This window comes from Archangium sp. Cb G35 (assembly GCF_001896145.1).
GTDB classification, from domain to species: domain Bacteria; phylum Myxococcota; class Myxococcia; order Myxococcales; family Myxococcaceae; genus Archangium; species Archangium violaceum.
In genome coordinates, this window is sequence record NZ_MPOI01000004.1 from 576,716 (window position 1) to 692,058 (window position 115,343).

The 115,343-nt window shown below is 68.2% G+C and carries 61 protein-coding genes and 1 tRNA gene (1 of these 62 cut by a window edge); 30 read left to right on the plus strand and 32 right to left on the minus strand.

All coding sequences use genetic code 11. The annotated features are described in order from the left end of the window. Positions 1 to 246: 246 nt before the first annotated feature. From BO221_RS53745 to BO221_RS15820, 4 genes are all read right to left on the minus strand, one after another. Positions 247 to 4,332, minus strand: coding sequence for a hypothetical protein (locus BO221_RS53745; protein WP_143195472.1), 4,086 nt, complete (start codon positions 4,330 to 4,332; stop codon positions 247 to 249). A gap of 87 nt (positions 4,333 to 4,419) precedes the next feature. Then, the gene (locus BO221_RS15810; protein ID WP_073561267.1) at positions 4,420 to 4,941 is read right to left on the minus strand and encodes a gamma-glutamylcyclotransferase; all 522 of its coding nucleotides are present in this window, start codon (positions 4,939 to 4,941) and stop codon (positions 4,420 to 4,422) included. A 28-nt stretch (positions 4,942 to 4,969) separates the two neighbouring features. Next, on the minus strand, positions 4,970 to 5,548 hold the full coding sequence (locus BO221_RS15815) for a GbsR/MarR family transcriptional regulator (protein ID WP_043410265.1): 579 nt from the start codon (positions 5,546 to 5,548) through the stop codon (positions 4,970 to 4,972). Next, positions 5,545 to 6,546 (minus strand): polyprenyl synthetase family protein, encoded by a 1,002-nt coding sequence (locus BO221_RS15820; protein WP_073561388.1) that lies wholly within the window; start codon positions 6,544 to 6,546, stop codon positions 5,545 to 5,547. Before BO221_RS15820 ends, BO221_RS15815 begins: the two co-directional genes overlap by 4 nt. A gap of 185 nt (positions 6,547 to 6,731) precedes the next feature. On the opposite strand from BO221_RS15820, the gene BO221_RS15825 reads away from it, so the two are divergent. Continuing rightward, complete coding sequence (locus tag BO221_RS15825; RefSeq protein WP_073561268.1) at positions 6,732 to 8,264, plus strand: MFS transporter; 1,533 nt, start codon at positions 6,732 to 6,734, stop codon at positions 8,262 to 8,264. Between the two features lie 52 nt (positions 8,265 to 8,316). Here the strand turns inward: BO221_RS15825 and BO221_RS15830 are convergent, their stop codons facing one another. Continuing rightward, a complete protein-coding gene (locus tag BO221_RS15830) occupies positions 8,317 to 8,841 on the minus strand; it encodes a phage tail protein (protein ID WP_073561269.1) in 525 nt (174 codons plus the stop codon). Positions 8,842 to 9,247: 406 nt separating this feature from the next. On the opposite strand from BO221_RS15830, the gene BO221_RS15835 reads away from it, so the two are divergent. Next, positions 9,248 to 11,020 (plus strand): hypothetical protein, encoded by a 1,773-nt coding sequence (locus BO221_RS15835; protein ID WP_083681066.1) that lies wholly within the window; start codon positions 9,248 to 9,250, stop codon positions 11,018 to 11,020. A 26-nt stretch (positions 11,021 to 11,046) separates the two neighbouring features. Here BO221_RS15835 and BO221_RS56175 read toward each other — a convergent pair whose 3' ends face one another. Continuing rightward, on the minus strand, positions 11,047 to 11,550 hold the full coding sequence (locus tag BO221_RS56175) for a GNAT family N-acetyltransferase (protein ID WP_233166027.1): 504 nt from the start codon (positions 11,548 to 11,550) through the stop codon (positions 11,047 to 11,049). A gap of 68 nt (positions 11,551 to 11,618) precedes the next feature. On the opposite strand from BO221_RS56175, the gene BO221_RS56180 reads away from it, so the two are divergent. Both BO221_RS56180 and rnk read left to right on the plus strand, forming a co-directional pair. Continuing rightward, positions 11,619 to 11,789: a hypothetical protein gene (locus tag BO221_RS56180; protein ID WP_233166029.1), complete on the plus strand. Its 171-nt coding sequence runs from the start codon at positions 11,619 to 11,621 to the stop codon at positions 11,787 to 11,789. 149 nt (positions 11,790 to 11,938) lie between these two features. Then, complete coding sequence (gene rnk, locus BO221_RS15845) at positions 11,939 to 12,358, plus strand: nucleoside diphosphate kinase regulator (RefSeq protein ID WP_073561270.1); 420 nt, start codon at positions 11,939 to 11,941, stop codon at positions 12,356 to 12,358. On the opposite strand, the gene BO221_RS15850 is transcribed toward rnk, so the two are convergent. Further along, complete coding sequence (locus BO221_RS15850) at positions 12,355 to 12,945, minus strand: hypothetical protein (RefSeq protein ID WP_073561271.1); 591 nt, start codon at positions 12,943 to 12,945, stop codon at positions 12,355 to 12,357. The genes rnk and BO221_RS15850 overlap by 4 nt on opposite strands. A gap of 107 nt (positions 12,946 to 13,052) precedes the next feature. On the opposite strand from BO221_RS15850, the gene BO221_RS15855 reads away from it, so the two are divergent. Continuing rightward, positions 13,053 to 14,342, plus strand: a complete 1,290-nt coding sequence (locus tag BO221_RS15855; RefSeq protein WP_073561272.1) for a hypothetical protein — start codon at positions 13,053 to 13,055, stop codon at positions 14,340 to 14,342. A gap of 64 nt (positions 14,343 to 14,406) precedes the next feature. Here the strand turns inward: BO221_RS15855 and BO221_RS56185 are convergent, their stop codons facing one another. The 3 genes from BO221_RS56185 to BO221_RS15870 form a co-directional block, all read right to left on the minus strand. After that, entirely contained in the window at positions 14,407 to 16,137 is a 1,731-nt protein-coding gene (locus BO221_RS56185; RefSeq protein ID WP_073561273.1) for a type IV pilus twitching motility protein PilT, read from the minus strand. A gap of 15 nt (positions 16,138 to 16,152) precedes the next feature. After that, on the minus strand, positions 16,153 to 16,632 hold the full coding sequence (locus BO221_RS15865; RefSeq protein ID WP_073561274.1) for a hypothetical protein: 480 nt from the start codon (positions 16,630 to 16,632) through the stop codon (positions 16,153 to 16,155). Between the two features lie 234 nt (positions 16,633 to 16,866). After that, positions 16,867 to 18,900, minus strand: coding sequence for a PAS domain-containing protein (locus tag BO221_RS15870; protein ID WP_073561275.1), 2,034 nt, complete (start codon positions 18,898 to 18,900; stop codon positions 16,867 to 16,869). Between the two features lie 84 nt (positions 18,901 to 18,984). Here BO221_RS15870 and BO221_RS15875 point away from each other — a divergent pair, with 84 nt between their 5' ends. Then, a complete protein-coding gene (locus BO221_RS15875; protein ID WP_073561276.1) occupies positions 18,985 to 20,601 on the plus strand; it encodes a hypothetical protein in 1,617 nt (538 codons plus the stop codon). A 68-nt stretch (positions 20,602 to 20,669) separates the two neighbouring features. Then, positions 20,670 to 23,351, plus strand: coding sequence for a valine--tRNA ligase (gene valS / locus BO221_RS15880; RefSeq protein ID WP_073561391.1), 2,682 nt, complete (start codon positions 20,670 to 20,672; stop codon positions 23,349 to 23,351). 95 nt (positions 23,352 to 23,446) lie between these two features. On the opposite strand, the gene BO221_RS15885 is transcribed toward valS, so the two are convergent. Continuing rightward, the gene (locus BO221_RS15885) at positions 23,447 to 26,269 is read right to left on the minus strand and encodes a TonB-dependent receptor (RefSeq protein WP_158079852.1); all 2,823 of its coding nucleotides are present in this window, start codon (positions 26,267 to 26,269) and stop codon (positions 23,447 to 23,449) included. 164 nt (positions 26,270 to 26,433) lie between these two features. Here BO221_RS15885 and BO221_RS15895 point away from each other — a divergent pair, with 164 nt between their 5' ends. The 3 genes from BO221_RS15895 to BO221_RS15905 are packed head-to-tail and all read left to right on the plus strand — an operon-like array spanning position 26,434 to position 28,636. Then, on the plus strand, positions 26,434 to 26,976 hold the full coding sequence (locus tag BO221_RS15895; protein ID WP_073561279.1) for a 2'-5' RNA ligase family protein: 543 nt from the start codon (positions 26,434 to 26,436) through the stop codon (positions 26,974 to 26,976). A gap of 59 nt (positions 26,977 to 27,035) precedes the next feature. After that, a complete protein-coding gene (locus BO221_RS15900; RefSeq protein ID WP_073561280.1) occupies positions 27,036 to 27,926 on the plus strand; it encodes a hypothetical protein in 891 nt (296 codons plus the stop codon). Then, positions 27,923 to 28,636, plus strand: coding sequence for a hypothetical protein (locus BO221_RS15905; protein ID WP_073561281.1), 714 nt, complete (start codon positions 27,923 to 27,925; stop codon positions 28,634 to 28,636). Before BO221_RS15900 ends, BO221_RS15905 begins: the two co-directional genes overlap by 4 nt. Before the next feature lie 24 nt (positions 28,637 to 28,660). On the opposite strand, the gene BO221_RS15910 is transcribed toward BO221_RS15905, so the two are convergent. From BO221_RS15910 to BO221_RS15925, 4 genes are read right to left on the minus strand one after another with little or no spacing between them, the layout of a single operon-like run. Next, positions 28,661 to 29,449, minus strand: a complete 789-nt coding sequence (locus BO221_RS15910) for an ABC transporter permease (protein WP_073561282.1) — start codon at positions 29,447 to 29,449, stop codon at positions 28,661 to 28,663. Between the two features lie 4 nt (positions 29,450 to 29,453). Continuing rightward, complete coding sequence (locus BO221_RS15915) at positions 29,454 to 30,224, minus strand: ABC transporter permease (protein WP_073561283.1); 771 nt, start codon at positions 30,222 to 30,224, stop codon at positions 29,454 to 29,456. Then, a complete protein-coding gene (locus tag BO221_RS15920; RefSeq protein WP_073561284.1) occupies positions 30,221 to 30,952 on the minus strand; it encodes an ABC transporter ATP-binding protein in 732 nt (243 codons plus the stop codon). Before BO221_RS15920 ends, BO221_RS15915 begins: the two co-directional genes overlap by 4 nt. Before the next feature lie 4 nt (positions 30,953 to 30,956). Continuing rightward, complete coding sequence (locus tag BO221_RS15925; protein WP_073561285.1) at positions 30,957 to 31,610, minus strand: TetR/AcrR family transcriptional regulator; 654 nt, start codon at positions 31,608 to 31,610, stop codon at positions 30,957 to 30,959. A 157-nt stretch (positions 31,611 to 31,767) separates the two neighbouring features. On the opposite strand from BO221_RS15925, the gene BO221_RS15930 reads away from it, so the two are divergent. Next, positions 31,768 to 32,589: an alpha/beta fold hydrolase gene (locus BO221_RS15930; protein WP_073561286.1), complete on the plus strand. Its 822-nt coding sequence runs from the start codon at positions 31,768 to 31,770 to the stop codon at positions 32,587 to 32,589. Between the two features lie 184 nt (positions 32,590 to 32,773). Here the strand turns inward: BO221_RS15930 and BO221_RS15935 are convergent, their stop codons facing one another. The 4 genes from BO221_RS15935 to BO221_RS15950 are packed head-to-tail and all read right to left on the minus strand — an operon-like array spanning position 32,774 to position 36,606. After that, on the minus strand, positions 32,774 to 33,289 hold the full coding sequence (locus tag BO221_RS15935) for a GNAT family N-acetyltransferase (protein ID WP_073561392.1): 516 nt from the start codon (positions 33,287 to 33,289) through the stop codon (positions 32,774 to 32,776). 55 nt (positions 33,290 to 33,344) lie between these two features. Further along, positions 33,345 to 33,899, minus strand: a complete 555-nt coding sequence (locus BO221_RS15940; protein WP_073561287.1) for a hypothetical protein — start codon at positions 33,897 to 33,899, stop codon at positions 33,345 to 33,347. A 14-nt stretch (positions 33,900 to 33,913) separates the two neighbouring features. Further along, positions 33,914 to 35,026 (minus strand): hypothetical protein, encoded by a 1,113-nt coding sequence (locus BO221_RS15945; RefSeq protein WP_073561288.1) that lies wholly within the window; start codon positions 35,024 to 35,026, stop codon positions 33,914 to 33,916. Between the two features lie 23 nt (positions 35,027 to 35,049). Continuing rightward, positions 35,050 to 36,606, minus strand: a complete 1,557-nt coding sequence (locus tag BO221_RS15950; RefSeq protein ID WP_073561289.1) for a hypothetical protein — start codon at positions 36,604 to 36,606, stop codon at positions 35,050 to 35,052. A gap of 213 nt (positions 36,607 to 36,819) precedes the next feature. Here BO221_RS15950 and BO221_RS15955 point away from each other — a divergent pair, with 213 nt between their 5' ends. From BO221_RS15955 to BO221_RS15970, 4 genes are all read left to right on the plus strand, one after another. Next, positions 36,820 to 37,638, plus strand: coding sequence for an ABC transporter ATP-binding protein (locus BO221_RS15955; protein ID WP_198956125.1), 819 nt, complete (start codon positions 36,820 to 36,822; stop codon positions 37,636 to 37,638). Further along, positions 37,635 to 38,411 (plus strand): ABC transporter permease, encoded by a 777-nt coding sequence (locus BO221_RS15960; protein ID WP_073561290.1) that lies wholly within the window; start codon positions 37,635 to 37,637, stop codon positions 38,409 to 38,411. The genes BO221_RS15955 and BO221_RS15960 overlap by 4 nt, the downstream gene beginning before the upstream one ends. 43 nt (positions 38,412 to 38,454) lie before the next feature. Next, positions 38,455 to 39,492: an ABC transporter substrate-binding protein gene (locus BO221_RS15965; RefSeq protein ID WP_073561291.1), complete on the plus strand. Its 1,038-nt coding sequence runs from the start codon at positions 38,455 to 38,457 to the stop codon at positions 39,490 to 39,492. 402 nt (positions 39,493 to 39,894) lie between these two features. Next, complete coding sequence (locus tag BO221_RS15970; protein WP_073561292.1) at positions 39,895 to 41,154, plus strand: sugar MFS transporter; 1,260 nt, start codon at positions 39,895 to 39,897, stop codon at positions 41,152 to 41,154. A 36-nt stretch (positions 41,155 to 41,190) separates the two neighbouring features. On the opposite strand, the gene tesB is transcribed toward BO221_RS15970, so the two are convergent. Next, on the minus strand, positions 41,191 to 42,060 hold the full coding sequence (gene tesB / locus BO221_RS15975; RefSeq protein ID WP_073561293.1) for an acyl-CoA thioesterase II: 870 nt from the start codon (positions 42,058 to 42,060) through the stop codon (positions 41,191 to 41,193). Positions 42,061 to 42,385: 325 nt separating this feature from the next. Here tesB and BO221_RS15980 point away from each other — a divergent pair, with 325 nt between their 5' ends. Further along, a complete protein-coding gene (locus tag BO221_RS15980; protein WP_073561294.1) occupies positions 42,386 to 42,946 on the plus strand; it encodes a hypothetical protein in 561 nt (186 codons plus the stop codon). Between the two features lie 60 nt (positions 42,947 to 43,006). Here BO221_RS15980 and BO221_RS15985 read toward each other — a convergent pair whose 3' ends face one another. From BO221_RS15985 to BO221_RS16005, 5 genes are all read right to left on the minus strand, one after another. Further along, entirely contained in the window at positions 43,007 to 43,615 is a 609-nt protein-coding gene (locus BO221_RS15985) for a protease (protein WP_073561295.1), read from the minus strand. A 97-nt stretch (positions 43,616 to 43,712) separates the two neighbouring features. Then, positions 43,713 to 44,804, minus strand: a complete 1,092-nt coding sequence (locus BO221_RS15990; RefSeq protein ID WP_073561296.1) for a M35 family metallo-endopeptidase — start codon at positions 44,802 to 44,804, stop codon at positions 43,713 to 43,715. 184 nt (positions 44,805 to 44,988) lie between these two features. Beyond that, positions 44,989 to 45,594, minus strand: coding sequence for a class I SAM-dependent methyltransferase (locus BO221_RS15995; protein ID WP_158079853.1), 606 nt, complete (start codon positions 45,592 to 45,594; stop codon positions 44,989 to 44,991). Between the two features lie 32 nt (positions 45,595 to 45,626). Beyond that, entirely contained in the window at positions 45,627 to 46,007 is a 381-nt protein-coding gene (locus BO221_RS16000) for a hypothetical protein (RefSeq protein WP_143195475.1), read from the minus strand. Between the two features lie 54 nt (positions 46,008 to 46,061). Beyond that, positions 46,062 to 47,549: a methyl-accepting chemotaxis protein gene (locus BO221_RS16005; RefSeq protein WP_073561298.1), complete on the minus strand. Its 1,488-nt coding sequence runs from the start codon at positions 47,547 to 47,549 to the stop codon at positions 46,062 to 46,064. A gap of 322 nt (positions 47,550 to 47,871) precedes the next feature. On the opposite strand from BO221_RS16005, the gene BO221_RS16010 reads away from it, so the two are divergent. The 7 genes from BO221_RS16010 to BO221_RS16040 all read left to right on the plus strand — a co-directional run bounded on the left by BO221_RS16010 (position 47,872) and on the right by BO221_RS16040 (position 56,246). Further along, positions 47,872 to 48,768 carry a GNAT family N-acetyltransferase gene (locus BO221_RS16010; RefSeq protein ID WP_073561299.1) on the plus strand — a complete coding sequence of 299 codons (897 nt, stop codon included), beginning with the start codon at positions 47,872 to 47,874 and terminating at the stop codon, positions 48,766 to 48,768. A 24-nt stretch (positions 48,769 to 48,792) separates the two neighbouring features. After that, positions 48,793 to 49,599, plus strand: a complete 807-nt coding sequence (locus tag BO221_RS16015) for a DNA alkylation repair protein (RefSeq protein ID WP_073561300.1) — start codon at positions 48,793 to 48,795, stop codon at positions 49,597 to 49,599. A gap of 619 nt (positions 49,600 to 50,218) precedes the next feature. Continuing rightward, positions 50,219 to 50,539, plus strand: coding sequence for a hypothetical protein (locus BO221_RS16020; protein ID WP_073561301.1), 321 nt, complete (start codon positions 50,219 to 50,221; stop codon positions 50,537 to 50,539). Between the two features lie 363 nt (positions 50,540 to 50,902). After that, entirely contained in the window at positions 50,903 to 54,676 is a 3,774-nt protein-coding gene (locus tag BO221_RS16025) for an SIR2 family protein (protein ID WP_083681069.1), read from the plus strand. A 6-nt stretch (positions 54,677 to 54,682) separates the two neighbouring features. Beyond that, positions 54,683 to 54,904 carry a hypothetical protein gene (locus BO221_RS16030; protein ID WP_073561303.1) on the plus strand — a complete coding sequence of 74 codons (222 nt, stop codon included), beginning with the start codon at positions 54,683 to 54,685 and terminating at the stop codon, positions 54,902 to 54,904. Between the two features lie 184 nt (positions 54,905 to 55,088). After that, the gene (locus BO221_RS16035) at positions 55,089 to 55,532 is read left to right on the plus strand and encodes a RidA family protein (protein WP_073561304.1); all 444 of its coding nucleotides are present in this window, start codon (positions 55,089 to 55,091) and stop codon (positions 55,530 to 55,532) included. A gap of 225 nt (positions 55,533 to 55,757) precedes the next feature. Further along, positions 55,758 to 56,246 carry an ester cyclase gene (locus tag BO221_RS16040; RefSeq protein ID WP_073561305.1) on the plus strand — a complete coding sequence of 163 codons (489 nt, stop codon included), beginning with the start codon at positions 55,758 to 55,760 and terminating at the stop codon, positions 56,244 to 56,246. Between the two features lie 7 nt (positions 56,247 to 56,253). Here BO221_RS16040 and BO221_RS53750 read toward each other — a convergent pair whose 3' ends face one another. After that, the gene (locus BO221_RS53750; RefSeq protein WP_143195476.1) at positions 56,254 to 56,634 is read right to left on the minus strand and encodes a hypothetical protein; all 381 of its coding nucleotides are present in this window, start codon (positions 56,632 to 56,634) and stop codon (positions 56,254 to 56,256) included. Between the two features lie 467 nt (positions 56,635 to 57,101). Beyond that, complete coding sequence (locus tag BO221_RS16050) at positions 57,102 to 57,494, minus strand: helix-turn-helix domain-containing protein (RefSeq protein ID WP_073561307.1); 393 nt, start codon at positions 57,492 to 57,494, stop codon at positions 57,102 to 57,104. A gap of 137 nt (positions 57,495 to 57,631) precedes the next feature. Here BO221_RS16050 and BO221_RS16055 point away from each other — a divergent pair, with 137 nt between their 5' ends. Continuing rightward, positions 57,632 to 58,411 carry an SDR family oxidoreductase gene (locus BO221_RS16055; RefSeq protein ID WP_073561308.1) on the plus strand — a complete coding sequence of 260 codons (780 nt, stop codon included), beginning with the start codon at positions 57,632 to 57,634 and terminating at the stop codon, positions 58,409 to 58,411. A 136-nt stretch (positions 58,412 to 58,547) separates the two neighbouring features. On the opposite strand, the gene BO221_RS16065 is transcribed toward BO221_RS16055, so the two are convergent. Next, positions 58,548 to 58,991, minus strand: a complete 444-nt coding sequence (locus tag BO221_RS16065) for a MarR family transcriptional regulator (protein ID WP_233166030.1) — start codon at positions 58,989 to 58,991, stop codon at positions 58,548 to 58,550. A gap of 309 nt (positions 58,992 to 59,300) precedes the next feature. Here BO221_RS16065 and BO221_RS16070 point away from each other — a divergent pair, with 309 nt between their 5' ends. The 6 genes from BO221_RS16070 to BO221_RS16095 all read left to right on the plus strand — a co-directional run bounded on the left by BO221_RS16070 (position 59,301) and on the right by BO221_RS16095 (position 67,004). Beyond that, a complete protein-coding gene (locus tag BO221_RS16070) occupies positions 59,301 to 59,777 on the plus strand; it encodes an ester cyclase (RefSeq protein WP_073561309.1) in 477 nt (158 codons plus the stop codon). Positions 59,778 to 60,013: 236 nt separating this feature from the next. Further along, entirely contained in the window at positions 60,014 to 62,284 is a 2,271-nt protein-coding gene (locus BO221_RS16075) for a biotin carboxylase N-terminal domain-containing protein (RefSeq protein WP_083681070.1), read from the plus strand. Positions 62,285 to 62,305: 21 nt separating this feature from the next. Further along, positions 62,306 to 63,052 (plus strand): hypothetical protein, encoded by a 747-nt coding sequence (locus BO221_RS16080; RefSeq protein ID WP_073561310.1) that lies wholly within the window; start codon positions 62,306 to 62,308, stop codon positions 63,050 to 63,052. A 174-nt stretch (positions 63,053 to 63,226) separates the two neighbouring features. Beyond that, entirely contained in the window at positions 63,227 to 64,858 is a 1,632-nt protein-coding gene (locus BO221_RS16085) for an LVIVD repeat-containing protein (RefSeq protein ID WP_073561311.1), read from the plus strand. 126 nt (positions 64,859 to 64,984) lie between these two features. Continuing rightward, complete coding sequence (locus BO221_RS16090; RefSeq protein WP_073561312.1) at positions 64,985 to 66,262, plus strand: hypothetical protein; 1,278 nt, start codon at positions 64,985 to 64,987, stop codon at positions 66,260 to 66,262. 79 nt (positions 66,263 to 66,341) lie between these two features. Continuing rightward, positions 66,342 to 67,004, plus strand: a complete 663-nt coding sequence (locus tag BO221_RS16095) for a glutathione S-transferase family protein (RefSeq protein ID WP_073561313.1) — start codon at positions 66,342 to 66,344, stop codon at positions 67,002 to 67,004. Between the two features lie 53 nt (positions 67,005 to 67,057). Here BO221_RS16095 and BO221_RS16100 read toward each other — a convergent pair. The 4 genes from BO221_RS16100 to BO221_RS16115 form a co-directional block, all read right to left on the minus strand. Then, positions 67,058 to 67,134: transfer RNA gene (locus BO221_RS16100), tRNA-Asp, on the minus strand. 77 nt (positions 67,135 to 67,211) lie between these two features. Continuing rightward, positions 67,212 to 99,782, minus strand: a complete 32,571-nt coding sequence (locus tag BO221_RS16105) for a non-ribosomal peptide synthetase (protein ID WP_083681071.1) — start codon at positions 99,780 to 99,782, stop codon at positions 67,212 to 67,214. Between the two features lie 4 nt (positions 99,783 to 99,786). Further along, entirely contained in the window at positions 99,787 to 113,100 is a 13,314-nt protein-coding gene (locus BO221_RS16110) for a hybrid non-ribosomal peptide synthetase/type I polyketide synthase (protein WP_083681072.1), read from the minus strand. After that, positions 113,024 to 115,343: the 3' end of a non-ribosomal peptide synthetase gene (locus BO221_RS16115; protein WP_083681073.1), read on the minus strand. The gene runs 14,852 nt beyond the window's last position; the window shows 2,320 of its 17,172 coding nt (coding positions 14,853–17,172); its start codon lies beyond the right edge, outside the window; the stop codon is at positions 113,024 to 113,026. The genes BO221_RS16110 and BO221_RS16115 overlap by 77 nt, the downstream gene beginning before the upstream one ends.

Here is a 115,343-nt window from a genome sequence, read left to right on the forward strand (position 1 = left end):
GAAAAATCCCTCAACGCTCTCTACAACCAAGCGGTGGTGACCTCTGCGCCACAGATGGCACCGCTTGCCCCCACATGAACTCATCCAAAAAGTGCGAAACTCGAACTCAGTGCACTGCGGAGAGAATCTCCCAGACTGGGAATCGTCATGCACCGCCTCGTCCCCACCAATGACACGCGGCAGACGCCCAATGCCGCCACCCAACGATAGCCGGATCATTCATCAGGTACTCCGCCCAAGTGTTCTTCAAGCACTTGCAGCAACTTTCTGGAGTTTTTGGATCAATTCAACAGGGACACCGAGTCGCACGGCAGGAATTGCAGCCAAGATTACCTTTGCTGCGGTTGACCATCCGACAGCGGACAAATTGCATGCCGCACGGATGCTTTCTACATGCAAGCGAGGATCGCGCAGGAGAAAGGGTGCATTCGCAAGTCGCAGCCAGTCATTACGAATGACCCGATCGAAGCTAATTGCGACTGATTTTTGAAGTATCGGACTAGCAATAGCTGCATCGAATACACGTAAGTGCGCATAAAGCGCCTCTTCAGGCCCGATACCTCCTATCCCTAGAAGCAATACGCCCGCCATTGTCCTTCGCACGACCGGCAAACCTGCATCTTGAAGAACCAACACAAGTTCGCGCTCTCCTAAATGTCCAACGGATATTAGCTCCTCAACGGCGGAACGAACTGACTCCCCTAGACTCGAAATCTTCTGCCGCCAAGCATCAAAGAACTGAATGATGGCCTGACCCGATGCTCGAGCATTGATAATTGCCCCCATTAATGCAGGCACAACAAGCTGCACCGTAACATCCGGACCAATCTCCACGGCACTGCCTGCACAATCAGGCTCATATACTGGTCGATGCCGACGGGCACCCACGAACTCAGCATCGCGAGCCAGCGCTACAGCATAGTCGAACACGTCCTCGATTAACCCAGCAGCAATAATGGCCTGCAGGCACTCCAACCGCACTTCAAACCTCATATGTGCATATGGAGCATCCAGCACCTTCCTTGACGCACGCTCCTTGAGCCCCACACTGCCAATCGAACTGGCAACACGAAAAATCATCCACCACTGTGCCGCAACGGGAGTAACAGGGATACGTGCAATATCCTTATGAGGCTCAAACTGACTACACATTCCAGGCGAAGGCTCCCCAGAAGAGACATTCCCACTGAGATAAAGAAGCACTTGGCCAACAAACTTATGGAGAGCGTACTCTTTGAAGCTCTCCGGAGTGTTAGGAAGCACCTCCAATTGCTCTACGACAGCACTCAGAACATCCAGCGCGCGCATGCGCTGACCAGCACGCCATAACATATAGGCGCAATCAGCCCTCAAACCCAGTGTAAGTACATTCTTCTTAAATCGTTCAGACCGATGTGCGGCTTGCCCGAACAACTCTCCGGCTTCATTCCACAACCCTAAGCAACCAGCAGCAATGGCTGCGCTACGGGCAGAAAAAACTGGCTGCACATCATAGAACTCATCAACAACCCACGCAGGAATGACATTTCGCCATATTTCAAGCGCACGGGAATAATCTCCCCGGTTGAAGGCAATTATCGCCAATTGATCATTCAAACCAAAGGACGAACCAGCCTCTTCCACGACATCAGCGACGACCTTTTCCGCTTCAGACCTTAGACCCAGCCTCTCATCGAGAATAACTGAAAGTGAGCGAGCAACTGCCTGCATCCATGGCCTGCACTCCCACCGCCTCCCAGCAACCAACGCTTCGCGCAAAATTTGAACAGATGCTTCATGGCCAGCAGCATCCTCTTGCGAAAGCCCTAGCCAAGCCTTGCTAAACAGAAGGCGAGTGTCCCCATCGTCACTACGGAAAGTGGCGAGAAACATGTTGCGCTCCTCGTCACCAAGGGCGTCGATTGCCCGCACAAGCGCCCGTATTTCTTCAGGCCCGCGAACCCTCTGAGCGAGCACAGAGGAGAACCAATCTAAAACCGTCGCCTTCTCCCGCCCGAAAACTCGCATGGGCAGGCCCATCCCAATTCCCAAGCTAGGTTCCTGCCTATTTACCCACTCAATCAAACGAGAAAACTCAATCGCCTTATCAACATACTCTCCAACAGGAACCACAATCTCGACCCTCATCAAGACTGTGGATGCGTAGAGAACCCACGACATTATCTCCGCCATACCTTCTGGCTTGGCAGAAAACTCCCTATCCACAATATGCTTTAGCGACTGAAGCTGCTTGGGCCGCGCAATAGCTGCGATTTCCCATTGAAGCAGACGGAAACTCCGACGAGCGCTCAAGGCCGTGAACGGCAACTCATCATCAATTTTGCTACTAATGGCCAGCACCCAATCACAATCATTCGCAATGGCGCGCTTAACATCTCGAGGCGCAGTCGAAAAGACATAAAACAGGGATACAGCCAGCTTTTCGGCTCGACCAATGATTGCATGAAAGACCGCAGACGAGAATTCTGCGACACTGATGGACTTTTCAGCGATAAGCGTAGCTGCAATCTGTCGATGAAGGCGGCGCATCTCCTCTTGCGACAACACTTGCTGACCCGCTTTGGATACCAATGGAGAGACGCGCAGATACCCCTCCGCCGGCTGCTCAAGCCAAGGACCAACCAACTCGTTCAACACTTCACCGGAGCGTGGCACAACCGGGTCAATTTCTGCGATGCGCAGGGCAACTGAGCGCCGAAAGGCTCCGATCGTCAAACTGAGCCGATAAAGGAGATCACGAGCTGGCTCGTTGAGAACCGAGCGAATGAGCTGGAGAGCCTCTGCGCGAGAATCCTCCACAACCTTGGGATGCTCGATAACATCCTGTAGTGCTGGCTCAGGAAATCCAGCCGATTTCAGTGCCGTCACATGCACAGCCACAAGCTGTGGATGTCCCGATGTCTGCATCCACACAATCCTAGAAAGCGCCTTTGCTCGCCGAGCGTTATTACACCCAAGCGACTCCATCAACACTTGGATTTCATGCTCATCAAACGGTGGGATATGCAACGCAGCTTCGGGCGAAAGACCAATAACGGAGGCAAGCCTCGGCACAATAGGTCGATACGAGATGATGACTAGAGTTCCACGTCTATCACGCACCAACTTAGCAAGGCGCCCCAATTCGCCCTCAATCAACCTTGGGTCGGTCTGGCAATTAAAATCGTCCAACACGACACAAGGCGCATGCTCACACTCCAAAGATGCTACTCGCATCTCATGAAGTAACGACGGCAGATATCTCCCACCTCGTTCACGCAAATCAGGTTCACGCAAATCAGCCCAGAGCAGAGGAGTGCACCCATCAACGACTTGGCGCACCAGCGTAGTTTTTCCCATGCCGGTGCCACCATCAACGTGCACAATGCCGAACTTCCTCAAAGTAGCACGAACTGACTCTATTAATTTCTCCCGCAGCAGCAAATCGCCAGGCAGTATTGGTGGAGCGAAGCGAGATTCATTTGAGGAAAGTGACGGGAATTCCTCTGCACCAGTCTTACTAAAATAGTGCCCCACAAATTGCTGCAATGCCATCGCAGACCGCGGGACCACGACATACGCGAATCTGCTTATCTGCTCAAACAACTCTCGCTGACTCAGCGAACGACGTGCCCCGTCGATGGCCACGGCTTCAACAATCTGATAGAGTTCGCTTGCTATCTTTGGCACTTCTTGTGATGGAATTCCATGAGGCCCAGTCAATGACATCAATAGACGCAGGACTCTGTCACGCACCTCACCAAGACTTGGCTCATTAGCAAGCCATTCAATAGGCAAAATCAGGTTGCCGTGAATTCTTTCCGTGGTTGCAGTACGAAGGAAAGCGGCCAAAGGCGCACGAATACTCTGTTTGGCTAGAAGAAATTTGCGTAGCCGCTCTATGGTAGGCGCTGCATCGCGGGCTGGCACACTTCGGCAAGACTGCCAGAGCTCGATGCCCTTCTCGCCATTGAAACCATCCTGCTCGACACCTATAGCCGCAGTGGTGACATATTGATAACGTATGTCAATGCGGCGCCTAGCATTTCGCTCTCTCAGGTCCCAGTAGTTGTTGATCGCCGAAAGAGCATTCTCACTACTTAGGGTCAAAGCTCCTGATGCCCTGTTGTCCTTGATTTGGACAGCCGTCGCCTCATCGTGTCCGACGACATCTAAATCTTCTGCGCCCTCAACGAACAGGGCCTCGTCGGGGCCAAGCTCACTCCATGCCTCGACCGTTCGCCAAAACTGATAGATGAAGCCCCGTTCGGCAGCACTGGCCCGCCGCCGGGGATCACCAACCAGGGCCTCCACCTCGTTCTGACCATTAGAAGCGGACATGTCGGCGCTCACGACAAATCGACCGTGCTTCTTCCACAAAGAGGCTGAGTTCAAGGGTGAACCAACGCCCCCCTTGTTCCAAAGAAAAGCGAGCCTCCCCTACTCCCCGCGGCGCAGGCGCTCGATGTATCCGGCGGGCAATCCGGCGCTCTCCGCGCCGCGCACCAGTGCGTCGATGAACCGCTGGCTGATGGGGCCCTCGGTGGACGCCCGGCGCGGCGACGTCACGAACGCCGTCGCCTGCAGCTCCTGCCCCTCCACCCGGACGCGCACGAGCCTCTCCACGCTCATGCTCGTCACCGCGCCCTCCTTGTGCTGGATGATCGGCCAGTCCTTCCCGCCAATCTCGAACAGCCTCCCGTACACGCTCTTCCCCGGCGCGTCCGTCAGCCCCGCCACCCTCCCTCCCCACCACCTCGAGGGAAAGTCGTACACCAGGTCCACGTCCAGCGCCTCGGCCAGCTTGCCCTCGGGCAGCTCGAAGAACTCGTAGCTGTGCTGCGCCCTCCACTCCTCGAAGGCCGCCCGGTCCAGGATGGTCGAATAGGCGAAGTACAGCTTCATGGCCGCCGTATCCGCCTGGCTCCGCGCCTTCATCACCTGATCGTAATGCGAGTCCATCCGTGCCTCCCTCGGCTCCCCGGCCGCCTCACTGCCTCGGCGAGTCCTCGCGCAACGCGCCGAGGATGCCGCCCACGTCCAGCCGGGCCGTCTTGATGAACAGCCGTAGCGCGCGCTCCACGTGCTCGGCAAGCGTGGCCATCTTCTCCAGCCTCGCCAGGTGTTCACGGGGAACGTTCCCCGTCTCCACCGCCAGCCGGTGCGCCTCGGCCAGGTCCGCGCGGATGCGCTCGATGAACCCCGCCTCCCGCTCTTCAATCACGTGCGACACCATGCGGATGAGGTCCGTCTCCGCCGCATAGCGCCAGGCGCTGTCCTGCGGCGAGCGCACGCGGCGGATCACGCCCCAGCGCTCCAGGTCCCTCAACAGCATGGACACGCCGCCCTTGGACAGCTCCAGCTCACGCTCGAGCTCCCCGGCGGTGAGGGGCTCACCGCGCAGGTACAGCAGGGCCCAGACGCGGCCCTGGTTGCGCTTGAAGCCCCAGAACTCGATGACGTTGCCCACCGCGTCGATGGCGATGGCTTCCCAGGGAGCGAGATGACCGTTGCTGGAGCCCTCCCCCCGGGCCGCTTCGAGACCACTCGTCCACAGGTAGCCTTTCATGCGGCGCGGCTCTCCTGCGCCTGGGCGGCGATGCCCACCGACAGCTTGCGCGCCCAGTCCACCAGCTCGGCGCCCGTGCCCTGCTGCGCGTACGGCCCCAGCGCGTCCACGGCCGCCTCCAGCTCCTTGTTCATCCGCTCCATGGCCAGCTCGACGACGCCGGTGGCCTCGATGGCGTCGCCGATGGCGCGGGTGCGCTCGGGGTTGACGGTGGTGAAGGCCCACGCGTCCTTGAGCTTGTTCTTCAGCGTCCCGTCGCGCGCCACCGCCAGGAGGATGGGCAGCGAGGGCGTCCCCGAGAGCACGTCCGCGTAGCGCGGCTTGCCCGGATCCGTGCCGAGCACGTCGCGGATGTCATCGGCGATCTGGAAGGCCACGCCGAAGCGGCGGCCGAAGAGATCGAAGCGCTTGGCGGCCTCGGGCTGGTTGCCGAGCGTGGCGGCGGCGCTGCCGCACCAGCCGAAGAGCGAGCCCGTCTTGCCCTCGGCGATGAAGCGCAGGCGCTCCAGGGGCAGCTCCAGGTTGCCGCGGGCCTCCACCTCGGTGATGGCGGCGCGCGACATCTCCACCACCACGGAGAGGGCCGTCTGGGTGAGGCGCGCGTCCAGGTGGGACAGGCGGTGCAGCGCGGTGGAGAGGATGAGGTCTCCACTCATGACGGCGACGATGTTGCCCCAGCGGGCGTTCACCGTGGGCCGGGCGCGGCGGTACATGCCGGCGTCCACCACGTCGTCGTGCAGGAGGCTGGAGGAGTGGATCATCTCCGCGGCCACGGCCACGTCCACCAGCATCTCGGGGGCCACGTTCACCGCGCCGCCGAACAGGCGCACCAGCATGGGGCGGGCGCGCTTGCCGCCGGTGCCGATGCACAGGTGGCGCGCGGCCTCCATGAGCGTGTCGCCCTTCACGCCCGGGCCCGCATCCCCGTCCTCCAGCATGGTGCCCAGCCGCTGCTCCACGCTCCCCAGAAAGTCCGCCAGCTCACGCGCGAGTTCCATGTACCCCTCTTCTCCCTCTGCGCCGTTCATATAGTTCAAGACCTCGTGAACTGCACCTGTTTGCTGCGGAAACGAGCAGGCACCGGGCCAGGAAGGGGGGCGAGCGGGCGCCAGGGGTCGGTTTGAGTGGGTGCGGTGCGTCATGAGAGACCAGGACGTTCCCCTCCGCCGCCTCAAGGGTCCGCGTGTCTCTCGCCGTCCTGCGCCGTCACGTCCTCCGCAGCTTCGCTGCCCTGGCCACCGCCGTCCCCCTCTTCCGGCCCGGAAACTCACTGCCGGGCTCCGCCGCCCCGTTGGTGGGGGCGCCGACGGTAGGCACGACTCCCACATCCACTCCGGGCACCGAGGCGAGGAGCGCCCTGCGCGGCTCCCTGAAGGTCTCGGTGGCCGAGGGGATCGTCGCGGAGGTGTTCACCGCCTGCGCGGGAGCCACGGTGCTCACCGCGTGGGCGCTGGCGCTGAAGCTGGGGCCCTTGCTGGTGGGGGTGATGACGGCGCTGCCCTTCTTCGCCCAGTTCGTGCAGTTCCCGGCGGCGTGGCTGACGTCCACCTTCGGGCACCGGAAGGTGGCGCTGACGGCGGTGTGCCTGTCGCGCCAGGTGATGCTGCCGTTGTGCGTGCTGCCGTGGCTGCCGCTGGAGCTGGAGGGACAACAGCGGTTGCTGGTGGGGGTGGCGGCGGTGTCGGCGGTGCTGGGCGTCATTGGGAACAACGCCTGGGTGGCGTGGATGGGCGAGCTGGTACCCGAATCCATCCGGGGGCGCTTCTTCGGCCGGCGCACGGCGCTGTGCACGCTGGGGAGCACGCTGACGTCACTGGTGGCGGGCGTGTTGATGGACAGACTGCGCCCGCCCGAGGGCGTGGGCCTGGGCCTGCCGCTGCTGGCGGCGCTGGCGTGCGTGGCGGGCGTGGTGACGACGGTGCTGATGGCGCGCCAGCATGATCCGGCGCCCCACAAGGAGAAGGCGAAGCTGGACTTCGGCGTGGCGCTGCTGCCGCTGCGGGACGAGCGGGCGCGCCGGGTGCTGGTGTACCAGGTGGCATGGAACGCGGCGGTGGGGATCTCCGCGCCCTTCTTCTCGTTCCACATGCTGAAGAACCTGAAGATGAGCTTCCTGACGATGGCGCTGTACCTGGCGGCGGTGGCCGGGATGCGCATGCTGGCCGCGCCGTTGTGGGGCAGGCTCATCGACAGGCTGGGGGCGCAACCGGTGCTGCTGGCGTGCTCGCTGGGGATTGGCGTCATCCCGGCCATCTGGCTGTTCCCGACGGCCACGTTCCTCTGGCCGCTGCTGGCGGACGTGGTGCTGGCGGGGGTGCTCTGGGGAGGCCATGGCCTGGCGATCTTCGCGCTGCCGTTGTCGGTGGCGCCGCGCCGGGGCCGGCCCTTCTACCTGGCGGCGTTCTCCACGGCGGGAGGCCTGGCCTACGCGGCGGCCTCGGCGCTGGGCGGGGGCCTGGCGAGCCTGCTGCCCACCGAGTTCACCCTCGGGGGCCACCTCTGGGTGAACCTGCACGTGCTCTTCTTGCTGTCCTCGGTGGCGCGGCTGGCCGCGGCCTTCCTGGCCATGCGCATCATCGAGCCGGACGCGAAGCCGGTGGGCTCGCTGGGAGCGCTGTTGTCGCTGGTGGGCTCGCGGCTCCAGGCCCGCGCGGCGCGGGTGCCCACTGCCGCCCCGGTGCTCACCGAGCCCCAGTCCGCCAACGCGAAGTCTTGAGCGCACGGAACGGACCCGGGGCCTTCCGAGGACCCCGGGCGCCCGGGCCGCGTCAGTTGCGCGAGGGGAAGATGCCCTCGAGCGCGATGATGAAGTTCAGGCAGAGGAAGGGCGACATGTTGTTGTGGGGCTGGCTGCCGCCCGCGACGCCGATGGCCGCCGGGTTCATCGTCGTGTTGATGGTGGTGTTGTACGTGGTCGGCGTCGTGCCCGGAGGATAGGCCGACAGCACGGAGCCTTCGGGCGACTCGTTGTTGCCCTCATTCAGGTTGGCATTGAGCGAGTGGGTGTGCGCCGGCATCTGATTGGCGATCAGGGTGACGGTCTCCGAACCACCCTGCTCCCCCAGGGTGCGCGGCGACAGACCCGGTCCCTGGCCCGGCTGCATGGGGTAGCGGCCGCGCAGGTCCGGCAGCGCGAAGGTCGTCTGTCCGTTGCCACCGTAGGTGGTGCCCAGAATGGCGAAGAGGGCCTGGTTCTGCGCGATGGACAGGATCTGGCCCTGACAGAACTGCCAGCCCCGAGGAGGGAAGTTGCCAGCGAACATCCGGATCTCCCCGATAAACGGCTCCGACATGTGTGCTCCCTGTTGAGTGCTGAGTGTTGAACCGGAAACAAACCATGTCCCGGGACGAAGGACCAGGACTCGCTGTCAACCCCTGACGAAACGCGTTGTGAAGCCAGTCACACCCTCCTGCCACGGACTGACACATACTGCGCATCTGCAACTGCAACTGGTTCTCGAAAGGACCGTGCCGATGACGATGCCGACCCTCCTGCGACTCCAACTGGGACCCTCCGGGTTCCGAGTCATGTCCCTCTGTGCCGCACTGGCCCTCTCGGCCTGCACGGCCGAAGGCCCCCCGGGACCGCAGGGTGAGGCAGGACCTCAAGGGCCTCAAGGACCGGCGGGACAACCCGGAGCGGCGGGCGCGGGCACGCTGCTGCGGACCACGCTCGAGCCAGAGGGTGCCAACTGCGCGATGGCGGGCTCGAAGCTCGAGGTCGGTCAGGATGCCAACGGGAACGGCACCCTGGACGACGCGGAGGTGGACGCCGCCCAGACGCGCTACGTGTGCAACGGAGCCCGGGGTGAGCCCGGCCCCGCGGGTGGACCCATGGGCCCCGCGGGTCCGGAAGGAAAGCGCGCGCTGGTGAAGACGTCGGCCGAGGCGGCCGGAGCCAACTGCGCCACCGGCGGCCTCAAGCTCGAGGCCGGCGTGGATGCCGACAGCAACGGCACGCTGGACGCGGCCGAGGTGGACTGGGCCTTGACCCGCTACGTGTGCAACGGCGCCCAGGGTATCCAAGGCGTCCCGGGCGCCAAGGGTGACCCCGGAACCAAGGGCGACAAGGGTGACAAGGGCGATACCGGCGCCACGGGTGCGGCGGGAGCCCGGGCCCTGGTGAAGACGTCGGCCGAGGCGGTCGGGGCCAACTGCGCCACCGGCGGCGTCAAGCTCGAGGCCGGCGTGGACACCAATGGCAACGGCACGCTGGACACGGCCGAGGTGGACGCCGCCCTCACCCGCTACGTGTGTACTGGCGCCCAGGGTCCCCAGGGCATCCCGGGGAACAAGGGTGACACGGGCGCCACGGGCGCGGCGGGAGCCCGGGCCCTGGTGAAGACGTCGGCCGAGGCGGCTGGGGCCAACTGCGCCACCGGCGGCGTCAAGCTCGAGGCCGGTGTGGACGCCAATGGCAACAGCACGCTGGACACGGCCGAGGTGGACGCCGCCCTCACCCGCTACGTGTGCAATGGCCCCAAGGGCGACACGGGTACCGCGGGTGGCGCGGGCCCCCAGGGTCCGTCCGGCGCGGTGGGACTCTACGGGGATGGCTCGGCGGGCGTCCTCAACCTCCTCAACGGACAGACGCTGGATCTCACCACGGCGGCCGATCTGGCGCGCCTGCCAGCGGGCCTCAACACCCAGTTCAGCACCATCACCATCTCGGGAGAGCTGACCGTGCCCAGCGGCACCCTGCTGCGCGCCTCGGGGGACATCACCGTGAATGGCACCGGTAAGATCGTGGTGAAGCCGGGTGTGGAAGACACCGGAAATGGCGAGGCCCCGCAGGGCGTCGCACGGACCCCGGCCTCCACCTACAGTGGTGGACAGGCGATCACCGGGCTCCAAGCCGCCCAGGTGCTGCGCCCGCAGGTCGCGGGAGGAGGAGCCGGCGCCCGTATCTACGCGGGTGATGGCGCCAACGGCGGCGCGGGCGGTGGCTCGCTGATCATCGCATCCGGAGGCAGCGTGCGCATCATCACGGGGGCGAGCATCACCGCGAACGGCCAGAATGGCACCAATCCCATGACGGCGGGCGCCTCGATTCTCGGCACGGGCGGAGGCGCGGGGGGTGTCGTCGTCGTCGCGGCCAAGGGGGCCATCACCCTGGCGGGAACGATCCAGGCCAACGGAGGCAACGGGGCGGATGGATTCAATGGCAATGGCGGCACGGGCGAGGGAGGCGGTGGCGGTGGCGGTGGCGGCATCATCCACCTGCTCTCCTCCTCGGCGGCCACCACCACGGGCAGCACCGTGGTGAACGGTGGAACCGCTGGAGACAACGCCGCACCCACCACGGGCACGTCGGTCACCACGGCGGGTGGCGGCGGCGCGTGCGGCGGCAATGGTGGTAACGGAGGAGGATTCATCCCCGGCACCGCCACCATCGTCAGTGCCACCGCTGGACAGGCCGGCCAGGTGCTCAAGACGGTGGCGCCCGCGCCGGAGAATCTGCTGCTGCGGTAGGTGATGGGAGGGGCCCCGCCCGGTGCTCAAGCGGCGCCGGGCGCGGGCCACCGCAGCTCACAATACGGCTCCGCTGGATCCACCTCCACGCCACTCACGGGCATGAATCCCAGCCGGGTGTAGAGCCGCAGGGCCGGGTTGTTCCGCATGACATGGAGCCTCAAGGGCTTGCCGGCCGCCGCGGCCTCCTCCTGGAGCGTGCGCAGCACCGAGGTGCCCAGGCCCGAGCCCCGGTACGCGGGAAGCAGCGTCACATCCACCAGACGCAGCTCGTGCTCGCCGCGAACCACCCACAGACGGCCCACGGGCCGGCCCTCGTGCTCGAGGATGCAGTGGCCCTCGAAGGAGTAGCGCGCCTCGTAACCGCGCTTCTGCGCCAGCCACTGCATGCGCAGGAAGGGCTCTTGCTGCGCCGCGCTCCAGCCCCAGGCCGCCAGTTCCTCCGCACGGGTGCTCGCATAGAGTTCGAAGAGGAAGGCGTCGTCACTCTCGGCGGCTGGACGGTGGCTCAGGCGGGCAGGCTGGTTCACGATGACCTCGAGGCGTGGGCACCGGAGACCTGGCTTGCCCGGGGACAGCGGGCAGTTATACTCGCCCGATGTCCGCGCACGAGACCGTGCGCATTCCCGTGGTGACCGAGCCCATGATGTCCCCCTGCCCAGCTGCGATGAAGTCCGGTACGCGCTGGGCCGTGGTGCGTCGGGTGCTGCTCGCCCACGGCCGGGCCACCGCCTGGCTCCAGTCCCGCGCCGCTCGCCCCCAGTTCTGAGTCCGGGCGCGCGGCGTCCCGGTTCCCGCTGAAGACGGCCCAGGCACGCTCCGGCGTCGCCGCCATCTCGTCCTCTCGCGCGAGCCGACCTGACTTCTCTCGACACAACCCCGGCCGCAACACGGCCACTGCCCCATGAGGAACACGGAATGACCCAGCAAGAGCGACGCATCATCGTCACGGAGACCGACCTGGAGCGCCTCCAGCGCGTCATCGAGCAATACAGCGGCGGGCGTAACGCCGCACTGGCCGAGATGTTGGATCTGGAGCTGGGCCGGGCCGAGGTGATGAGCTCCCAGAAGGTCCCTCCGGACGTGGTGACGATGAACAGCACCGTCGTCTTCGAGGACGAGGAGACGAGCGCACGCCGGGAGGTGACGCTCTGCTACCCGTGGGATGCACGCGGCGACGAAGGCCGCGTCTCCGTGCTCGCGCCTGTCGGGAGCGCCCTCATCGGGCTGTCCGTGGGCCAGTCCATCGATTGGCCCATGCCAGGCGGACGAACCCGGAAGATCCGCATCGTCGCCGTGCCGTACCAGCCGGAGGCGGCGGGGCATTTCCACCTCTAACGCAGACCGTCGCGAATCAGCTCCCGGACCGTGGTTTCCGAGCGATCCGGGAGTGCGTGGCGATACGCCCGCACGGCCTCCCAGAGCTCCGGTGCGGGCCCCGAGCGCGCGATCGCCTGGCGCTCGGCCTCGTCCGGGACGCCCTCGATCGCGCGCTCCACCGTCCACAGGGACGATTCCAGGGCCATCAGGATCGCACGCCCGGAGGCCACGGCCTGCTCGCGCTCGGCACCGCCGCCCATGGCTTCGTCATCATAGAACTCCGCGTTGCCCATCAGGTCGCGAAGGGCCGCGGTACACGACACGAGCCCGGCGTCTCCAGGCGGCGCTCCCCGCTCCAGCCACGCGCGCAGGGCCACCAGGGCCTCTTCCGGCAGGGCCGACGAGGCGAAGTGACGTTGCCAGCCCTCGTCCCTGGGAGCGCCCCGGCGCCACCGGTCCACACAGGCCTCGGCGACGGCGAGCGCGGCACGGACGAGGACGGGCTTCCCCCACCGAGCCAACCCCCAGATCCAATCCTGGAGCGGCCGGACCCCAGGCGCCTCATCGAGATACGTCCGAAGCCCGTCGCGCTCACCAGTGGCCATGGAGAAACCCTAACCGAAACACCGGGAAGCGCCTGAAGCCACTATAACAATCACGCAAACTCATGTAAGTCCCGCCTTCTCTTACTTCCCAGAAGGAGGCAGGCGACATGGGTTTCAACAAGACGAGGAGACTCCTCATCGCGACGTGGCTGACCGGGGCCGGGCTCGCGGGGTGCGGTCCCGCCCTGGAGTCGGAGCCGGCGGAAGAGACCACGGGCATCGGGCAGCAGGCCCTCACGGAGGGAGCGCCGCTGACGGCCCATGACGCGAGCTGCCTCAAGCTGCAGGATCAGAACACGTGGAGCACCTACGCCTCGTACATGACGGGCGTGGGCCCCGCGCTGGGGCTGCCGGCCGTCCTGGGAGATCTGAACCGCGCGGGCCCGGTGCTCACCTCCACCAACCGCCCGGCGGCCGTGGGCTACAAGGGCGGCTTCCGCTGGAACGACGGCGACATGTCCACCACGGACTGGGTGCCGCAGGGACTGACGGCGGGCGTGTCCGGCAGCACCAACGTGGCCATCGTCGCCTGGCACTACACGCTCACCGGCCCGGACAAGGGCGTGCGCATCTCCGTGGCGGACATCTCGGACATGTCCCTGAGCGCGGTGAACTACCGGCACCTCCTGCTGGTGCGGCCCACCAGCGCCGGCAACTTCACCACCATCCCCGAGCACGGTGGCGGCCTGGCCTGGTACGGCAACTACCTCTACATGGCGGACACCGCGGACGGCGTGCGCGTGTTCGACCTCACGCAGATCCGCCAGGTGAGCACCAGCACCACGTGCGAGACGGCGATCGGCAAGGTGGGCACCGAGTGGTGCGCCTACGGCTACAAGTACGTGCTGCCGCAGGTGAGCGCGTACGTGGTGCCCTCGACCATCGCCAGCCCCTGCCGCCCCAAGTTCTCCTTCCTGGGCAAGGACACGCGCGGCGCCACGGACGTGCTGCTCTCGGGCGAGTACTGCAACAACACCGGCACGGGGTGCCCCTATGACGGCTCCACCCCGGGGCTCGGCGGGCGGCTCTACCGCTGGCCGGTGGACTCCACCACGTACCGCCTCAAGACGGTCAGCGGCCTGGTGGCCCCCGAGCGCGCCTGGATCATGAACGAGCCCAACGTGCAGGGCGTGGCCCCCATCATGACCACCACGGCGGCCACGTCGTACTGGCTGAGCTCGACGCGCTACAGCGGCGCCCTCTTCAAGGTGTCCACGGGGGCCTCGCGCACGGCGTACCTGTCCGGCAGCGGCCAGTGGGCGCGGATGCCCGAGGGCATGCACGCCACGGGCAGCGGCACCAACCTGTGGACGGTCACCGAGGGCTACAACGGCAGCACCAGCCCGGCCAGCGGCGGCCGCGTGGTCTTCTTCGCGGACCAGGCCTCACTGGACTGAGGTTGGACACGGACAGCCGTGACCCTGGACAGCTCCCGGGTCACGGCATGTCCTCTTCCCTGGCTCAGGAGGTGGGCAGATCGATCTTGAAGCCCGAGCGCTCCAGCATCTGCTTGAACTCGGCCTTGGCGATGGCCTTGATGTAGGCGTCGTTGGGCTCGCAGAGCTTCTTCTTCACCAGATCCAGCAGGGCATCGTTGAGCGTCTGCATGCCGATGCCGCGCGAGGTCTGCATGATGGAGGGAATCTGGAACGTCTTGCCCTCGCGGATGAGGTTGGCCACGGAGCTGGTGCACAGGAGCACTTCCTGCGCGGGCACGCGGCCTCCGCCGATCTTCTTCACCAGCATCTGCGAGATGACGCCCTTGAGGGACTCGGAGAGCATCATGCGGATCTGCTCCTGCCGGTCCGCGGGGAACTGGTCGATGATGCGGTCCACCGTCGAGGGCGCCGTGTTGGTGTGCAGCGTTCCGAACACGAGGTGGCCCGTTTCGGCCGTTTCGATGGCGATGGCGATCGTCTCGAGGTCTCGCATTTCGCCGACGAGCACGATGTCCGGGTCTTCACGGAGGGCGGCGCGCAGGGCGTTCTTGAAGCCGTGCGTGTGGACGTGCACCTCGCGCTGGTTGACCAGGCACTTCTTGTTCGGGTGCACGAACTCGATCGGGTCCTCGATCGTGATGATGTGGTCCTCGCGATTGCGATTGATGTAGTCGATCATCGCGGCGAGGGTGGTGGACTTACCGGAGCCCGTGGGACCGGTGACGAGCACCAGACCCTTGCTGAGGTAGCACAGGTCGAGGATGTGCTTGGAGAGCCCCATGTCCTCGGCGGACATGATCTTCGTGGGGATCTGCCGCATCACCGAGCCGATGCCCTTGCGATCCTCGAAGACGTTGACGCGGAAGCGGGCGCGCTCGGTCTCGTGGGCGAAGTCCGTGTCGCGCGTCTCCTCCCACTGCTTCTTGTTCTTCTCCGGAGCAATGGTCCAGAGCATCGCCTTGAGGCGATCGTTCGTGAGGGGCCGGTAGTCTTCCTGCGCCACCATGTCGCCGTCGATGCGCAGCATGGGCACCACCTGGCTGGACAGGTGGAGGTCCGAGGCCTTCTTGTCGAGCATGCGATCCAACAGCGCGCGCAGGGCCTGCGCGGCATCCGAGTCCGGCCCGTCGTTGACGGGAATGACCTGGATGGAGGACTTCACCTCGGCGGCGGGAGCAGGCGCGGGCGCCGGCGTGGGGGCCTTGGCGGCGGCCGGAGCGGCGGTGGGAACGGCGCGGGGCCCGGCGGCCGGAGCGGTAGGCGCACGCGCGGTGGCGCCGGGGCCGGCGGTGAAGGCGCCGCCGGCACCGCGAGCGGCCAGATCCATCATGTCCGCCGGGGAAGCCAGCTCCAGCTTGTCATCCTCGGAGGCGGGCGGCAGATCCAGGCCGGCCTGCGCCGCCGGAGTCGGGGCCGGGAGCGGCACCGCGACGACGTTCGCGGCCGGCGCCGCCTTCTGGGGCACCAGCGCCACCTTCAGGTGGCCGGCGACGTTCTGCACCTTGACCTGCACCGCGCCCGAGGGAGCGGCATAGGAGAAGGTGGAGACCCCCTCGGTGGGAAAGCTGCCCCGCATGTCCGCGGGGAGGATCTCCGAGAGCGCACCGATGATCTGCTGCGAGTTGAGACCCGCCTTGACCATGGGGACGTTGCCCGCGGCGGTCCGCAAATTGATGCCGCTGCCGGTCTCCAACATGATGGCGACACCGGCTTCCTTGTAGAGCTTCTCGATGAAGGCGTCGAACCGAGCCATGGCTTTTCAGGCTTCTCAGCGGCGAAGGGTTTCCACGTAGGCGACGTGGCGCTTGTTGACCAGGGCGACGCGCTCCCCCTCCAACACGGGGAAGAACGCGGGCGCGCTGTTGTTGAGGTAGTCGGTGAGGCGGGAGTGGGCCTCGGGCAGCACGTAGGTGATGAGCCCGCGCAGCTTCTGGCCGTCCATCATCGTCACCTCCACCTCGTGCTCGGTGGGGATGGTGAACTGATCGACGACGTTGGGCTCGAGCTCGGCGGCCACGCGCGCCAGGGCGAGGTTCTCGCAGTGCACGAACGTCATGGCGTCCGTGTCCGCGTCCACCGCGGGGATGAACAGCGAGCCGCTGTTGTTGAGCAGGTCCGACAGGCGCTCACCACCGGTGTGCCCAGGAGCGGCTTCGGCGAGGAACACGGCCACGTTGCGCGAGGCACCACCCGGCAGGACGAACTGGGCCGCTACGCGTCGCTTGGGTACGGAGAGGGATTCCAGCATAGGGGGGCAGTATCAGTCAGTCAGCGGTGCGTTGTTTAGCACACTCGACGATTCTCCCAGGAATCCGGACCGGGGGTGAAGGCCGTTTCTACAGCCTTCTACAGGCGTGCAGCCACCAGGAGGGCAGCCGAGCGGATGGGCTCCTCCCCGCTCAACGCCTCTTCTCCTGGGCCTGGCCTGGGCCTGGAGGAACCAGGAGCGGCTGGGCGAGCTCCGCGATGCGCGAGGACGTGTTCATGTCGAGGGTCCCGAGACGGGGAGTTCGACGACGAAGCTCGCACCTTCGCCGAGGGCGCTGCGCACCCGGATCGTTCCGCCATGCGCCTCGACGATGTGCTTGGAGATGTGGAGGCCCAGCCCGAGACCGCTGATCTGGCTCGCATCGACGAGCCGCTCGAACCGCTCGAAGATGCGGTGCTGATCCTCCGGTGCGATGCCCGGCCCGCGATCCTCGACCTCGAGAATGGCGGAGGTACCAACCTCCCGTGTGGCCACCTTCAACGCGGCGCCCGGCGCGTATTTGAGGGCGTTGGTGAGCAGATTGGCCAGCACCTGCTCGAGCCGATCCCGGTCCCACCTGCCCACGAGGCCCGGCGTGAGGTGCATCTCGAGCGCGTGGCCGGCCTCGTTGAATTGCGGCCCGAAGCGATCGACCACCTCGCGCGCGAGCACGCTGAGCTCCACCCGCTCGAACTGCATGTTCAACCGGCCGGTGGCGATGCGCGAGATGTCGAGCATGTCCTCGACGAGCCGGCTGAGCCTGCCGATGGAGCGCTCGGTCTGATCGACCAGCCGGGTGACACGCTCGGGGAGGAAGGCGGAGGGATCGTTGCTGGCGATCCGCTTGCGCATGTACTGCGTCTGCATCTTCATCGAGGTGATGGGCGTGCGCAGCTCGTGCGAAGCAATCGACAGGAAGGTGTCCCGCGAGGTGATGGCCTCCTGCGCGCGCTGGAACAGCCGGGCGTTGTCCATCGCCACGGCGGCCTGGGCCGCGAGCCCCGCCACGAGCCGCTCCTCTCGCTCGGTGAAGACGCCCGGCACGGGGTGTCCGAAGAACAACCCACCCAGCACCTCGCCCGAGCGGGACTTCACGGGAACCGCGAGGTAGCTGCGCACGGGCAGATGGCCGGGGGGCATCCCATTGTAGGGAGCGCTGTGTCCGTAACGTGGATCCTGGGTGATGTCGTCGCTGCGGATGATTCCCTCGCCCTTGAACGTGGGCTCGAAGACCCGGGTCGCGCGAGGCATGGGGAAATTGTCGAAGGCCTTCCGTGGGACACCCGAGAGCGTGTACAGCATGTACGCCTGCCCCTGCTCGTTGAGCACGTTGTAGAAGAACGCGCCGAATGAAGCCTTGGACAGCCGCGTCGCGGCGTCGGTCACGCCTTGAACCAGCCTCTCGAGCTGGAGCTCGGCGGCCAATGACTGGCCCGTCGTGTTGATGAGCTCCAGGGTCCGGAGCGACTCGTCCTTCTCGATCAGCGTCCGCCGGAGTGACTCCTCGAGCTGCCTCTGGGCCGTGATGTCGCGGGTGATGCCGTCGAACCGCCGTGGACGGCCGTGGGCGTCGTAGAAGACGCGGCCGGTCGCGTGAAGCCACCGCACCTGGGCCCGTTCACCCTCACCGATCACCACCCGGAAGTCGAGACTGTACGGAACCCGATCCTCGATCGCGCTCCGGACCGCCTCGTTCGCCCGCGGCAGATCATCCGGGTGAATCGCACGGAACAGCATCTCCGCCGTTACCGGGCCTTCAGCGGGGAGGCCGTACAGCTGTCTGTAGATGGCATTGCACGTCACGGCCGTCAGCGGAAGGTCGCAAAACCAGACCCCGAGACCAGCCACCTCGACGACGAGCTCGAAGCGCTCATTCTGGGTCTTGCGCTCGTGAATGTCGGTGGCGCTGCCCAGCCATCGGGCCGAGCCGGCCGGAGTCTTCACCGGCACGCACCGGACGTGGTGCCAGCGATAGGCACCGTCCGCGCGGCGCAGCCGGAACTCGCGCTCGAGCGGCGTCCCGGTGGCACTGGCTTCTTCCCAGGCCACCGTCGCGGCGGTCACGTCATCCGGGTGCAGCACGGCCATCCACGCGGCGGCGCCTGGCAGGCGCGTGGCAAGGCCCGTGAAGGCGTGCCATGCGGGGTTGAAGTCACTCGCCTCCGCACCTCCCGTGGACGTCCACACGATGTGAGGCATCGCCGCCGCGAACGTGTGAAAGAGCAACTCGTCGTGAGGTCCCTCGGTCGTCGGGAGGCTTCCAGGCATCAGAGGCCGATGCCACCCGACCCCGGGCCATCCGTCAATCAAGTAGAGTGCCAGACGAGCCCCAACTTGTACGGAGTCCCACGGATGAATCTCAGTGACATGGCCGTGGCCTGGGTGACCTCGCTCCTGAAGATGGAGCGCGGGCGATGGCCGGAGATCCTCACGCGGCTCGAGACGATGCTGGGGGAGTCCTGGTCCTTGCGCCGCCTCGCACGGCCCAACACCTACTCCCTCGGCGCCCGCCCTCGGGATGGCCGTGAGCTGCCCCTGGCCGATTGGCTCGAGGAGCTCGGCAAGGCGGGCCCCCTGGAGGCACGCGCGCTGGACCTGGGCAGCCTGTCCATGGAAGGGCTCCCGGCGCACATGGCCGCCGCGTTCGCCAACACGCAGGGGCTCGCCCTGGAGCTCCGCACGCGCGGCGGCGCCTCGGTCTTCGTGCTCGAGACCGTCTTCAGCCGCCAGAGCCTCATCACACCCGCACAGCTCGTGGAGATCGCCCTCCTCCAGCCGCACTCGGAGCGCGTCCTCGAGGCCTGGGCACGGGTCATCACCGAGTCCAACGAGCTCAATGGCCGGCCCGCCGTCGAGGCCTCCCAGGTGGTGCGCTACCTGAGTTCCCGCGAGGGGGCGCAGGTGCTCGATTTCCTGGGCGGAGACCTGATGAGCGCGCTGCAATCCACCGTCCGCCGCGAGAGCGCGGTGGAGAACATCCCCGAAGCGTACCGCTCGTTCTTCCACACGTCGGATCCCGACGATTTCGATCGCCAGATGCTCGGCCCGGACCGGCAGCACGAGTTCGTCCCCTCGGAAGAGCGGCTGTACCTGGAGAGGGGGGCGACGGCCCAGGACTTCGTGGCGCTGGTGGAGGCCCAGCCCTTCGCGCGGGAAATCTGGGAGCGGATCGCCCGGAACCTCAACCAGTTCCTGGCGGAGGGCGAGGAGCCCTACACGGCGGAGTCCATCGCCGCGAAGCTCCGGAACGAGGGCCCGGAGGCCCACCTGGGGCTGCCCATGGGCAACCTGACGCAGGAGTGGCAGGGGTGCTGCCGGGCACATGGCGCCGACCCCATCATCCCCGAGGCGCTGCGCGGGTGTGTCCGCCGCAGCGGGCCCACGCCGGAGGAGCGGGAGAAGGACAAGGGACTCCTCCTGGAGCGGGAGAAACTGCGCCTGGCGCCCAACACCGAGGGCTATCAGGTGTACCTGTTCCAGGAGCTCGGGGAGTTGCCCCCTCGGCTCGGCTCCCCTGCCCGGCCCGCCGCGGAGCTCCGGCAGGAGTTCCTCGCGGCCCTGCGAGAGGCGGAGACATTCGCCGAGCAGCAGGGCTCTCCCTTCTTCGAGGCCTTCAAGCTGGCGCGCTTCGTCCTCGAGAGCGGCCAGGTGCGGCTCACGGGGGAGCTCACCCCGGAGCGGGTGGACGCCCTCGTGGCGGTGCTGAAGGCGGCGGGGTTCAGCGAGCGCGCTCGCGACGTCTTCGGACGCAAGATCAACGCCGTCTCGGATTTCGAGCCCTTCCAGCCCTCGGAGGAGAAGCTCCGGGGAGTCCTGGCCTGCTCGGTGGCGGATGTCTTCGGAGGCATGGGCTCGTGGAACGATGAGAACTTCGAGACAGAGGAGGTCCATGCGCGCTACGAGCAGGTCTCCGCGCGCCTCTTCAGCGCCCTGCGCGCGTTCACGTTGACCACCCTCAACGCGAAGTGAGCCCCCAGGGGGAGCGGACCTGGAGATCTCAGTAGCAGCGGACACGCCTCCTTGGCATGTTCGCGGCCATGAAGACGGTCCGCTCCATCAACCCCGAGCTCCTCCCCAAGCACTTCGAAGCCGAGAGCATCGAGAAGAAACTCGATGCCCGGTGGGAGTCGGAGGGCACCTATCGTTTCGATCCCTCGCGCACCCGCGAGGAGACGTTCGTCGTGGACACCCCGCCGCCCACGGTGTCCGGCTCGCTGCACGTGGGCCACATCTTCAGCTACACGCACACGGACGTCATCGCCCGGCAGCAGCGGATGCTCGGCAAGAACATCTTCTACCCCATGGGCTGGGACGACAACGGCCTGCCCACCGAGCGCCGGGTGCAGAACTACTTCAACGTCCGCGCCGACGTCCGCACCCCGCACGAGTCCGGCCTCCGTCTGGAGCCGGCCACCGCCGAGTCCTCCAAGCAGCCGCCGCGCACCGTCTCGCGCCCCAACTTCATCGAGCTGTGCCACCAGGTGACCCAGCAGGACGAGCAGGTCTTCAAGGGTCTGTTCCGGCGCATCGGCCTGTCGGTGGACTGGGCCGAGGAGTACGCCACCATCGACGACGACAGCCGCAAGCTGGCGCAGCTGTCCTTCCTGGACCTGTACGAGAAGGGCCACGCCTACTCGGTGAAGGCCCCCACCATGTGGGACGTGGACTTCCAGACGGCCGTGGCCCAGGCCGAGGTGGAGGACCGGCCCCAGGCGGGCGCGTTCCATGACATCGAGTTCGGCGTGGAGGGCTCGGATGCGCGCTTCACCATCGCCACCACGCGCCCGGAGCTGTTGGCCGCCTGCGTGGGCGTCACCGCGCACCCCGACGACGAGCGCTACAAGGGCCTGTTCGGCAAGCGCGCCATCACCCCGCTCTTCCGCGTCCCGGTGCCCATCTTCCCCAGCGAGCTGGCGGACCCCACCAAGGGCACCGGCATCCTCATGGTGTGCACCTTCGGTGACGCCACGGACGTGCTCTGGTGGCGCCAGCAGAAGCTGCCCCTGCGGCAGATCATCGGCCGCAACGGGCGCCTGATGGCCGTCACCTTCGGGGAGCCGGGCTGGGAGAGCCTGGATGCCCCGGCCGCGCAGGGCTTCTACGCGGGCCTGCTGGGCAAGTCGGTGAAGCAGGCGCGCACCGCCATGGTGGAGCTGCTGCGGCGCGAGGACGGCGCGGCGAAGCCCGGCATGGGCGTCCCGCTCCAGGGCGAGCCCAAGCCCATCCAGCGCGAGGTGAAGTTCTTCGAGAAGGGAGACCAGCCGCTCGAGTTCATCTCCACGCGCCAGTGGTTCGTCCGCCTCATGGACAAGAAGGAGCAGTTGCTGCGCTTCGGCGATCGGGTGAAGTGGCACCCCGAGCACATGGGCTCGCGCTACCGCAACTGGACGGAGAACCTCCAGCTCGACTGGTGCATCAGCCGCCAGCGCTACTTCGGCGTGCAGTTCCCCGTGTGGTACCCGCTGGACGCGGACGGCAATCCCATCCACGACAAGCCCATCGTCGCCACGAGTGAGCAGCTCCCGGTGGATCCCACGGTGGACGTGCCTCAGGGCTACGACGCCTCGCAGCGCGACCAGCCCAACGGCTTCACCGCCGAGTCGGACGTGTTCGACACCTGGTTCACCAGCTCGCTGACGCCGCAGATCGCCTCGGGCTGGGAGCTGGATCCGGAGCGCCACCGCAAGCTGTTCCCCGCGGACATCCGCCCGCAGAGCCACGAGATCATCCGGACGTGGGCCTTCTACACCATCGCCAAGGCGATGCTTCACGAGAACACCATCCCCTGGAAGCACGTGCTCATCTCCGGGTGGATCCTCGATCCCGACCGCAAGAAGATGTCCAAGAGCAAGGGCAACGTCATCACGCCCATGCACCTGCTGGAGAACTACGGCGCGGACGCGGTGCGCTACTGGTCGGCCTCGGCGCGGCTGGGCACGGACACGGCCTTCGACGAGAAGGTGTTCAAGGTCGGCAAGCGGCTGGTGACGAAGCTCTTCAACGCCGGCAAGTACGTGCTGAGCCAGACGGCGCAGGAGCACCCCATCACCCACGAGCTGGATCGGGCCTTCGTGGCGAAGCTCGCGAGCGTGGTGGAGACCGCGACGGCGTCCTACCAGGAGTTCGAGTTCGCCCCGGCGCTGGCCAACACGGAGAGCTTCTTCTGGGCGAGCTTCACGGACACGTACCTGGAGCTGGTGAAGGCGCGTGCGCGCGGAGAGTCCTCGGGTGGCGAGGAGGCACGCGGCTCGGCGGTGGCGGCGCTGCGGCTGGGGCTCAACGTGCTGCTGCGGCTGTTCGCCCCCGTGCTGCCCTACATCACCGAGGAGGTGTGGAGCTGGGCCTTCGCCGAGGAGACGGGCCGCAAGAGCATCCACCGCGCCCGCTGGCCCGACGCGCGAACCTTCGCGGGCATCGAGAAGCCAGCCAACCCGGCCTCCTTCGCGATCGCCGAGGCCGCGCAGCAGGCCATCAACAAGCGCAAGAGCGAGTCCGGCGCGGGCGTGGGCCGGGGCGTCACCCGCATGAAGCTCGCGGGGAACGCGGCCACCCTCGCCGGCTTCGGGCCGGTGCGCGAGGACGTGCTGTCCGCCACCCGTAGCCAGGGCGTGGAGCTGGTGGAGAAGGCGGACCTCGCCGACGGCACGTTCGAGATCCTCGACTTCGAGCTGGCCCCGGCCGCCGAGAAGGAGAAGGCCCCGGAGCCCTCCGAGGGCTGAGCGGAAGCCCCGGGCCGAGGCCCCGGCATGAAACGAGCCCGGCGATCCTCATGGGGCCGCCGGGCTCGTCGTTCATCGGGTGCTGCTCACCGCGGCTACAGGCGCGCGGTCAGCGACAGCATGAGGCGCCGCGGGAGGATCGGCCGGGCCAGGAAGATGTCCGGCACGGCGCCGAGCGACTCGTCCACGCGCGGGTTGCCCTCGGTGAGGCCGGTGCTGTTGAGCGCGTTGAAGAGCTGCAGGTCCAGGGTGAAGTTCTCGTACGTGTAACCCACGCGGGCGTTGAACTGGCCGAAGCCGGGCAGGTCCACCGTGTTGGCGTTGTTCGAGAACCGGTGGCCCACGTAGTTCCAGTTGATGCCGAGGCTGACGTCTCCGTACATGAAGGTGCCCGTCACATCGCCAATCACCTGGGGGATGCGGCGGATGCGGTTGCCGGTGAAGTCCTCCGCGCCCTCGTTGAACTCCGTGTAGCGCGGATCCTGCAGCGTCAGCATGGCCTGCCCACGGAACCACTTGACCGGCTGCACCGCGCCCTCCAGCTCCAGGCCGAAAGTCTGCGCCTTGCCCGCGTACACGGTGACGAAGCTCGTGTCTCCCGTGTCCGGATCCACCCGGGCGTCCTGGCTGGGGAAGTTCTCGATCTGCATCCAGTAGGCCACGGCCGCCAGGGCGTACCAGCTTCCACCCAGCTTGATGCCCGCCTCGTTCTGCCACAGCAACTCCGGCGTCTGAGGGAACGCCGGGTCGGACGGATCCGTGGCGGTCAGATACTGGTCGAGCAGCGGCATCTTGTAGCCGCGGCTGCTGCGGGCGTAGACCGAGGCCTGCTCGGACAGGGCGTAGTTCACGCCGCCCGAGAGCGCCCAGTCGGTGAGCGACGTGGTCACCTGCTGGAACTTGCCCGTGCCGAACAGCGCGTTGTCATCCGCGTTGGTGGTGGGATCTCCCAGGTCGAACGAGGCCGTCCGCTCCACGTTCTGCTGGAACGAGTTGCGCTCGACACGGCCGGCCAGGTCGATGCGGAACTTCTCGCCGATCTTGACCTCATCACCGAGGAAGGCCGCCGCGATGGTCGCATTGCCCGTGCCGTTGGTGTAGCTGCTCAGGTAGCGGCGGAAGCCATTCTGGGTGACGTTGCGCACCACGGAGCCACCCGGCGCATCGAGCACCTGGAGATCCAGGAAGTTCGGGCGGCTGCGCACGTTGGTGACGATGTCGTTGAACTGCCAGCGGTTGTCCGCCGTGTAGTAGCCGAGGTAGAGGCCACCGGAGAGCGTGTGCTCGGTGGGACCCAGCGAGCCGTACTTGATGAACCGGAGCTGGTTGGACACGTTGGTCATGGGCTTGTTGATCAGCCACTGGCCACCCAGGTTCACGAGCCCATTGGGCGTGGAACACGCGCCGGTGCCGAACTCCGGAGCACCGGGCAGGTTGGAGCAGGTGATCCGATAGGGCGTGCCCGCGCCGACGACCGACTCGGCCCAGGCATTCGCGTCACGCAGCTCGAACGGCAGCATCGCGTTCCAGCTGTGATCCATCATCATCGCCCGGAGGTTGTCCTGCACCTCGAGCCGCAGCCCGGGGAAGTACAGGCGAAGCTCGGCCATGGCGGAGCCGCCAATCTGCTGCTGGCCGTTGTCCAGCGGGAGGTTGAGCAGACCCGCACCGCGAGGCAGCGGCACCTGGGCATTCACGCCCTCGGGCGAGGTGAGCGTGCCATCTGTCGGGAAACCCTCCACGAAGTCATAGCCCGTCAACCGGTTGCTCGAGTCGAACCGGCCCCGGAAGGGCAGCGGGAGGTAGAAGGTGTTCCGGTCGTTGAGGTACTTGAACGTCACGCGCGCATGCCCGTCCACCTTGTCCGTGTGGAAGGTGCGCATCAGGCTGCCCTTGAACTGGCCACCAGTGGACGCGGGGAAGCCCGGGTACCGCACGCCATTGTCGAAGCGGTAGAAGCCGCCGACGGAGAAGCGCCAGTCGTCCCCGATGGGGCCGTTGAGGTTGGCATCGAGGCGGTACAGCCCCGCCGTGGCGGTGGAAGCCCGGACCGTGCCGGCCAGCTTGTCGCCACCCGTCTTGTTGATGAAGTTGACGACGCCGCCGGGCGCGTTGCTTCCGTAGAGGGCCGAGGTACCGCCGCGCACCGCCTCCATGCGCTCGATGTTCTCGTCCACGCGCAGGAAGATGTCGTTGTTGACGAAGAAGAGCTCCGTGGAGTCGAAGACGGGCATGCCGTCCTCCATCAGCGCCACGTAGCGGTAGGAGCCATCCGCCGGGAGACCGCGGACGAACAGGTTGCCGCCGACCTCACCACCCGAGCTCTCCACGTAGAAGCCGGGGACGATGCGCATCAGGTCCGCGGTGTTGCGCGGCGCGCGGGCCTTGATCTCCTCCTCGTTGAGGGTCGAGATGGCCGTGCTGGAGCGGATCTTCCGGTCCGGCGTCTGCGCCGTCACGACGATCTCCTCCACCGCCAGGAGATCCAGCTCGAGCGCGAAGTCGGCCTGGAGCGGCGCATCCGCGGCCACCGTCAACTTGCGGGTCTGGCTCATGAAGCCCTCGCCCCGCACCTCCAGGGTGCGCTCACCCGGAGCCACGCCCGTGAGGGTGTAGTTGCCCTGCACGTCGGTCTGGACACTCTGCTTCGTGCCCCGCACCGAGACGACGACCCCCCACAGCGGATCTCCATAGGCCGCGGTGACCTTGCCCTGCACCGTCCCGCCCTGCGCTGCGGGCGCTGGCGCTGGCGCTGGCGCTGGCGCCGGTGGCGGTGCTGGAGCGGGCGCCGGCGCGGGCGCTGGTACCGGCGCGCCCTGCTCCTGCGCCCATGCCGCCTGCCCGGAGACCAACGTGAGAGCGATTGTCGTGCACAGGACATTCGCTCGCTGCTTCACCGTCACTTGCTTGCTCCGCACGACTGGGGGAACGCTTTCGAAGCGGCTCGACTTCATCAATGCATTGCCTCCTGGACAGAGGAGCGGGCATCCCCCCACAGCCGCACTCCCGGGTGTCTGACCAAACTAGCAGACGTCATGCGGCTTTCTGTGAGTCTTCAACATCTGGAACACTGCGTCATGCCATGACGAATCCAGCGTGGACCCACCGGACGGCAGTTGTCTTCATTCCTCCCGCCGGGGTCTGGCCGCCCATCCAGGCGATCCGCCACGAGCATGACCGGCAGATCCAGCGCTGGATGCCCCATGTCACCCTGCTCTACCCGTTCGCACCACGCGACGAAGTGCCCGCGCTCCTGCCTTCACTCGAGGCCGCCTGCGCCGCGCTGAGTCCCTTCGAGGCGGTCCTCGCCTCGTTCCAGGTCTTCCAGCACCGCGCGGACCGGAGCACGCTCTGGCTCGCGCCGGAGCCCCGCGAGGCCTTCGTCCGGCTCCAGGCCGTGCTCCAGGCCGCTGCTCCCGCGTATGCCCATACCTCGCGCTTCCCGAGTGGATTCACTCCGCACCTGAGCGTGGGCCAGTCGGGGAGCGCCACACAGGTCCAGGCGCTCCTGGAGCGGCTGGGCGAGACCTGGACGCCCCTCGTCTTCCAGGTCACCGGGGTGAGCATCATCGCGCGCGAGGGGAATCGTCCCTTCGAAGTCATACGGACACTGCCGCTCGGGTGACACCGCGACAACTCGCCACAGGGGGGTGGCGAGCCCCGGCCGCTAGAGTGCAACGCGTCATGTGGAAGTCATGCCTCGCCGCCCCCCTGCTCATGGCCACCCTGCTCGTTCCCCTGGAGGGACGGGCCTGCGCCACCTGCGCCTGTGGAGATCCAACCCTCACCTCCATGGGCACCGAGCAGCCCTTCGCCGGGCGCCTGCGGCTCGCCAACCAGGTGCGCGCCTGGAGCCTGACGACCGGCCAGGACGCCGTGGACGCCGCCACCCTGCGCGAGCTGCGCATGGACCTGTCTGTGGCCTATGCCCCCCTGCCCTGGCTCTTTCTGTCCGCCACCCTGCCCCTGCAGACGCGCTCGTTGCAGCAGATCAGCCTCTCGCGCGAGACGGCGTGGGGACCCGGGGACATGGAGGTCGGTGCCAAGGTCTTCATCTTCCGGGATCGCGAGTTCTCGGCGAACCATCTCATCGGCGTGCTCGCCGGGGCCCGGCTGCCCACCTCGCCCACGGTGAACGACGCGGACGGACGCCCGCTGTCGCTCGATGCGCAGCTCGGCACCGCGTCCCTGGATCCGCTCCTGGGGCTCTCCTATTCGACCTTCCGCGGTGACTGGTCCTTCCTCGCCAGCGCCACGGGCTACCTCCCCACGCGCGGGCGCGAGGGCTTCCGTGCCGGAGCCTCCCTGCGCACCACGCTGGCCGCGCAGCTCCAGCCGAGCCCGCGCTGGGCCGTGCGCCTCGCCGTGGACAGCCGCCTCGAGGGCCCCAGCGATCTGCGCGGCGTCGCCGATCCGGTGGGCAGCGGGTTGCTCGCCTTCGTGTCCCCGGACGTGCTCTTCAGCCCCGTCACCGACGTGATCGTGGAGCTCGGGGTGCGCGTGCCCGTCCTCAACCTCCTGGACAACGTCCGCCAGAGCCCCATCCTCCAGGCCTCCATCGTCTACGATCTATGAAGTCCCGCACCGCCTCCCTCTTCCTGTTGGCCCTCTGCGCTTGTGGCGCTCGCGAGGAGGGCGTCCGCCTCCATCTCGGGCTCGACTTCCGTCCCTCCACCCAGACGCTGGTGGAAGGCACCGCGCGCCAGTTCACCAACGACCGGGGTGACCGCATCACCCTGAATCGGGCCCACGTCACCCTGGGCAGCGTGGAGATCTTCCCCTGCCAGACGAGCAGCGCGTGGCGGTGGTTGCGCGCCCTCTCCCCCATCGGCACGGCCGAGGCGCACGAGGCCAACACGCCCCGGCGGCTGGGCATCCCCCACGTGAACGGCCTGGAGCTTCCTGACGGCGAGCTGAAGGCGCTGGGGACGTTGGAACCGCCGCCTGGAAGCTATTGCCGGGCCCGCCTCGTCTTCGCGCCGGCGGACGCGGACGCCGAGGGGCTGACGCCGGAGGTGGACATGGAGGGAAGGACCCTGCTGCTGGAGGGCCGGATCCTCCCCGCCAGCGGTGGGCCCGAGCAGTCCTTCCGCCTGGAGTCGGCCAGCCTCACCAACGCCGAGGTCTGGCTGGACGGGCTCTCGCTCACCCCGGACGTGCTGGAGGCGAGCCGAACCCTCCACCTGACGTATGACCGGTGGCTGGACGGCGTGGACCCCACGTCGCCCGGAGCCGCCGAGCAGGTGCTGCGCAACGTGGCCCACTCCGCCACGATCGGTCCCTGACGGACAGGACCCGGGGAAGCGGGCTCAGCGCAATTCCGCGTGCTCGAACACGCGGGTGCCGAGCACGAGTGCGCCCCAGGAGCCCACGCAGGCCACGGCCAGCGCGATGGCCGCGAGGAAAGGCACCGAGGCGTCGAACCACAGGAGGTTCGGCCCCAGGACGAGCAGGTCGCGCAGCCGCTCACGCCCCTCGTACATATCGGGGCGGTAGAGCAGCACCACGGTGGGAATCATCGGCAGCATCCAGAGCAGGAACGCGACGAGCAGTCCCTGGAACGCATCGCGCACCAGGAGCAGCGGGCCGACGAGCACACAGAGCAGCAGCACGGCCAGGGCCGTGAAGATGAGCCCGGAGCCGATCGCCCCCGCCACGCTCACGGTGGACCCCTCTCCCATGAAGGGCCGCACGGCGAGCCCCGTGAGCAGGGACATCACGATGCCCACCACCGACGAGGCGAGCAGTACGGGGCCCACGCGGGCCATCAGGAAGGCCCGGCGCGAGATGGGTTTGCAGAGCAGCATCTCCAGGGAGCGGTTCTCCCGGGGCTCGACGAGGGCGCGCATCAACCCGGCGACCCCGCCGAAGAAGGGCAGCATGTAGATGCCGGTGTAGACGTTCACCAGGATCACGGCATCGAGCCCCCGGATCAGGAACGAACGCTCCATGAAGGAATTGACCGCGGCGGGAAGGCGCGGAATGAGCTCGGCCGTGAAGAAGACCACGACAATGCCCACGAGCAGGGACACGAGCGGCACACCGCCGAGGGAATGACGGGCCTCGAGGAGCCGGTAGCGGCGAAGAGGAGCCTGCATGGCGTCACACCTCCAGGTGGCGCGCCCGCAGGGCGCCGAGAGCGAGCACGGCCACGTTCATGCCCAGCAGGGCGGCGATGGGTCCCACCATGTGGGCGGGGCTCGGATCATCCAGGTGGCCGAGCATGGAGATGCCCTGGGTGATGGGGTTGAAGGCGGAGAGGCCACTCCAGGCGGGGTTGTAGAAGCCGATGAAGGCCAGGCCCACGAGCAGGCTGAGCACCAGCAGGCTCACGAGCGCCGCCAGCGCCCGCTTCTGGATGAGCACGGCCATGAGCGCGCTGAAGCAGACGCAGAAGAACGCGGCGAACAGGTGCACCGTCATCGAGGCGAAGAAGATCCCCGGGCGGAATCCCGGGATGGTCCGGGAGACGAGGAGCGCGGTGACCAGGTGCGCGCCGAGGTAGAGCACCCCCATGACGGCACAGGCCGACAGCGTGCGCGCCAGGAAGTAGGCGGAGGGCGACATGGGCTTGGACAGCAACACCGCGAGTTGTCCCGTCTCCTTTTCGCGGATGAGCAGGCTGCCCGCGAGCACCACCCCGAGCACCATGACGCTCTTGTTCATCGCCAGGTCCGTCCAGATGAACAGGAAGAGGATGGAGGGGTCCGAGGTGGAGAACCACCCCTTCAGGGCCGAGAGCACGTGCTCGGGCGGCTTCGCGGCGATCACCGGCATGGCGAGCGCCGCGTAGGCCAGCATGCCCGCGGCCAGCCACGTCTTGCGCTCGCCGAAGGTGGCCCGCATGTCGAGCCAGAGAAAGCGCGCCTTCATGCGGCCCTCCGCGCGAGTGACAGGTAGAGCTCGTCCATGTTCGCCGAGCGGTGCTCGCTCTTGAGCCCTTCGATGGGGCCGAAGGCGACGAGCCTGCCCTGGTGCAGCGCCGCGACGCGCCGGCAGAGCGTTTCGATGTCCGACAGGATGTGGCTGGAGAAGAGCACGGTGACGCCGCGCTCGGAGGACAGGCGGCGCAGGTGCTCGAGCAGCTCGTGACGGCCGAGAGGATCCAATCCGGAGGTGGGCTCGTCCAGCAGCAGGATGCGGGGCTCGTTGATGAGGGCCTGGGCGAGCCCCACCTTCTGCGTCATGCCGGTGGAGAAGCCGCCGAGCTTCCGGTCCGCCGCGGCCTCGATACCGAAGAGCTGGAGCAGCGATTGGATGCGTGACTCGGCCACGCCGGTGTCGAGGTCGAACATGGCGGCGACGTAGTGGAGGAACTGGCGCGCCGTCATGTGGGCCGGGAGCGCGTAGCTGGCGGGGAGGAAGCCACACTGGCGGCGCACCTCGAGGCTCTCGCGCACCACGTCGTGGCCGAGCACCCGGGCGCTGCCCGACGTGGGACGCGTCAGCCCGAGCAGCATCCGGAGGGTGGTCGTCTTCCCCGCGCCGTTGTGCCCCATGAAGCCGAAGATCTCCCCGGGCTCCACGTGGAAGCTCACACCATCCACTGCCCGGACGGGGCCGTAGACGCGGGTGAGTCGATCGATCTCGATGGCATGCATGGCATTACCTCGTGGAGCCGCGCCCCGGACGCTTGCCCGGGGATGGCGGAGTGGGCGCGGGCGCGGACAGCCCCGCGATGAAGATGTCGATGACGGCGTCGAGCAGGCGCTCGCGGGAGATGCGGTCTCCCGTGGTGACGAGCCCGGTGTGGTAGTGCAGGAAGCGCATCAGTCCGAGGACGAAGGGCACCGCGTCGATGTCCAGATCGGCGCGGAGCTCGCCCCGCTCGATGCCCTCGCGCACCCAGCCGCGAATCATCTCCAGCTGGGCATCCGCCTTGCGCGGGTTGTCTCCGGACTCGGCCAGGGAGCGGAGCACCGCCACCTCGGGATCCTCGCGGAGGAGCCGCTCGAACAAGGCGTCACGCGAGAGCTCCCGGTAGGCGAAGCGCAGCGTGGCCCGCAGGCGCTCGCGAGGCGACTCCAGCCCCATCACCTCCGCGGCGTACCGGCGCCCGATCTCCTCGAACAGGGTGCCGATGACCGCGTGGAGCAGGACCTCCTTGCTCTCGAACTCCAGGTAGACGGCGCCCTTGGCGATCCCCGCCTCGCGGGCGATGTCCTCGATGCGGGTCCGGCGGAACCCGAAACGCTCGAAGTGGCCCTTGGCCACCTGGAGGATGCGCTGGCGCCGGAGCTCGACGGATGTCGCTGCCATATGGACATCATGACCAGATTCGGATTTCTGGTCAAACGGTCACGGTGGGAGTGTCCGATCCCCATCTGGGGAGGGACGAGTCCCTCTTGGGAGGGAGGCAAGGGAGGGTGCGCCGTCGCTATACGTCGCCAACCTCTGGAACCAAGGGAGCCCACACATGGCGATGTTCACGACGAAGGATGGCACGCAGATCTATTACAAGGACTGGGGTTCGGGTCAGCCGGTGGTGTTCAGCCATGGCTGGCCGCTCACCGCGGACGCGTGGGAGGACCAGATGGTGTTCCTCGCCTCCAACGGCTTCCGGACCATCGCCCATGACCGGCGCGGGCATGGCCGCTCCAGCCAGCCCTGGAATGGCAATGAGATGAACACCTACGCCGATGATCTCGCCGAGCTGTTGGAGAAGCTGGACATCAAGAAGGCCATCCTCGTCGGCCACTCGACGGGCGGCGGCGAGGTGGCGCGCTACATCGGCCGGCACGGCACGAGCCGCGTCGCCAAGGCGGTGCTGGTGGGCGCGGTGCCGCCCATCATGCTCAAGACCGCCGCCAACCCCGGTGGACTGCCGATCTCCGCGTTCGACGACATCCGCAAGGGGGTTGCCGCGGACCGCTCGCAGTTCTTCAAGGATCTGACCACGCCCTTCTTCGGTGCGAACCGCCCGGGCTCGAAGGTCTCGCAGGGCATGCGCGACAGCTTCTGGATGCAGGGAATGATGGGCGGCCTCAAGCCCGAGCTCGACTGCATCAAGGCCTTCTCCGAGACCGACTTCACCGAGGATCTCAAGAAGTTCGACGTGCCGACGCTGATCATCCACGGCGATGACGATCAGATCGTGCCGATCGACGCCTCGGCCCGCCGTTCGGCCCAGCTCGTCAAGGGCGCGACGCTGAAGATCTATCCCGGTGGCGATCATGGCCTCGCCGCCACCCACAAGGATCAGCTCAACGCGGACCTGCTGGCGTTCGCCCGGGGCTGACCCGGCCAAGAGGCGCTAATCCCGTTACATTCCCTCTCCCCTCGGGAGAGGGTCGGGGTGAGGGTATCTGTCCCTGTTCTCCAACCCATGAACCCCAATGTGGACAGGGGTTCAACCCGGGATGCGTGGCACCCTCACCCCGTCCCTCTCCCGGAGGGCGAGGGGAAATGGCCGCGAAGGGGAATTAGAGGGAGCGAGCCAGCACGAGATCGCGTTGGGCATCGCCGCCGATGACGAACGTCGTCTCGCCCACCTCGGAGAAGCCCCAGCGCGCGTAGAAGTCCCGGGCGCGGAAGTTCCGCTCCCAGACCCCCAGCCAGATCACGTCATGGCCCCGCGCCCGGGCCTCTTCCAGACAGCGCTCCATGAGCGCCGCACCCACTCCGGTGCCATGGAAAGGCTTGTCCACGTACAGCCGCTCGATGCGCAGCGGCCGGCGCCCCGGCACACCCGGCTCGGGAGGCATGTCATGGAGCAGCGCGAAGCCCGCGGGAACACCGGCGCTCTCCGCCAGCAGGAAGGAGCGCCGGGGATCCCGCAGCTCCTGCTCCTGGAGGGCGAGTGAATAATGCGAGGCCAGGTGGGCCGCCAGATCCTCGGGCCGGTTGTCGGCGGCGAAGGCGTCCCGGAACGTGCGAGCGCCCAGCTCGGCGAGCAGGGCGGCATCGGCGGGCGTGGCGAACCGGATGGTGAGGCTCATGGGCGCGGCGACCATACCGCCGCGCCCAGAGTTCCGCCCAGCCCCCGGAGCGCGCCTACTTCGTCTCGGGCGCGGGGCGCGGCCGGGCGTCACCGGCCGGCGGTGGCGGCACGGCGGGCGACTCCGGAGCGGGCTTCACCGCGAAGGGGCTCTGGGGCCGATCCTTCGCATACGGGTCGGCCCGGGAGATGAGCCGGGTGGCGGACGCCTCCACCCACGCGGAGAGCCCCCCTGTCTCCACCACCGAGGCACTCCGGCCGATGACCTTCCGTGACTCGAGCGCGATGAGGCGCAGATCCACGGCGAGCCGTCCGGTGGACACCGGGCGCAGGCTCAGGAGCAGCAGGCGCGTGGCACCCGAGAGCCCGGGAGCCGCCAGGAGACAGCGCGGATCATCCTGACACCCCTCGCCCCGGGACTTGAGGTAGCCGCCCAGGTCCACATAGGGGGCCTCGAGACGGGAGCCAAGCGTCCGCCCCGCCTCGAGGGCGGCCTTCTCCAGGCCGGAGTCCGCGATGGACACCACCATCAGGGACGAGACCGGAGCGGACGAAGCCGGTGGAGCCGGGTCCGCCGACAGCAGGAGCAACGTGAGCGCGGTGAGCATCATGGGCGCACCCTCCCCTACCAGCCGTAGCTCGCGGCGAATCCCAGCGTCGGCCCGCCACCCCGCGAGGCACGGGCCTGATAACCGGCCTCGGCGCCGAGCGAGAATGCGTCGGAGAACTTGTAGTCCACGCGGTAGAGCAGCCGCACGCCGGTGGGACCCGAGGGAACGTTCGTCACCTGCACGGCGGCGCTCATGGGGAAACGATACACCGTGTCCCAGGCGAGCCGGATCGTCGCGGCGCCGCCAAGGCCTCCAGTGTACTCACCCTCGATCTCCGCGCGAGCCCCATTGGGCCGGCCGATGCGCACCTTGCCACCGATGCCCGCCGAGAAGCCGGTCGCGTTGCCACCGAGCGTCAGGCGCACACCGAGGCCGAAGAACGGGCTGAAGCCCACGTCCACCTCGGAGAAGCCATAGTCGAGGCCCGGACGCAGCCCCGGCAGGCTCTCCCCCTCCGGGGCGATCAGGCCGAAGGGCGGCGTATTCGCGCGCAGGTGGCCCACGCCGATGCGGATGGAGTCGATGCTCATGCCGCCCACCTGGGTGAACAGGCGGTAGAGGTAGTCCGCCTCCAGCCGGTAGTAGCGGTCCGCGTAGCGCGTGCCGTTGAGCGTCTGGGAGCCGTAGTCCACGTACTCGGCGAAGGCGCTCACGCGCGAGCGGCGCTGGCCGTACGCCTCGAGCAATGCCTCACGCTCCAGCGTGTACTGGGGCACCTCGATGAGCACCGGGTACGGAGTGTCGGCGCTGGCGAAGCGCACGTTCTCCACCCCATCGGTGTCCCGGGCGGTGACGTAGTACTCCACGGGCACGCGCTGCTCGGGGGACAGGGCGATGACGGCCGCGTAGGTGCCATCGGCGCTGAGCTCGAAGGCCGTCTCGCGGAAGGCCGGCTCGCCCACGGTGCGGTGGTGGGCGACGAGCGCTCCCAGGCGCCAGGCCGGAGCCACCTCGGCGCGGAGCACGAGGTTGTTGCCGGCCAGGACCTGGGCGGCCGGGACGTGCCGTACCTCGAGGGGCTCGGCGGGTGCGGCCGGAGCGGCGCTGGCCGGAGCGGCGTTGGCCGGCGGCGTCTGGGGAGGAGCGAGCAACAACAGGAGGCAGGTAACGGTGGAAAGGGTCATCATCGGAGGTGTTCTCCCGGAGTCCGCTACCAGTGGAAGGTGGTCCCCAGCCCGAAGCCGAGGCCGGAGTGGTTGATGTCACGCAGCTGGTAGCTCACGCGGCCGGCGACATCGAGCCAGGGGGTGATGGAGCGGCCCACCGTGTAGATGAGGCGCACGCCCAGGTCCTCACCGATGGGCTCGTTGGTGACGACGACCTCGGCGCTCATGGGCCAGTTCTTCACGGCGTCCCACGACAGCGCGAGGCTGCCGCGCTGGCCGATGTCCGCGATGCTGGCGCCACGGATCAACAGGGAGGTGCCCGTCTCGCTGCCAATGCGCAGGCCGAGATCGAAACCGCCCTTGAGCCCGTCCGAGGTGACACCCGCGGTGCCCTTCAGCAGCAGCGCGAGGGACGGGTGCAGGCGCAGCTCCAGCTCACTGAAGCCGTAGGTGTAGCCCACCTCCTGGCCGGGGACGGTCGGGTCATCGAGCTGATCGCGCGGCGTGCCGATGCCCCGGTAGTTGCCGAAGCCCACGCGCACCGCGTGCACCGTCGTGTAGACGCGGTAGAGGAAGTCCGCCTCGAAGAGATTGTAGACGTCGTTGCCCTTGAAGCGGTTGAAGTCGACGTACTCGTCGCTGACGCGCACGCGGCTGCGGTTGCGGTACTCGATGCGCTCGTCCCGGGGCGGCCGGCTGATGGTGATGTGCTGGGGCCGGGAGGGGCGGCCCGCCGCGGCGAGCGTGGCGCCCGCGGGCTCCACCGCCTCGACGTAGTACTCGATACCCGGCTCCACCACCGCCTCCTTGGGCAGTGTGGCGCGGAAGTGGCCATGGGGCTCGGCGCGCATGTGCACGGTGCGGTAGGTGGGCGAGCCGCGCTCACGCCAGTGCACCATCACCGCGCGCGGCGTGGCACCCGCCAGGCTGGAGAGGGACACGGTGATGAGCTCGTCGGTGAGCGCGCTGGTGGGGGCACTCACCTTGAGGACGGGCGCCACCGGCGAGGCGGGCACCTTCGTCGTCGAGGAGGCCATGGGCGCCTCGCGCAGCAGGGAGATCTCCGTGCGGATGGGGCCGGCCAGGTCCGACTGGGGCCAGTTGGCGAGGAAGCCCTCCCACACCTTCGCGCGCTCGGCGGGCGGGAGCTTCAAGGCGGTGTTCCACGCGGTGCGCAACGCGGTACGCTCGGCGTCGGACGGGCCGGCGGAGGCGAGCGCGGAAGGCTGCGCCGGAGTGGCCGCACCCGGCGAGGAGGGCCGCTCACGCGGGGCCTGGGGATTCACCTGCTCCACCTCGTCACCCACCTCCATGCGGGCCAGGAGCTCGTCCGGGGCGGAGATGCGCGAGAGCGTCTCGCCGGCCTCCAGCACGGTGACCTCGCCGAGCAGGAACCGGTCGCGCAGCACCTTGCCCGTGGCCGGGTGGCGCGCCTCGATGACGCGGTAGACGCGCAGCCGTTCACCAGGCTGCGCCGTATCCGCGCGCCCGAGATCGACGAAGGCATCCGCGCCCTCGATGCGCAGCACGTACGCCGCGCGTGGGGCCGCGAGGGCGGGAGCGGACAACAACAGCAACAGGAGGAGCGGGAGCTTCATCATCACCTCTCGGAGGCCCCGCGAGGCGAGGCCGGATGCCCCAGGCGAGGGGCGTGCGTGGCTCTGCGGGCTTCGTGCCAACTCGTGAACAAGAGGATTCCCCTTCGGACGACGGCGCCGGGAACCCGGAGCCGGTGCGAAGGCTTCGCGGCCGATGTGCAGGGCGATTCACATCTGTGCAGGAGCGCACGGGGCGGCTAGAACCCGGTTCGCCCCATGGCTTCCTCCCCTCCCGTCTCCGCCTCTCCATCCACGCTCGACCCTGGCAGGGGGGGCGTCCGCGTGCAGGTCTCCGGCATCCGGCGCACCTTCTCCGGGGGGGTCTCCGTACTCGACGGGCTGGACCTGGACGTCGCCGCGGGCTCCTTCGTGGCCCTGGTGGGCCCTTCCGGCTGCGGCAAGTCCACCCTGCTGCGCCTGGTGGCCGGGCTGGACCGGCCCGACGCCGGCACCCTCACCTTCTCCCCTCCCCTGGATCACATTCCGGGAGCGCGCACCCCCATCGCCTTCGTCTTCCAGGACGCGCACCTGCTGCCCTGGCGCTCGGTGCTCGACAACGTGGCCCTGCCCCTGGAGCTGGCCGGGGTGCCGGCCCCGGAGCGCCATGCCTCGGCCCACGCGCTGTTGAAGGAAGTGGGGCTCGGCGACGCCACCTCGCGCTACCCGGCCCAGCTCTCCGGCGGCATGCGCATGCGCGTCTCCCTGGCCCGGGCGCTCGTCACCCGTCCCCGGCTGCTGCTGCTGGACGAGCCCTTCGCCGCCCTCGACGAGCTCACCCGCAACCGGCTGGATGATCAGCTCCTCGCGCTGTGGAAGGAGCTGGGAATGACCGTCCTCTTCGTCACCCACTCGCTGTCCGAGGCCGCCTACCTGGCCGAGCGCGTCGTGGTGCTGTCACGCAGACCCGCGCGGGTGATGCTGGATCAGCGGCTCGCCCTCCCTCCGGAGCGCCTCCCCGCCCTGCGCGCCGATCCCGGCTTCGCCCGGGAGATGGGCCGGCTCCTCCAGGCGCTGGAGCAAGGAGAAGCCGCATGAAGGCCCTGCGCGACGCCCTGGCTCCGCTGGCCGCGCTCGTCATCCTCCTGGCCCTCTGGGAGACCGTGGCGCGCGTCTTCTCCGTGAGCCCCATCGTGCTGCCACCCCCATCCGCCATCGGCCTCGAGGCGAGCCGCTCCGCGGGCTCGTTGCTGAGCGGGGCGCTGTCCACCGGCCGCTCGGCGCTGGTGGGTTTCGGACTGAGTGCCGGGGTGGGTGTGCTGGCCGCCATCCTCCTGTCCTCGTCGCGGGTGCTGGAGCGGGCGCTCTACCCCTACGCCCTCTTCCTGCAGATGGTGCCCATCATCGCCATCGCCCCGGTGCTGGTAGTGTGGTTCGGCCATGGCGCACGCGCGGTGGCCGTCTCCTCCTTCATCGTCTCCGTCTTCCCCGTCATCGCCAACACGCACACCGGGATGCGCTCGGTGGACCCGGCCCTGAGAGACATGTTCCGCCTCTACGGCGCGCGCCGGGTGGCCACGCTGTGGAAGCTGGAGCTGCCCGCCTCGCTGCCCCACCTGTTCACCGGCCTGCGCGTGGCCTCGGGCCTGTCCGTCGTCGGCGCCATCGTGGGCGAGTGGGTCGCCGGCGTCGTCGAGGGCGACTCCGGGCTGGGCATCCTCGTGCTGGCGGCCAACCGGCAGGGAAACACGGCCCTGGTCTTCGCCGCCGTCCTGGCGGCCTCGGCGTTGGGACTGCTGCTGTTCGGCGCGGTGAGCCTCACCGGCGAGCGCATGCTGCGGCGCTGGCACCCATCCGCCTCGGGCTCGTGAGGGCCCCCATCCCCTTCTGCTGCTTCTTCCGGAGGAAACCGAAATGAGAGGACGTCTCGTCGGATTGCTGGGAAGTCTGGTGCTGCTCGTGGTGGCGGGAGCGTGCTCGCGCTCGAAGGAAGGCGCGCAGCAGGCGGGAGGCTCGGACGCGGGCGGCGCGCAGGCCGCGGCCCAGATTGCCCGGGTGAAGCTGGCGCTCAACTGGGTGCCCGAGCCCGAGTTCGGTGGCTTCTACGCCGCGAGGGATCAAGGCGCGTTCAAGCGGCAAGGGTTGGAGGTGGACATCCTCAGCGGCGGGGCCGGCGTGCCCGTGCTGCAGATGGTGGCCACAGGTCAGGTGGAGTTCGGCATCCTGGGCGCGGACGAGCTGCTCACCGCCCGGGCGCGCGGCGTGGATCTGATTCCGCTGTTCGCCGTGTACCAGACGTCGCCGCAGGCCATCATGGTGCACGCCTCCCGCGGGGCGAAGAACATCCAGGACGTGCTCGCCTCGGGCACCATCGCCCTGGAGCCCGGCCTGCCGTATGCCGCGTACCTGAAGAAGAAGTACGGCTTCGACAAGGTGAAGGTGGTGCCCTACGACGGCGGCGTGGCGCAGTTCGTGACGAACAAGGACTTCGCGCAGCAGTGCTTCATCACCTCGGAGCCCATCGCGGCGCGCAGGCAGGGCGCGGATCCAGTGGTGTTCCTGGTGGCCGATGAAGGTTTCAATCCCTTTGCGGCCGTGGTCGTCACCCGCCGGGAGCTGTGGAAGACGCAGCCGGAGCGCGTGAAGGGCTTCGTGGCGGCGGTGCGCGAGGGCTGGCGCGCCTACCTGGACAATCCGGCGCCGGCCAACGCGGTGATGGCGAAGCTGAACACCACCCTGGACGCGGAGACGTTCGCGGCGGCGGCGCAGGCGCAGAAGCCCCTCATCGAGACCGAGGAGACGCGCACCCGGGGCCTGGGATCGATGAGCCGCGAGCGCTGGGAGACGCTGGGACGGCAGCTCGTGGAACTGGGCCTCATCGAGAAGGCGCCGGCCGTGGACGAGTTCCTCCTGCCCGAGTTCACCCAGGCCCCCGGCAAGACTTCTCCGTGAGCCATTGGCGGACTCCAATCACAAACACAAAATCACAGACACGCCAATCATAAACACAAACAAACTCAACAAAGACAGCCAATACAAAGACAATCAACAAATCACAAGCAAATGCAAAAATCAAACCAATCAATAAATAACAAACAAAAAACGCCAGCCACGTAGCCGATTGATATCAATCACAGACACATTAGCCGTCAGGAATTAATGTATTTCTATTCGCCGAGCGGAGGCCTACATGCATGGAAATGTAGGCATGATGGATCAGCAAAAAGACATCCGTGTCGCGAAATGTAGGCACGATATCCGTCCCCTGGCACAACTGGGGGCGGGAAACATGCCGAAATGTAGGCATGACATGATCCACATCGGATATCCGCGAATAGCGCGCGGGGCACGCCCATGAGCCATCCGCCCGAGCCCTCATCCACCCTGGCAGCGCCCCGCCCGGGGCTCCTGGCCCTGTCGTACCTGGCCTTCGTCAGCCTGGGACTGCCGGACGCGGTGATCGGCGTCGCCTGGCCGTCCATCCGCGAGACCTTCTCACTGCCGCAAGCGGCGCTCGGCGCCGCGCTCGCCATGGCGGCCTCGGCGTACTTCACGTCGGGCCTGTTCGCGGGGCGGCTCATGCGCACCGCTGGAATCGGCACCGTCCTGGCCGTCAGCACCGCGCTCGCCGCCACCGGTGTCACTGGCTACGGGGCCGCCCCCGCATTCGCCCTCTTCATCGCCGCGGCCAGCTTCGTCGGGCTCGGCTCGGGCGCGATCGACACCGCGCTCAATACGTACGCCGCCCACCACTTCGGAGCGCGCCACATGAGCTGGCTGCACGCCGCCTACAGCGTCGGGGCCGCGCTCGGTCCGGTGCTCATGACGGCGCTCCTCACGCACGGCGCGGGGTGGCGGGCCGGTTATGCCGTCATCGGCGGAGCGCTCGCACTGCTCGCGGTGGCCTTCACCGGGATGCGCCGGCAATGGGACGCCAGGCCGGGCTCGAGCCCTCCCACGGCCGAGGCCCCGGCCCCCGTGGACGCCACCTCCCCCACGGTCACCGCGAGGGCCACGCTGCGCCGTCCCCGCGTCTGGCTGCAGATCGCCATCTTCTTCCTCTACTCCGGCGTCGAGGTCACCGCGGGACAGTGGAGCTACACCGTCCTCACCGAGGCGCGCGGGCTCGGCACCGCGGTGGCTGGAACGTGGGTCAGCTTGTATTGGGCGGGCCTGCTGGCCGGGCGCATCGTGCTCGGCTTCGTCGTCGAGCGGGTGGGCCCCGTCCGGCTCCTGCGGCTCGGCACCGCGGGGACCGTCGTGGGCGCGCTCCTCCTCGCCCTCCCGGCGGTCCCGGCCGTCCTGGGGCTGGCGTTGCTCGGCTTCTCCCTGGCGCCCATCTTCCCGGCCCTCATGTCCGAGACGCCCCGGCGCGTGGGCGCGGATGCCGCCGCGCACGCCGTCGGCTTCCAGGTGAGCGCGGCGACGATGGGCGTCGCGGTCGTCCCGAGCGCCGCCGGCCTCATCGGTGAGCGGCTCGGGCTCGCGGCCATCACCCCGTTGATCCTCGGCGTCGCGGTACTGCTGGCCGGGGTCCACGAGGTGCTCGTCGCACTGGCCGACCGCCCCACCCCTCCCGGGTCCGGCAGCCGCCAGACCGCCCCCCGAGGCTGAGCGCCGGGCGGCGGTTCCATCACCCCGAGCCGCCGCTCAGCGCTTGTCCTGGCGGATGCGGACGAGACCTTCCTGGGCCACGGAGGCCACCAGCCGGCCCTCGCGGGTGAAGATGTGCCCGCGCGCCAGGCCACGCGAATTGCCCGTCCACGGGCTGTCCATGGCGTACAGCAGCCAGTCGTTCACGCGCAGGTTCCCGTGGAACCACAGGGCGTGATCCAGGCTCGCCATCTGCATGTTGCGCTGCATGAAGCTGGTGCCGTGCGGCTGCAGCACGGTGGTGATGAGGTTGAAGTCCGAGGCGTAGGCGAGCACGTACTTGTGCACCTGCGGATCCTCTGGCAGCTCGCCGTCCGCGCGGAACCACACGTACTTCACCGGCTCGCTCACCTTCGGCTCGAACGGATCGAAGAGCGTCACCGGACGGATCTCGATCGGCTTCTCGCACAGGAACTTCTCCCGGACACGCTCGGGAATGAGGTGGGCCCGGCGGCGCAGCAGCTCGATGTCCGAGGCCAGCCCCTCCGGTCCGGGCACCTCGGGCATCTTCACCTGGTGCTCGTAGCCGGGCTCGTCCCCCTGGAAGGAGGCCATCATGGTGAAGATGGACTCGCCCTTCTGGATGGCCACCACGCGGCGGGTGGTGAAGCTGCCGCCGTCGCGGACGCGATCCACCGTGTACACCACGGGCAGGCTGGCGTCCCCGGGGCGCAGGAAGTAGCCGTGCATCGAGTGCACATGGCGCTCGGGCATCACCGTCTGGCTGGCCGCCGACAACGCCTGGCCGATCACCTGCCCGCCGAAGAGCTGCCGGTAGCCCAGATCCTGGCTCACCCCCCGGAACAGGTTCTCCTCGATGGGCTCCAGCTTGAGCAGCGCCAACAGTTCATCCAGAACGCGACTCATCCCTTCTCCTTCTTCTCCACATGGCCCCGGGGCATTCGGCGTCCGGGCTGGTACGGCTCCGTACCATGGAGGAAACGGCGGGGCTTCGCCAGTGAGAGAAGCATGGAACCGCCCAGGGCACCGCGCGCGAGGCCCTCGGGAGGGGGCCCGGTTCCCGGCTGGACAGGCGGCCAGGAGCCCCGGGAGGGCCGGGTCAGGCAGAAGCGGAAGGGGGCCGATGTTGGGCGAGGACCGTCAGGGTGGGCCCGTACACTGTCGTCCATGCGCCCCGGCGGCGAGGGACGGTGAGCGGCCCGTCCCCATACCCCGGAGGAGACCCTTGCCCATGCGAATCCTGGTGGTCATCGCCTGCTTGATGGGGCTGTTCAGCGCCCTTCCCGCCCACGCCTCGGGACTCGAGGACGTGTTCGGCCGGGAAGTGCCGCTCGGACAGGGGCGGCCGGCGGTGGTGCTGTACGCCAACCGGGACACGCGGGACGTGCTGCGCGAGCACGCCCTGCGCTTCGCGTATGACCTGCGCCGCCAGCACCCCATCGTGGTGGTGCGAGTGGACCTGCGAGGCATCCCCGGCTTCTTCAAGGGCGCCGCGAGCCGGGAGATCCGCAAGATCCACAACGACTCGCTCACCAAGGTCCGCGAGCTGTTCCTCTCGCAGGGCCAGCAGCCGCCCGCGGACCTGGAGCAGTCGCTCTACATGGTGGCCGACACCACCGGGGCGCCGCACAGCGCGCTGGGGCTGGAGAAGGGCTTCCGCCAGGCGCTCGTCCAAGCGCTGGGGCCCTGGGGGCGGGAGCTCGCGCGGGGGCCGTTCCCCGAGTCCGCCGGGGCCATCAGCCGGGCGCTCTCCGCGCCCTCCCAGTCGCTCGTCAGCGCCATCTCCCGGTAGCACCCTCGCGGCACGGCTCGCGCGAGGGTGTTTCCAGGAGCACTGCTCGAAGCGCGCGGCTCAGGGCGCGGAGATCGTCGTCTCCACCGTGGGGCAGGACACCGGGCGGGACTGGAGCTGCTCCAGCGAACGCGGCACCTCCGCCTGCTTCTCCACGACGTCCATCAGCTCGCCGTTGAACGCGATGCGGTAACGCCCCGGCTGCTTCATCTCGTAGGCCTGCGAGAGATCGACCTGGGCGTCCACGGACGCGCCGGGCGCGAGCGTCACGTAGGCGTCCGCCGACGGATTGCCCCGCTTCACCATGCGCCCCAGGTAGTTCACCTCGGTGCCGTCGCGGGTCACCTCGAAGTCCTTGCCCATCAGGCCCTCGAGCGGCGTGCGCCACTTGAGCACGTGCAGCGGTTGCGCCGTGCGGTTGGTGAGCTGGAAGCGCAGCGGCACCGGCTCACCCGCGCGCACGCTGGCGGGCACGCTCACCACACAGTCCAGGGCCGCCGCCATCGCCGGATTCTCCTTCTGCGGCTCGGGAGCCGCCTGCGGAGCCGGGGCCGGTTGCTCCGGCGCGGGGGCCGGCTTCGGATCCACGTTCTCCTTGCGCGGCGCACACGCGCCCGCACTCAATGCCAGACAGCACAGCGCGACCCAACGGCCATATCCACGAGTCATGGGACGGATGCTCTCCTCCGGAAAAAAGAAAAACGGGAGCGTCGCCGCTCCCGTCTCTCTCGCTACCACACTTCGCGACTACACCCTGGGCTGATGACTACGGCAGCGAGGGGGTGTTCTCGGCGAAGTACTCGTGGTTGTCCGCGTTGTCCAGGGCGCGGGTGGCGCTGGAGGCCGCCAGACTCTTGGCGGCGCTCTGCCCGTAGGCGTGGTCATCCGTGGCGGCCACCACGTTGAAGTGGCTCATCTCGTGGACCAGCGTGCCGGCCTTGGAGTCCGTGCCCGTGGTGGGGGCGCTCCAGAAGGCGTTGCACACGTAGATCTTGTACGGCGAGGCCGGGTACACGTAGGCGTAGTAGCTGTCGTTGCAGCTGCAGTCCACCACGATGGCGGCGTTGGCCAGCGCGTTCTTGATGTTGGTGAAGTGGGTGCGCGCCGTGCCCACGTTGGTGCTCGAGTAAGCGCCGAACCAGGTGGTGTAGCGCGTGGTGCCCGAGGAGATGCCGTTGAGGTAGGTGGACGCGTTGTTCGCGTACGTGCGGGCGGAGGACAGCGCCGAGGAGATCGACGACTGCTCGGTGCTGGTGCAGGCGCCGGAGTACGACAGGCCCTGGGCGGAGACCGTGCCCTGCGCCTCGAGCTCGGGCTGGCCACGGCCCTCGATCCACAGGTTCACCAGGTTGGAGTCGAGCTGCGCCGCCTTGGTGATCACCGCGTGGTGCTGATCCAGCGAGGGCGCCGCGTACTGGACGGTGTAGGCGCCGGACTCGGACAGATCATACATGCCGGACACGGGGGCCAGGCCCGAGATGCTCTCGCCGGGGGCCAGGGTGACGTAGTCCTGGGCGGTGGGGGCCGCGCGCTTGATGTGCGGACCGATGTACTCCACGGGCTCGCCATTGCGCGTCACCTCGAACAGACCCTCCTTCAGGCGGCCGTCCGGGATGTAGAACTTGAGCAGCTGCACGGGGTGGGACGAGACGTTGGTGAGCGCGACCCGCACCGACACGTCCTCACGGGCGCTCAGCGTGGCCTTGCTCACGGACAGGCTCACCGCCACCTCGCCGGTGGCCTGCGCCGCCTGCTCCGAGGCCGTCTCGAGCTCCTCCGGCGCACCGCACGCGCCCAGCATGGACACTCCGACGATTCCCCCCACCAGCCACTTGAAACCGCGAACGCTCTTGCTCACGCAGTGACTCCTTTGACTGTCAGAATTGTCTGTCAGAACCGATAGCTCATGGCTAACCCGGTTAACGAGTTCTTATAACAGAATCAGGAATGTCGTCTATGTGAGACTATTCTCCGAAATATTTATTCACATGGATTCATTGCCATGCCAATGAATTGCTTTGCATATCAATAGTTGAGGCGCCTCAGGGCCGGGCGACCACGGCGAGAAGGATGTCGCGGGCCCGTCCGAGCACGGAGTCGACGTGCAGCCCCGCCTCGCGCACGAGCGCCAGCGTGTCCCGGTCCGGGTTGCACCCCACCGCCTTGCGCGTGTGGGGAGCCATGGATCGGGCGAGCCATGCCAGGGGCCGGTCCCGCGGGAGCACGTGCTCCAACAACAGCACCGCGCCACCGGGACGGCACACCCGGCGCATCTCACGCAACGCGGCGAGCGGCTCCGTGAAGGTGCAGACCGCGAACGTGGACGTCACCGTGTCGAAGCTCGCATCGGCGAAGGGCAGCGCCGTGACATCGCCTTCCCTGGCCTCGAATGGACGGCGCATCGCCTGGGCACGGCGCGAGGCCTCGTCGAGCATCGCGCGCGAGAAGTCCAGGCCCGTCACCCGGCACGCCTCGGGGTAGAAGGGGAGGTTCTTCCCCGTGCCAACGGCCACCTCGAGCACCTCTCCCCGGGCCTTCGCGAGCAGCTCACGCCGCCACCGGTTCAGGAAGAGACGGTCCGGCAACGAGGTCCACACATCGTATTTCTGGCCGAGATCGTCGTAGATCTCTCGAACATCCTGACTCACCGGGATCACCTCCACGGCGCAGTCTTCCACGCTTACTGCTCCACTTCCACGGGAGGCGGGGTGCCGAGCCGGCAATGGATGTTGTCGGGACAGCGGCCCTCGGAGCGGGGAATACAGGTGCCGCAGCAGTTCATCTCATCCGGCGCGCAGGGCGGGGAGCACGGGCCACAATCCACCGAGCCTCCACATCCATCGGAGATGACCCCGCACCGGGCGCGGGCCTTCAGACAGGTGAGGGGCACACAGCGGGGGCCGGCGTCCACCGGGTCCAGGCCCGCGTCCACCGTGCCCGCCCCCGCGTTCACGGGAGAGGGAGGCGGATCGGAGCGGGCCGACACACAGGAGAGAGCCAGGAAGCACGGCACCAACAACCACAGCAGCCGGGAGCGCCCGGCGGGTCGCGACGCGATCATGACGGGGGAGGTGAACACAAGCCCTCCCCCGTGGGTACGGGATTCGTCCCGGACTCAGGAGGCCGCGGCCGCGGCCGCGGCGCTCGCGTCGAGGATGGCGCTGAGCTGCTTGGACAGCTGGGAGAGCTGGTTGGCCGTCTGAAGCGTCTGCGCGGAGGTGGACTCGGCCTGACGCGCCGTCTGCGCCACCTCGAGGATGGCGGTGTTCACCTGCTCCACCGCCGTCGTCTGCTGCTGGGTGCTCAGCTCGATCTCCCGCGCCACGTCCAGGTTGGCGCGCACCAGCTCCGCGATGCGGCGGAAGTTGCCGGCCACCTCGCCGAACTGCTTCGCGCTGCTCTGCACCGCCTTGGAGCCATCCTCGGTGGCCATGATGGTGGTGTTGGAGGCGGCGCGGATCTCATCGATGAGCACGCGGATGTCCTTGGTGGCCCCACCCACGCGATCCGCCAGCTTGCGGATTTCATCGGCCACCACGGCGAACCGCTTGCCGTGCTCACCCGCCCCGGCGCTCTCGATGGTGGCGTTGATGGCGAGGATGTTCGTCTGCTCGGCCAGCTCGTTGATGATGTCCAGGATGCCGCCGATCTCCTGCGAGCGCTTGCCGAGCTCCAGCATGTGATTGACGATGGAGTCCACCTGGCGGCTCACCACGTCGATGGCCTCCTGGGCGCGCAGCACCGTGTCGTTGCCGGTGCGGGCGGCGCCGGCCGTGTCATCCGCCACGCGGGCCACCTGCTGGGCGCTGCCGGCGATCTGCCTCGAGGTGGACAGCAGCTCCTTGACGGTGGTGGAGATCTCCGTGGTGGCCGAGGCCTGCTCGCGCGCACCGCTGACCTGCTGCGAGGCCGCCGAGTGGAGATCGGCCGAGGACCCCTGCACCTGCGTGATGGCGGTGGACAGCCGGCGCTCCAGGCTCCTGCCGATGACCGCGGCGATCCCCATGCAGATGACCAGGAGCCCGATGCCGTCGATCCAATAGAACTTGTCGAGGCCCACCAGCTCCTCGATCTGCTTCGCATCCCGCGCCGCGAGCAGCTGCTCCTCGTGCTGGCGCAGATCCGAGAAGGCCGTGCGGAGGTTGCCCATCAGCCGCGCGCTCTCGCCGGCGTTGAGGCGGGCCAGGGCGACGTCGAGCCCCTGGGCGCGGCGCACCTCGATGTTGCCACGCACGCTGCTCAGCTTCTGATCGAGGGCGGACGTGAACGACTCCAGGAGCCGCAACCGCTCGGCGTCGCCGGCCACCAGCTGGAGCAGCCGCTCGAGCTCCTTGCTCAAGCTGCCCTGGGCCTGACGGTAGGCGTCGAGGGCGGCCTCGTTACCCGAGAGGATGTAGTCGCGGTGGCCCGCGTCCGCGTCCTTGGCGAGGGAGAAGACGCGCTCGATGTGGGCGAGCGACTCGTAGCTCTGCAGCACGAGCGCATTGGCGTCCATCACCGTCTGGTTGCCCTTGCGCGTCAGGACGATGAAGCTCCCAATCATCGCCGACATCAGGAGCAAACCCGCGAGGAACTGCCTCCCCACTGTCCATCTCGAAAACATCGTCTCGTCTCCTCGGCCGGGGAAGCGGAGGCCCCCACGGCAACGCGCCCCGAGTCTATGCCAATCGCGGGATTTCGGCGCGCCGGTTGGGAAAAAGAGAAGGACGGGGCCCGAGCCCGTGGACCAGGGGGTGTCCCCTACCCGCCGCGGCCCCCCTTTCGAGGAATCGCGAGTGAATCCGGGCACTTCGAGGGCAAGGGGGGGACCCTCCGGCCGCTTCCCGGCTCGGAGGCTGGTGAGCGCTCGGAGCGTGTCGATCTCTTCCACGCAGTGTCTCTCACGCGCGCCCGGACAGGTATCCTCCAGGTGAGTGAGGCCCGCCATGTCCCCCCTGCCCGAGAAGTTCACGCTGCGCCCGGTCTCACCGGAGCAAGTGACGACGGTGCTCGCGCCCTTTCTCGCACGGCTCAACCGCGAGCCCGAGCGGCACATCGGCTACTGCGACGACACGCCGGAGATGATGGTGGACACGCTGGGGCGGATGAGCCCGGTGCCGGTGGACACGTTCCGGCTGGCGTTCGAGGGCGAGCGGCTGGTGGGGGCGCTCGGCTTCGACACGGACGCGCGGCTCGGCAGGGCATGGCTATTCGGACCCCAGGTGGAGCACGAGGCATGGCACGCCGTGGCGGATGCGCTCTTCACGGCGGTGTGCCCGCTGCTCCCCGAGCACGTGCGGGAGCTGGAGCTGTACTACGACGTTCGCAACACACGCTGTCACGAGGCGGCGGTGCGCTGGGGCTTCACCTCGGCGGGGGATTCCTATGTCCTCCGTTTCGAGCGGGACGGCATGACGGGGGTGCCGCATGAGACGGCGGAGTCACTCACGCCGGCCCACCACGACGCGCTGAAGGTGCTCCATCATGAGCTGTGGCCCGTCTCCTGGCTGACGGGAGAGCAGTTGCTGGAGAAGCAGGACGAGAACCATCGGCTGCTGGTGCTCACGGAAGGGCCAGAGCTGCTCGGGTACGTCTTCGCGAAGGTGCAGCCGGAGTTTGGCGAGGGCTTCATCGAGCACGTCGCTGTAGCGGAGCGGGCGCGCGGCCGGGGCCTGGGGAGGAAACTGGTGGCGGCGGCGCTGCGGTGGATGTTCTCCTGGGACGAGGTGAAGGTGACGCACCTCGTCGCCCGAGCGGAGAATGAACCCGCGGTGCGGCTGTACCGTGGGCTCGGGTATCAGGTGCTCCACCCCATGCGCGCCGCCCGCCGTCCGATCGGGTAAGAAACCGCACTTGAGGAGGCTCGGATGCCGAAAACGATGACGCTGTCCCAGGTAATGAAGCAGCTCGAGGATCAGGGCGACGAAAAGGTGCGCCAGCGCTACGTGCGCGATGGCGCGGGCGACAACGTTTTCGGCGTGCTGCTCGGCAAGATCCGCGGCCTCGCGGAGTCGCTCGGGACGAACCACAGGCTCGGCCTGGAGCTGTGGGCGACGGAAAACCACGAGGCGCGCATCCTGGCGTGCATGCTGCTCGATCCCGCGGCGCTCACCGAGAAGGAGGCGCGCGCGCTCCTCGAGCCGCTCTCGAACCCGACCCTGGTCGACGAGCTCGTCGGACGCGTGCTCGTGCATGCGCCCATCGCCGAGGCGCTGCAGGTGCGATGGATGGACGGCAGCAAGGAGCTTCCCCGCCGCGCCGGGTGGAAGCTCCTCGCCGGACGCATCGCGCGTGGGCTCGCGAAGGACCTCGACGTCCGCGCGACGCTCGCGCGCATCGAGCGTGAGTTGCCGCCCGCCCCGTACCGGGTGAAGGAGGGCATCAACTTCTGTCTCGTCTGGATCGGTCTCCACCTGCCCGCCTACACCGCGGAGGCCATCGCGATCGGCGAGCGCCTCGGCCGGTGGGACCCGCGACCGATCCCGAAGGGCTGCACGTCGAGCTACGCGCCAGAGTGGATAGCGGCGTCGCTCGCGCTGCGTCGAGGCGAGAAGACCGAGGCACGAAAGGCGATGGAGGCGGGCGCGAAGCCGAAGACCGCGAAGCCGAAGGCCACTCCGGTCAGGAAGAAGAGCGCCGGGAAGAAGCCAGCTGCCTCGAAGCGGGCGCGCTGACATCGTGCGCCAGATTCCAGGCCCTTCTATTGGCGAGGAGTACGGGACTTGAACCCGTGGACGAGGGGTGCCCCCAACCCGCGATGGCACACACACCCTTCGAGGAATCGCGAGTGAATCCGGGCACTTCGAGTCCACGGGAGAATCCCCCGCAGTCCCACCTGTCCCTCCGAGTCCCCTCCAATGCTGGAGACATTTTGGAGACAGAACCAGGGGCGCACGGTGCTCCAGGGAGGCTCGTGGGAACACAACGGCAACGTGTGCCCTTGCCTGTAACGCGAAGCGGGCGCAGGTGGCCTCACCCTCGAGGTGGTGAAACGCTCGGACAAGGACAGGAGCTTCGTTCTCCAAGCCAGGCGCTGGATTGTTGAGCGCACCTCCAGTTGGCTCAACCAGGGCAGCAGTGTGCCCAAGCCCATTGCACCGGCGCGGCGCACGCCCTTGCTCGCTCCGGCAGCGGCCCTCCTCGACCCCTTTGCACCAGCCCGCGCCCTCAACTAGGCCCCCATTTCGCCTTTGCTCAAGATTCAGCCCTTATTTTTGTTCGGCGCTCTTAAGCCGGTCTATGGCAGGATTACTGCCGCAGTCCTGGGTTTGACTCCTGAAAAGGTGCCACCTCATGAAGACGCCTTTGTTCTCGACCTTTGTTGCCCTGCTCTCCCTCGTGCCGCACGTTTCCTACGCCGAGCAGTCCTCCGAGAACGACGCCAAGACCGGTGACACGGTGATCGTCCTGGACGCCCACTCGGTGAGGAGACTCACCACCCAGGCCCATTCGCGCGCCCAGAAACCAGGCGCATGTGACGACCTAAAGCGGCCCTTGGTCAAGCCTGGCTACTCCTGCACCTGCGCCAATGGCGACATCGCGAGCTGCGGCAACACGGTCAAAAGCTGCCTCACCGAGAGCCTGTGGACCGCCTGCGATCGCGCCGCGGATTGATTCTGCTGTAGCCGTGCTTCCCTCCTCCCCTCGCGGCGCGGTCTGACGCGCACGCGGGGGGAGTTCAGTGAGCCGGTCCAAGAAAGACGTGGGCATGGCTAGGAACAAGGGTCTGGCGTCCATGATGTAAGCTGAGTGGGGAGTGCGACCCTGGAGCACCTGGGCGCTTACCGCGCCCTCCTCCCTGATGCGGCGCAAACTCTGTTCAGATAGCGGCTTGCGACTCAACACCCCGCCCCTCGACCTGGCCCCCATACGAAGCGAGGGAGAGTACCTTGGAAGCTCCCGTTCCGGCGGCGCCCACCAGTATGATGCCTTGGCTGGATTTGCCAGCTAGGGCTGCGTTCTTCCCGAGGCACTCGTATGTCCTCCGATTTTCCCCATGCAATGCATGTCGAACTCATCCGGCGTGCGCTGTGGAGACCCCGAAGCCGTGCGGTCATCATGGTCGGCGCTGGCTTCAGCCGCAATGCGGACGCCATCAGCAGCACTGCCCCGCCCTTTCCCCTGTGGGGGCATTTCACGGAGCGCCTTCGGAAGGACCTCTATGGTGATCCGAAAGCGGAGGGCACTCCAGATGTGTTGCGGCTAGCGGAGGAGTACGAGCTGGCGGCCGGACGTACCGCGCTCGACGACCTCTTGCTTGAGCTGATTCCGGATGCTCAGTACCAGCCTGGCCCCCTTCATGACCTACTCTTAAGCCTTCCCTGGGCCGACATCTTCACCACGAACTACGACACGCTTCTGGAGCGCGCCCGGCTCAAGGTTCACGAGTTCAAATACGACCTCGTTCAAACCCCCTCCGACATTGCCCGGGCCGAGCGGCCGCGGATCATCAAACTCCATGGCAGCTTCCCGTCCCACCGGCCGTTCATCTTCACGGCGGAGGACTACCGCACCTACCCGACGCGCTTCGCGCCCTTCGTCAACATGGTGCAGCAGGCCATCATGGAGAACGTCTTCTGTATGATTGGCTTCTCCGGGAACGATCCCAACTTCTTGCAATGGACGGGATGGGTTCGAGACCACCTCGGCACGTCCGCGCCCAAGATCTACCTGTGCGATGTCCTCGACCTGACCCCGGCCAAGGAGCGATTGTACCAGAGCTTGAGAGTGATTCCAGTCGACCTGGGCCCGCTGGTCCCCGCGACAAGGTGGACCACCTCCATGCGCTACCGCAAGGCTCTGGAATGGCTCCTGCTCAGCCTGTGGAATGGAAGACCGCTGGACATGAGCAAGTGGCCGACACCGCCAAAGCCCGTGGCTTCCTCCTACCGGGAATACGCAGAGCCTCCGGCCCTGCTCAAGCCGCCCGAGATGCCTCGCCTTGTGCCGCCCCCCAGTCCACCACCCCTTGGCCACAAGCTCACTCAGGATGCCCTCCGGCAACTGGTCGAGAGCTGGCGCAGCGAACGCCTCGCCTATCCGGGCTGGATCGTCACGCCAGAATTCAATCGCCAGAAGCTGTACAGCGAGACTGACGAATGGCTCGATCAGCAGCTCTCCATTACACTGGGGGAATTGCCACTCACCGAGCAGGCGGAGACGCTCTACGAGTTCCTCTGGAGGGTTCGCCGCGCCCTCGTCCCGCTGACACCCTGGCTTGCGAAGGACTTAAGCCGGCTGCTGGAGCGGCTGAACCCAAAGCCCGAGCTCATCGACCTGCAGGGCGTGGCCAGCAAACCGGAGACGCCGCAGGGCGGCAATGCCGACAAGCTGACCGAGATTTGGGTTGAGTTCGCGTTCGCGCTTCTCAACGACGCTTGGCAGGACCAGATTGAGGATCAGTATGCGCTATGGCTGAAGCGACTCGAGCAGGTGGTGAAGCTCCACCCCCTCTGGCTAGCACGCTGGTACTACGCACAGTGTTGGCACCATCTCCTGCGGCTCGATGAGAAGTCGGTGCGCGCAGTGCTCAAGAGGTGGCCAGAGAACTGGGGGCTGCCCTTCTGGGAGGCCAAGCGAGCCTCAGTCCTCGCGGAGTTGGGCGATGCCGAAGCTGCGCTCCGCCATGCGGATACCGCGCTGGAGCGCGTCAGACAGGGTATGAGCAGCGCCTCCGCCGATCTCGTGATCCGCTCCGAAGAGGGATGGCTCATCGAGCTGGTCCGCATGATTGAGCTGGCGAAGAAATGGCCAAGCATGGACCACCATGAGGACCCCCAGGCACGGTTTCGGCATCGGCCTTCGTCACAATGCGACCCCCGTGAGGACCTCCGGCTTCGTGAAAGAGCCCTCCAACAGGCACCAGCGAAAGCCAGGGAGTCCAAAACCTACGACTTCGATCCAGGCTCGGAATCGACTACTTATCATTTCTCGGCGGGCGATAGCATGGACGAATGGATCCTCGTCCAGTCGCTCCATGATGGCGCTTGTCCGGTTCGCTGTGGTTACGTCGTGTTTGCGGCGCCCAAGAGTATGGCAGAAGCAATCCGTCGCCTTTGGCAACACCGGCCTCGTCTCGCCCTCGCCCTCGCCCTCCGTGCCAGATCATTGGATGAATTGAAGAAGCTACTCGGGCGTGTGGACGTGTCCACGATGGACCCTGCAACTGCCCGTTCAATTTATGAATGGCTCTCAAGAGCATTCCTCGATGCCATGGAGACCCACTCTCCGGTCTTGGTAAACGACGGTGACGTCGAAGGGCTTCGCTGGCAGTTGCTGAACGGCTGCCCGCTCATCCTATCCAGGCTGACCCTCCACCTCACCCCAGAACAGCTGGCGCAGACGTTCAACATCGCAATGAAAATGTACCGGTACGAACCATTCCAGCACCATCCTTCGAACCAGGAGCTGGTTGGGCAGATGTTCAAACGCGTGTTGTTCGCGGCCTCCATTGACCAAGTCTACGCGTGGCTTCCGAGGCTGCTGGGACTACCGCTCAAGGCAGAGCTGTTCTCAGGTAAGTCTGAGCCCTCCCGATGGACAGAACCGCTCGGCTCCATCCCCTGGCAGGCGGATTGGCGCCGCCCAACCGAGAGCGAGCGAGCATCCTGGGCCGAGCCGGTCCAGCGCTTGATCCGCATCCTGCAAGAGGGAACTCCAGAACTCAGGGCGGACGCATCCGTCCGAGTGGCAATTCTCTCTCAAATGGGAGGGATCGCCGACGAGCATAGAAGAAGTTTCGTAGACGCGCTCTGGAGTCAGAACGATGGCAATGGGCTCCCATCTCATGTCGGTTTCATTCCGTCATTTCTTGTCGCGCTCCAAGATGAGCGCTCGCCGGGGGAAAACCGGACGGCGGTGACTCGATACCTGCTAACGCTGGAGCCTACCAATATCACGGATTACCTCAATGAGTTTGCCAATGGCATGGTGTATCCGTGGCACACCGACGAGGAGCGTAGGACCCGGATTGAATGGAGCCCCAGCGAGGCCGAGACGCTGCTCCGCAAGGTCTTGGACTGGTGGGCCAGAAAGCCTCCGAACTTCACCAGGAGAATCGTCCCGAGGCTCACCCGGCACCTCTGCATCGTGATCATCCCCCATCTGGGTGAACGTGCCGAAGCCCATAAAGAGTCAGTATTCAAGCTTGTCAGTGACATTGAGGGTCTGGGTGACTCCACGATTCTGGCTCAGCCAGCCCTGATGATTCTCGACCCAAGCCGAGACGCGAACACTGCGCGACTCATTCAGCGCGCCATTCATGGCGCACGGAAGTCTGTTGTCAAACACGGGCTCGTGGCGCTCATCGACTGGTTCGGGCTGGCTCGGACCCGGGGCGTCCCCCCTCCCCCTCTCTACCTCCTGGATGAATGGGTGGAGGGCTTCGTGGCTCGTCGCCAGCCGGGCCTGCTGGATGCTCTCCTCCTCCTCGTTCTTTTCGTGCGGCGGTTCGGTGACCAGCTTCAGGAACACCACCTCCAGAAACTCCACGAAGGCCTTGAGTTCCTCCTGCGCGAGACCCATCCGACCGGAGCGGGCGGCACAGACGATGAGCTTCCGCTCATCGCCGAAGAGCGAATCGCCCTGCGTGAGCATGCCTCACATCTCGCGGCCCGGCTCGCGGCCGAGCACCAGCGCAGGGGCAGTGGCATTCCCCCAGTCCTTGATGAGTGGCGCAAGGTGGGCTCCACGGATCCCCTTCCCGAAGTCCGGCAGGCGTGGGCTCCCACCTCGGAGCCGAAACTGGAGTGAGAAGCCATGCCGGAGTTCCCTCAAGCGGGGACGGAGGCGAGCCCACAGATCCCGAAGGGCTGCACGTCGAGCTACGCGCCAGAGTGGATAGCGGCGTCGCTCGCGCTGCGTCGAGGCGAGAAGACCGAGGCACGAAAGGCGATGGAGGCGGGCGCGAAGGCGAAGGCCGCTCCGGTCAGGAAGAAGAGCGCCGGGAAGAAGCCAGCTGCCTCGAAGCGGGCGCGCTGACATCGTGCGCCAGATTCCAGGCCCTTCTATTGGCGAGGAGTACGGGACTTGAACCCGTGGACGAGGGGTGCCCCAAACCCGCGTCTGGGCACTTCGAGTCCACGGAGTGCGAGGTCCCTCGGATGGGGGATGCCGCCGGCGGTGGGGCCGTCCAGAATCCGGCTTCCACTCAGAGGGCGACATCATGAGCAGCTCGAATCGAAAGACCGTCAGCTTCGGGGTTCCTTGGGAAAAGGCGTATGGCTACGTGCAGGCCGTACGCGTGAACAACACCATCTACGTCTCCGGCCAGCTTTCGCACACCCCGCAGGGCGAGCTCGTCGCTCCGGCAGCGCTGGGCGCGAACGGTAAGCCCGCGGACTTCTCGACCATGGAAGCGCAGATGAAGCGCACCTACGAGAATGCCGAGGTGCTGCTGGCCGAACTGGGCGCGACCATGGCGGACGTGGTGGAAGAAACGCTGTTCGTGCTCGACATTCCGTCTGCCTTCGCAGCCAGTTCGAAGGTGCGGCCGCTGGTCTACAAGCAAGCGGTGCCGCAGGTTGCCAGCAATCTGATCGGCGTGGCTGCCTTGGCCTTCCCCGAGCAGCTGATCGAGATTGCATTCAGGGCGGAAGTCCAGGGCTGAGCCCGGCCGCGCGCTCGCATCGGCGAGCCGTTGCCGGCTACGCCGAAGCGCCCAGCGACGCCTGTGCCAGTCAGCACGGCGCGAGCGCGGCACCCAGGTGTGAGGGTCTTCACTCGCCTGGAGCGAGTTGGATCACAGTGCGGTCCGGGCACTCGTGGCACAACACTGACCATGCAGGGCGATGAGCCCTGGCTTGTCAATCAGTGACACCACGAGGAGGGGAACATGGACGCTACGACCGCTCGTCAGTTCTACCAGGATTACGTGGACACCATCTACCACGAGAGGAAGGTCGAGGAGCTCGGGCGCTTCTTCGCCGAGTCCCTCGTGCCGCACCCGGCCCTCCCCGCCGGGCTCGAGCCCGGTCTGAAGGGGATGAAGGTCGTCGCCGCGTCCTGGATGCAGGCCTTCACGTCGATGCGCTTCACCGTCGACAGCTTCGTCTTCCAGAACGACATCATCGCGCCGCGCCTCACCATCAGCGCCGTGCACTCCGGGGACTTCATGGGCCTCCGGGCCTCCGGGCAGCGGGTCAACTTCATCGCCCATCCCCACTACCGGCTCGAGCACCACAAGATCGCCGAGTTCTGGGATCTGCCCGACGTCATGACGCTGCTGCAGCAGATCGGCGTGATGCCCGCGCCTTCGCAGTCCCCCAACAACCGTCTGGAGACCGTCGCGGACAGGTGCGAGCCTTCGCTCCGCGCGGCGTAGCTCGAGCTCATGGGGCCGCCGCCGGGCGGCGGCCTCGTGAACGGCGGCCTGAGCAGGTCTCCACCGTCGCCGGACCGTAGATGGCGATCACGTGCGGAATGGCCGCGAGGTCGCCAAGCCGCGTGGGGTCGATGGTCCCTTCCCCGGTGTAACCTGCTACAGCCGGGTTGGGGTAAAGACTTGAGAAGCGCACTCCGACCGCGGCCAGGTCGGATACACTCTCAGTGAAACCAACGCGGATATAGAAGCGCTCTGGAATACAATCACTTTCTATGAGTGCCTCCGCACCCAGCTCCTGCGCCTGAATCCGTCTTGCTCTATCGGTAACCAGCCAGTACATCCTGAGTGCGGCATGTTGGCGGAACTTGCTGAGGACCTCTCTATTCATTCTAGGCCCCATCCGTTTCGCAGCCGCAGCAAGCTGCTCCGGTGATTGACAATCGGTCCTTCTGGGCACCTCCGGTCTGGAGGGAGCACCATGGCGGCACGCCACCAACAAACATACAAATGCAATCAGCACCCGCGCGTTCATGTCTTATTGCCTTGGAAGATATCGCGCTTCAGCATCAATGCTCCACCAGAGAGCAAGACTCGCGCACAGCCATGAATTAGTGGATTCCGCATCACGCCCCTCCCCTCCTCCAGGCCCGGACCCCCCGGCGCGCTCCCATTCGCAGGCCCGCGATGATCAACCCGGTCCCCAGGAGGATCACCGTGAAACCCGGCAGCCGCTCCAGGCCGCTGAGGTAACCCAGGAGGCAGGACACGCCGACCACCCCCAAGCCCACGGCCGCCATCACCCCGCCGACACCAGGCTCCACAGGACCGAGCGCAGGGTGCCTCCAGACAAGTGTGTCATGAGGTCTCGCGCCCTGTGCCACGGTCCCGTGCACGGCTGGCGGGCTCCGTGAACTCGAACTCGTCACGGCGCTCCGCCCATTCGAGGATCGCATCGAGCACCGGGCAGAGCGCCTGCCCCCAGTCGGTCAGCCGGTAGTCGACCCTCGGTGGTACCTCCTGATGATCGGTACGCTTCACGATGCCATCCTCTTCGAGCCGGCGAAGTTGCTGCGTGAGCATCTTCTGCGTGATGCCGGGAATCAGTCGCTGGAGTTCTGAGAAGCGCCGCACCTGGCCGCCGAAGAGGTGAAACAGAATCAGGAGCTTCCAACGTCCTTCCAGCAGCTTGAACGCGGCCTCCACATCGATGGCGGCGGTGACGGGGGTGTATTGCTTTCGATCGGGCATGGGGCAGTTACTTTTTTGTGCGTACTTGATGTCTGGTAACCGCATCGACATTGTCAGTTCCGCGCGGGACCACGCAAGGAGCGCCGCATGAGCTGCGAGCAGGCAGGCAATCAGATGACTTCCCGGGGAGAGCGAAAATGAGCACCACACGTGAGTTGGAGGGGCGCCGCGCCCTCGTCACCGGCGGCACCAAGGGCGTGGGCAAGGCGGTGGTCTCCCTCCTTCTGGAAGCAGGCGCGCGTGTCCTGACCACGGCGCGCGCTCGCCCCGAGCACCACGGGCGAGAGGAATTCGTCGAGGCCGACATCACGACGGCCGAGGGGTGCAATACCCTCGTGGAGGCGGTGCGCACACGGCTCGGTGGCATCGACCTCATCGTTCATGTCGTGGGAGGGTCGTCCGCGCAGGCAGGTGGCTTCGCCGCACTCGATGATGAGGAGTGGGCCCGGGAGCTGAACCTGAACCTGTTTCCGGCGGTGCGCATCGATCGCGCGCTGTTGCCCTCGATGATCGCGCAACGCTCGGGGGTGATCGTGCACGTCACGTCCATCCAGAGCCGGCTCCCCCTGCCAGAGGCGACGATGGCCTATGCCGCCGCCAAGGCCGCGCTGTCCAATTACAGCAAGGCGTTGTCGAAGGAAGTCAGCCCGAAGGGCGTGCGAGTCGTCCGCGTGTCGCCGGGGTGGATCGAGACCGAGGCCGCCACCGCCCTGGTCGAGCGGGTCTCCAGCGAGGCGGGCACGGACCTGGACGGTGGCCGGAAGCTCATCATGGAATCGCTGGGGGGCATCCCGCTCGGCCGGCCGTGCTCGCCACGAGAAGTCGCGGAGCTGATTGGCTTCCTCGTGTCACCCCGGGCCAGCGCGATCACCGGAACCGAGTACGTCATCGACGGAGGAACGATACCCGTGGTGTGAGGGGGGCTTCCCGCGGAGCCGCTCAACCCTGGAGGCAGGGCGGTTCAGGCGGACGGCGCGCGCCCCACGTGGGAGTAGTCCGGCAGGGTGATGCCCTTGTCGGAGGTGGAGACCAGACGGCCCAACAGCCGGCTGATCACGGGCCGGGTGGCGACGCGCAGCAGCGCATGCTCGATGGCGATGCCCGCCCGGGTCTTCGGGTTGGCGAGCCGCGGGATGCCTCCGCGAAGGCGCGTTGCACGGAGGCCGCGGCCGGCACGACGAGCACCCTGCGCCGGTCGGCGTCATGACGCTCCCGGGAGACATGTCCCGCCCGCTCCAGCCGATCGACGATCTGGGTGCTCGCGGCGGTGGTTACCCCGAGGCGCGTGGCCAGGACGCCGGGCGTCAGCGGCCCATGGGTCATCAGCTGCTCCATCGCCGCCAGGTCCGTGGCGTTCACCTCCAGGAGTTCGCCGAGCTTCCTCTCGATCTGCCGCGTGAGAATGGAGATCTCCTGCAGCCGCTGGCCGATCGGGTCCTCCGCGACGCGCGCGGCACTGCCCGACAGCCCTCCCCGGGATGAGCCCTCTCTCGTCATGGTGGACCACCGCGGCTCGCTTGCCAGCCAGTCGCTAAATGGATTGATGATCAAGTTCGTGAATGATGTGCGGGGAGGCGGACGCGCAAGGGGCTCCCTGCGCCCGCGTGCGACATACGTGCAACACGGATGGAGGAAGCTGCCAACCACCCGTAAGCACGGCTCGAGCGCGGCACTCCGATGTGAGGGTCCTCACTCGCTTGGAGCGAGTTGGATCACAGTGCGGTCCGGCTATTGGTGGCACAACACTGACCATGCAGGGCGATGAGCCCTGGCTTGTCAGACCAGTGACACCACGAGGAGGGGGACATGGACGCTACGACCGCTCGTCAGTTCTACCAGGATTACGTGGACACCATCTACCACGAGAGGAAGGTCGAGGAGCTCGGGCGCTTCTTCGCCGAGTCCCTCGTGCCGCACCCGGCCCTCCCCGCCGGGCTCGAGCCCGGTCTGAAGGGGATGAAGGTCGTCGTCGCCTCCTGGATGCAGGCCTTCACGTCGATTCGCTTCACCATCGACAGCTTCGTCTTCCAGAACGACATCATCGCGCCGCGCCTCACCATCAGTGCCGTGCACTCCGGAGACTTCATGGGCATCCAAGCCTCCGGGCAGAGGGTCAACCTCATCGTCCATCCCCACTACCGGATCGAGAACCACAAGATCGCCGAGTTCTGGGATCTGCCCGACATGCTGACGCTGCTGCAACAGATCGGCCCTTCGCGGTCCCACAACAACAGTCTGGAGACCGTAGCGGACAGGTGGGAGCCTTCGCTCCGCGCGGCGTAGCTCGAGCTCATGGGGCCGCCGCCAGGCGGCGGCCTCGTGAACGGCGGCCTGAGATGCCGCGGTGCGGTGGGGTTCTGCGCAGTGCGTCGCGCACCCGGAGAGTGCGTAGCATCCTGCGCGGTGCTCCGTGCGTGCTGTACCTGCGACTGCATTGACAACATGCGCACAGGTAGGCGCGAAATGCGCCCCTCGCGCGAGACACGAGAGCTGTCCGCGGCTTCAGGACCTTGAACACCATGACGACCCCTTCCCCCATCGCCCACGCTCCGAACGCGGAGTTCCTTCCGCAGGCCGAGGCCGCCAATGGCGCCACGCACTCCGCTGTCCCCACCGGACGCGTGTCGAAGCACCCGCTGGAGCTCGTCTATCCCGGCAGTGGCCACGTCAGCGCCAAGCAGGCCTTCCTCGTGTGGCTGGCGTACCCCGGGGCCCGGCTAACGGACCTGGGGACGGTGGTCCAGGGCGAGCGCGGCCAGCGGCTGCTGGCCCTGCGCTACATCATCGCCAATGGGGCCATCTGGCAGACCCGCTTCGTGTGGAAGCCGGCGCTCCAGGCCCTCTCGGGCGGGGAGACGGCCGCCGCCGCCGCCGTGGAGGCCCTGCTCGCGGACATCGCCCGGCTGAAGGCCGAGCTGTCGGTGGACCCGAGGGCGCACCACGCGTGGGCCCGCGGCTTCGTGTCTCCCGAGGCCGGGCGGCGCCTGGGCGAGTACCTGGCGGAGGCGGAGACGCTGCGCTTCCTGGTGCTGATGCACGTGGACGAGGAGCTGCGGAAGCACCTCTTCGGGCTGGTGCGCGCGCGGGCGGAGGAGCTGCTGAACACCGCGCCCGCGGCCCTGGATCTGCTCTATCTGGCCACCACGGACCTGTACGCCTTCCCCGCGACCACCGTGAGCGCCGGGGCGCTGAAGTACATCATCGTCGTGGACAAGGGGGAGATGGGGGTCCGGGCGGTCCGCGAGTGCATCGCGCTCGGGATGACGCCCGTGGTCTGCCACAGCCTGCAGGACGATGCGGACGCGCTGCAGGTCCGGCTCGCACGCGCGCACGGTGGCTTCACCGTGGGCCTGCAGGGGACGTTCCGCGAGACGTACGCCAACTACGTCCAGATTACGGACAAGGTCACCTGCGCCTTCCAGGAGCGCTTCGGGAAGACCTGGGAGCGGGAGCTGGCCCGGGCCGCCGTCTACCCGGGCTACGGGCCGCTCGCCGAGAACGCCTCCGCCATCCGCCACTTCCGCCAGAACGGCCTCATCTTCATCGGCCCCATGCAGGACGTGGTGGAGCGCGCGGGTGACAAGCGGACCTTCCGCTCCATGGTGCAGCAGCTCGACCCCCGCGCGGTGACGCCGGGCATCACCCTGGAGGCGAGCGACGCGAAGGTCATCCACGAGCGCATCGAGGAGGCGTTCCGCAACGGCGTCTTCAGCTTCCCGGGCCGGCTCAAGGCCGCCAACGGCGGCGGTGGCCGCGGCCAGGCCGTCTGCCAGAGCATCGAGGCCCTGCCTGCGGCCATCACCAAGGTGCTGGGGGAAATCCAGGCGAACGGCTGGGATGCGGGCGTGATGTTCGAACAGAACATCCCGGAGACCATCCACCTGGAAGTGCAGGTGCTCCGGGACCGCTACGGGAACACCCGCCACTTCGGGATGCGGGACTGCAGCGAGCAGCGGGCGAGCCAGAAGATTCAGGAGGAGGCCCCTCCGGCCCTGCTGCGGGCCTCGCCGGAGTTGCAGGAGCGTGTGCAGCAGCTCGCGGTGCGCTTCGCGGACGAGGTGGGCTACGTGGGCGCCGGCACCATCGAGCTCATGTACAAGGCGGGGCGGTACTACTTCCTGGAGATGAACACGCGCATCCAGGTGGAGCACCCCGTCACCGAGGAGGTGCACGCCATCCGCCGCGGCGAGGAGCTCGAGCCGCTCAACCTGGTGCAGTGGCAGATGCGGATTGCCAACGGCGAGCCCATCGACTTCGAGCAGGGCCAGCTCGTGTGCACCCACGTGGGGCGCGAGTTCCGCATCAACGCCGAGAGCTGGATGCCGAACCTGAAGGACAGCCGCGACGGTGGGGTGGGCCTGTTCGTCCCCAACGCGGGCAAGTTCGACCGCATCGAGATTCCCGCCACGGACGTCATCCTCGCGAAGCTGAAGGAGGCGGGGACGACGGGGATCCAGGACCTGAAGATCCGGTTCGACTGTGGCTTCGAGCCCGGGGACACCCTGGTCAACAAGGACCCGACGTTCGGCAAGCTCATCATCTCGGTGGCCGCGGAGGAGAACGCCTACGAGCTGCTCCGCCTGGTCTGCATCGAGGTCCTCGCGCAGATGCGCATCGAGGGCCGGCAGGTGCGCCCGGACGGCGTCGCGCTGGAGGGCAAGCCCTTCCTGACCAACATCGGGGACCACGTGCGCATCCTCGAGATGCCGCTCATGAAGCAGCACATGCACGGCACCGCCCCCGAGCGCCACGTCAACTGGGTGGTGGCGGCACTTCGCGCGGCCAGATAGTCCGGCTAGAAGCTTCCCACCATGCCAATACAGCTCGAACGGCTGAATCGCCTGACGTTGCTCCTTCTCCTGCTGTCCCCAGTGGTATTCGCGAGTGGGCCCGAGCTCCGCCTGGAGGCTGACACCCGCCTGGGGAAGCTGCGGATCAAGGACCTGGCTCTAGACGAAGAAGAAGGCCTTGGAGGGGTCCGGGTGGTTCTCTTGAATGGAGAGGAGATCCATCGGAGAGAGTATACGCATCTCGAAATCATCAAGGTCCTTCCTGTGAAGGATGACGAAGTCGTGCTGCTCAGTGAAAATCCCGGTGGCTCTGGCACCAACGACTCGCATTTCTTCATACAGCTGCGCAAGGGGGCTGCTCCCGTTGTATCCAAGACCTTCGACTCTCAGAAAGGCGAGGTCTCGACGAAGCAGAATGGGGACTCGATTGAGGTCGACCTTGGCTATCACGAGGGCAAGCGCCAGATCCTTGTCTATCAGAACGGGAAGCAGACCATCCGCGAGCTCACCCTAAAGGGGAAGCAGGCCGCGGATGAAGACGACTGCAAGCGTTTGTATGAAAACGTTTATGAGGCGTTCGTTCGGGAGGGTCATTGCGACTCCGCGCCCGAAGACGTCCGCGGCATGTCCACGGTGCGCGTCTATAATGAGTTGAGGCATGACCCCCGTCTGGATCTGAAGTCCTTGAACGGCCTCGCCCGGCGGTCTTGTGAAGAAGGCAAGGCAATGAAGTACCCGGAATTCAGAAAGAAGATCTGTGGCGGCTGATGGGCCGTCATCGGCGGGGGGATGGGTGGGCGCCTCCCGGTGAACCCAGAGTGAAGGCTTCCCGTCTGGCTTCACACTCCCAGGAAAAGGGCTGCCGGAGGGAGCCTCGATTTTGCGCGGGGACTGGCGCGGCAACAGGATGCACTCCCTCTCCACGCAAGGGAGCGTCCCACCATGAAACGCAACTGCCTCGCTCGAGCCGCCCTGCTCGGCTGCCTCCTCCTGCTCACCGGATGCCCGAACCCGGGCAACACGGGTTCCCCCGATGCCTCCACTCCAGACGCCTCCACGGAAACCGACGCCTCCACCCCGGATGCCTCCACCGGCTACGAGTGGGACGGCGGCTACGTCCCGCTCGAGGAGGTAGGCAACTGGCCGGGCCCCGAGCCGGAGCAGTACGCGTCCTGCCGCTTCGGCCCCAGCGACGCGGTCGGCTGTGGATTCAACATCTTCGACCTCTCGGCGTGCGACCAGGACAGCCTCGATAACGCGGGCACCGGAGGCACGTACATGCTGAGCGCCCGCATGGAGGACAACACGGGCGGCTTCCTCCTCAATTACGTCGATGTCCTCACGCTCAGCGAAGACGGGGGCACCGCGTACCTGAACGGCCTCGCCGCCACCGAGTCCCGGCAGGGCAACGCCCGGCTGTTCTCCACGACCTCCAAGACACGGGATGGCGGCACGAGCCACTACGCGGTCGTCACCTGCGCGGCGCCCCAGGCGCCCGAGTTCACCGGCTGCTTCGCCTACTGCATGAATGACAGTTTCGACTACGGTGGAACCTTCAAGTCCGAGCACGTGAAGTGGCGCGCCGGTGAGTCCGAAGCCTCGGGCCTGGAGCTCGTCTCGGAGAACCCCGTGGACCTCGGCCAGCCGTCGGACGTCTACGTGACGCGGGGCCACGCCTACGTGGTGTCGAGCAACCGGAGGACGAAGACGGGAGGCCTCACCGTCTTCGACGTGAGCGACAAGACCGCGCCCGTGAAGGTGAAGACGGTGGAGATGCCGAGCGACACCAACTGGAACGGCGTGTGGGCCAAGGACAACGCGCTCTACGTCACGAGCACCGTCAAGGGCGTGCTCGTCTTCGACATCAGCGACCCGGCCAATCCCCTGCTCGTGAAGTCCGTTCCCAGCAGAACCACCCAACTCAACAACCACACGCTCTTCGTGGATGGCAACCGTCTCTACGCCACGCTGAACACGACCGTGAGCATCTTCGACATCACCTCGCCCCTCGAGCCGATCGAGCTCAACCGCTATGCGGGCTACAACACCGTCGCGCACGACATCCTCGCCGTGGGCGACAGGCTCTACGTCAACCACGGGGGGGCCGGCTACGTCGTCGTCGACGTGAGCGACACGAACAACCTCCGCACGCTCGGCCGGTACAGACACTACGACATCTTCAGCCACGCGAACGCCGTGGGCACCTTCGCCGGCCGCACCATCGCCTTCATGGGCGGCGAGGGCCCCGGCGAGCACCTGCGCGTGCTCGACGTCACCGACCCCGCGAACATCGTCAAGATTGGCGAGTTCAAGCTCCGCCAGAACATCTCCATCCACAACATGCTGCTGGTGGGCAAGAAGCTCTACCTCACCTGGTACCAGGAGGGCGTGCGCGTGCTGGACGTCTCCAACCCCACGCAGCCCACCCAGGTGGCGTACTTCAACACCTGGCGTGAGAGTGACCCGCACGAGGCGGACCACCTCGATGGCGCCATCGGCATCCGGATTCCGGGCGATGGCTACATCTACGTGGTGGACACCATTCGCGGGCTGCTCATCCTGCGCGAGAAGTGAGTGGGCAGAAGCACCGCCGCCGCGAGGCCCGGGCGGCGGTGCTTCCCTCCTTCGGCGTGCCCGCTGGGAACCCGTATTGACGTCGGGTGTCCACAGGTGACAGGAGCGGAGAAGGAGGAGGTTCACATGATGCGTGGGATGCGGTGGCTGCTCGTGGTGGGAGCGCTGTGCGGGTGCGGGACGAAGGCCCAGGTAACCCTGCCGGAGACCCCCCTCGTCGACAGCGGGGACGGTGGAGACAGCGGGGACGGTGGAGACAGCGGGGACGGTGGAGACAGCGGGGACGGTGGAGACAGCGGGGACGGTGGAGACAGCGGGGAGCTCGACTGCGAGGGCATCCGCGCGATGCGGGCCCTGTTCGAGGCGCAGCGGTCCTTCCTCCAGGAGAGGGATCGCTATTCACAGGACCTGGCGGAGGTGGGCTTCTCGCCCGCCGCGTGCGCGGATGGCTCGCGTGCGCCGGTGCCCGGACCCGGCCAGGTGGCGGGCTGCCAGTTCGCCTATCAAGTGACGTCCGTGACGAGTCTGCCGGCGTCCTTCACCGCCATCGCCCAGGGCGCCGCGGGCACTCCGGCCGCGGACATGACGCTGCAGATCGGCTCGACCACGAACCATGACATCTTCTTCTGGCTGGAGCACTCCGGGGTGCGCCGCTACGTCGACTGGAACGAGTGCCGGCCCACCGGGTCCTTCTCCGCTCAGGAGTTCGAAGCCGTCGAGAACATGGGCCACGCCTTCTGGACGATGCAGGCATCCTACGCCGAGAGGGACCAGTATCCGACCACCCTCCTGCAGGCGGGTTTCGTGCCCATGGGCTGTACGGATGGCTCGAGTGCGCCCCTGCCTGGACCCGACTGGGTGGCGGGCTGTCACTTCGCCTACCGGGTGTCGTCGGTGACGGGTTCGCCGGCTCCCTCCTTCACGGTCACCGCGCAAGGGGCCGCGGGCACTCCGGTAGCGGACGTCACGCTGCAGATCGGCTCGCCCTCGTGGCAGACCATCGTCTTCTGGATCGAGCGCTCCGGGGTGCGCCGCTACATCGCCTGGGAAGAGCGGGAGCCCACCCGGTCCGTGTGCGACGTCCAGGAGGAGGAGGGCCTCATCCACCTCCAGGCCCTCTACACGGCGGAGCGGACCATCTTCCAGGAGAGGGATCGGTACTCGAGCAACCTCGCGGAGCTGGGCTTCCTGCCCCTGAGTTGCACGGATGGCACGCGCCCCACGGGTCCGGACAGCTCCTGGCTCGGTGGGTGCCGCTTCATCTACCACGCAGAGGTGACGAGCCCCTCCACCTTCATCGCCACCGCGCGCGCCGTGTCCGGGCCCATCGCGGGCACCACGTTCCAGATCGACGAGACCGGCACCCGCACCTACTCGCCCGTCCGCTCCGCCGCGTGCCCGTGAGGCGCTGTCCCTCCTGAGGGAAGGCGCACCCCTTCCGAACTCCTCGACAGCGGGCAGGCACGGCATCGACACTGCTGGAATGCTCACGCTCTACGGCTTCGGCCGCGTCAACTCGAAGGTAGTGGGTCTCACGCGCGATTTGCGCGTCCTGTGGGCGCTCGAGGAGTTGGGCGTGCCCTACCGGGTGCACGGCCTGGATCATCCCGCGGGGGAAACCACGAGCGAGGAGTACCGGCGGCTGAACCCCTTCTGTCAGGTGCCGGTGCTCGAGGACGACGGCTTCGTGCTTACCGAGACGGGCGCGATCCTGCTGTACCTGGCGGAGAAGACGGGCAGCTTGATGCCCGCGGATCTCCAGGGCCGCGCCCAGGTGACGCGCTGGTGCTTCGCCGCGCTCAACACCCTGGAGCCCCCGCTGTTCCAGATCGTGATGATCGATCTGCTCGGCGCCGCCGATCCCACCGGCGCGCAGCGGCGTCCCGAGCTGGTGCAGTGGGCCGGGCGTGCGCTGACATCGCTCGAGGACTGGCTTCGGGAGCGTCCGTATGTCACCGGCGAGGCGTTTACCGTGGCGGACATCCTGATGACCACGGTGCTGCGCGAGGTGCGCAACGCGGGCGTGCTCGACAGCTTCCCCCGGGTCTCCGCCTATCGCGAGCGCTGTGAGGCACGGCCCGCCTGGCGGCGGACGCTGGAGGCCTACGAGCAGCGCCTCGGGGCCCCGGCAGGCAGCGCGCGCTAGGTAGGTGAGAAAAGGCGAAGGGCCCGGAACCTTACGATTCCGGGCCCTTCTATTGGCGAGGAGTACGGGACTTGAACCCGTGGCCTCCGGCGTGACAGGCCGGCGTTCTAACCAACTGAACTAACTCCCCATGAGACGGCTCGGTGCGGGTCGCGCCCCGAGCGGCGTCGCTGTGTGGAGGCGTTATTAACTGATCGGAACTCCGTGTCAAGACTCAGGTTTTCCGGACCGGGCCGCCAGGAGCATGCCCAGCCGCTCGGCGAGCGTCTGGACCGCCGGCGCCTGGAGGATGGAGTGGTGATCGCCCTGGACCTGGTGCTCCTCCACCCCCCCGGCCACCCAGCGGCCCCAGCCTCCCGAGCTCCCCGCCGACACGGGCACGGCCGTCCCGCTCGCCCGGAAGAGCGTGAGCCGGCCGCCGTAGGGCCCCGGCACGTACCGCGCCAGGGCACGCAGGTTGCTCTCGAAGACGCGGTACAGGAGACGGAGTTCCTCGAACCCCACGCCCTGCTTCAGGACCCCCGCTTCGCGGCCCAGGTCGAGCAGCCGGCGCAGCAACACCTCCTCGGGCTCCGGGAGTGAGTCCTCCAGGTGCAGCACTGGAACGGGCAGGCCGAGGAGCCGGGCCGTGAACTCCACGAACCGGGAGGCGATCCACGCGGCACCAGCCCCCTCGGGCAGGCGCTGCTCGAAGGCGTAGGCGTCGACGAGCACGAGCTGCTCCACACGCTCGCCCTGTTGCTCGAGCTGCCGCGCCATCTCGAAGGCCACCACCCCACCCAGGGACCAGCCACCCAACCGGTACGGACCCGTGGGTTGGACGGTGCGGAGGGCCTCCACGTAGCAGGCCGCCATGGACTCGACCGTCTGGAGCGGCACGCACTCCCCTTCGAGCCCCGGGGACTGCAACGCGTAGAACGGAACCTCCGTGCCGAGCCGCCGCGCCAGCTCCAGGTAGGGCAGGACCGTGCCGCTCACGGGGTGGACGCAGAAGAAGGGACGGCCCGAGCCCCCCGTCGACAAAGGCACCAGCGGAGACACGCGCCCCGGCGCCTGGCGCAGCCGCACCGCCAGCTCCTCGAGGGTGGCCGCCTGGAACAGCGCCGCCACAGGCAGGCTCCGGCCCAGACGCTCGCGGATCGTCGACATGAGCCGCATGCCCAGCAGGGAGTGACCTCCCAACTCGAAGAAGTTGCTCCCGGGCCCCACCGGCTGGACACCCAGCAGCTCCTCCCAGATGCGGACGAGCTGGAGCTCCCACGCGTCCCGAGGCGCCACGACGGAGGACTCCAGCGAGAGCCCCTCGGGAGCCGGGAGCGCCTTCCGGTCCACCTTGCCGTTGGGCGTCAGCGGCAGGGCCTCCAGTACCACGATGGCCGTGGGCACCATGTACTCGGGCAACCTCTCCCTCGCGTACTGCCGCAACACCGCCGCCTCGAGCGCTCTTCCTTCCGGCACCACGTACGCCACCAGCCTCTTGCCCTCGCCTCCGTCCTCCCTCACCACCACCACCGCCTCGCGCACGCCCTCCTGCTGCCGCAGCACCGCTTCCACTTCGCCCAGCTCGATGCGGAAGCCCCTCACCTTCACCTGGTGGTCGATTCTCCCCAGGTACTCCAGCTCCCCTCCCGCCAGCCACCTCACCCGGTCTCCTGTCCGGTACAGCCTTTCTCCTCCGCCAAACGGGCTCGGTACGAAGCGCTCAGCCGTCAGCTCCGGCCTGCCGAAGTAGCCCCGTGCCTGGCCTTCTCCTCCCAGGTACAGCTCTCCCGCCACGCCCACCGGCACCGGCTCCATCTCCACGTCCAACACGTATGCCCGTTTCCCCGTCAGGGGCCGACCAATCGTCGGCTCTCGCTGCGTATCGCCGGGCACTCGCGTGTACGTCGAGTACGTCGTGTCCTCCGTCGGGCCGTACAAGTTGAGCACCCGCTCCACCCCGGGCAGCGCCTCGTGTATCGCCCTCACCAGTGCCCCTGTCAGCGGCTCTCCCGCAAGGTTCACCGTCTTCACTCCCTCCGGCACTCCCCGGCTTCGCACCAACTCCGCCATCGCCGACGGTACCGTGTTCACCACCCTCACCCTCCCCGCTCCCTCCAGCTCCGGTAGTGCCAGCGCCTTCTCCGCCACCACCACCACTCCGCCCCTCGTCAGCGGCGCGAACAGCTCGAATACCGACAGGTCGAAGTTCAGCGACGTCGCCGCCAGCACACCCTCCAACTCCTCTCCACTGAATTCCCCCGCCGCCCACCTCACGAACGCCACCGCGTTGCGGTGCTCCAGCGCCACTCCCTTCGGCCTCCCCGTCGAGCCCGACGTGTACAGGACGTACGCCACGTTCCCCGGCTCCGCGCTCCTGCCCGGGTTGTCCGTCCTCTCTCCAGCCAGCTCCTCGCTCTCCAGCTCCACCCGCTGCGCTCCCACCTCCGGCAGCTTCTCCAGCAAGTGCGACTGGCCTACCACCACCCTCGGCCTGGCCTCCTCCAACATGAAGCCCAGCCTCTGACTCGGGTAGTTCGGGTCCAACGGCACGTACGCCCCTCCCGCCTTGAGCACCCCCAGCACCCCCACCACCATCTCCTCCGTGCGCTCCACGCACAGCCCCACCCTCTCCTCAGGGCCCACCCCCAGCTTCTTCAGCCGGTGCGCCAGCTTGTTGGCCCTCTGGTTGAGCTCTCCGTACTTCAGCTCCTTTCGCCCGCTCACCACCGCCACCGCTTCCGGCGTCCTCTCCACCTGCTTCTCGAACAGCTCGTGCAGGCACTCGTCCTCGGGGCCCGTCCTTCCGGTGGTGTTCCATTCCTCCACCACCTGCCGCCTCTCCTCCTCCCCCATCAGCGGCAGCTCCTTCAGCCTCTTCTCCGGCGCACGCACGGCGGCCTCCAGCAGCACCCTCAGGTGCCCCAGCATCCGCTCCACCGTCTCCGCCTCGTACAGGTCGCTGTTGAACTCCATCCCTCCCGCCAGCCCCTGCTCCGTCTCCACCATCGCCAACGTCAGATCGAACTTCGACGTCTTCCCCTCCGCCTCCACCGCCTCCAGCGTCAGTCCCTCCAGCTCAACACCCTTCACCGGAGTGTTCTGCAGCGTGAACATCACCTGGAACAGCGGGCCGCGGCTCAGGTCTCGCTCGGGCTTGAGCTCCTCCACCAGCTTCTCGAAGGGCACTTCCTGGTGCGCATACGCCCCCAGCGTCACCTCCCTCACCTGTCCCAGCAGTTCTCGGAACGTGGCGTTGCCGTCCAGCTTCGCCCTCAGCACCAGCGTGTTCACGAAGAAGCCAATCAGCCCCTCCGTCTCCGCTCGGGTGCGGTTGGCAATGGGCGAGCCCACGCTCACGTCCTGCTGCCCTGAGTACCTCGACAGAACCGTCTGGAACGCCGCCAGCAACACCATGAACGGTGTGGCGCTCTCGCGCTGTGCCAGGACCTTCACCGCTTCCCGCAGCTCCCTCGGCCAGTGGAAGCTCCGATGCTCGCCCCGGTACGCCTGCACCGCCGGGCGAGGCTTGTCCGTTGGCAACTCCAGCGCGGGCGGCGCTCCCTTCAGCTGCTTGCGCCAGTAGTCCAGCTGCTCCTTCAGCACCTCTCCACTCAGCCACTGCCGCTGCCACGCCGCGTAGTCCGCGTACTGCACCGGCAGCTCCGCCAACGGGGACGGCCTACCCCGCGCGTACGCCTCGTACAGAGCCGCCAGCTCCCGAACCAGGAGCCCCATCGACCAGCCGTCCGACACGATGTGGTGCATCACCAGCACCAGCACGTGCTCCCTCTCCCCCAACTTCAGCAGTGTGGTCCTCAGCAGCGGACCCTGAGCCAGGTCGAATGGACGCTGGGTCTCCGCCTCTACTCGACGCTTCGCCTCGGCCTCTTTCCGGGCCTCGGGCAGTCCGCTCAGCTCCTCCACGGTGAACGCGAGCCGCGGCTCCTCGGAGATGATCTGCACCGGTTCCCCGCCCTCGGTCCGGAATGCCGTGCGCAGCGCCTCGTGCCGGCGCACCAGCTCCTCGAAGCCTCGCCCCAGCGCGCCCACGTCCAACGCCCCCTTCAGCTTCACCACCGCGGGCACGTTGTAGAACGCGCTTTCCTGCTCGAGCTGATCCAGGAACCACAGCCGCTGCTGTGCGAATGACAGCGGCAGCGCGCCGTCTCTCGGCACACGCATCAACGGCGGCGCCCCGAGTCCCACCTTCGTGGCCAGAACCCGCGCCGCCAACTTCTCCACTGTCGGCGCCTCGAAAACCGCCCTCAGCGGCAGCTCCACTCCGAACGTCTCTCGCACCCTCGACACCAGCTGTGTCGCCAACAGCGAGTGCCCTCCCAGCTCGAAGAAGTCCTCTCCCAGGCCCACCTTCTCCTGGTGCAGCACCTCCTCCCAGAGGCTCGCCAGCTTCCGCTCCGTCTCCGTGCGCGGAGCCTCGTGTCCCTCCCGCACTCTCTCCTGCTCCGGAGCCGGTAGCGCCTTCCGGTCCACCTTGCCGTTGGGCGTCAGCGGTAGCGCCTCCAGCTCCACCACCGCCGACGGCACCATGTACTCCGGCAGCGTTTCCTTCACGAAGCCGCGCAGCTCTCCGGCCTCCAGCTTCTGTCCAGGCTTCGCCACCGCGTACGCCACCAGCCGCTTGTCTCCCGGCGCCTCCTCCCTCACCACCACCACCACTTCCCCCACCGCCGGGTGCCTGCTCAGCGCCCCTTCCACTTCTCCCAGCTCGATGCGGTAACCCCGCACCTTCACCTGCCCGTCCCGCCTCCCCAGGAACTCCAGCTTCCCGTCCCCCTGCCACCTCACCATGTCCCCTGTCCGGTACAGCCTTTCCCCTGTGCCGAATGGACTCGGTACGAATCTCCCCGCCGTCAGCTCCGGCCGGCTCACGTACCCCACCGCCAATCCGTCTCCCCCCACGTACAGCTCTCCCACCACTCCCACCGGCACTACCTGCATCTCCCCGTCCAACACGTATGCCTTCGTGTTCGTAATGGGTTTGCCTATCGACACCCTCGCCCCTACTTCCTCTCCTCCCTCCATCCGGTTGCAGCTCGAGAACGTCGTGTTCTCCGTCGGCCCGTACCCGTTGATGAGTACTCCTCCCGTGGCGAGCCGCTCCCTCACCCTCTCCACTGGCAGGACGTCTCCTCCCGCCAGCACCTGCTTCACCTTCCCCAGTGCCTCTGCCTGCCGCGCCTGCATCTGCTCGAACAGCGCCGCCGTCAGCCACAGCACCGTCACCCCGTACTCCCCCAGCGCCCTCCCCAGCTCCTCCAGCGTCGGCGTCCCCGCCGGGTACACCACCAGCTTCGCTCCGCTCAGCAGTGCTCCCCACACCTCCAGCGTCGAGGCGTCGAATGCCATCGGCGCCAGCTGCAGCACCACCTCTCCGGCTCCCAGCTTCACGTAGTCCGCGCCCAGCACCAGCCTCGCCACTGCCCGGTGCGGCACTCCCACTCCCTTGGGGCGGCCTGTCGACCCCGACGTGTACATCACGTACGCCAGGTTCCCCCCTCCCACTCCTGACTCCGGCGCGCTCTCCGGCTGGGCACTGATGGCCTCCCCATCCACGCTCACCACCGGCTCCGTGCCCTCTGGTGGTTTGCCCTTCGCCACCACCACCGCCACGCCCGCTTCTCTCTTCATCCACTCCAACCGCTCCGCCGGGTAGCTCGCCTCCAGCGGTACGTACACTCCTCCCGCCTTCAAGATGCCCAGCATCCCCACCACCATCTCCACCGAGCGCTCCACGCTCAGCCCCACCCTCACCTCGGGGCCTACTCCCATTCCCCTCAGGTGGTGCGCCAGCTGATTGGCCCTCCGGTCCAACTCCCCGTACGTCAGGCTCTTGCCCTCGCACTCCACCGCGATGGTGTGGGGCGTCCTCTCCACCTGCGTCTCGAACAGCTCGTGCAGGGCCTTCTCTCGCGGGTACTCCTTCACCTTCCCGCTCCACTCCTCCACCAGCCGCCGCTTCTCCTCCTCCCCCATCAGCGGCAGCTCCTTCAGCCTCTTCTCCGGCGCCCGCACAGCTCCCTCGAGCAGCACCCGCAGGTGCCCCAGGAGCCGCTCCACCGTCTCCGCCTCGTACAGGTCGCTGTTGAACTCCATCCCTCCCGCCAGCCCCTGCTCCGTCTCCTCCATCGCCAGCGTCAGGTCGAACTTCGACGTCTTCCCCTCCGCCTCCACTCCCGCCAGCGTCAGTCCCTCCAGCTTCACTTCCTTCACTGGCGCGTTCTGCAGGACGAACATCACCTGGAACAGCGGACTGCGGCTCAGGTCCCTCTCCGGCCTCAGCTCCTCCACCAGCTTCTCGAATGGCACTTCCTGGTGCGCGTAGGCGCCCAGCGTCACCTCCCTCACCTGCCTCAACAGCTCCCGGAACGTGGCGTTGCCGTCCAGCTTCGCCCTCAGCACCAGCGTGTTCACGAAGAAGCCAATCAGCCCCTCCGTCTCCGCCCTCGTCCGGTTGGCGATGGCAGAGCCCACGCTCACATCGTCCTGCCCCGCGTACCTCCCCAACACCACCTGGAACGCCGCCAGCAGCACCATGAACGGCGTGGCGCCTTCCTTCTGCGCCAAGGCCTTCACCGCGTCTTGCAGCTCCCTCGGCCACTGGATGCCTCGGGACTCACCGCGGAAAGTCTGCACCGCCGGGCGCGGCTTGTCCGTCGGCAACTCCAGCGCGGGCGGTGCTCCCCGCAGCTGCTTGCGCCAGTAGCCCAGTTGCTCCTCCAGCACCTCTCCATCCAGCCACTGCCGCTGCCATGCCGCGTAGTCCGCGTACTGCACCGGCAGCTCCTCCAACGGGGACGGCTTCCCCTTCGAGAACGCCTCGTACAGCTCCGCGACCTCCCGCACGAGAATCCCCATCGACCAGCCGTCCGACACGATGTGGTGCATCACCAGCACCAGCACGTGATCCCTCTCTCCCAGCTTCAGCAGCGCGATCCTCAACAACGGACCCTTCTCGAGCTCGAACGGCCTCCGGGCCGACTCCTCCACCCGCCGCTGTGCCTCGGCCTCTCTCCGAGCCTCGGGCTGATCGCTCAGGTCCTCCGCGGTGAACGCCAGTACCGGCTTCTCGGAGATGACCTGCACCGGCTCTCCGTTCTCTACCCGGAACGTCGTGCGCAACGACTCGTGCCTGCGCACCAACTCCTCGAAGCTCCTCTCCAGCGCCTCTACGTCCAGCTCGCCGGTCAGCTTCACCACCGATGGCACGTTGTAGAACGCGCTCCCTGGCTCCAACTGATCCAGGAACCACAGCCTCTGCTGCGCGAATGACAGCGGCAGCACTCCGCCTCTCGCCACACGCTTCAACGGCGGTGCCTTGACTCCCACTCCTCTGCTCGACTCGCTGCCCACCCTCTCCGCCAACGCCTCCACGGTCGGAGCCTCGAAGATATCCCTCAGCGGCAGTTCCACTCCGAAGGCTTCTCTCACCCGCGACACCAACTGCGTCGCCAGCAGCGAGTGTCCTCCCAACTCGAAGAAGTCTCCCCGGACTCCTACCCGCTCCAGCCCCAGCACCTCCTCGAAGATGCTCGCCAGCTTCTGCTCCGTCTCCGTGCGCGGCGCGGTGAAATCCGCATCCTGCTCTCCACCGAGGTGCGGCGCCGGCAGCGCCTTGCGATCCACCTTGCCATTGGGCGTCAGCGGCAATGCCTCCAACTCCACAATGGCCGACGGCACCATGTACTCCGGCAGCATTCCTCCCAGGAAGCCGCGCAATGCCGTGGCGTCCAGCGCGTGCCCCTCTCGCGCCACCGCATACGCCACCAACCGCTTGTCTCCCGGCGCCTCCTCCCTCACCACCACCACCACTTCCCCCACCGCCGGGTGCCTGCTCAACGCCGCTTCCACTTCCCCCAGCTCGATGCGGTAGCCCCTCACCTTCACCTGCCCGTCGCGGCGGCCCAGGAACTCCAACTTCCCGTCCCCCTGCCACCTCACCATGTCCCCTGTCCGGTACAGCCTCTCCCCTGTGCCGAACGGGCTCGGTACGAATCTCTCCGCCGTCAGCTCCGGCCGGCTCACGTACCCCACCGCCAATCCCTCTCCCCCGACGTACAGCTCCCCCACCACCCCCACCGGCACTACCTCCATCTCCCCATCCAACACGTATGCCTTCGTGTTCGTGATGGGCTTGCCGATGGATACCCTCGCCCCTACTTCCTCTCCCCCCTCCATCCGGTTGCAGCTCGAGAACGTCGTGTTCTCCGTCGGCCCGTACCCGTTGATGAGTACCCCTCCCGTAGCGAGCCGCTCCCTCACCCTCTCCACCGGCAGGACATCTCCTCCCGCCAGCACCTGCTTCACCTTCCCCAGTGCCTCTGCCTGCCGCGCCTGCATCTGCTCGAACAGCGCCGCCGTCAGCCACAGCACCGTCACCCCATACTCCCCCAACGCCCTCCCCAGCTCCTCCAGCGTCGGCGTCCCCGCCGGGTACACCACCAGCTTCGCTCCGCTCAGCAGCGCTCCCCACACTTCCAGCGTCGACGCGTCGAACGCCATCGGCGCCAGCTGCAGCACCACTTCTCCGGCTCCCAGCTTCACGTAGTCCGCGCCCAGCACCAGCCTCGCCACCGCACGGTGCGGCACTCCCACTCCCTTCGGCCTTCCCGTCGAGCCCGACGTGTACATCACGTACGCCAGGTTCCCTCCTCCCACTCCTGACTCCGGCGCGCTCTCCGGCTGCGCGCTGATTGCCTCCCACTCCCCATCCACGCTCACCACCGGCTCCGTGCCCTCTGGTGGTTTGCCCTTCGCCACCACCACCGCCACGCCCGCTTCTCTCTTCATCCACTCCAAGCGCTCCGCCGGGTAGCTCGCCTCCAGCGGCACATACACTCCTCCCGCCTTCAGGATTCCCAGCATCCCCACCACCATCTCCACCGAGCGCTCCACGCTCAGCCCCACCCTCACCTCCGCGCCCACTCCCATCCCCCTCAGGTGGTGCGCCAGCTGATTGGCCCGCCGGTCCAGCTCCCCGTACGTCAGGCTCCTGCCCTCGCACTGCACCGCGATGGCCCGTGGCGTCCTTTCCACCTGCAGCTCGAACAGCTCGTGGATGCTCTTCTCTCGCGGGTACTCCTTCACCTTCCCGCTCCACTCCTCCACCAGCCGCTGCTTCTCTTCCTCCCCCATCAGCGGCAGTTCCTTCAGCCTCTTCTCAGGCTGCTCCACTGCCGCTTGCAACAAGACCCGCAAGTGCCCCAACAGCCGCTCCACCGTCGCGGCTTCGTACAGGTCACTGTTGAACTCCATCCCTCCCACCAGCCCCTGCTCCGTCTCCACCAGCCCCAACGTCAGGTCGAACTTCGACGTCTTCCCCTCCGCTTCCACTCCCGCCAGCGTCAGTCCCTCCAGCTTCACTTCCTTCGCTGGCGCGTTCTGCAGGACGAACATCACCTGGAACAGCGGACTGCGGCTCAGGTCCCTCTCCGGCCTCAGCTCCTCCACCAGCTTCTCGAATGGCACTTCCTGGTGCGCGTAGGCGCCCAGCGTCACTTCCCTCACCTGCCTCAACAGCTCCCGGAACGTGGCGTTGCCGTCCAGCTTCGCCCTCAGCACCAGCGTGTTCACGAAGAAGCCAATCAGCCCCTCCGTCTCCGCCCTCGTCCGGTTGGCGATGGCAGAGCCCACGCTCACATCGTCCTGCCCCGCGTACCTCCCCAACACCACCTGGAACGCCGCCAGCAGCACCATGAACGGCGTGGCGCCTTCCTTCTGCGCCAAGGCCTTCACCGCGTCTTGCAGCTCCCTCGGCCACTGGATGCCTCGGGACTCACCGCGGAAAGTCTGCACCGCCGGGCGCGGCTTGTCCGTCGGCAACTCCAGCGCGGGCGGTGCTCCCCGCAGCTGCTTGCGCCAGTAGCCCAGTTGCTCCTCCAGCACCTCTCCATCCAGCCACTGCCGCTGCCATGCCGCGTAGTCCGCGTACTGCACCGGCAGCTCCTCCAACRGGGACGGCTTCCCCTTCGAGAACGCCTCGTACAGCTCCGCGACCTCCCGCACGAGAATCCCCATCGACCAGCCGTCCGACACGATGTGGTGCATCACCAGCACCAGCACGTGCTCCCTCTCCCCCAGCTTCAGCAGCGTGATTCTGAGCAATGGTCCGCTGGCCAGATCAAACGGACGCCTCGCTTCTTGCTCCGCCCTCCGCCTCGCTTCGGCCTCTCGCTCCACTTCCGGCTGCCCACGGAGCTCCACTCGCTCCAACGGCACCCGGACCTGCTCGGAGATGACCTGCACCGGCTTCCCATTCTCGGTGCGGAACGTCGTGCGCAACGCCTCGTGCCGACGCACCAGCTCCTCGAAGCTCTTCTCCAGCACATCCTCCCGCAGCGCTCCCGTCAGCCTCACCACGGCGGGCACGTTGTAGAAGGCACTCCCTCGCTCAAACTGGTCCAGGAACCACAACCGCTGCTGCGCGAACGACAGCGGCGGCGCGGCTCGCCGATCCACTCGCGGCTTCAGCGGCGGAACCCGGAGTACCACCCCAGAGCCCACGGGCTTCTCCACCCGTCCGGCGAGAGACTCCACCGAAGGCGCTTCGAAGACGTCCCTCAGCGGCAACTCCACTCCGAAGGCTTCTCTCACCCGCGACACCAACTGCGTCGCCAGCAGCGAGTGTCCTCCCAACTCGAAGAAGTCTCCCCGGACTCCTACCCGCTCCAGCCCCAGCACCTCCTCGAAGATGCTCGCCAGCTTCTGCTCCGTCTCCGTGCGCGGCGCGGTGAAATCCGCATCCTGCTCTCCACCGAGGTGCGGCGCCGGCAGCGCCTTGCGRTCCACCTTGCCATTGGGCGTCAGCGGCAAYGCCTCCAACTCCACAATGGCCGACGGCACCATGTACTCCGGCAGCATTCCTCCCAGGAAGCCGCGCAATGCCGTGGCGTCCAGCGCGTGCCCCTCTCGCGCCACCGCATACGCCACCAACCGCTTGTCTCCCGGCGCCTCCTCCCTCACCACCACCACCACTTCCCCCACCGCCGGGTGCCTGCTCAACGCCGCTTCCACTTCTCCCAGCTCGATGCGGTAACCCCGCACCTTCACCTGCCCGTCCCGCCTCCCCAGGAACTCCAGCTTCCCGTCCCCCTGCCACCTCACCATGTCCCCTGTCCGGTACAGCCTCTCCCCTGTGCCGAATGGACTCGGTACGAATCTCTCCGCCGTCAGCTCCGGCCGGCTCACGTACCCCACCGCCAATCCGTCTCCCCCCACGTACAGCTCTCCCACCACTCCCACCGGCACCGGCTCCATCTCCCCATCCAACACGTATGCCTTCGTGTTCGTAATGGGTTTGCCTATCGACACCCTCGCCCCTACTTCCTCTCCTCCCTCCATCCGGTTGCAGCTCGAGAACGTCGTGTTCTCCGTCGGCCCGTACCCGTTGATGAGTACTCCTCCCCCAGCCAGCCTCTCCCTCACCCTCTCCACCGGCAGGACGTCTCCTCCCGCCAGCACCTGCTTCACCTTCCCCAGTGCCTCTGCCTGCCGCGCCTGCATCTGCTCGAACAGCGCCGCCGTCAGCCACAGCACCGTCACCCCGTACTCCCCCAGCGCCCTCCCCAGCTCCTCCAGCGTCGGCGTCCCCGCCGGGTACACCACCAGCTTCGCTCCGCTCAGCAGTGCTCCCCACACCTCCAGCGTCGAGGCGTCGAATGCCATCGGCGCCAGCTGCAGCACTACCTCTCCGGCCCCCAGCTTCACGTAGTCCGCGCCCAGCACCAGCCTCGCCACCGCCCGGTGCGGCACTCCCACTCCCTTCGGCCTTCCCGTCGAACCCGACGTGTACATCACGTACGCCAGGTTCCCTCCTCCCACTCCCGCCTCCGGCGCGCTCTCCGGCTGGGCACTGATGGCCTCCCACTCCCCGTCCACGCTCACCACCGGCTCCACTCCCACCGGTAGCTCCTCCGCCACCTTCTCCTGCGCCACCACCACCGCCACTCCCGCTTCTCTCTTCATCCACTCCAACCGCTCCGCCGGGTAGCTCGCCTCCAGCGGTACGTACACTCCTCCCGCCTTCAAGATGCCCAGCATCCCCACCACCATCTCCACCGAGCGCTCCACGCTCAGTCCCACCCTCACCTCGGGGCCCACTCCCATCCCCCTCAAGTGGTGCGCCAGTTGGTTGGCCCGCCGGTCCAACTCCCCGTACGTCAGGCTCCTGCCCTCGTACTCCACTGCGATGGCGTGTGGCGTTCTCTCCACCTGCTGCTCGAACAGCTCGTGCAGGGCCTTCTCTCGCGGGTACTCCTTCACCTTCCCGCTCCACTCCTCCACCAGCTGCCGCCGCTCCTCCTCCCCCATCAGCGGCAGCTCCTTCAGCTTCTTCTCTGGCTGCTCCACCGCCGCTTGCAGCAGTACACGCAAGTGCCCCAGCAGCCGCTCCATCGTCGCGGCCTCGAAGAGATCGCTGCTGTAGTTCACCGTCGCCGCCACCCCGTCCGGCAGCTCATCCACCAGCAGCGACAGGTCGAACCTCGAGGTCTTCTCCTCCGCCTCCACGCCCTCCAGTGTCAGCGCCTCCAGCTTCACCTCCGCCGTCACCGGCGTGTTCTGCAGTGTCAGCGTCACCTGGAAGAGCGGCGAGTGGTTCAGGCTCCGCTCCGGCCTGAGCTCTTCCACCAGCTTCTCGAAGGGCACGTCCTGGTGCGCGTACGCCCCCAGCGTTACCTCCCGCACCTGTTTCAGCAGCTCCCGGAAGCTCTGCTCCCTCGACAGCTTCGTCCTCAGTACCAGCGTGTTCACGAAGAAGCCGATCAGCCCCTCCGTCCTCGCGTGCGTACGGCCCGCGATGGGCGAGCCCACGCTCACGTCCTCCTGGCCCGAGTACCTCGACAACACCGTCTGGAATGCCGCCAGCAGCACCATGAACGGTGTCGCGCCCTCTCTCCGGCCAAGCGCCTCCACCGCCTTCCAGAGCGCCTTGGGCCACATCACGTGCCGGCTCTCGCCCCGGTACGTCCGCACCGCGGGCCTCGGCTTGTCCGTTGGCAGCTCCAGCACCGGAGGAGCACCCTCCAGCTGCTCGCGCCAGTACCCCAGCTGCTCCTCGAGGACATCCCCGCTCAGCCACTGCCGCTGCCACGCCGCATAGTCCGCGTACTGCACCGGCAGCTCCGCCAACGGAGAGCGCTTGCCCTTCGAGTACGCCTCGTACAGGCCCGCCAGCTCCCGCACGAGAATCCCCATCGACCAGCCGTCCGACACGATGTGGTGCATCACCAGCACCAGCACGTGCTCCTTCTCCCCAAGCTTCAGCAGCTTCGTCCTCAGCAGCGGGCCCTTCTCGAAGTCGAACGGACGCTGTGCTTCTTGCTCCGCCCTCCGCCTCGCTTCGGCCTCGCGCGCGGCCTCCGGCAGCGTGCTCAGCTCCTCCACGCTGAAGGCGAGCCTCGGCTCCTCGGAGATGACCTGCACCGGCGCCCCGTTCTCCACCCGGAACGTCGTGCGCAGCGCTTCGTGCCGGCGCACCAACTCCTCGAAGCTCCGCTCCAGAGCCTCCGTCTTCAGCTCGCCCCTCAGTCTCACCACCGCGGGTACGTTGTAGAAGACGCTTCCCTGCTCGAGCTGATCCAGGAACCACAACCGCTGCTGCGCGAACGACAGCGGCAACGCGCCATCTCTCGGCACCCGCGTCAACGGCGCCTTGATTCCTCGCTTCGCCTCCCGCACCCGAGCCGCCAGCCGCTCCACCGTCGGCGCCTCGAAGACCGTCCTCAGCGGCAGCTCCACTCCGAAGGCGTCTCTCACCCTCGACACCAGCTGCGTCGCCAGCAGCGAGTGCCCTCCCAGCGCGAAGAAGTCCTCTCCCAGGCCCACCTTCTCCTGGCGCAGCACCTCCGCCCAGAGACTCGCCAGCTTCCGCTCCGTCTCCGTACGCGGTGCCTCATGGCCTTCCCGCCCCCGCTCCTGAGCCGGCGCCGGGAGGGCCTTCCTGTCCACCTTGCCATTGGGCGTCAGCGGCAGGGCCTCCAGTACCACGATGGCCGTGGGCACCATGTACTCGGGCAACACTCCGCCCAGGAAGCCGCGCACTGCCGCGGCCTCCAACGTCTGCCCCGGCTTCGCCACCGCGTACGCCACCAGGCGCTTGTCCCCGGGTACGTCCTCCCTCACCACCACCACCACTTCCGCCACCGCGGGGTACCTGCGCAGTGCCACTTCCACTTCGCCCAACTCGATGCGGAAGCCCCTCACCTTCACCTGGTGGTCGATTCTCCCCAGGTACTCCAGCTCCCCTCCCGCCAGCCACCTCACCCGATCTCCCGTCCGGTACAGCCTCTCTCCATGGCCGTACGGGCTCGGTACGAAGCGCTCCGCCGTCAGTTCCGGTCTGCCGAAGTAGCCCCGCGCCTGTCCCTCTCCTCCCAGGTACAGCTCTCCCGCCACTCCCACCGGCACCGGCTTCATCTCCCCGTCCAGCACGTATGCCCGTTTCCCCGTCAGGGGCCGCCCAATCGCCGGCTCTCGCCGCGTATCCCCGGGCACTCGCGTGTACGTCGAGTACGTCGTGTCCTCCGTCGGGCCGTACAGGTTGAGCACCCGCTCCACCCCGGGCAGCGCCTCGTGTATCCCCCGCACCAGCGCTCCCGCCAGCGCCTCTCCCGCCAGATTCACCACCCGCACCGACTCCGGTACTCCCCTCGTCCGCACCAGCTCCGCCATCGCCGACGGCACTGTGTTGACGAGCCTTACTCTCCCCGCCTCCTCCAACTCCGGCAGCTCCAGCGCGTTCCGCGCCACCACCACCGTCCCACCCCTCGTCAGCGGCGCGAACAGCTCGAATACCGACAGGTCGAAGTTCAGCGACGTCGCCGCCAGCACACCCGCCAGTTCATCTCCGCTGAACTCCCCCGCCGCCCATCTCACGAACGCCACCGCGTTGCGGTGCTCCAGCGCCACTCCCTTCGGCCGGCCCGTCGAGCCCGACGTGTACAGGATGTACGCCACGTTCCCCGGCTCCGCGCTCCCGCCTGGGTTGTCCGTCCTCTCTCCGGCCAGCTCCTCTCCCTCCAGCTCCACCCGCTGCGCTCCCACTTCCGGCAGCTTCTCCAGCAAGTGCGACTGGCCTACCACCACCCTCGGCCTGGCCTCCTCCAACATGAAGCCCAGCCTCTGCCCCGGGTAGTTCGGGTCCAACGGCACGTACGCCCCTCCCGCCTTGAGCACCCCCAACACCCCCACCACCATCTCCTCCGTGCGCTCCACGCACAGTCCCACCCTCTCCTCGGGACCCACTCCCAACTTCCTCAACCGGTGCGCCAGCCTGTTGGCCCTCTGGTTGAGCTCTCCGTACTTCAGCTCCCTCCGCCCGCTCACCACCGCCACCGCTTCCGGCGTCCTCTCCACCTGCTTCTCGAACAGCTCGTGCAGGCACTCGTCCTCGGGGCCCGCGCTCCCAGTCGTGTTCCACTCCTCCACCACCTGCCGCTGCTCCGCCTCCCCCATCAGCGGCAGTTCCTTCAGCCTCTTCTCCGGCTGCTCCACCGCCGCCTGCACCAGCACCCGCAGGTGCCCCAGCATCCGCTCCACCGTCGCGGCCTCATACAGGTCGCTGTTGAACTCCATCCCTCCCGCCAGCCCCTGCTCCGTCTCCTCCATCGCCAGCGTCAGGTCGAACTTCGACGTCCCACCTTCCGCTTCCACTCCCGCCAGCGTCAGTCCCTCCAGCTTCACTTCCTTCACTGGCGCGTTCTGCAGGACGAACATCACCTGGAACAGCGGGCTACGGCTCAGGTCCCGCTCGGGCTTGAGCTCCTCCACCAGCTTCTCGAAGGGCACCTCCTGGTGCGCGTACGCCCCCAGCGTCACCTCCCTCACCTGTCCCAGCAGTTCTCGGAACGTGGCGTTGCCGTCCAGCTTCGCCCTCAGCACCAGCGTGTTCACGAAGAAGCCAATCAGCCCCTCCGTCTCCGCTCGGGTGCGGTTGGCGATGGGCGAGCCCACGCTCACGTCCTGCTGTCCTGAGTACCTCGACAGCACCGTCTGGAACGCCGCCAGCAGCACCATGAACGGTGTGGCGCTCTCACGCTGCGCCAGGCGCTTCACCGCGTCTTGCAGCTCCCTCGGCCACTTGAATCCAAGGTACTCACCCCGGAAGGTCTGCACCGCCGGGCGCGGCTTGTCCGTTGGCAACTCCAGCGCGGGCGGGGCTCCCTCCAACTGCTTGCGCCAGTAGCCCAGGTGCTCCTCCAGCACCTCTCCGCTCAGCCACTGCCTCTGCCATGCCGCGTAGTCCGCGTACTGCACCGGCAGCTCCGCCAACGGGGACGTCTTGCTTCGAGAGAACGCCTCGTACAGGCCCGCCAGCTCCCGCACGAGAATCCCCATCGACCAACCGTCCGACACGATGTGGTGCATCACCAGCACCAACACGTGCTCCCTCTCTCCCAGCCGCAGCAGCCTCGTCCTCAGCAGCGGGCCCTGAGCCAGATCGAACGGCCGCTGTGCTTCCTCCCCCACTCGACGCTTCGCCTCGAGCTCCCGATCGGCTTCCGCCAGCGTGCTCAGATCCTCCATCGGGAAGGCCAGTGCTGGCTCCTCGGAGATGACCTGCACCGGTGACCCGTTCTCCACCTGGAACGTCGTGCGCAGCACTTCATGCCGATACACCAGCGCCTCGAAGCTCCTCTCCAGCGCACCCACGTCCAACACGCCCGTCAGCTTCACCACCACCGGCACGTTGTAGAACGCGCTCCCTGGCTCCAACTGATCCAGGAACCACAACCGCTGCTGCGCGAATGACAGCGGCAGCGATCCGCCTCTCGCCACACGCTTCAACGGCGGTGCCTTGGCTCCCGCCTCTCTGTCCGACTCGCTGTCTACTCTCTTCGCCAACGCCTCCACCGTGGGCGCTTCGAAGACGTCCCTCAGCGGCAGCTCCACCCCGAAGGACTCTCTCACCCTCGACACCAGCTGCGTCGCCAGCAGCGAGTGCCCTCCCAGCTCGAAGAAGTCTCCCTGTGCCCCTACCCGCTCCAGCCCCAGCACTTCCTCGAAGATGCTCGCCAGCTTCCGCTCCGCCTCCGTTCTCGGTGCGGTGAAGTCCTCTCCCCGCACCTCACCGAGGTCCGGAGCCGGCAGCGCCTTACGATCCACCTTGCCGTTGGGCGTCAGCGGCAACGCCTCCAGCTCCACTACCGCCGACGGCACCATGTACTCCGGCAGCGTTTCCTTCACGAAGCCGCGCACCTCTCCGGCCTCCAGCCTCTGTCCGGGCTTCGCCACCGCGTACGCCACCAGCCTCTTGTCTCCCGGCACTTCCTCCCTCACCACCACCACCACCTCCCCCACCGCCGGGTGCTTGCTCAGCGCCCCTTCCACCTCTCCCAGCTCGATGCGGTAGCCCCGCACCTTCACCTGCCCGTCCCGCCGGCCCAGGAACTCCAACTTCCCGTCCCCCTGCCACCTCACCAGGTCTCCCGTCCGGTACAGCCTTTCTCCTCTTCCAAACGGGCTCGGTACGAATCTCTCCGCCGTCAGCTCCGGCCGGCTCACGTACCCCACCGCCAATCCCTCTCCCCCTACGTACAACTCTCCCACCACCCCCACCGGCACCGGCTCCATCTCCCCATCCAACACGTATGCCTTCGTGTTCGTGATGGGTTTGCCGATGGACACCCTCGCCCCTACTTCCTCTCCCCCCTCCATCCGGTTGCAGCTCGAGAACGTCGTGTTCTCCGTCGGCCCGTACCCGTTGATGAGTACCCCTCCCGTAGCGAGCCGCTCCCTCACYCTCTCCACYGGCAGGACRTCTCCTCCCGCCAGCACCTGCTTCACCTTCCCCAGTGCCTCTGCCTGCCGCGCCTGCATCTGCTCGAACAGCGCCGCCGTCAGCCACAGCACCGTCACCCCRTACTCCCCCAACGCCCTCCCCAGCTCCTCCAGCGTCGGCGTCCCCGCCGGGTACACCACCAGCTTCGCTCCGCTCAGCAGCGCTCCCCACACYTCCAGCGTCGASGCGTCGAAYGCCATCGGCGCCAGCTGCAGCACCACTTCTCCGGCTCCCAGCTTCACGTAGTCCGCGCCCAGCACCAGCCTCGCCACTGCCCGGTGCGGCACTCCCACTCCCTTCGGCCTTCCCGTCGAACCCGACGTGTACATCACGTACGCCAGGTTCCCCCCTCCCACTCCCGCCTCCACCCTGCTCTCCGGCTGGGCACTGATGGCGTCCCACTCCCCATCCACGCTCACCACCGGCTCCACTCCCACCGGTAGCTCTTCCGCCACCTTCTCCTGCGCCACCACCACTGCTACCCCTGCTTCGCGCTTCATCCACTCCAGGCGCTCCGCCGGGTAGCTCGCCTCCAGCGGTACGTACACTCCCCCTGCCTTCAAGATGCCCAGCATCCCCACCACCATCTCCACCGAGCGCTCCACGCTCAGCCCCACCCTCACCTCGGGGCCCACTCCCATTCCCCTCAAGTGGTGCGCCAGCTGGTTGGCCCGCCGATCCAACTCCCCGTACGTCAGGCTTCTGCCCTCGCACTCCACCGCGATGGCCCGCGGCGTCCTCTCCACCTGCGCCTCGAACAGCTCGTGCAGGGCCTTCTCCCGCGGGTACTCCTTCACCTTCCCGCTCCACTCCTCCACCAGCTGCCGCCGCTCCTCCTCCCCCATCAGCGGCAGTTCCTTCAGCTTCTTCTCCGGCTGCTCCACCGCCGCTTGCAGCAGTACGCGCAGGTGCCTCAGCAGCCGCTCCATCGTCGCGGGCTCGAAGAGGTCACTGTTGTAGTTCACCATCGCCACCACGCTCTCTGGCAGCTCATCCACCAGCAGCGACAGGTCGAACTTCGACGTCTTGCCGTCCGCCTCCACGCCCTGCAGCCGCAGCTCGTCCAGCTTCACGTCCGCCGTCACCGGCGTGTTCTGCAGCGTCAACGTCACCTGGAAGAGCGGCGAGTGGTTCAGGCTCCGCTCCGGCCTGAGCTCCTCCACCAGCTTCTCGAAGGGCACGTCCTGGTGCGCGTACGCCCCCAGCGTTACCTCCCGCACCTGTTTCAGCAGCTCCCGGAAGCTCTGCTCCCTCGACAGCTTCGTCCTCAGCACCAGCGTGTTCACGAAGAAGCCGATCAGCCCCTCCGTCTGCATGTGCGTCCGGCCCGCGATGGGCGAGCCCACGCTCACGTCCTCCTGGCCCGAGTACCTCGACAACACCGTCTGGAACGCCGCCAGTAGCACCATGAAGGGCGTTGCCCCCTCACTCCGGCCGAGTCCCTCCACCTCTCGCCACAGCTCCTTCGGCCACACCACCTGCCGGCTCTCACCCCGGAACGTCTGTGCCACGGGCCTCGGCTTGTCCGTTGGCAGCTCCAGCACCGGAGGAGCACCCTCCAGCTGCTCGCGCCAGTAGCCGAGCTGGGACTCCATCACCTCGCCGCGCAGCCACTGCCTCTGCCACGCCGCGTAGTCCGCGTACTGCACCGGCAGCTCCGGCAACGGAGAGGGCCGCCCCTTCGAGAACGCCTCGTACAGGCCCACCACCTCCCGCACGAGAATCCCCATCGACCAGCCGTCCGACACGATGTGGTGCATCACCAGCACCAGCACGTGTTCCCGCTCTCCCAGCTTCAGCAGGGTCGTCCGCAGCAACGGGCCTCGGGACAGATCGAACGAGCGCTGCGCCTCCTGCTCCGAGCGGCGCCTCGCTTCGGCCTCTCTCGCGGCCTCCGGCAACGCGCGCAGATCCTCCACCTCCAGCACCACCCGGGCCTCCGGCGAGATGATCTGCACGGGCATCCCGCCCTCGGCGCGGAACGTCGTACGCAGGGACTCGTGCCGGCGCACCAGCTCCTCGAAGCTCCGCTGCAGCGCCACCACGTCCAACGTGCCCTGCATCCGCACCACGGCCAGGACGTTGTAGAAGGCATTGCCCGGTTCGAGCTGGTCCAGGAACCACAACCGCTGCTGCGCGAACGACACCGGCGCGGCTGCCCGGCGGTCCGCTCGCGGCTCGAGCGGTGGCGCCGCGAGCGCACTCCCCGCTCCCAGGGCCCGCCGTACCCGTTCGGCGAGGGCCGCCACGGTGGGCGCCTCGAAGAGCTCGCGCAGGGGCAGCTCGATGCCGAACGCGCTCCGGACCCGGGAGATGGCCTGCGTGGCCAGCAGCGAGTGCCCGCCCCGCGCGAAGAAGTCCCCGTGGATGCCCACGCGCTCCAGGCCCAGCACCTCCGCGAAGATGGCCGCGAGCCGCTCCTCGAGCTCCGTACGAGGTCCGGTGAAGTCCTCCCGCTCCGTTCCACGGAAGTCCGGCACCGGCAGCGCCTTCCGGTCCACCTTGCCGTTCGCCGTCAGCGGCAGCGCCTCCAGCACCACGATGGCCGGCGGCATCATGTAGTCGGGCAGCGTTCCGCTCAGGTACTCGCGCAGCTCCGCGGGCTCCACGCTCCGCCCGGGCTTCGCCACCGCGTACGCCGCCAGCCGCTTGTCTCCCGCCGCCACTTCCCTCGCCACCACCACCGACTCGCGCACCGCCGGATGCCGCTCCAGCGCCGCTTCCACTTCTCCCAGCTCCACCCGGTAACCGCGGATCTTCAGCTGGTGATCCACACGGCCCAGGAACTCCACACGCCCGTCCGCCAGCAGCCTCGCCTTGTCGCCCGTGCGGTACATCCTCGCGCCCGCCTCATCCGAGTACGGATCCGGCACGAAGCGCTCCACCGTCAGCTCTGGCCGGCCCAGGTAGCCCCGGCCCACCACGCTGCCGCCGATGCACAGCTCTCCTGGCACTCCCACGGGCACGGGCCGCAGGGACGCATCGAGCACATAGACGCGCGCGTTCGGAATCGGCCGGCCCAGCGGCACCGCCGCGGACACACGCCCCTCGGGCCCACGAGCCACCCGCTGGGTGAGCACGCCCACCGTCGTCTCGGTGGGGCCGTAGTGGTTGAACACCACCAGCTCCGGCGACAGCGCGTGCACGCGGTCCACCAGCGGCCAGTCGGAGACATCTCCGCCCAGCACCAGGCGCTTGCGCGGCAGCACCCGCTCCGGGTGCGGTGAGTCCAACAGCGCCTGCAGGTGCGCGGGCACGATCTTCAGTCCGTCCACCGCGCCGCCCTGGAGAATCCCGGCGAGCACGGCGGGATCCGAGGCGCTCTCCTTCGAGACGAGGTAGAGCGCGCCACCGTGACAGAGCGCCGGGAAGACGGCGGTGTTGCCCAGGTCCGCGGCCAGCGTGGACACCGAGGCGAAGCTGGCGCCCTCCGGCAGCTCCAGCCGGCGCGAGACACCTTCCACGTAGTTGACGAGCTGCCGGTGCTCGATGGCCACGCCCTTGGGCCTACCCGTGGAGCCCGACGTGAAGATGACGTAGACGAGGTTCTCCGGCACCGCCGTGGGCGCCGGGTTGGACTCGCCGCGAGTGGCCAGCCGGGCCGCGTCCGAGTCCAGGCACACCACCGCCCCGCCGAATCCGCTCAGGCCTTCGGCCAAGCGAGAATCCGTGACGAGGGTGCGCGCCCCGGAGTCCTCGAGGATGGCGTACAGACGCTCGGCGGGGAACGCGGGATCCAGAGGCACGTAGGCGCCTCCGGCCTTGAGGATGCCCCACAGCCCCACCAGCGCTTCCACCGAGCGCTCCAGGAACAGACCCACCGGCACGTCCGGCCCCACACCCAGCTCGCGCAGGTGCCAGGCGAGCTGGTTGGATCGCCGGTTCAGCTCCCGGTACGTCAACCGCGACGCACCGGCGGCCACCGCCAGGGCCTCGGGCGTCCGCTCCACCTGTGCCTCGAAGAGCGCGTGGAGGGTAGTGACGGGCATGGCGGCGCGGGTGTCGTTCCACTCCACCAGCAGCTGGCGCGCCTCCGCTTCGTCCATCCACCGCAGCTCACCCAGCCGCGTCTCCGGCCGGGACACAGCCGATTCCACCAGCACCCGCAGGTGTCCCAGCAGCCGTTCCACCGTCGCGGCCTCGAACAGGCCGCTGTTGAAGCTCACCCCGCCCGCGAGACCCTGGACCGTTTCGACCATCTCCAGCGTCAGGTCGAACTTCGAGGTATGCCCCCCAGCTCCGGCCGCCTCCAGACGCAGCTCCGGCAACGACACGGCCGGCTCGGGAGCGTTCTGCAGGATGAACATCACCTGGAAGAACGGACTGCGGCTCAGATCCCGCTCGGGCTTGAGTTCCTCCACCAGCTTCTCGAAGGGCACGTCCTGATGCGCGTAGGCGCCCAGCGTCACCTCCCGCACCTGAGCCAGCAACTCGCGGAACGTGGCGTTGGCATCCAGCTTCGCCCTCAACACCAGCGTGTTCACGAAGAAGCCGATCAGCCCCTCCGTCTCCGCCCGGGTGCGGTTGGCGATGGGCGAGCCCACGCTCACGTCCTGCTGCCCCGCGTACCTCCCCAGCACCACCTGGAACGCCGCCAGCAACACCATGAACGGCGTGGCGCCTTCCTTCTGCGCCAGGGCCCTCACCGCGTCTTGAAGTTCCCTCGGCCACTGGAAACCCCGGTGCTCGCCGCGGAAGGTCCGCACCGCCGGGCGAGGCTTGTCCGTCGGCAGCTCCAGCGCCGGCGGGGCTCCTTCGAGCTGCTCGCGCCAATAGCCGAGCTGCGCCTCCAACACCGATCCTTCCAGCCACTGCCGCTGCCACACCGCGTAGTCCGCGTACTGCACCGGCAGCTCCGCCAACGGGGACGGCTTCCCCTGTGAGAAGGCTTCGTACAGGCCCACCAGCTCCCGCACGAGAATCCCCATCGACCAGCCGTCCGACACGATGTGGTGCATCACCAGCACCAGCACGTGTTCCCGCTCGCTCAATCTCAGCAGCGTCGTTCTCAGCAGCGGGCCTCGCTCCAGATCGAACGGACGCTGTGCTTCCCGCTCCGCCCTCCGCTTCGCCTCGGCCTCTCTCTCGGCTTCGGGGAGCGCGCTCAGGTCCTCCACCGTGAACGCGAGGACCGGCGCCCGGGCAATCACCTGAACGGGCTTGCCTCCCTCGGCGCGGAACGTCGTGCGCAATGACTCGTGTCGGCGCACCAGTTCCTCGAAGCTTCGCTCCAGCGCGCCTACGTCCAGCACGCCCGTCAGCTTCACCACCGTGGGCACGTTGTAGAGGGAACTCTCCGGTTCGAGCTGATCCAGGAACCACAGCCGCTGCTGCGCGAACGACAGCGGCGGCGCCGCTTGCCGGCCCACTCGCGGCATCAAGGGTGGGACCGAGAGCGTGGCTCCCGAAGCCACGGATGCCTCCACCCTTCCAGCGAGGGCCTCCACCGTGGGCGCTTCGAAGACGTCCCTCAGCGGCAGCTCCACCCCGAAGGACTCTCGCACCCTCGACACCAGCTGCGTCGCCAGCAGCGAGTGCCCTCCCAGCTCGAAGAAGTCTCCCCGAGCGCCTACCCGTTCCAGCCCCAACACCTCCTCGAAGATGCCCGCCAGCTTCCGCTCCGCCTCCGTTCGCGGTGCGGTGAAGTCCTCTCCCCGCACCTCACCGAGGTCCGGAGCCGGCAGCGCCTTCCTGTCCACCTTGCCGTTGGGCGTCAGCGGTAGCGCCTCAAGCTCCACCACCGCCGACGGCACCATGTACTCCGGCAGCGCTTCCTTCACGAAGCCGCGCAGCTCTCCGGCCTCCAGCGTCTGTCCGGGCTTCGCCACCGCGTACGCCACCAGCCGCTTGTCTCCCGGCGCCTCCTCCCTCACCACCACCACCACTTCCCCCACCGCMGGGTGCCTGCTCARCGCCCCTTCCACTTCTCCCAGCTCGATGCGGTARCCCCKCACCTTCACCTGYCCGTCCCGCCTCCCCAGGAACTCCAGCTTCCCGTCCCCCTGCCACCTCACCATGTCCCCTGTCCGGTACAGCCTTTCCCCTGTGCCGAATGGRCTCGGTACGAATCTCTCCGCCGTCAGCTCCGGCCGGCTCACGTACCCCACCGCCAATCCGTCTCCCCCYACGTACARCTCTCCCACCACCCCCACCGGCACCGGCTCCATCTCCCCGTCCAACACGTATGCCTTCGTGTTCGTGATGGGCCTTCCGATGGACACCCTCGCCCCTACTTCCTCTCCCCCCTCCATCCGGTTGCAGCTCGAGAACGTCGTGTTCTCCGTCGGCCCGTACCCGTTGATGAGTACTCCTCCCGTAGCGAGCCGCTCCCTCACCCTCTCCACCGGCAGGACGTCTCCTCCCGCCAGCACCTGCTTCACCTTCCCCAGTGCCTCTGCCTGCCGCGCCTGCATCTGCTCGAACAGCGCCGCCGTCAGCCACAGCACCGTCACCCCGTACTCCCCCAACGCCCTCCCCAGCTCCTCCAGCGTCGGCGTCCCCGCCGGGTACACCACCAGCTTCGCTCCGCTCAGCAGTGCTCCCCACATCTCCAGCGTCGAGGCGTCGAATGCCATCGGCGCCAGCTGCAGCACCACTTCCCCGGCTCCCAGCTTCACGTAGTCCGCGCCCAGCACCAGCCTCGCCACCGCCCGGTGCGGCACTCCCACTCCCTTGGGTCGGCCGGTCGAACCCGACGTGTACATCACGTACGCCAGGTTCCCCCCTCCCACTCCTGACTCCGGCGCGCTCTCCGGCTGCGCGCTGATGGCTTCCCACTCCCCATCCACGCTCACTACCGGCTCCACTCCCACCGGTAGCTCCTCCGCCACCTTCTCCTGCGCCACCACCACCGCCACTCCCGCTTCTCTCTTCATCCACTCCAACCGCTCCGCCGGGTAGCTCGCCTCCAGCGGTACGTACACTCCTCCCGCCTTCAAGATGCCCAGCATCCCCACCACCATCTCCACCGAGCGCTCCACGCTCAGTCCCACCCTCACCTCGGGGCCCACTCCCATCCCCCTCAAGTGGTGCGCCAGTTGGTTGGCCCGCCGGTCCAACTCCCCGTACGTCAGGCTCCTGCCCTCGTACTCCACTGCGATGGCGTGTGGCGTTCTCTCCACCTGCTGCTCGAACAGCTCGTGCAGGGCCTTTTCCCGCGGGTACTCCTTCACCTTCCCGCTCCACTCCTCCACCAGCTGCCGCCGCTCCTCCTCCCCCATCAGCGGCAGCTCCTTCAGCTTCTTCTCCGGCGCCCGCACAGCTCCCTCGAGCAGCACCCGCAGGTGCCTCAGCAGCCGCTCCATCGTCGCGGGCTCGAAGAGGTCGCTGTTGTAGTTCACCGTCACCGCCACTCCGTCCGGCAGCTCCGTCACAAGCAGTGACAAGTCGAACTTCGACGTCTTCTCGTCCGCCTCCACGCCCTCGAGCGTGATTCCCCGCAGCCGCACCTCCGTCATCGGCGTGTTCTGCAGTGTCAGCGTCACCTGGAAGAGCGGAGCGCGGCTCATGTCGCGCTCTGGCCTGAGCTCCTCCACCAGCTTCTCGAAGGGCACGTCCTGGTGCGCGTACGCCCCCAGCGTTACCTCCCTCACCTGTTTCAGCAGCTCCCGGAAGCTCCGCTCTCTCGACAGCTTCGTCCTCAGCACCAGCGTGTTCACGAAGAAGCCGATCAGCCCCTCCGTCTGCGCGTGCGTCCGGCCCGCGATCGGCGAGCCCACGCTCACATCGTCCTGGCCCGAGTACCTCGACAACACCGTCTGGAACGCCGCCAGCAACACCATGAAGGGCGTTGCCTCCTCACGCCGGCCGAATCCCTCCACCTCCCGCCACAGCTCCTTCGGCCACTTCACGTGCCGGCTCTCACCCCGCGACGTCTGCACCGCCGGGCGAGGCTTGTCCGCCGGCAACTCCAACGCGGGCGGCGCTCCCTCCAGTTGCTTGCGCCAGTAACCAAGCTGAGACTTCAGCACCTCGCCGCTCAGCCACTCCTGCTGCCACACCGCGTAGTCCGCGTACTGCACCGGCAGCTCCGCCAACGGTGAAGGCTTGCCCTGCGAGAACGCCTCGTACAAGGCCGCCACCTCACGCACGAGCACGTCCAGCGACCAGCCGTCCGACACGATGTGGTGCATCACCAGCACCAGCACGTGCTCCTGCTCTCCCAGCTTCAGCAGCGTCGTTCGCAGCAGTGGGCCACGACCCAGGTCGAACGGACGGAGGGCCGCCTCCTCCGCCTCGCGCCTCGCCGCGGCCTGACGCTCCGCCTCCGGCACATCCTGGAGATCCACCCACTCCAGCGCCGAGCGCACCTCGGGCGAGATGACCTGCACCGCCGTTGCACCCTCCTGGCGGAACGTCGTGCGCAGCGACTCGTGCCGGCGCACCAACTCCTCGAAGCTCCGCTCCAGCGCCCGCACGTCCAACATCCCCGTCACCCGCACGGGTACCCAGAGGTTGTAGGACGTGTTCCCCGGCGCGAGCTGCTCCAGGAACCACAATCGCTGCTGCGCGAAGGACAGCGGTAGCGCCCTCTCCCTCGAGCCGCGCTTCAGCAGCGGTGCCTTGGCACTGCCCGCGGTGGCGGCCATCCGCGACAGGCGCTCGGCCATCACCTGCACCGTGGGCGCCTCGAAGACGTTCCGCAGAGGCAGTTCCACACGGAACGCGTCACGTACCCGTGCGACGAGCTGCATGGCCAGCAACGAGTGCCCGCCCGCGTCGAAGAAGTTGTCGTGCAGGCCCACCTTCTCCCGGCGCAGCACTTCCGCCCAGAGGCCCGCCAGCTTCCGCTCCGTCTCCGTGCGCGGCGCCACGTACTCCTCGGGTCGCGTACTTCCAGCCTGCTCCGGCGCGGGCAGTGCCTTGCGGTCCACCTTCCCATTGGGCAGCAGCGGCAACCGCTCCAACACCACCACGGCCTGCGGCACCAGGTACGCCGGCATCTTCCGCGCCAGCGACGCGCGCACTTCGGAGCTCTCTATCGCCTGACCCGGACGCGCCACCACGTACGCCACCAGCCGCTTGTCTCCGGGCACGTCCTCGCGCACCACCACCAGGGCTTCCCTCACTCCCGGATGCCCCAACAGCCCCGCCTCCACCTCTCCCAACTCGATGCGGTGGCCCCGCACCTTCACCTGCTCGTCACCCCGGCCCAGGTACTCCAGCCTCCCGTCCTTCCTCCACCTCGCCCTGTCTCCCGTCCGGTACAGCCTCTCCCCATTGCCGAACGGGCTCGGCACGAAACGCTCCGCCGTCAGCTCCGCACGGCCCAGGTAGCCGCGTGCCAGGCCCTCTCCTCCTACGTACAGCTCCCCCACCACGCCCTCCGGTACAGGCTCCAGCTCCCCATCCAGCACGTACACCCGCACGTTCTTCAGCGGCCCACCGATGGCCACCTCGCGTCCGGCCTCCTCGGGCGCTGACGTCGTCAGCTCCACCGCTGTGGCGACCGCCGTTACTTCCGTCAGTCCGTACGTGTTGAGCAGTGGCACCGCGCCGCCCACGCGCCTCCTCCACTGGGCCACGCGCTCGGGCACCGCTCGCTCTCCGCCAATCACCACCCACTTCAGCCCCGCTGGCAGCTTCCCCTGTCCCGCTTCCAGGCTCGCCACCACCTCGTGCCAGAAGGCCGTCGGCAGGTTCAGCTGCGTCACCCCCGCCGCCTCGCACCTCGCCAGGAACGCCTCCGGCACGTCCAGCATCTCCGGCGTGCGCAGCACCAGCGTCCCACCCCGCGTCAAACACGGGTAGATCTCCTCCGCGCTCGTGTCCCAGCTCACCGAGGCGAACTGCAGCACCCTGTCTCCCGGCTCCACGGGGAAGGACTGCCACGCCGCTCGCGTGAAATTCACCAGCGAGCGGTGCTGCACCACCACGCCCTTCGGCTTTCCCGTCGAGCCCGACGTGTACAGCACGTACGCCGCCGCCTCCGCCGGCACGTCCACCTTCAGATCAGCCGCCCCCTCCACCGGCCGCGACGCCTCATCCACGTCCAGCCACATCCGTCCCGCTGCTTCTCCCAGCTTCTCCCTCAGCGCCGCGCGAGACACCACCACCCGCGCCCCGCTGTCCTCCAGCATGAAGCGCAGCCGCTCCACCGGGTACTCAGCATCCAGCGGGACGTAAGCGCCTCCCGCCTTCAGCACGCCCAGCAGCGCCACCACCATCTCCACCGAGCGCTCCACGCACACGCCCACCCTCGTCTCCAGCCCCACCCCGCTCGCCCGCAACTGGCGCGCCAACCGGGACGCCCGCGCGTCCAGCTCCCGGTACGTCACCGTGCGACTCCCTTCCATCACCGCCAGCGCGTCCGGCGTCCTCTCCACCTGCGCCTCGAACAGCGCGTGGACACACGTCTCCCGTGAGAGCGCCTCGTACGCTCCGTTCCACTCCACCAACAGTCTGTTGCGCTCGGCCTCCTTCAGCAGCGGCAGCGCCTCCACCGCCCTGTCCGGCGCCTCCACCGCCGCCTCGAGCAGCACCTGCAACTGCTCCAGCATCCGCTCGATGCGCTCCGCGTCGAACAGCTCCGCGTTGTAGATCGCCCCCAGCGTGACGCCGTGCGAGAGCTTCGCCATCATCACCGTCAGGTCCAGCTCGGTGCTCGCCTGCTCCGCCTCGAGCATCTTCACCCCGAGCCCCGGCACCTGCGCGACCTCTGGCAGCGCCTCCACCTGCCCGACGAGCACCTGGAACAACGGCGCCCGCGTCAGATCCCGCTGCACGCCCAGCGCCTTCAGCAACGGCTCGAAGGGCACGTGTGGATGCGCGAAAGCCTCCAGCATCCCCTTCTTCGCCCGCTTCATCAGCTCGCGGAAGCCCGGCCGTCCAGACAGCTCCGCCCGCAGCACCAGCGGCTCGAAGAAGAGGCCGAACACGCCCTCCGTCTCCACCCGGTTGCGGTTGGCGAACGGCATGCCGAGCAGCAGATCCTTCTGTCCGCTGTAGCGCGACAGCAGCACCTGCACGCCAGCCATCAGCGCCATGAAGAGCGTGGCGCCCTCGGCGCGCGCCAGCGTCTCCAACCGCTCCACCAGCCGCGCGGGCAGCACCACCATCCGCTGCTCCGCCCGCCCCGAGCCCGCCATGCGCCTCGGCCGATCCGCCGGCAGCTCCAGCACGTGCGGCGCGCCCTTCAGCTGCTCGCGCCACCAGGTGAGCTGCGACTCCAGCACCTCGCCTCGCAACCACTCCCGCTGCCACACCGCGTAGTCCCCGTAGCCCAGAGGCAGCTCCGGCAACGGCGACGGTCTCCCGTGCGTGAAGGCCGCGTACAGCGCCATCACCTCACGCGCCAGCACCCCCATGGACCAACCGTCCGACAGGATGTGGTGCACCACCAGCAGCAGCACGCGCCGCTCAGGGTCCAACTTCAGCAGCACCGCTCGCGCCAACGGTCCCACCGCCAGCTCGAACGGCTTGCGCATCTCCTCCTGGATGCGCTGGCGCACCACCGCCTCGCGCCCGAACTCCGGCTCCGCCTCCAGGCTCTCCACCACCAGCGGCAGCTCGGCCGGCTCCTCGATGAGCTGGATGGGCGTTCCGCCGTTCTCCACGAAGCGCGTCCGCAGCGCATCGTGACGGCGCGTCACCTCACGCAGGCTCCGCTCCAGGGCCGCCATGTCCACGCGCCCCGTCAGCTCCACCGCCAGCGCCATGTGGTAGGCGGCGCTGTCTCCCTCGAGCTGATCCAACAGCCACAACCGCTCCTGTGCGAACGACAACGGCAGCGCACGCTCGCGAGACACCCGCCTCAACGGCGGCACCTGCGCGGCCCCCGCCGCGGCGGCCAAGGCACGGCCCACCCGCTCGGCCAGCCCCGCCACCGTCGGTGCCTCGAACACCTCGCGCAGCGGCAGCTCCACCTGCAGCGCGCTCCGCAGCCGCGCCACCAACTGCATCGCCAGCAGCGAGTGGCCACCGAGCGCGAAGAAGCTCTCGTCCACGCCCACCCGCTGGACCTGGAGCAGCTCGCTCCACAGACCCGCGAGCAGCTCCTCCATCGGCGTGCGCGGCGCCACCCACCGCTCCGAGGTCCGCTCGATCACCGGCACCGGCAACGCCTTCCGGTCCACCTTGCCGCTCGGCAGCAGCGGCAGCGCATCCATCGCCACGAAGGCCGAGGGCACCATGTACTCGGGCAACTCGCGAGCCAGCAGCGCCCGCACGCCCGCCACGTCCACTTGATGGCCCGTGCCCGGCGTCAGGTACGCCACCAGGCGCTTCTCTCCCGTCCCCACCTCGCGCACCACCGCCACGGCCTCGCGCACCGTCTCGTGCCGGCGCGCCACGGCCTCCAGCTCGCCCAGCTCGATGCGGAAGCCGCGCAGCTTCACCTGGAAGTCGGCACGGCCCAGGTATTCGATCTCCCCGTCCCGCAGCCACCGCGCCACGTCGCCCGTCCGGTACAGCCGCTCCCCGCCGCCAAAGGGGCTCGGCACGAAGCGCTCCGCCGTCAGCTCCGCCCGGCCCAGGTAGCCACGGCCCAGACCCACGCCGCCGATGTACAGCTCACCCTGCACGCCCACGGGCACGGGCTCCAGGCGCCCGTCCAGCACGTACAGCTTCAGGTTGCCGATCGGCTTGCCGATGGGCACCGAGGCCGCCTCCCAGCCCGGGGTGCACGCGAAGTACGTCACGTCCACCGCGGCTTCCGTGGGCCCGTAGAGGTTGTGCAGCTCCGCCCACGGCAGCTTCTGCTGGAAGCGCTTCACCAGCGCACCCGGGAGGGCCTCGCCGCTGCTGAACACCTTCCGCATGCAGCGGCAACCGTCCAGCGTCTCCTCGAGGAACACCTCCATCATCGACGGCACGAAGTGCAGCGACGTCACGCCCTCGTCCTGGATGAGCTTCGCCAGGTACGTGCCGTCCCGGTGTCCGCCCGGACGGGCCACCACCAGCCGCGCACCCACCATCAGCGGCCAGAAGAACTCCCACACCGACACGTCGAAGCTGAAGGGTGTCTTCTGCAGCACCACGTCCCCGGGTCCGAGCCCGTACGCGCGCTGCATCCACTCCAGCCGGTTCACCATGCCGCGCTGGGTGTTCATCGCCCCCTTGGGCCTGCCCGTGGAGCCCGACGTGAAGATGACGTACGCCAGCCCCTCTCCCGCCACGTCCACCCCGGGATCATCCTCGCGCTCCCCGAGCGCCTCCCACCGTCCGTCCAGCACCACCGTCGTGCCGCCCGGCTCCGGCAGCCGCGCCTCCACCAGCCGGTGCACCAACACCACCGGGCAACGCGCGTCCTCCACCATGAAGCGCAGCCGCTCCTCCGGGTACTCCGGATCCAGCGGCACGTAGGCGCCTCCGGCCTTCAGCACGCCCAGTAGCGCCACCACCATCTCCACCGAGCGCTCCGCGCACACGCCCACCCGCACCTCGGGCCCCACCCCGAGCCCACGCAGGTGGTGCGCGAGCCGGTTGGCCCGCCGGTTCAGCTCCGCGTAGGTGAGCCGCGTGTCCTCGAAGCTCAGCGCCACCGCGTCCGGCGTCCGCCGCACCTGCTCCTCGAAGAGCCGCGCGTACGGCAGCGCGGGCACGCCCTCCATCCTCGGCCCGCTCCACTCCTCCACCAGCCGCCGCCGCTCCTCCGAGCCCAGCAGCTCCAACGCTCCGATTCCGCGCTCGGGTGCCTCCAGCGCGCCCTCCAGCAACCGGCCCAGGTGCTCCACCAGCCCGGCCGCCGTCTCCGCCTCGAAGAGCGCGGTGGCGTACTCCAGGCTTCCCTCGAAGCCCTCGGGCGTCTCCACCAGCGACAGCTTGAGATCGAACTGCGCGCTCCCCGCCTCTACCTCGAAGGCCCGGAACTGCGCGCCACCGACCCGGAGCTCGGGGAACGGCGCGTTCTGCAGCACGAACATCACCTGGAAGAGCGGGCTGCGGCTCTGATCCCGCTCCGGCTGCAGCGCCTCCACCACGCGCTCGAAGGGCACGTCCTGGTGCGCGTACGCCCCGAGGGCCGCTTCCTTCACCCGCGCCACCAGCTCGCGGAAGGACACCGTGCCCGAGAGCTTCGCCCGCATCACCAGCGTGTTGACGAAGAAGCCGATCAGCCCCTCCAGGTCCGCGCGGTTGCGCCCGGCCACGGGCGTGCCCACGCTCACATCCTCCTGCCCCGAGTAGCGGTGCAGCACCGCCTGGAAGGCCGCGAGCAGCACCATGAAGGGCGTGGCGCCCTCGGCCCGGGCGAACGTCTTCACCTTCTCCGCCAGGGCCCTCGGCAGCCGGAGCCGCGCGACCGCGCCCTCGTAGCGCTGCACCGCCGGGCGAGGCTTGTCCGTGGGCAGCTCCAGCGCCCGCGGAGCACCCCCGAGCTGTTCGCGCCAATACGCGAGCTGCTCCTCCAGCACCGCGCCCTCGAGCTGGCGCCGCTGCCAGGCGGCGAAGTCCGCGTACTGCAACGGCAGCTCGGGCAGCGGCGAGGGCCGGCCCTCGGTGAAAGCCCCGTAGAGCGTCACCAGCTCGCGCACCAGCACGCCCAGCGACCACCCGTCCGAGACGACGTGGTGCATCACCACCACCAGGACGTGCCCGCGCTCGCCGAGCCGCAGCAGCAACCCGCGCATCAGCGGGCCGCGCGTGAGCTCGAAGGGCCGCTGCACTTCCTCACTGGCGCGCCGCCGGGCCTGCTCCTCGCGAGAAGCCTCGGGCACGCCTGACAGGTCCACCACCGGGAGCGGGAAGGGCGCCACGGGCCCCACCACCTGCGAGGGCCCCGTCGGGCCGGTGCGGAACGTCGTGCGCAGCACCTCGTGCCGGCGCACCAGCTCGCTGAAACTTCGCTCCAGCGCGCCCACGTCCAGTTCGCCCGAGATGCGCACCGAGAGCGGGATGTTGTAGGCCTTGAGCCCTGGAGAGAGCTGCTCCAGGAACCACAGCCGTTGCTGGGAGAACGACAGGGGCAGCGCGGGCCGGCTCGTCTTCTCCAGCCTCTTGGCCAGCAGCGCGAGCTTCTCCTCACGAGAGAGCGTGGGCTTCTTCTCCGTCTCGTTCGCCATGGGCTCAGTTCTCCGACTCGGTGGCGTTCAGCAGCGCGTCCAGCTCTTCGTCCGAGAGCTGTTCGAGCGCTTCCGTATCCAGGTTCTTCGAAAGCCTCGGGATGGGCGCTTCGGCGACGCGCTTCGTCGACTCCGTCAGGCGCGCGACCGCATCCGCCATTCCCCCGAGGGTGGGTGACTCGAACACGGCGCGGAGCGGCAGCTCCACGCCCACGGCCTCACGCACGCGGGCGACGAGCTGCATCGCCAGCAGCGAGTGCCCGCCCGCGTCGAAGAAGTTGTCGTGCAGACCCACCTTCTCCAGGCGCAACACCTCCGCCCAGAAGCCCGCCAGTTTCTCCTCCAGGGGCGTGCGCGGGGCCACGTACTGCTCCCGCTGCGAACTCCCGGCCCGCTCCGGCGCCGGCAGCGACTTGCGGTCCACCTTCCCGTTGGGCAGCAGCGGGAGCTGCTCCAGCACCACCACCGCCTGCGGTACCAGGAAGTGCGGGAGCCGCTGCGCCAGGGACGTACGCACCCCGGCGCTCTCCAGCACCTGCCCGGAACGCGCCACCACGTACGCCACCAGCCGCTTGTCTCCGGGCACGTCCTCGCGCACCACCACCAGGGCTTCCCTCACTCCCGGGTGCCCCAGCAGCCCCGCCTCCACCTCTCCCAGCTCGATGCGGTGGCCCCGCACCTTCACCTGCTCGTCACCCCGGCCCAGGTACTCCAGCCTCCCGTCCTTCCTCCACCTCGCCCTGTCTCCCGTCCGGTACAGCCTCTCCCCATTGCCGAACGGGCTCGGTACGAAGCGCTCCGCCGTCAGCTCCGCACGGCCCAGGTAGCCCCGTGCCAGGCCCTCGCCTCCCACGTACAGCTCCCCCACTACGCCTTCCGGCACCGGCTCCATCTCCCCGTCCAGCACGTACACCTGTACGTTCTTCAGCGGCCCGCCGATGGCCACCTCGCGTCCGGCCTCCTCGGGCGCTGACGTCGCCAGCTCCACCGACGTCGCCACCGCCGTTACTTCCGTCAGGCCGTACGTGTTGAGCAGTGGCACCGTATTGCCCACGCGCCGCCGCCACTGCGCCACGCGCTCCGGCACCGCCCTCTCTCCGCCAATCACCACCCACTTCAGTCCCGCTGGCAGCTTCCCCTGTCCCGCTTCCAGGCTCGCCACCACTTCGTGCCAGAACGCTGTCGGCAGGTTCAGCTGCGTCACCCCCGCCGCCTCGCACCTCGCCAGGAACGCCTCCGGCACGTCCAGCATCTCCGGCGTCCTCAACACCAGCGTCCCGCCCCTCGTCAGGCACGGGTAGATTTCCTCCGCGCTCGTGTCCCAGCTCACCGAGGCGAACTGCAGCACCCTGTCTCCCGGCTCCACCGGGAACGCGCTCCACGCCGCTCGCGTGAAATTCACCAGCGAGCGGTGCTGCACCACCACGCCCTTCGGCTTTCCCGTCGAGCCCGACGTGTACAGCACGTACGCCGCAGCCTCGGGTGGCACGTCCACCTTCAGCGCCAGCTCACCCGCCGCTGGCCGCGACGCTTCGTCCACGTCCAGCCACACGCGGCCCGCCGCCTCGCCCAGCTTCTCTCCGAGAGCCCCACGCGCCACCACTACCCGCGCTCCGCTGTCCTCCAGCATGAAGCGCAGCCGCTCCACCGGGTACTCCGTGTCCAGCGGGACGTACGCGCCTCCCGCCTTCAGCACGCCCAGCAGCGCCACCACCATCTCCACAGAGCGCTCCACGTACACGCCCACCTTCGTCTCCAACCCCACCCCCAGCTCCCTCAGACGGCGCGCCAACCGGGACGCCCGCGCGTCCAGCTCCCGGTACGTCACCGTGCGGCTCCCTTCCATCACCGCCAGCGCGTCCGGCGTCCTCTCCACCTGCGCCTCGAAGAGCGTGTGGAGGCACGTCTCGCGCGGTACCTCCTCGCGCGCTCCGTTCCACTCCACCAGCAGCCGGTGGCGCTCGTCCCGCGTCAGCACCGGCAACTCCTCCACCGCCCTGCCCGGAGCCGCCACCGCCTCCTCGAGCAGCGACCGCAGCCGCTCCAGCATCCGCTGGATGCGCTCCTCATCGAACAGGTCCGCGTTGTACAGCGCCCCGAACATGGCGCCGTCGGCCACCCGCGTCAGCAGCATCGTCAGGTCCAGCTCCGTGGCCGCCGGCTCCGACTGAACTTGACGCACCTGGAGCCCACCCGGCAGCGACTCGGGCCGAGGCACCTCATCCACCTGCGCGAAGAGCACCTGGAACAGCGGCGCGCGCGCCACGTCGCGTTGCACCCCGAGCGCCTTCAGCAACGGCTCGAAAGGCACGTGCGGATGCGTGAAGGCCCCCAGCACCGACTTCTTCACCCGCCTGAGCAGCTCGCGGAAGTCTGGCCGTCCCGACAGGTCTCCGCGGAGCACCAGCGGCTCGAAGAACAGGCCGAGCAGCCCCTCCGTCTCCACCTGGCCGCGGTTGGCGAACGGCACTCCGATCAGCAGATCCTTCTGCCCGCTGTAGCGCGACAACAGCATCTGCCATCCGGCCAGCACCGCCATGAAGAGCGTGGCGCCCTCGCCGCGAGCCACCGCCTCCAACCGCTCCACCAGCGGCAACGGCAGGTGCGCCATCCGCTGCTCCGCCCGCCCCGCTCCCGCCGCACGCCTCGGCCGATCCACCGGCAGCTCCAGCACGTGCGGCGCCCCCTTCAACTGCTCGCGCCACCAGGCGAGCTGCTCCTCCAGCACCTCGCCTCGCAGCCACTCCCGCTGCCACACCGCGTAATCCGCGTACTGCACCGGCAGCTCCGCCAACGGGGACGGACGGCCCTGCGTGAAGGACTCGTACAGCGCCACCACCTCGCGCGCCAGCACCCCCATGGACCAGCCATCCGACAGGATGTGATGCACCACCAGCAGCAGCACGTGCCGCTCCGGCTCCAGCCTCAGCAGGAACGCCCGCGCCAGCCGGCCCTTCGCCAGCTCGAACGGCTTGCGCATCTCCTCCTGGATGCGCCGGCGCACCGCCGCCTCGCGCGCGGACTCCGGCTCCGACTCCAGGCTCTCCACCACCAGCGGCAGCTCCGCCGGCTCCTCGATGAGCTGAACCGGTGTCCCGGCGCTCTCGACGAACCGGGTCCGCAACGCCTCGTGACGGCGCGCCAGCTCGAGCAGGCTCCGCTCCAGGGCCGCCACGTCCACGGGCCCCGTCAGCTCCACCGACATGGGGATGTGGTAGAAGACGCCGCCTCCGTCGAGCCGATCCAGCAGCCACAACCGCTCCTGCGCGAACGACAGCGGCAGCGCCCCCCCGCGAGGCACCCGCTTCAACGGCGGAACCCGCGTGGCTCCCTCCGCGGCGGCCAGCGCCCGGCACACCCGCTCGGCCAGCCCCGCCACCGTCGGCGCCTCGAATACCTCGCGCAGCGGCAGCTCCACCTGCAGCGCGCTCCGCAGCCGCGCCACCAACTGCATCGCCAGCAGCGAGTGGCCGCCGAGCTCGAAGAAGCTCTCGTTCACTCCCACCCGCGGGACGCGCAACAGCTCGCCCCACAGGCCCGCCAGCACCTCCTCCACGGGCGTGCGCGGCGCCACGAACTTCTCCGCCACCCTGTCGAGCACCGGCGCCGGCAGCGCCGCCCTGTCCACCTTGCCGTTCGCCGTCAGAGGCAGCGCCTCCAGCGTCACGATAGCCGACGGCACCATGTAGTCCGGCAGCGCCCCGCTCAGGAACTCGCGCAGCGCGGTGGCATCCACCGCATGTCCGGACTTCGGTACGGCGTAGGCCACCAGCCGCTTGTCTCCGGCGGCCACCTCCTTCGCCACCACCACCGACTCGCGCACCGCCGGATGCCGCTCCAGCGCCGCCTCCACCTCTCCCAGCTCCACCCGGTAGCCGCGGATCTTGAGCTGATGGTCCACGCGGCCCAAGAACTCCACCCGGCCGTCCGCCAGCAGCCTCGCCCGGTCTCCCGTGCGGTACATCCTCGCGCCCGGCTCATCCGAGTACGGGTCCGGCACGAAGCGCTCCACCGTCAGCTCCGGCCTTCCCAGGTAGCCCCGGCCCACCACGCTCCCGCCAATGCACAGCTCTCCCGGCACGCCGGCCGGCACCGGTTGCAGGTGCGTATCCAGCACGTACACGCGCGCGTTCGGAATCGGCCTGCCGAGCGGCACCGACGCGGACACGCGCCCCTCGGGCCCTCGCTCCACGCGCTGGGTGAGCACACCCACCGTCGTCTCCGTGGGGCCGTAGTGGTTGAACACCACCACGTCCGGTGACAGCGCGTGCACCCGGTCCATCAGGGACCAGTCGGACACGTCTCCGCCCAGCACCAGGCGCTTGCGCGGCAACACCCGCTCCGCATCCGGCGAGGCCAGCAGCGCCTGCAAGTGCGCGGGGACGATCTTCACGCAGTCCACCGCCCCGCTCTCGAAGAGCCTCGCCAGCTCGGCGGGATCCGAGGCGCTCTCCTTCGAGATGAAGTGCAGCGCGCCACCCCGGCACAGCGTGGGGAAGACGGCGGTGTTGCCCAGGTCCGCGGCCAGCGTGGACACCGAGGCGAAGCTGGCGCCCTCGGGCAGCTCCAGCCGCCGCGAGACGCCTTCCACGTAGTTGACGAGCTGCCGGTGCTCGATGGCCACGCCCTTGGGCCGTCCCGTCGAGCCCGAGGTGAAGATGATGTAGACGAGGTTCTCCGGCGCCACGGCGGACGGAGGGTTGGCTTCGCTACGAGTGGCCAGCCGCGCCGCGTCCGTGTCCAGGCACACGAGCGTCCCGCCGAACCCACCGATCCCCGCGGCCAGCCGCGAGTCCGTGACGAGCGCACGCGCCCGCGAGTCCTCGAGGATTCCGCGCTGGCGCTCGGCGGGGAAGGCCGGATCCAGGGGCACGTAGGCGCCACCGGCCTTGAGGATGCCCCACAGGCCCACCAGCGCCTCCACCGAGCGCTCCAGGAACAGACCCACCGGCACATCCGGGCCCACGCCCAGCTCCCGCAGGTGCCAGGCTAGATGGTTGGCGCGCCGGTTCAGCTCCCGGTACGTCAGCCGCGCGTCCCCGGCGATGACCGCCAGGGCCTCGGGGGTCTTCTCCACCTGCGCCTCGAAGAGCGCGTGGATTGTGGAGGACGGCATGGCGGCGCGGGTGTCGTTCCACTCCACCAGCAGCCGGCGCGTCTCCCCCTCTTCCAGCAGCGGTAGCAGGGCCAGCGGCTTGTCCGGCGAGCCCACCACGGAGCGCGCCAGCGAGGCCAGGCACCGGGCCATGCCCGCCACCGTGGCCTCATCGAACAGGGTGGTGGCGTATTCGAAGATGCAGCCCAGTCCCTCGCGCCCCTCGCGCACCGTCAGGGTCAGATCGAACTTGGCCGTGCCCACGGGGACGTCCATCACGCCCAGCTTCAACGAGGGAAGCTCGACGCCCGTTTCCGGGGTGTTGATCAGGTTGAGGCTGGCCTGGAACACGGCGGTGCGGCTCGTGTCACGCGGCAGCTCGAGGATGTCCACCACGCGCTCGAAGGGAGCGTCCTGGTGGGCATAGGCCTCCAGGGCCTGGTGCCGCACGCGCCCGAGGAGCTGGCGGAAGCTCGGAGCACCCGCGAGCGGCGCCCGGAAGGCCAGGGTGTTGATGAAGCAGCCGATGAGCCCCTCCACCTCCGGCCGGTTGCGGCCGGCGAGCGGAGAGCCCACGGCGAAGTCCTCCTGGCCGCTGTAGCGGTGCAGCAGCGCCTGATAGAGGGCCATCATCACCATGAAGGGCGTGGAGCCCTCGCGCCGGCCGAGCGCCAGCAGGGGCTCGGACAGCTCGCGTGGCAGCACGAAATGGTGCAGGGCGCCCGCGGAGGTCCGGTTCGCGGGGCGAGGCCTGTCCGTGGGCAGCTCCAGCGGCGGCACCCCGGCGAGCTGCTTCTTCCAGTAGCCGAGCTGCGACTCCATGGCCTGGCCACTCAGCCAGTTGCGCTGCCAGACGGCATAATCGGCGTACTGCACCGTCAGCGCGGGCAGCGGCGACGGACGGCCCGCCAGGAAGGCTTCGTAGAGCACCCCCAGCTCGCGATACAGCACCCCGGAGGACCAGGCATCCGAGGCCACGTGATGCAGGGTGAGTTGCAGGATGTGCTCCCGATCACCGGCCCGGATCAGCACGGCCCGGATCACCGGTCCTCGCGAGAGATCGAACGGCCGGAGGGCCTCGGCTCGCGCCAGCCGGAAGGCATCCTCTTCACGCTCCTGTGCGGACGCACCCGTGGCCTCCCGGTGCTCCAGGACCAGCGGCATCTCCGAGACAATCTCCTGGTGCGCACCGTCGTCCGCGAGGACGTACGTGGTCCGCAGCACCTCGTGCCGGCGCATCACCTCGTTCAGCGCCGCCTCGAGAGGCGCCAGCTCCAGCGCGCCCGACAGGCGCAGTCCCACCGCGTTGTTGTAGGCGACATCCGCCGGATCGAGCTGCTGCAGGAACCAGAGCCGCTGCTGCGCGAACGAGAGCGGCAGGGGCCGATCGCGCGGGACCCGCACCACGGGCGAGTCCATCCCCGAGGGAACACGCGGAGCCTGATCCTTGCGCGCGGCCGCCACACGGGCCGGACGGCGCGGCTTCGAGGCGCGAGGAGGCGCCACCCGCTCGACCTCTCCATCGGTGCGGAAGCGGGCGCGCTGACCCGTCAGCAGGAGGCGCTCGTCCGCATCCTTTCCAGAGAGGAAGCGGGCCTGGGACGCCTCGGCATCCTTCCAGAAGCCGAGTGGGACGGCTCCCCCGCCGATCGCGAGCTCACCCACGACTCCGACGGGCACCAGAGCCCCGGACGCATCGAGGACGTGGAACGCCCCGGAGCCAGAGGCCGGCCAGGCCACCTCCACCGAGGACGCCTCCACTACCCCACGATCCGCGACGAAGACCCGGCCCAGCACCGAGTCCACCTCTGAATCCACCGCCTCGCCGCCCAGCACCAGCCGGCGCACACCGCCCAGCGCCCCGGCGGCTCCTGGCAGCTCCGCCAGCGCACGGGCCTGGGACGGCGCGCAGCGCAGCGCGGTGACGCCCTCGCTCCGGACCAGCTCCAGCAACTCTCCGAGTCCACCCTCCCCCTCGGCGAGCACCGGCTCCGCGGAGGCCACGGGCGACTGGAACCGCTGCCGCAGCTTGTCCAGCAGGCGGAGGCTGGACATCATCGACGGCAGATCCACGCCGAAGTCGACGAGGCAGGCGATCTCATCCACGTCCAGCGTCCGCACCTGCTCCACGATGCGCACGCCATCCTCCACGGATCCGAAGATGCCGCCGGACGCCACGTACTGCTCGAACGCCTGGCCGAGCAGCGTGTCCATGTCCTGCTCGGTGAGCCCCCGCACGTCCACCTGGAGGCCCTGGCTGGCCATCAGGTTGCTGAAGATGTCCACCGAGCTGCGGAAGTAGCGCAGGAGCGGCTCGCGGACGATGTCACGGACCTCGTCGAGATCCCTGCCCAGGAAGGTGTAGAGCATCAGCGTCACGTGACCCCGGCCGGGTCCGTGGCCGCGCTTGCGCCACGCCTCGCGGTACAGCGCCACCTTCGCCGCCAGCTCCTCCAGGTTCGCGCCCAGCCCGAGCACGTTGGTGAGCAGGCCCGCGCCGATGTCGCCCGCCTGGCGGAACGTCTCCGGGTTGCCCGCGGAGGTGAGCCACACCGGCAGCTCCGGCTGCACGGGCTTCGGCCGCAGCGAGAGATCCACCTCCACTCCGGCACCATTGCGCCGCCGGACAGTGCCGCCCCGCCACAGCCGCCGCAGCTCCTCCACGCGCTCCTGCAACACCTCGCGCCGCCGGGAGTACGTGTCCGGCGAGAGCGCGAAGTCATTGGCGTGCCAGCCCGTCGCGAGCGACAAGCCCACGCGCCCGCCGGACAGGTTGTCCACGACGGACCACTGCTCGGCCACCTCCAGGGGCTCGTGCAGCGGGAGCACCACGCTGCCGGCGCGGATGCGCACGTGGCGCGTGAGCATCGCCAGCGCTCCGCCGATCACAGACGGCGCCGGGTACAGGCCACCGAACGAGTGGAAACGGCGCTCCGGCGTCCAGACGGCGGAGAACCCATGCGCGTCGGCGAACTTCGCGCCCTCGATGAGCTGCTCGTACTTTCGCTCGCCCAGCGAGTCCTCGTCGTTGGCGAAGTACGAGAGGCTGAACTCGAGCGGCCGCTGGACCGCCCGCCGCGACACGGCCACGAAACGCGCGGCCATCCGCTCGGGGGGCAGCACGACACGCAGCCCCCGCGCGAGCGCCCACAGCAGATCCAGCCCCGCCGGATCCGCCGCGGGCCCGCCCGCCGCCAGCCACACCTCTCCCTCGCCCCCGCCGAGCCGCTCGTCCAGCGAGGCCAGCAGGTGCGCGAGGTTGCGATGGCTCAGGGAGATGCGTCCCTGGCCTCCCATCACCTCGGGCGCGGGCACGATGAGCGCCAGCCGCTCGCCGGGCACCGGGCCCGCGGCGTGTCCGCTCTCCACCCGCGCATCCATTTCCACCTTCAGTGCACGCACGCCCGCCGGGAGCGTGAGCCCTTCAGTCCTGGCCACCAGCAGCAACCGGGGCCCGTGCTCCAACAGGAGGGACGGCAACGCCGCCAGCTCCCCCCGAGCCACTGGCAAGCAGGCACCACCCGCCTCCAGCACGCCCCAGAGCGCGCAGACCGCTTCGATTGACGGCTCCAGGCAGAGGGCCACCGGCACCTCGGGACCCACGCCCTCGCTCCGAAGCCGGACAGCGAGTCCCCTGGCACACGCGGCCAGCTCCCGCCACGTCAGACGCCGCGCGCCCGAGCTGATCGCCACCGCGTCTGGCGTCCGCTCCACCCGGGCCCCGAGCCGCTCCAGCAAGCCCGGCCCTGTCTCCACCGCGGGCAGCGGGCTCCGTTCCTCCGCGGCCGCCAGGGACAGGCGTGACAACCGCTGCTCCGGTTGCGCGATGGCCGCCTCCAGCAACGCCTCGAGGTGACCGAACAACCGCCGGACACGCGCTTCGTCATAGAGCTCGGTGGCGTAGTCGAGATGGCCGGTGAAGCCATGCTCGCCCTCGTTGATCAGCAACGTCAGCTCGCCGAGCGTGGCGCCGAACTGGGCGGGCGTGCCCGGCACATCCACCAGCCGCATGCCGAGCCCGGGCATCTGCGGCAGGGCCGTGGCCACGTGCGAGTGCAGGATGAGCACCGCGTCACACAGCCGCGAGCGTCCCGGATCCCTTCCCGGAGCCACCTTCGGCAGGACGTCCTCGAAAGGCACGTCCTGGTGGGAGGACGCCTCGAGCGTCACGTCGCGCGTGCGGCCCAGGAGCTCGCGGAAGGTGGGATCGCCCGAGAGGTCGGTCCGCAGCGCCATGGCGTGGGCCACGAAACCGATGAGCGGCTCCAGCTCGCCCTTGGCGCGGTTGCCCACCGGCGTGCCCACCACGATGTCCTCGCGTCCCGAGTAGCGCGAGAGCAGCGCGGAGAGCGCGGCCAGCAGCGTCATGAAGGGCGTCACGCCCTCGCGCTGGCTGAACGCGAGCAGCTCGGCGCCCGTCTTCCGGGAGAAGCCCACGGGGATGCGCGCGCCACGCAGGCGCTGCTCGGCCCGGCGGGGCCTGTCCGAGGCCAGCTCCAGGGAGCCGGGAAGCCCGGCGAGCACCTCTCGCCAGTAGGTCTCCTGCTCCGCCAGCCCGCCTCCGGCCAGCGCGCGGCGCTCCCAGGACGCGTAATCCACGTACTGCACGGCCAGCTCCGGTAGCGGCGCCGGCTTCCCCGCCTGGAAGGCCTGGTAGTTCACCGCCGTCTCGCGCAGGAAGGCCACCAGCGAGAGCGTGTCCGCGGCGATGTGATGGATGTTGATCAGCAGCAGATGCTCCGCCGCCTCCAATCGCAGCAGGCTGACGCGGACGATGGGCCCGCGCTCCAACGAGAAGGGCCGCTCCGCGTCCTCCAGCGCCAGCCGCAGCGCCTCGGCCTCGCGATCCCCGCCCAGGCGCTGGAGCTCCACCACCGGCACGTCGATCTGGACCCTGGGAGCGAAGCGCTGCACCACCCGCCCCTCCACCTCGGCGTAGGTGGAACGAAGCACCTCGTGCCGGCGGATCACCTCGTTGACGCTCCGCTCCAGCAGCCTCGCGTCGATCGGCCCAGAGAGCCGGATGGCCAACGGCATGTTCAGGGCCGGGTTGCCCGGATCCCGCTGATCCATGCGGAAGACGCGCTCCTGCACCACGGAGAGCGGCAGCTCGCCCGAGCGATCGATCCGGGAGATGACGTCGATCACCGCCCCGCCGTCCGGCCGGGACGTCTGGAGCATGGCCTCGATGCGCGCGGAGATTCCCGCCACGGTGGGCGCATCGAAGAGCGCGCCGAGCGGGAGCTGTACGGAGAAGGCCTCGCGCAGGCGCGTGAGCATCTGCGCCGCCATCAGCGAGTTGCCGCCCAGCTCCAGGAAATCGTCATGCAGACCGATCTCCGTGGTGCCCAGGCGCTCGCGCCAGATCTCCATGACGCGGCGCTCGATTTCGCTCCGGGGAGCGGATGCGGCGGGAGTCGCGGACGCGGCAACGGGCGCGGCGGCGGATGCGGCAGTGGCCTCGGCGGGCCGGGCGGCCAGGAGCTCCAGCGCCGGCAGCGCGGCCGGTGCCGCGAGGGCGCAGGACTTCTCCTCGAAGGGGTACGTGGGCAGCGGGACGCGACGGCGGGACTCACCCGAGTAGAAGCGCGCCCAGTCCACCTCGACGCCAGCGCACCACAGGTCACCGAACGAGCGCAGCAGTCCGCTGTAGTCGCTCTCCGAGGGCCGGCGGCGCAGCGAGGGCACCGCGAGCAACCGCCGATCCTTTCGCACGCGCGCGCGGCAATTGGACGTGAGCTCCTGACCCGGGCCCACCTCCAGGAGGACACCGCACCCCTCTCCGATCAGTACCTCCAGTCCCGCCGCGAAGCGGACCGGCTGGCGCATCTGCCGGGCCCAGTAGGACGGATCCGTGGCCTCCTCGGGGCGGATCCACGTCCCGGTGAGGCTCGACACGTAGGGGATCTTCGGCGCCTGGAGACGCAACGAGGACACCGCGCGCGCCAGGTCCGGCATCACCGGCTCCACCGCGCTGGAGTGGAACGCGTGCGCGGCGGCCAGCCGGACGGTTCCCACGCCCCGGCCCGACAGCTCCCGCTCCAGCCGCTCGACGGCCTCGACGGTGCCGGAGACGACGCAACGCCCGGCACCGTTGACGGCCGCCAGCGCGAGCCCGTCCCCGAGCAGCGGCAGCAGCTCCGCCTCCTCCATCCCCACCGAGAGCATGGCCCCCGGAGGCAGGCGCGCCATCAGGGCACCGCGAATCACCGCGAGCCGCAGCCCGTCCTCGGGCGACAGCACGCCTGCCACGCAGGCCGCCACATACTCACCGTAGCTGTGTCCCAGCAGCGCGTGCGGCTGGACACCCCAGGACATCCAGAGCCGGGCCAGCGCGTGCTCGACGATGAAGAGCGCGGGCAGCGCCACGCGCGGAGCCGCGAGCATCCGGGCGGCGCTCTCCTCCGTCCCCGGCGCCGAGAGCACCAACGCGCGCACCTCGGCCGAGAGCGAGGGCTCCAGCCGTGCGAGCGCGGCGTCCACGTCCTTCCGGAAGCCCGGCTCGGCCGCGTACAACTCGCGGCCCATGCCCACCGCCTGTGCGCCCTGTCCCGGGAAGAGGAAGGCCACGCGGCGGGCCCGGAGCGCCTCCACCGGAGCCGCGGACTGGCGCAGCTGCTCCACCATCCCGGCCGCATCGGCGGCCACCACCGCGCGCCGGTGCTCGAAGGCCCTGCGTCCCACGTTGCGCGTGAAGGCCACGTCCGCCAGCACCCCGCCCGGATGGGCCTCCAGGTGCCCGGCCAGCTCACGGGCCATGGCCTCCAGGGCCGTCGGAGTGCGCGCCGACAGCGTCACGAGTTGCATCGGCCGGGCCGCCGGAGCGCTGGCCACGGCGGGCGCCTCCTCCAGCACCACGTGGGCATTGGTGCCGCCAATGCCAAAGGAGCTCACGCCCGCGCGGCGCGGCGCGCCATCGCGCGGCCACGGCCTGAGGGCCGCGTTGACGAAGAAGGGGCTGTTCCCGAAATCGATCTCCGGGTTGGGGCGCTCGAAATGCAGGCTGGGCGGCAGCTCCCCGTGGTGGAGCGCGAGCACCGCCTTGATGAACCCGGCGACGCCCGCCGCCGTGTCCAGGTGCCCCAGGTTCGTCTTCACCGAGCCGATGGCGCAGTAGTTGCGGCGCTTCGACGTCTTGCGGAAGGCCCGGGTGAGCGCGGCGATCTCGATGGGGTCTCCCAGCGCCGTGCCGGTGCCGTGGGCCTCCACGTAGCCGATGTCCTCCGCGCCCAGTCCTGCATAGGCCAGCGCGTCGGCGATCACCTCGGCCTGGCCGTCGGTGCTCGGCGCGGTGTAGCCGGCCTTCTGGTGGCCGTCGTTGTTGATGGCCGAGCCCTTGAGCACCGCGTAGATGTGATCGCCGTCGCGCAGCGCATCGGACAGGAGCTTGAGCACCACCACGCCCACGCCGTTGCCCGCCACCGTGCCGGCCGCACGGTGATCGAAGGCGCGGCAGTGTCCGTCCGGCGAGTAGATGAGCCCTTCCTGGAACAGGTAGCCGGTGCGCTGGGGGCTGGCGATCCGCACCGCGCCGGCCAGCGCGATGTCCGACTGCCGCGTCAGCAGGCTCTGAGCGGCCATGTGAATGGACACCAGGCCGGTGGAGCACGCGGTGAACACGGCGACGCTCTCGCCCCGGAGCTGGAGCTTGAAGGACGCCTTCATCGCCAGGCTCTCGGGAGCGGCGGTGGTCAGCTCCAGGCCCGCGCCGGGATCGTCCCGCATGCTGCCCAGCAGCGACAGCATGTGCCCAGAAGCTCCGGCGCCCGCGTACAGGGAAATCCGCCCGGGGAAGCGCGAGGGATCGTACGCGGCGTCCTCCAGCGCGGCCCAGGCACACTGGAGGAAGAGCCGCTGCTGCGGATCCATCCATTGCGCCTCGCGCAGGGGGATGTCGAAGAAGTCGTGATCGAAGCGGTCGGCCCCCTCGAGGAAGCCTCCGGCGCGCACGAAGGACGGGTGGCGCACCATCTTGTCGGGGACGAAGGGCGAGCGCTCCAGCTCCTGCTCGGAGAGGAACGAGATGGACTCCACGCCCTCGCGGAGGTTGCGCCAGAAGGTCCGCAGCTCCCGGGCACCGGGGAAGCGCCCCGCCATGCCGATCACCGCGATGTCGTTGCCGAAATCCTCGCCGGACTGCACGTTGTCATCCGTTGCCACGGGGTCCCCTCTTGTTGCCTTGCCGGCGGAGTGCCTGGCGCCGCTGGTCGGCGCGATCTTCATGGGCCCGGTTGTCCACCTCACCCTCGGCTCCGGGCGTGTCCCGCTCCAGGGACGCGGCCAGCGCGCGCACGGTGGGCTGCTCGAAGAAGCGCGTTACCGGAACCTCACGCTTCAGCTCGTCACGAATCAGGACGCGGAGCTTCACGGCCGACAGGGAGCTGCCTCCCAGGGCCGTGAAGAAATGGTCTTCCACGCCCACCCGCGGAATCCCCAGCACGCGGCCGGCGAGCTCCGCGAGCTGCTGCTCCAGGGGCGTGGTGGGCTCCACGAAGACGGCCTCGGCCGTGCGCGTCACCTCGGGCTCCGGGAGCGCGGCGCGATCCACCTTGCCGTTGGCGTTGAGCGGGAAGGCCGCCAGCACCAGGAAGGAGGAAGGCACCAGCCAGCCCGGTACGCGCTTCACGAGGAAGTCGCGCAGCGCGGAGACGTCGAGGGAGTGGCCCTCGTGGGGCACCACGTAGGCCACCAGGCGCCCATCCCCCGCGCCATTCACCCGCACCACGGCGAGCGACTCGCGCACGTCCGGGTGCTCGCGCAGCACGGCCTCCACCTCGCCGGGCTCGATGCGGAAGCCCCGCACCTTCACCTGGAAGTCCACGCGGCCCAGGTACTCGAGGACCCCATCGGGCCGGTACCGGACGCGGTCGCCCGTGCGGTACATGCGGCTGCCCTCGGAGCCGAAGGGGTTGGGCAGGAAGCGCTCGGCGGTGAGGTGCGGCCGGCCCAGGTAGCCACGGGCGAGGCCCTCGCCCGCGAGATACAGCTCGCCCACCACGCCGACGGGCACGGGTTGCAGCCGCGCGTCCAGCACGTAGGCGCGGGTGTTGGAGATGGGGCGGCCGATGGGAGGCACCTCGCCGGGATTCACGCGGGCGAAGGTGGAATAGGTGGTGTCCTCGGAGGGGCCGTAGAGGTTGTAGAGGTGCTGCACGCCCGGCACCGCGTACACCTGCCGGGCCAGCGGCTCCGGTAGCGGCTCGCCGGCCAGGTTCACCACGCGTACCGAGGCGGGCAGTGCCCCCATGCTCACGAGCTGGGCCATGGCCGAGGGCACGGTGTTGACGAGCGTTACCTCGGAGGCCGCGGGCAGCTCGGCCAGGTGCAGGGCGTTGTCGGCCACCACCACCGCGCCCCCGCTGCACAGGGGAGCGAAGAGCTCGAAGACGGACAGGTCGAAGTTGAGCGAGGTGGCGGCCAGGGTGCGGTGCAGCACCGGGGCCTCGAAGGTGTCCAGGGCCCAGCGCAGGAAGGCCACGGCGCTGCGGTGGGTGATGGCGACACCCTTGGGCCTGCCCGTGCTGCCGGACGTATAGATGAGGTAGGCGAGGTTCTCCGGGTGGAGGCGGACCGGAAGCGCCGCCTCGGGTACGGGGGGAGGAACCCCGGCGTCCAGCCGCAGCACCTGCGCGGAATGGGGCGGCAACAGGTCCACCAGTCTCGACTGGGTGACGATCACCGGGCTCCGGGCGTCTTCCAGGAGGAAGCCGAGACGCTCGCGGGGATAGGCCGGATCCAGCGGGACGTAGGCGCCGCCCGCCTCGAGGATGCCGAGCACGCCCACCACCATGTCCGCCGAGCGCTCCACGCACAGGCCGACGCGGACCTCGGGGCCCACGCCCAACGCGCGCAGGTGGAGGGCGAGTTGGTGGGCACGCGACTCCAGCTCGCGGTAGGTGAGGCGCACGTCCCCGGCCACCACGGCGAGGGCCTCCGGGGTTCGCGCTGCCTGCTGCTTCACCAGTTCATGGAGGCAGAGCTCCGCCGGGAAGGGGGCGGCGGTGGCGTTCCAGTCCACCAGGAGCTGCTGGCGCTCCTGGGCCGTGAGCAGGGAGACGCGGGAAAGCGGCTGACCCGCGTCCTCGACGAGCGCCTCCAGCAGCACGCACAGATGCCCCGCCATGCGCTCCACCGTGGCGGCTTCGAAGAGATCGGTGTCGTACTCGAACGTGCCGGTGTAGCCCTCGGAGGACTCGGCGAGCGTGAGGGTGAGATCGAACTTGGCCGTCCGGGTGTCGAGTTCGAGCGGGTGCAGTGAAAGCCCCGGCAGGGACAGGGACGCACCGGGCAGCTCCTGCAGGGCGAACATGACCTGGAAGAGCGGCGAGTGGCTCAGGCTGCGCGGGGGCTGGAGCGCCTCCACCAGCTTCTCGAAGGGAAGCTCCTGGTGGGCATATGCGCCGAGCGTCGTCTCGCGCACCCGGCCGAGCAGCTCGCGGAAGGTGAGCTCCGGCGAGAGGCGCGTG

Coding starts and splice junctions, on each gene's coding strand:
- BO221_RS15850 (WP_073561271.1), bottom strand. CDS start 12,945: ATGGCCACTGGTGAGCGCGACGGGCTTCGGACGTATCTCGATGAGGCG.
- BO221_RS15915 (WP_073561283.1), bottom strand. CDS start 30,224: ATGAAGGCGCGCTTTCTCTGGCTCGACATGCGGGCCACCTTCGGCGAG.
- BO221_RS15835 (WP_083681066.1), top strand. CDS start 9,248: ATGGCGGGCTCGAAGCTCGAGGTCGGTCAGGATGCCAACGGGAACGGC.
- BO221_RS15955 (WP_198956125.1), top strand. CDS start 36,820: ATGGCTTCCTCCCCTCCCGTCTCCGCCTCTCCATCCACGCTCGACCCT.
- BO221_RS56185 (WP_073561273.1), bottom strand. CDS start 16,137: ATGGCTCGGTTCGACGCCTTCATCGAGAAGCTCTACAAGGAAGCCGGT.
- BO221_RS16070 (WP_073561309.1), top strand. CDS start 59,301: ATGGACGCTACGACCGCTCGTCAGTTCTACCAGGATTACGTGGACACC.
- BO221_RS16050 (WP_073561307.1), bottom strand. CDS start 57,494: ATGCCCGATCGAAAGCAATACACCCCCGTCACCGCCGCCATCGATGTG.
- BO221_RS16110 (WP_083681072.1), bottom strand. CDS start 113,100: ATGAAGATCGCGCCGACCAGCGGCGCCAGGCACTCCGCCGGCAAGGCA.
- BO221_RS15870 (WP_073561275.1), bottom strand. CDS start 18,900: ATGCCTGGAAGCCTCCCGACGACCGAGGGACCTCACGACGAGTTGCTC.
- BO221_RS16000 (WP_143195475.1), bottom strand. CDS start 46,007: ATGATCGCGTCGCGACCCGCCGGGCGCTCCCGGCTGCTGTGGTTGTTG.
- BO221_RS16030 (WP_073561303.1), top strand. CDS start 54,683: ATGCCGGAGTTCCCTCAAGCGGGGACGGAGGCGAGCCCACAGATCCCG.
- BO221_RS15910 (WP_073561282.1), bottom strand. CDS start 29,449: ATGCAGGCTCCTCTTCGCCGCTACCGGCTCCTCGAGGCCCGTCATTCC.
- BO221_RS15925 (WP_073561285.1), bottom strand. CDS start 31,610: ATGGCAGCGACATCCGTCGAGCTCCGGCGCCAGCGCATCCTCCAGGTG.
- BO221_RS15895 (WP_073561279.1), top strand. CDS start 26,434: ATGACGAATCCAGCGTGGACCCACCGGACGGCAGTTGTCTTCATTCCT.
- BO221_RS16005 (WP_073561298.1), bottom strand. CDS start 47,549: ATGTTTTCGAGATGGACAGTGGGGAGGCAGTTCCTCGCGGGTTTGCTC.
- BO221_RS15980 (WP_073561294.1), top strand. CDS start 42,386: ATGCGAATCCTGGTGGTCATCGCCTGCTTGATGGGGCTGTTCAGCGCC.
- BO221_RS15855 (WP_073561272.1), top strand. CDS start 13,053: ATGGGTTTCAACAAGACGAGGAGACTCCTCATCGCGACGTGGCTGACC.
- BO221_RS16010 (WP_073561299.1), top strand. CDS start 47,872: ATGTCCCCCCTGCCCGAGAAGTTCACGCTGCGCCCGGTCTCACCGGAG.
- BO221_RS15905 (WP_073561281.1), top strand. CDS start 27,923: ATGAAGTCCCGCACCGCCTCCCTCTTCCTGTTGGCCCTCTGCGCTTGT.
- BO221_RS15985 (WP_073561295.1), bottom strand. CDS start 43,615: ATGACTCGTGGATATGGCCGTTGGGTCGCGCTGTGCTGTCTGGCATTG.
- BO221_RS15900 (WP_073561280.1), top strand. CDS start 27,036: ATGTGGAAGTCATGCCTCGCCGCCCCCCTGCTCATGGCCACCCTGCTC.
- BO221_RS15935 (WP_073561392.1), bottom strand. CDS start 33,289: ATGAGCCTCACCATCCGGTTCGCCACGCCCGCCGATGCCGCCCTGCTC.
- BO221_RS15830 (WP_073561269.1), bottom strand. CDS start 8,841: ATGTCGGAGCCGTTTATCGGGGAGATCCGGATGTTCGCTGGCAACTTC.
- BO221_RS53750 (WP_143195476.1), bottom strand. CDS start 56,634: ATGAATAGAGAGGTCCTCAGCAAGTTCCGCCAACATGCCGCACTCAGG.
- BO221_RS16040 (WP_073561305.1), top strand. CDS start 55,758: ATGGACGCTACGACCGCTCGTCAGTTCTACCAGGATTACGTGGACACC.
- BO221_RS16025 (WP_083681069.1), top strand. CDS start 50,903: ATGTCCTCCGATTTTCCCCATGCAATGCATGTCGAACTCATCCGGCGT.
- BO221_RS15875 (WP_073561276.1), top strand. CDS start 18,985: ATGAATCTCAGTGACATGGCCGTGGCCTGGGTGACCTCGCTCCTGAAG.
- BO221_RS16080 (WP_073561310.1), top strand. CDS start 62,306: ATGCCAATACAGCTCGAACGGCTGAATCGCCTGACGTTGCTCCTTCTC.
- BO221_RS15940 (WP_073561287.1), bottom strand. CDS start 33,899: ATGATGCTCACCGCGCTCACGTTGCTCCTGCTGTCGGCGGACCCGGCT.
- BO221_RS16085 (WP_073561311.1), top strand. CDS start 63,227: ATGAAACGCAACTGCCTCGCTCGAGCCGCCCTGCTCGGCTGCCTCCTC.
- BO221_RS15945 (WP_073561288.1), bottom strand. CDS start 35,026: ATGATGACCCTTTCCACCGTTACCTGCCTCCTGTTGTTGCTCGCTCCT.
- BO221_RS15815 (WP_043410265.1), bottom strand. CDS start 5,548: ATGAAAGGCTACCTGTGGACGAGTGGTCTCGAAGCGGCCCGGGGGGAG.
- rnk (WP_073561270.1), top strand. CDS start 11,939: ATGACCCAGCAAGAGCGACGCATCATCGTCACGGAGACCGACCTGGAG.
- BO221_RS16015 (WP_073561300.1), top strand. CDS start 48,793: ATGCCGAAAACGATGACGCTGTCCCAGGTAATGAAGCAGCTCGAGGAT.
- BO221_RS16055 (WP_073561308.1), top strand. CDS start 57,632: ATGAGCACCACACGTGAGTTGGAGGGGCGCCGCGCCCTCGTCACCGGC.
- BO221_RS16065 (WP_233166030.1), bottom strand. CDS start 58,991: ATGACGAGAGAGGGCTCATCCCGGGGAGGGCTGTCGGGCAGTGCCGCG.
- BO221_RS15950 (WP_073561289.1), bottom strand. CDS start 36,606: ATGATGAAGCTCCCGCTCCTCCTGTTGCTGTTGTTGTCCGCTCCCGCC.
- BO221_RS15810 (WP_073561267.1), bottom strand. CDS start 4,941: ATGGACTCGCATTACGATCAGGTGATGAAGGCGCGGAGCCAGGCGGAT.
- BO221_RS15970 (WP_073561292.1), top strand. CDS start 39,895: ATGAGCCATCCGCCCGAGCCCTCATCCACCCTGGCAGCGCCCCGCCCG.
- BO221_RS15930 (WP_073561286.1), top strand. CDS start 31,768: ATGGCGATGTTCACGACGAAGGATGGCACGCAGATCTATTACAAGGAC.
- tesB (WP_073561293.1), bottom strand. CDS start 42,060: ATGAGTCGCGTTCTGGATGAACTGTTGGCGCTGCTCAAGCTGGAGCCC.
- BO221_RS15965 (WP_073561291.1), top strand. CDS start 38,455: ATGAGAGGACGTCTCGTCGGATTGCTGGGAAGTCTGGTGCTGCTCGTG.
- BO221_RS15865 (WP_073561274.1), bottom strand. CDS start 16,632: ATGCTGGAATCCCTCTCCGTACCCAAGCGACGCGTAGCGGCCCAGTTC.
- valS (WP_073561391.1), top strand. CDS start 20,670: ATGAAGACGGTCCGCTCCATCAACCCCGAGCTCCTCCCCAAGCACTTC.
- BO221_RS16020 (WP_073561301.1), top strand. CDS start 50,219: ATGAAGACGCCTTTGTTCTCGACCTTTGTTGCCCTGCTCTCCCTCGTG.
- BO221_RS16095 (WP_073561313.1), top strand. CDS start 66,342: ATGCTCACGCTCTACGGCTTCGGCCGCGTCAACTCGAAGGTAGTGGGT.
- BO221_RS15960 (WP_073561290.1), top strand. CDS start 37,635: ATGAAGGCCCTGCGCGACGCCCTGGCTCCGCTGGCCGCGCTCGTCATC.
- BO221_RS16090 (WP_073561312.1), top strand. CDS start 64,985: ATGATGCGTGGGATGCGGTGGCTGCTCGTGGTGGGAGCGCTGTGCGGG.
- BO221_RS56180 (WP_233166029.1), top strand. CDS start 11,619: ATGTCCGCGCACGAGACCGTGCGCATTCCCGTGGTGACCGAGCCCATG.
- BO221_RS16035 (WP_073561304.1), top strand. CDS start 55,089: ATGAGCAGCTCGAATCGAAAGACCGTCAGCTTCGGGGTTCCTTGGGAA.
- BO221_RS16075 (WP_083681070.1), top strand. CDS start 60,014: ATGACGACCCCTTCCCCCATCGCCCACGCTCCGAACGCGGAGTTCCTT.
- BO221_RS15920 (WP_073561284.1), bottom strand. CDS start 30,952: ATGCATGCCATCGAGATCGATCGACTCACCCGCGTCTACGGCCCCGTC.
- BO221_RS15820 (WP_073561388.1), bottom strand. CDS start 6,546: ATGGAACTCGCGCGTGAGCTGGCGGACTTTCTGGGGAGCGTGGAGCAG.